The organism is Candidatus Zixiibacteriota bacterium, assembly GCA_016933955.1.
Lineage (GTDB): Bacteria > Zixibacteria > MSB-5A5 > GN15 > PGXB01 > JAFGTT01.
Genome location: JAFGTT010000032.1, coordinates 115343 through 230685 on the forward strand (window position 1 = coordinate 115343; position 115343 = coordinate 230685).

General features: G+C 49.2%; 98 protein-coding genes, 2 tRNA genes, 1 other RNA gene and 1 pseudogene (1 of these 102 cut by a window edge). 32 read left to right on the forward strand and 70 right to left on the reverse strand.

The features are described from left to right. The first annotated feature begins 26 nt into the window (after positions 1–26). Genes JXQ28_11780 through JXQ28_11790 form a run of 3 tightly spaced genes read left to right on the forward strand, consistent with a single transcriptional unit; the run spans position 27 to position 1384 of the window. Complete coding sequence (locus JXQ28_11780) at positions 27–185, forward strand: hypothetical protein (GenBank protein ID MBN2278413.1); 159 nt, start codon at positions 27–29, stop codon at positions 183–185. After that, positions 182–562 (forward strand): BlaI/MecI/CopY family transcriptional regulator, encoded by a 381-nt coding sequence (locus tag JXQ28_11785; GenBank protein MBN2278414.1) that lies wholly within the window; start codon positions 182–184, stop codon positions 560–562. Before JXQ28_11780 ends, JXQ28_11785 begins: the two co-directional genes overlap by 4 nt. A 57-nt stretch (positions 563–619) precedes the next feature. Further along, a complete protein-coding gene (locus tag JXQ28_11790; GenBank protein MBN2278415.1) occupies positions 620–1384 on the forward strand; it encodes a zinc finger Ran-binding domain-containing family 2 protein in 765 nt (254 codons plus the stop codon). 7 nt (positions 1385–1391) lie between these two features. Here the strand turns inward: JXQ28_11790 and mce are convergent, their stop codons facing one another. The 27 genes from mce to JXQ28_11925 form a co-directional block, all read right to left on the reverse strand. Continuing rightward, entirely contained in the window at positions 1392–1799 is a 408-nt protein-coding gene (gene mce, locus JXQ28_11795; GenBank protein MBN2278416.1) for a methylmalonyl-CoA epimerase, read from the reverse strand. 2 nt (positions 1800–1801) lie between these two features. Beyond that, positions 1802–2320: a hypothetical protein gene (locus JXQ28_11800; GenBank protein ID MBN2278417.1), complete on the reverse strand. Its 519-nt coding sequence runs from the start codon at positions 2318–2320 to the stop codon at positions 1802–1804. Positions 2321–2386: 66 nt separating this feature from the next. Next, a complete protein-coding gene (locus JXQ28_11805) occupies positions 2387–2845 on the reverse strand; it encodes a hypothetical protein (protein ID MBN2278418.1) in 459 nt (152 codons plus the stop codon). Between the two features lie 64 nt (positions 2846–2909). Further along, positions 2910–4436, reverse strand: coding sequence for an acetyl-CoA carboxylase biotin carboxylase subunit (gene accC / locus JXQ28_11810; GenBank protein MBN2278419.1), 1527 nt, complete (start codon positions 4434–4436; stop codon positions 2910–2912). Between the two features lie 18 nt (positions 4437–4454). Beyond that, positions 4455–6005 (reverse strand): methylmalonyl-CoA carboxyltransferase, encoded by a 1551-nt coding sequence (locus JXQ28_11815; GenBank protein MBN2278420.1) that lies wholly within the window; start codon positions 6003–6005, stop codon positions 4455–4457. Positions 6006–6050: 45 nt separating this feature from the next. Further along, complete coding sequence (locus JXQ28_11820) at positions 6051–6884, reverse strand: MBL fold metallo-hydrolase (protein ID MBN2278421.1); 834 nt, start codon at positions 6882–6884, stop codon at positions 6051–6053. 2 nt (positions 6885–6886) lie between these two features. Beyond that, a complete protein-coding gene (locus tag JXQ28_11825) occupies positions 6887–8032 on the reverse strand; it encodes an acyl-CoA dehydrogenase family protein (protein ID MBN2278422.1) in 1146 nt (381 codons plus the stop codon). 61 nt (positions 8033–8093) lie between these two features. After that, positions 8094–8513 carry a cobalamin B12-binding domain-containing protein gene (locus tag JXQ28_11830; protein ID MBN2278423.1) on the reverse strand — a complete coding sequence of 140 codons (420 nt, stop codon included), beginning with the start codon at positions 8511–8513 and terminating at the stop codon, positions 8094–8096. 45 nt (positions 8514–8558) lie between these two features. After that, positions 8559–10232 (reverse strand): methylmalonyl-CoA mutase family protein, encoded by a 1674-nt coding sequence (locus JXQ28_11835; protein ID MBN2278424.1) that lies wholly within the window; start codon positions 10230–10232, stop codon positions 8559–8561. A gap of 254 nt (positions 10233–10486) precedes the next feature. Then, positions 10487–10888, reverse strand: a complete 402-nt coding sequence (locus JXQ28_11840; protein ID MBN2278425.1) for a hypothetical protein — start codon at positions 10886–10888, stop codon at positions 10487–10489. 149 nt (positions 10889–11037) lie between these two features. Continuing rightward, complete coding sequence (gene meaB / locus JXQ28_11845; GenBank protein MBN2278426.1) at positions 11038–11997, reverse strand: methylmalonyl Co-A mutase-associated GTPase MeaB; 960 nt, start codon at positions 11995–11997, stop codon at positions 11038–11040. Between the two features lie 5 nt (positions 11998–12002). Then, positions 12003–13751 carry a single-stranded-DNA-specific exonuclease RecJ gene (gene recJ / locus JXQ28_11850; GenBank protein ID MBN2278427.1) on the reverse strand — a complete coding sequence of 583 codons (1749 nt, stop codon included), beginning with the start codon at positions 13749–13751 and terminating at the stop codon, positions 12003–12005. A 22-nt stretch (positions 13752–13773) separates the two neighbouring features. Further along, positions 13774–14147: RNase P RNA component class A (gene rnpB / locus JXQ28_11855), an RNA gene on the reverse strand. 41 nt (positions 14148–14188) lie between these two features. Then, the gene (gene guaB / locus JXQ28_11860) at positions 14189–15655 is read right to left on the reverse strand and encodes an IMP dehydrogenase (GenBank protein ID MBN2278428.1); all 1467 of its coding nucleotides are present in this window, start codon (positions 15653–15655) and stop codon (positions 14189–14191) included. A 1-nt stretch (position 15656) separates the two neighbouring features. Continuing rightward, a complete protein-coding gene (locus JXQ28_11865) occupies positions 15657–16373 on the reverse strand; it encodes a hypothetical protein (GenBank protein ID MBN2278429.1) in 717 nt (238 codons plus the stop codon). 176 nt (positions 16374–16549) lie between these two features. Next, a tRNA-Val gene (locus JXQ28_11870) sits at positions 16550–16623 on the reverse strand. Positions 16624–16655: 32 nt separating this feature from the next. Beyond that, positions 16656–16729: transfer RNA gene (locus JXQ28_11875), tRNA-Ile, on the reverse strand. A 117-nt stretch (positions 16730–16846) separates the two neighbouring features. Next, the gene (locus tag JXQ28_11880; protein MBN2278430.1) at positions 16847–17845 is read right to left on the reverse strand and encodes a 50S ribosome-binding GTPase; all 999 of its coding nucleotides are present in this window, start codon (positions 17843–17845) and stop codon (positions 16847–16849) included. A 66-nt stretch (positions 17846–17911) separates the two neighbouring features. Beyond that, positions 17912–19063 carry a DegT/DnrJ/EryC1/StrS aminotransferase family protein gene (locus JXQ28_11885; GenBank protein MBN2278431.1) on the reverse strand — a complete coding sequence of 384 codons (1152 nt, stop codon included), beginning with the start codon at positions 19061–19063 and terminating at the stop codon, positions 17912–17914. Continuing rightward, positions 19060–20136, reverse strand: a complete 1077-nt coding sequence (locus tag JXQ28_11890; protein ID MBN2278432.1) for a glycosyltransferase family 4 protein — start codon at positions 20134–20136, stop codon at positions 19060–19062. Before JXQ28_11890 ends, JXQ28_11885 begins: the two co-directional genes overlap by 4 nt. An 8-nt stretch (positions 20137–20144) precedes the next feature. Continuing rightward, positions 20145–21524, reverse strand: a complete 1380-nt coding sequence (locus JXQ28_11895; GenBank protein ID MBN2278433.1) for an O-antigen ligase family protein — start codon at positions 21522–21524, stop codon at positions 20145–20147. 7 nt (positions 21525–21531) lie between these two features. Then, positions 21532–23076 (reverse strand): polysaccharide biosynthesis C-terminal domain-containing protein, encoded by a 1545-nt coding sequence (locus JXQ28_11900; protein ID MBN2278434.1) that lies wholly within the window; start codon positions 23074–23076, stop codon positions 21532–21534. A gap of 1 nt (position 23077) precedes the next feature. Further along, positions 23078–24175 (reverse strand): UDP-N-acetylglucosamine 2-epimerase (non-hydrolyzing), encoded by a 1098-nt coding sequence (gene wecB / locus JXQ28_11905; GenBank protein ID MBN2278435.1) that lies wholly within the window; start codon positions 24173–24175, stop codon positions 23078–23080. A 51-nt stretch (positions 24176–24226) separates the two neighbouring features. Further along, positions 24227–25327: a DegT/DnrJ/EryC1/StrS family aminotransferase gene (locus JXQ28_11910; protein MBN2278436.1), complete on the reverse strand. Its 1101-nt coding sequence runs from the start codon at positions 25325–25327 to the stop codon at positions 24227–24229. A 10-nt stretch (positions 25328–25337) separates the two neighbouring features. Beyond that, the gene (locus JXQ28_11915) at positions 25338–26096 is read right to left on the reverse strand and encodes an N-acetyltransferase (GenBank protein ID MBN2278437.1); all 759 of its coding nucleotides are present in this window, start codon (positions 26094–26096) and stop codon (positions 25338–25340) included. Positions 26097–26218: 122 nt separating this feature from the next. Continuing rightward, complete coding sequence (locus JXQ28_11920) at positions 26219–27421, reverse strand: hypothetical protein (GenBank protein ID MBN2278438.1); 1203 nt, start codon at positions 27419–27421, stop codon at positions 26219–26221. 7 nt (positions 27422–27428) lie between these two features. Further along, positions 27429–28931 (reverse strand): SLBB domain-containing protein, encoded by a 1503-nt coding sequence (locus tag JXQ28_11925; GenBank protein ID MBN2278439.1) that lies wholly within the window; start codon positions 28929–28931, stop codon positions 27429–27431. A 146-nt stretch (positions 28932–29077) separates the two neighbouring features. Between JXQ28_11925 and JXQ28_11930 the strand changes: the two genes are divergently transcribed. Next, positions 29078–29791 carry a glycosyltransferase family 2 protein gene (locus JXQ28_11930; GenBank protein MBN2278440.1) on the forward strand — a complete coding sequence of 238 codons (714 nt, stop codon included), beginning with the start codon at positions 29078–29080 and terminating at the stop codon, positions 29789–29791. Here JXQ28_11930 and JXQ28_11935 read toward each other — a convergent pair. The 5 genes from JXQ28_11935 to JXQ28_11955 form a co-directional block, all read right to left on the reverse strand. Further along, positions 29735–31408 carry a DUF3367 domain-containing protein gene (locus tag JXQ28_11935; GenBank protein ID MBN2278441.1) on the reverse strand — a complete coding sequence of 558 codons (1674 nt, stop codon included), beginning with the start codon at positions 31406–31408 and terminating at the stop codon, positions 29735–29737. The two genes, JXQ28_11930 and JXQ28_11935, sit on opposite strands and share 57 nt — an antisense overlap. A gap of 202 nt (positions 31409–31610) precedes the next feature. Next, the gene (locus JXQ28_11940) at positions 31611–32057 is read right to left on the reverse strand and encodes a hypothetical protein (GenBank protein MBN2278442.1); all 447 of its coding nucleotides are present in this window, start codon (positions 32055–32057) and stop codon (positions 31611–31613) included. A gap of 137 nt (positions 32058–32194) precedes the next feature. Next, positions 32195–34339, reverse strand: a complete 2145-nt coding sequence (locus JXQ28_11945) for a S9 family peptidase (protein ID MBN2278443.1) — start codon at positions 34337–34339, stop codon at positions 32195–32197. Between the two features lie 195 nt (positions 34340–34534). Continuing rightward, a complete protein-coding gene (locus JXQ28_11950; GenBank protein MBN2278444.1) occupies positions 34535–35011 on the reverse strand; it encodes a hypothetical protein in 477 nt (158 codons plus the stop codon). A 317-nt stretch (positions 35012–35328) separates the two neighbouring features. Beyond that, positions 35329–36030, reverse strand: coding sequence for a cytidylate kinase-like family protein (locus JXQ28_11955; protein MBN2278445.1), 702 nt, complete (start codon positions 36028–36030; stop codon positions 35329–35331). A 179-nt stretch (positions 36031–36209) separates the two neighbouring features. Here JXQ28_11955 and gatE point away from each other — a divergent pair, with 179 nt between their 5' ends. Further along, positions 36210–38123 (forward strand): Glu-tRNA(Gln) amidotransferase subunit GatE, encoded by a 1914-nt coding sequence (gene gatE / locus JXQ28_11960; GenBank protein ID MBN2278446.1) that lies wholly within the window; start codon positions 36210–36212, stop codon positions 38121–38123. Between the two features lie 20 nt (positions 38124–38143). Here gatE and JXQ28_11965 read toward each other — a convergent pair whose 3' ends face one another. After that, positions 38144–39349 (reverse strand): glycosyltransferase, encoded by a 1206-nt coding sequence (locus tag JXQ28_11965; GenBank protein ID MBN2278447.1) that lies wholly within the window; start codon positions 39347–39349, stop codon positions 38144–38146. 213 nt (positions 39350–39562) lie between these two features. Between JXQ28_11965 and JXQ28_11970 the strand changes: the two genes are divergently transcribed. Continuing rightward, a complete protein-coding gene (locus tag JXQ28_11970; GenBank protein MBN2278448.1) occupies positions 39563–40777 on the forward strand; it encodes an iron-containing alcohol dehydrogenase in 1215 nt (404 codons plus the stop codon). Positions 40778–40784: 7 nt separating this feature from the next. Here JXQ28_11970 and JXQ28_11975 read toward each other — a convergent pair whose 3' ends face one another. Continuing rightward, the gene (locus JXQ28_11975; protein MBN2278449.1) at positions 40785–41489 is read right to left on the reverse strand and encodes an FAD-binding oxidoreductase; all 705 of its coding nucleotides are present in this window, start codon (positions 41487–41489) and stop codon (positions 40785–40787) included. Between the two features lie 146 nt (positions 41490–41635). Between JXQ28_11975 and JXQ28_11980 the strand changes: the two genes are divergently transcribed. Then, positions 41636–43687, forward strand: a complete 2052-nt coding sequence (locus JXQ28_11980) for a hypothetical protein (protein ID MBN2278450.1) — start codon at positions 41636–41638, stop codon at positions 43685–43687. A gap of 15 nt (positions 43688–43702) precedes the next feature. Further along, entirely contained in the window at positions 43703–45754 is a 2052-nt protein-coding gene (locus JXQ28_11985) for a hypothetical protein (protein ID MBN2278451.1), read from the forward strand. Positions 45755–45801: 47 nt separating this feature from the next. On the opposite strand, the gene groL is transcribed toward JXQ28_11985, so the two are convergent. The 3 genes from groL to JXQ28_12000 form a co-directional block, all read right to left on the reverse strand. Continuing rightward, the gene (groL, locus tag JXQ28_11990) at positions 45802–47436 is read right to left on the reverse strand and encodes a chaperonin GroEL (protein MBN2278452.1); all 1635 of its coding nucleotides are present in this window, start codon (positions 47434–47436) and stop codon (positions 45802–45804) included. A gap of 19 nt (positions 47437–47455) precedes the next feature. Beyond that, positions 47456–47743 (reverse strand): co-chaperone GroES, encoded by a 288-nt coding sequence (gene groES / locus JXQ28_11995; GenBank protein MBN2278453.1) that lies wholly within the window; start codon positions 47741–47743, stop codon positions 47456–47458. A 197-nt stretch (positions 47744–47940) separates the two neighbouring features. After that, a complete protein-coding gene (locus JXQ28_12000; protein ID MBN2278454.1) occupies positions 47941–48705 on the reverse strand; it encodes a type III pantothenate kinase in 765 nt (254 codons plus the stop codon). 137 nt (positions 48706–48842) lie between these two features. Here JXQ28_12000 and JXQ28_12005 point away from each other — a divergent pair, with 137 nt between their 5' ends. From JXQ28_12005 to JXQ28_12020, 4 genes are all read left to right on the forward strand, one after another. Further along, the gene (locus JXQ28_12005; GenBank protein ID MBN2278455.1) at positions 48843–49394 is read left to right on the forward strand and encodes a hypothetical protein; all 552 of its coding nucleotides are present in this window, start codon (positions 48843–48845) and stop codon (positions 49392–49394) included. Between the two features lie 98 nt (positions 49395–49492). Continuing rightward, entirely contained in the window at positions 49493–50182 is a 690-nt protein-coding gene (locus JXQ28_12010; protein ID MBN2278456.1) for a DUF116 domain-containing protein, read from the forward strand. Further along, complete coding sequence (locus tag JXQ28_12015) at positions 50157–50591, forward strand: GNAT family N-acetyltransferase (GenBank protein ID MBN2278457.1); 435 nt, start codon at positions 50157–50159, stop codon at positions 50589–50591. Before JXQ28_12010 ends, JXQ28_12015 begins: the two co-directional genes overlap by 26 nt. A 119-nt stretch (positions 50592–50710) precedes the next feature. Then, complete coding sequence (locus JXQ28_12020) at positions 50711–51565, forward strand: NAD(P)-dependent oxidoreductase (GenBank protein ID MBN2278458.1); 855 nt, start codon at positions 50711–50713, stop codon at positions 51563–51565. A gap of 63 nt (positions 51566–51628) precedes the next feature. Here the strand turns inward: JXQ28_12020 and JXQ28_12025 are convergent, their stop codons facing one another. The 7 genes from JXQ28_12025 to JXQ28_12055 all read right to left on the reverse strand — a co-directional run bounded on the left by JXQ28_12025 (position 51629) and on the right by JXQ28_12055 (position 61218). Then, entirely contained in the window at positions 51629–52132 is a 504-nt protein-coding gene (locus tag JXQ28_12025; protein MBN2278459.1) for a TlpA family protein disulfide reductase, read from the reverse strand. 12 nt (positions 52133–52144) lie between these two features. Further along, positions 52145–52702 (reverse strand): DUF255 domain-containing protein, encoded by a 558-nt coding sequence (locus JXQ28_12030; GenBank protein ID MBN2278460.1) that lies wholly within the window; start codon positions 52700–52702, stop codon positions 52145–52147. A gap of 86 nt (positions 52703–52788) precedes the next feature. After that, on the reverse strand, positions 52789–56226 hold the full coding sequence (locus JXQ28_12035; GenBank protein ID MBN2278461.1) for a DNA polymerase III subunit alpha: 3438 nt from the start codon (positions 56224–56226) through the stop codon (positions 52789–52791). A 182-nt stretch (positions 56227–56408) separates the two neighbouring features. Next, a complete protein-coding gene (locus tag JXQ28_12040) occupies positions 56409–58634 on the reverse strand; it encodes a hypothetical protein (protein MBN2278462.1) in 2226 nt (741 codons plus the stop codon). A gap of 100 nt (positions 58635–58734) precedes the next feature. Then, positions 58735–59295, reverse strand: a complete 561-nt coding sequence (locus JXQ28_12045) for a hypothetical protein (GenBank protein MBN2278463.1) — start codon at positions 59293–59295, stop codon at positions 58735–58737. Positions 59296–59570: 275 nt separating this feature from the next. Then, a complete protein-coding gene (locus tag JXQ28_12050) occupies positions 59571–60350 on the reverse strand; it encodes an enoyl-CoA hydratase/isomerase family protein (GenBank protein MBN2278464.1) in 780 nt (259 codons plus the stop codon). A 16-nt stretch (positions 60351–60366) separates the two neighbouring features. Continuing rightward, on the reverse strand, positions 60367–61218 hold the full coding sequence (locus tag JXQ28_12055) for a 3-hydroxybutyryl-CoA dehydrogenase (protein MBN2278465.1): 852 nt from the start codon (positions 61216–61218) through the stop codon (positions 60367–60369). Positions 61219–61597: 379 nt separating this feature from the next. Between JXQ28_12055 and JXQ28_12060 the strand changes: the two genes are divergently transcribed. From JXQ28_12060 to JXQ28_12070, 3 genes are all read left to right on the forward strand, one after another. Beyond that, positions 61598–64876, forward strand: coding sequence for a thrombospondin type 3 repeat-containing protein (locus tag JXQ28_12060; protein ID MBN2278466.1), 3279 nt, complete (start codon positions 61598–61600; stop codon positions 64874–64876). Between the two features lie 1303 nt (positions 64877–66179). Further along, complete coding sequence (locus JXQ28_12065) at positions 66180–67070, forward strand: thrombospondin type 3 repeat-containing protein (GenBank protein ID MBN2278467.1); 891 nt, start codon at positions 66180–66182, stop codon at positions 67068–67070. Between the two features lie 93 nt (positions 67071–67163). After that, positions 67164–68567 (forward strand): T9SS type A sorting domain-containing protein, encoded by a 1404-nt coding sequence (locus JXQ28_12070; GenBank protein MBN2278468.1) that lies wholly within the window; start codon positions 67164–67166, stop codon positions 68565–68567. Positions 68568–68672: 105 nt separating this feature from the next. Here the strand turns inward: JXQ28_12070 and JXQ28_12075 are convergent, their stop codons facing one another. The 14 genes from JXQ28_12075 to JXQ28_12140 form a co-directional block, all read right to left on the reverse strand. Further along, complete coding sequence (locus JXQ28_12075; protein MBN2278469.1) at positions 68673–69698, reverse strand: chemotaxis response regulator protein-glutamate methylesterase; 1026 nt, start codon at positions 69696–69698, stop codon at positions 68673–68675. Then, a complete protein-coding gene (locus tag JXQ28_12080; GenBank protein ID MBN2278470.1) occupies positions 69673–70170 on the reverse strand; it encodes a chemotaxis protein CheX in 498 nt (165 codons plus the stop codon). The genes JXQ28_12075 and JXQ28_12080 overlap by 26 nt, the downstream gene beginning before the upstream one ends. Next, positions 70148–70549 (reverse strand): response regulator, encoded by a 402-nt coding sequence (locus JXQ28_12085; GenBank protein MBN2278471.1) that lies wholly within the window; start codon positions 70547–70549, stop codon positions 70148–70150. Before JXQ28_12085 ends, JXQ28_12080 begins: the two co-directional genes overlap by 23 nt. A gap of 7 nt (positions 70550–70556) precedes the next feature. After that, positions 70557–71429, reverse strand: a complete 873-nt coding sequence (locus tag JXQ28_12090) for an HDOD domain-containing protein (GenBank protein MBN2278472.1) — start codon at positions 71427–71429, stop codon at positions 70557–70559. After that, complete coding sequence (locus tag JXQ28_12095) at positions 71426–71905, reverse strand: chemotaxis protein CheD (protein MBN2278473.1); 480 nt, start codon at positions 71903–71905, stop codon at positions 71426–71428. Before JXQ28_12095 ends, JXQ28_12090 begins: the two co-directional genes overlap by 4 nt. Before the next feature lie 3 nt (positions 71906–71908). After that, complete coding sequence (locus JXQ28_12100; protein MBN2278474.1) at positions 71909–72742, reverse strand: chemotaxis protein CheR; 834 nt, start codon at positions 72740–72742, stop codon at positions 71909–71911. Between the two features lie 3 nt (positions 72743–72745). After that, complete coding sequence (locus JXQ28_12105; protein MBN2278475.1) at positions 72746–73117, reverse strand: response regulator; 372 nt, start codon at positions 73115–73117, stop codon at positions 72746–72748. Then, positions 73095–73601: a chemotaxis protein CheX gene (locus tag JXQ28_12110; GenBank protein ID MBN2278476.1), complete on the reverse strand. Its 507-nt coding sequence runs from the start codon at positions 73599–73601 to the stop codon at positions 73095–73097. The genes JXQ28_12105 and JXQ28_12110 overlap by 23 nt, the downstream gene beginning before the upstream one ends. After that, entirely contained in the window at positions 73582–75039 is a 1458-nt protein-coding gene (locus JXQ28_12115; GenBank protein MBN2278477.1) for a DUF342 domain-containing protein, read from the reverse strand. Before JXQ28_12115 ends, JXQ28_12110 begins: the two co-directional genes overlap by 20 nt. Before the next feature lie 169 nt (positions 75040–75208). Beyond that, positions 75209–75724, reverse strand: coding sequence for a purine-binding chemotaxis protein CheW (locus JXQ28_12120; GenBank protein ID MBN2278478.1), 516 nt, complete (start codon positions 75722–75724; stop codon positions 75209–75211). A gap of 118 nt (positions 75725–75842) precedes the next feature. Continuing rightward, positions 75843–77837, reverse strand: coding sequence for a hypothetical protein (locus JXQ28_12125; GenBank protein MBN2278479.1), 1995 nt, complete (start codon positions 77835–77837; stop codon positions 75843–75845). 134 nt (positions 77838–77971) lie between these two features. Continuing rightward, positions 77972–78526, reverse strand: coding sequence for a purine-binding chemotaxis protein CheW (locus JXQ28_12130; protein ID MBN2278480.1), 555 nt, complete (start codon positions 78524–78526; stop codon positions 77972–77974). Positions 78527–78575: 49 nt separating this feature from the next. Beyond that, positions 78576–81026, reverse strand: a complete 2451-nt coding sequence (locus tag JXQ28_12135) for a chemotaxis protein CheA (GenBank protein MBN2278481.1) — start codon at positions 81024–81026, stop codon at positions 78576–78578. A 372-nt stretch (positions 81027–81398) separates the two neighbouring features. After that, positions 81399–82784 (reverse strand): sodium:alanine symporter family protein, encoded by a 1386-nt coding sequence (locus JXQ28_12140; GenBank protein MBN2278482.1) that lies wholly within the window; start codon positions 82782–82784, stop codon positions 81399–81401. A 53-nt stretch (positions 82785–82837) separates the two neighbouring features. Here JXQ28_12140 and JXQ28_12145 point away from each other — a divergent pair, with 53 nt between their 5' ends. Both JXQ28_12145 and JXQ28_12150 read left to right on the forward strand, forming a co-directional pair. Then, the gene (locus JXQ28_12145) at positions 82838–83125 is read left to right on the forward strand and encodes a hypothetical protein (protein MBN2278483.1); all 288 of its coding nucleotides are present in this window, start codon (positions 82838–82840) and stop codon (positions 83123–83125) included. A gap of 88 nt (positions 83126–83213) precedes the next feature. Next, complete coding sequence (locus JXQ28_12150; protein MBN2278484.1) at positions 83214–83900, forward strand: protein-L-isoaspartate(D-aspartate) O-methyltransferase; 687 nt, start codon at positions 83214–83216, stop codon at positions 83898–83900. 33 nt (positions 83901–83933) lie between these two features. Here JXQ28_12150 and JXQ28_12155 read toward each other — a convergent pair whose 3' ends face one another. Then, the gene (locus JXQ28_12155) at positions 83934–86114 is read right to left on the reverse strand and encodes a tetratricopeptide repeat protein (protein MBN2278485.1); all 2181 of its coding nucleotides are present in this window, start codon (positions 86112–86114) and stop codon (positions 83934–83936) included. Between the two features lie 131 nt (positions 86115–86245). Here JXQ28_12155 and lptB point away from each other — a divergent pair, with 131 nt between their 5' ends. The 3 genes from lptB (at position 86246) to raiA (ending at position 89208) form a co-directional block, all read left to right on the forward strand. Then, positions 86246–86971, forward strand: coding sequence for an LPS export ABC transporter ATP-binding protein (gene lptB / locus JXQ28_12160; GenBank protein ID MBN2278486.1), 726 nt, complete (start codon positions 86246–86248; stop codon positions 86969–86971). Positions 86972–87125: 154 nt separating this feature from the next. Beyond that, entirely contained in the window at positions 87126–88529 is a 1404-nt protein-coding gene (rpoN, locus tag JXQ28_12165; GenBank protein MBN2278487.1) for an RNA polymerase factor sigma-54, read from the forward strand. Between the two features lie 319 nt (positions 88530–88848). Beyond that, entirely contained in the window at positions 88849–89208 is a 360-nt protein-coding gene (raiA, locus tag JXQ28_12170) for a ribosome-associated translation inhibitor RaiA (protein ID MBN2278488.1), read from the forward strand. 66 nt (positions 89209–89274) lie between these two features. On the opposite strand, the gene JXQ28_12175 is transcribed toward raiA, so the two are convergent. Next, complete coding sequence (locus tag JXQ28_12175; GenBank protein MBN2278489.1) at positions 89275–90630, reverse strand: carboxypeptidase regulatory-like domain-containing protein; 1356 nt, start codon at positions 90628–90630, stop codon at positions 89275–89277. A 436-nt stretch (positions 90631–91066) separates the two neighbouring features. On the opposite strand from JXQ28_12175, the gene JXQ28_12180 reads away from it, so the two are divergent. After that, positions 91067–92980 carry a methyl-accepting chemotaxis protein gene (locus JXQ28_12180; protein ID MBN2278490.1) on the forward strand — a complete coding sequence of 638 codons (1914 nt, stop codon included), beginning with the start codon at positions 91067–91069 and terminating at the stop codon, positions 92978–92980. 13 nt (positions 92981–92993) lie between these two features. Here the strand turns inward: JXQ28_12180 and JXQ28_12185 are convergent, their stop codons facing one another. The 6 genes from JXQ28_12185 to JXQ28_12210 form a co-directional block, all read right to left on the reverse strand. After that, positions 92994–93767: a class I SAM-dependent methyltransferase gene (locus JXQ28_12185; GenBank protein ID MBN2278491.1), complete on the reverse strand. Its 774-nt coding sequence runs from the start codon at positions 93765–93767 to the stop codon at positions 92994–92996. A 145-nt stretch (positions 93768–93912) separates the two neighbouring features. Continuing rightward, complete coding sequence (gene rsgA / locus JXQ28_12190) at positions 93913–95004, reverse strand: ribosome small subunit-dependent GTPase A (GenBank protein ID MBN2278492.1); 1092 nt, start codon at positions 95002–95004, stop codon at positions 93913–93915. A 368-nt stretch (positions 95005–95372) separates the two neighbouring features. Then, complete coding sequence (locus JXQ28_12195) at positions 95373–96155, reverse strand: GNAT family N-acetyltransferase (protein MBN2278493.1); 783 nt, start codon at positions 96153–96155, stop codon at positions 95373–95375. Positions 96156–96234: 79 nt separating this feature from the next. Then, on the reverse strand, positions 96235–96516 hold the full coding sequence (locus tag JXQ28_12200; GenBank protein MBN2278494.1) for a hypothetical protein: 282 nt from the start codon (positions 96514–96516) through the stop codon (positions 96235–96237). Positions 96517–96537: 21 nt separating this feature from the next. Then, positions 96538–97161, reverse strand: coding sequence for a methyltransferase domain-containing protein (locus JXQ28_12205; protein ID MBN2278495.1), 624 nt, complete (start codon positions 97159–97161; stop codon positions 96538–96540). A gap of 37 nt (positions 97162–97198) precedes the next feature. Continuing rightward, the gene (locus JXQ28_12210; GenBank protein MBN2278496.1) at positions 97199–97696 is read right to left on the reverse strand and encodes a GNAT family N-acetyltransferase; all 498 of its coding nucleotides are present in this window, start codon (positions 97694–97696) and stop codon (positions 97199–97201) included. Between the two features lie 199 nt (positions 97697–97895). On the opposite strand from JXQ28_12210, the gene JXQ28_12215 reads away from it, so the two are divergent. From JXQ28_12215 to JXQ28_12225, 3 genes are all read left to right on the forward strand, one after another. Next, the gene (locus JXQ28_12215) at positions 97896–99146 is read left to right on the forward strand and encodes a hypothetical protein (GenBank protein ID MBN2278497.1); all 1251 of its coding nucleotides are present in this window, start codon (positions 97896–97898) and stop codon (positions 99144–99146) included. After that, entirely contained in the window at positions 99130–99498 is a 369-nt protein-coding gene (locus JXQ28_12220) for a hypothetical protein (GenBank protein MBN2278498.1), read from the forward strand. Before JXQ28_12215 ends, JXQ28_12220 begins: the two co-directional genes overlap by 17 nt. A 358-nt stretch (positions 99499–99856) precedes the next feature. Beyond that, the gene (locus tag JXQ28_12225; protein MBN2278499.1) at positions 99857–100156 is read left to right on the forward strand and encodes an RNA-binding protein; all 300 of its coding nucleotides are present in this window, start codon (positions 99857–99859) and stop codon (positions 100154–100156) included. A gap of 103 nt (positions 100157–100259) precedes the next feature. Here JXQ28_12225 and JXQ28_12230 read toward each other — a convergent pair whose 3' ends face one another. The 3 genes from JXQ28_12230 to JXQ28_12240 all read right to left on the reverse strand — a co-directional run bounded on the left by JXQ28_12230 (position 100260) and on the right by JXQ28_12240 (position 104438). After that, positions 100260–101621, reverse strand: a complete 1362-nt coding sequence (locus JXQ28_12230; GenBank protein ID MBN2278500.1) for a sodium:solute symporter — start codon at positions 101619–101621, stop codon at positions 100260–100262. 284 nt (positions 101622–101905) lie between these two features. After that, positions 101906–103729, reverse strand: coding sequence for an oligoendopeptidase F (gene pepF, locus JXQ28_12235; GenBank protein ID MBN2278501.1), 1824 nt, complete (start codon positions 103727–103729; stop codon positions 101906–101908). 100 nt (positions 103730–103829) lie between these two features. Further along, on the reverse strand, positions 103830–104438 hold the full coding sequence (locus JXQ28_12240; protein ID MBN2278502.1) for a hypothetical protein: 609 nt from the start codon (positions 104436–104438) through the stop codon (positions 103830–103832). 66 nt (positions 104439–104504) lie between these two features. Between JXQ28_12240 and JXQ28_12245 the strand changes: the two genes are divergently transcribed. Further along, on the forward strand, positions 104505–105296 hold the full coding sequence (locus tag JXQ28_12245) for a hypothetical protein (protein MBN2278503.1): 792 nt from the start codon (positions 104505–104507) through the stop codon (positions 105294–105296). Between the two features lie 64 nt (positions 105297–105360). Here the strand turns inward: JXQ28_12245 and JXQ28_12250 are convergent, their stop codons facing one another. Then, positions 105361–106548, reverse strand: coding sequence for a class I SAM-dependent rRNA methyltransferase (locus tag JXQ28_12250; protein MBN2278504.1), 1188 nt, complete (start codon positions 106546–106548; stop codon positions 105361–105363). 162 nt (positions 106549–106710) lie between these two features. On the opposite strand from JXQ28_12250, the gene JXQ28_12255 reads away from it, so the two are divergent. From JXQ28_12255 to JXQ28_12285, 7 genes and pseudogenes are all read left to right on the forward strand, one after another. Then, entirely contained in the window at positions 106711–107049 is a 339-nt protein-coding gene (locus tag JXQ28_12255; protein MBN2278505.1) for a DMT family protein, read from the forward strand. 87 nt (positions 107050–107136) lie between these two features. Next, positions 107137–108098, forward strand: a pseudogene (locus JXQ28_12260) (site-specific DNA-methyltransferase). Continuing rightward, positions 108005–108604 (forward strand): class I SAM-dependent methyltransferase, encoded by a 600-nt coding sequence (locus tag JXQ28_12265; protein MBN2278506.1) that lies wholly within the window; start codon positions 108005–108007, stop codon positions 108602–108604. Before JXQ28_12260 ends, JXQ28_12265 begins: the two are co-directional and overlap by 94 nt. 8 nt (positions 108605–108612) lie before the next feature. Next, positions 108613–109119, forward strand: coding sequence for an ECF transporter S component (locus JXQ28_12270; GenBank protein MBN2278507.1), 507 nt, complete (start codon positions 108613–108615; stop codon positions 109117–109119). Between the two features lie 195 nt (positions 109120–109314). Then, positions 109315–111741 (forward strand): DNA gyrase subunit A, encoded by a 2427-nt coding sequence (gyrA, locus tag JXQ28_12275; protein MBN2278508.1) that lies wholly within the window; start codon positions 109315–109317, stop codon positions 111739–111741. Between the two features lie 281 nt (positions 111742–112022). After that, positions 112023–114854 (forward strand): excinuclease ABC subunit UvrA, encoded by a 2832-nt coding sequence (gene uvrA, locus JXQ28_12280; GenBank protein MBN2278509.1) that lies wholly within the window; start codon positions 112023–112025, stop codon positions 114852–114854. Between the two features lie 316 nt (positions 114855–115170). Then, a protein-coding gene (locus JXQ28_12285; GenBank protein ID MBN2278510.1) for a hypothetical protein crosses the window boundary here: on the forward strand, positions 115171–115343 show its 5' end (the start). Its footprint extends 193 nt past the window's final position; only the first 173 of its 366 coding nucleotides appear in the window; it begins with the start codon at positions 115171–115173; its stop codon lies off the right edge, out of view.

Consider the following 115343-nt stretch of genomic DNA (forward strand, 5'->3'; position numbering starts at 1 on the left):
TTATTAAATCTTTTTAGGGAGGCACTATGTTTATCGGTTCTATTCTGGTAATCTCAGGTATCCTGCTTCTGCTGGCCAAATTAGGTTATATCCCGGGCGGCTTCTGGGATTATTTCTGGCCGATCATCTTAATTGGCCTGGGGGCAAAATTAATCTTCAGCCGCAAGACCATCGACATCAAATGACCGAGCCCGGTAATATCAATCTTATTGTCCATCCTGACCGTCCCGGCCTGGAGAAATTTCTGGGCAAGCTCGAGGCGGAATTGATGGAAATCATCTGGGCCAACGACCCCATGACAGTCAAGCGGGTTTTGTATTTTATCAACAAGAATCATAAATACGCCTATACAACTGTAATGACGGTTATGGCTCGCCTGGTCGAAAAAGGCCTCCTGTCCCGTCAAAAGGAAGGACATTCTTTTGTCTATTCGCCGCTCTTCACCAAAAAGGAGTTTCTCCAGGCGGCTATAAGAGGAATCATGAGTTCGCTGGTCGCTGATTTCAACGCCATCACCGTCAAGGAATTTCATCGAGCCCGCAAAACCCCGAAAAAGCCATGAGGACCCCGCCTTTACCGGGTCGCTTGATTGAAATATAAATATCCCGATAAATAAAATATGGGCAGATTTTTATTCGCAGCCATATTCTTTGTCGGTCTGTTTGCGGCGGCTCCGGCCGGGGGAAAATATCACTCGGACCGGATGGACTGCACGGTTGCCATACCCCAGGACTGGGCGGTTGATGATTCAATTGATAATCGGATACGGATTTATTCGGTCCGGGAACCGACAGTAACGATTGGTATTTTCCGACATGTTATCGAGGATACCAATCGATTGGAATCCGATGCCGACCTGGGCAAAGCCATATCGGGATTATATTTTGAGCTGGGGATCGACTCGGGACTTGCCCTCGAACCTGAATATACTGTTATCGGCCCTCGGGCGGATTTTCAAATCGAATTCACTGTTCGGGACAGCATCCCGGAAAACGCGAGGATTATGCATCTACGGGGAATTGTCGTCCAGCCTGCCGTAGGCGGACAGGTACTATATCTGCTGTTAGCCGAAGCGCCCGGGGATTTAGACTCCTCTCAGACGGCTGTAATCAATCATCTCCTGCAATCTTTCGAGATAACTATTCCGCTTGCAGATGATCTTTACCCCTCAAAAAATCTGTCTGCTTATCTGTTATTGTTATTACTCCTGGGGCTCTCGGCCTTTTTCTATGCCCGGAGCCGTCGTATTCAACGGTCGCGAAATCCTCTTGGCCGGGACTCCGGGAACTTCTGGCGATGCACCGAATGCGGTAAAATCAACCATAAAGAAAACCGCTCCTGCTCCCGATGCGGGGAGACCAGAGCGGTTATCAATAAATCTTAAAAGCCCGTCAGCGTTCCTGAAGTTCCATCAGGACTCCGCCGGTCGAAGCCGGATGCACAAAGGCGATTTTCTTTCCGCCGGCGCCGATTCTCGGCTTTTCATCGATCAGCCGATATCCCTGTCGTTTCAATTCCGCCAGTTTGACTTCAATATCATCGACCAGAATGGCCAGGTGATGCAATCCCGGACCCCGCTTCTCAATGAACTTGCTGACCGGACTGCCCGGTTCGGTTCCGGAAAGTAATTCGATATGTCCCGAATGAGGATCATTGTGCGAGGCGAACATGGCCACCTTGACCTTTTGATCGGAGACTTCTTCAACCAGCACGGGGGGATAGCCCAGAATGCTGGAGTACGCTTCGGTCGCCTTATCGAGATTATCGACGGCAATCCCGATATGTGATATATCTGACATGGCTATTGACCTTCTTTCCCGGCTTTTTCCGTTTTGACAGCCTCTTCATAAGCCTTAATACGTTGCAGGTACTCGAATTCATCGGGCCAGCGTGACATATACGGTTTAACCCAGCGTCCCTGGCTGCGATAGAATTTGGTTCTAAAACTTTTCGAATTCTCCTTCGCTTCGGCAGTGGTGTAATACAGACTGACTTTCACAGCGGCCGAATCACCCATAAGCTCCACGCTATCCACCTCGATATGAGACAGGGAATCATAGGGATAAAACTTGACCCGTTGCAGTTCCATATACTCCGAAAGCGGCACCTCGTCTTTGTAGTAGGTGAATTCCGATTCATAGAGGACTGTCTTATCCCCCTCTTTCAACCGATCAATCATCTCTTTCATGGCCGCCGTTATCTGGGCCACATCATCGGACACCTCTTCTGTTGGGGGGGGTTTTTGGGTTTCCTTATGATCGTTACAGCCGATAAGAATCAGTAAACCGATTATTAACCCTGAAAACAGGTAATACTTCATAATCATATCCTCAAATCTCTACCAATCAGGCACTTTTAAATAAATCATTCATAATTTGTTATACAATTATTCCATTTCGACAAGTTTATCATTTTTATCCACTGCCTGCCCGGTCTTAACGAAAATTTCCCTGACCGTCCCATCCGATGGGGCTTTGATCATATTTTCCATTTTCATGGCCTCGATTATAATCAGGGTGGTTCCTTTTTCAACTTTATCGCCGGGTTGAACCTCGGCTTTCAGGACCAGTCCCGGCATAGGGGCTTTTATGGTTTTATCTTCCGGGCCGCTCGACGTCACCCCGGCTCGTTTACGCAACTCCGCCAGGTAATATGGTTCGACCCGGACATCCATCTCCTTACCCTCAAGAAACACATGCAGTAAATCCATATCGCGGATAATATCCACCTCGCTGGAGCTGTCATTGATATTGAAAAGGAATTTCTTGTCCGTCAGGCGATCGACCGCCACCACATAGCGGTCGCCGTTATACTCGACGATAAAATTACCGCTGTCCAGTGACATTTCCAGTTCGAATTCGTTGTCGTCCACCGTGACGATATATCGTTCTCTGGTTATATTCATAATTTTAATCGTTTTTCAGCCGGCGAATGGCATCCCGTCTGTGATGCCGGACCCATTCGCTGCATGGTTCGGCACTGGTCCCGAACCCGGTATTGATTTTATTACGGTTCAGGAAATCATAAATAATGGCCGCGATCGCCGCTTTTTCCGCCTGGTCAGCCTCCGGACACTCGAATTTCCGATGCGGAAATTCGACATCGATAAAATCGGTGGCATAATCGCCCATGATAAAACGCGGCGAACGCATCACCGAACAGCCGAAGCCGATGGTTGAATGAACCCCCGAAATCCGGTACTCACCCAGCGCCCGCCGGGTTCGCTCGATGGCTTCCTGACGGTCTTTGCCCCAGATCACCAGTTTTGAAATAATAGGATCATAGTACACCGGAATCTGCGATCCGCTGACTACCCCGGAATCGACCCGGATACCCGGACCGGCCGGTTCGCGGTATTCTGCGATGGTCCCGGTTGAGGGCATGAAATCGTTATGCGGGTCCTCGGCATATATCCGACACTCGATAGCATGACCGCGCGGGACAATATCCTCCTGCCTGATTGACATCGGTAAATCCTCGGCGATCCGGATTTGCTCCCGGACCAGGTCCACCCCGGTCACCATCTCGGTTACCGGATGTTCCACCTGCAACCTAGTGTTGACTTCGAGAAAATAGAAATTCAATTCCTCATCAACCAGGAATTCGACGGTTCCGGCCCCGAGGTAACCCGATTCGCGGGCGATACTCACCGCCGCTTTGCCCATCCGCTCCCGTAATTCCTTCGAGACCACCGGCGAGGGTGTTTCCTCGATTACCTTCTGATGCCGCCGCTGGATGGAACATTCCCGTTCTCCGAGATAAACGGCATTGCCGTGACTGTCGGTCAGAATCTGGATTTCGATATGCCGCGGCCGAAGAAGGTATTTCTCCAGGTAAACCCGCCCGTCACCGAAAGCCGAACCGGCCTCCCGGATTGCCGACTGGATCGATTCGGCCAATTGGCTTTCCTTCCGGACAATCCTCATCCCTTTTCCGCCCCCCCCGGCGGCCGCCTTGACCAGCACCGGGTAGCCTATTTCACCGGCCCGGGCGATTACCTTATCGGCCTCTTTAAGATCGAAATCGGTTCCCGGGGTCACCGGCAAACCGGCTCTCAGAGCCAAGCGCCGGGCTTCGAGTTTATCGCCCAGAAGGGCGATTGTCTCTGATTTCGGCCCAATAAAAATAATATCTTCTTTCTCGCACCGTTTCGCGAATTCGGCGTTCTCGGCCAGAAAACCGTAGCCCGGATGCACCGCATCGGCCCCCGATTTCCGAACCGCCTTGATGATATTATCCTGCTTGAGATAGCTCTCCCGCGAGGGCGACGGCCCGATATGGAAGGCCTCGTCGGCCAGCCGGACATGGTACGCCGTCCGGTCACAATCGGAAAAAACGGCCACCGATTTTATTCCGGCATCATGGCAAGCCCGCATTATCCGAATGGCGATTTCGCCCCGGTTGGCAACCAGGATTTTCTTGATTCTCTGTTTCATTGACATGTACACATTTTTCTACAACGGGATGTTCCCGTGTTTCTTGGCCGGGACACTGTCCTGTTTCGTCTCCAGCATCTCAAAGGCCCGGATCAAACGCGGCCGGGTGGTTTTCGGTTCGATAATATCATCCAAATACCCCCGCCCGGCGGCAATAAAGGGATTGGCGAATTTGTCCCGGTATTCCTCGGTTTTCTTATCGATTTCTTTTTCAGGGTCCTTCGCTCCGGCAATATCTTTTTTGAAGATGATCTCGACCGCGCCCTTGGGGCCCATAACCGCGATCTCGGCCGTCGGCCAGGCATAATTCATATCACCCCGGATATGCTTGGAATTCATAACATCGTAGGCCCCGCCGTACGCCTTACGGGTGATTACGGTAACTTTCGGGACGGTTGCCTCGCAATAGGCATAGAGGAGTTTGGCCCCGTTTTTTATAATTCCGCCGTGCTCCTGATCGGTCCCGGGCAGAAAACCGGGAACATCCTCGAATGTCAGGATGGGAATATTGAAAGCATCACAGAAACGGATAAACCGGGCCGCCTTGGTCGAGGAATTGATATCCAGGCATCCCGCCAGCACTTCCGGCTGGTTGGCGATAATCCCGATCGAGCGGCCGCCCAGATGAGCGAAGCCGACCACAATATTGGCGGCGAAATCGGCATGCACCTCCAAAAATTCACCGTTATCCACCACCCGCCAGATGACATCCTTGATATTGTATGATTTATTGGGATCGGTCGGAACGATGTTATTTAAAGCCGCATCCATGCGGTCGAGCGAATCGGAATTTTCGACGAATGGCGGGTTTTCCAGATTATTCTGCGGGATAAACCCGATCAGTTTCCTCAGACAGGCAATAGCATCGGCCTCATTCTCGCAGGCGAAATGGGCCACCCCGGATTTCGAGGCATGGGCCATGGCTCCGCCCAGTTCCTCGGAAGTCACCTGTTCATGGGTTACGGTCTTGACCACATTGGGGCCGGTAACAAACATGTATGAGGTTTTTTTGACCATCAGGATAAAATCGGTAATGGCCGGGCTGTAAACCGCCCCGCCCGCGCAGGGACCGAGAATGACCGAGATCTGCGGAATCACACCCGAGGCCAGGGTGTTGCGCAGAAAGATATCGGCGTAACCGCCAAGGGAGACAACTCCCTCCTGGATACGCGCCCCACCGGAATCATTGAGCCCGATCACCGGTGCTCCCACTTTCAAAGCCATATCCATGATCTTGCAGATTTTCTCCGCATGAGCCCCGGATAATGATCCTCCGAAAACGGTAAAATCCTGTGAAAACACAAAAACCTTGCGGCCGTCAATCGTCCCGCATCCGGTCACCACCCCATCGCCCAGGATTTTCTTATCGGCCAAACCGAAATCGAACGAGCGATGGGTAACAAACATATCGAATTCCTCAAAAGAATTCTTGTCCAGAAGAAGTTCCAGCCGTTCCCGGGCGGTCAACTTGCCTTTCTCATGCTGGGCTTCAATCTTGCTTTCTCCACCCCCGAGTTTCGCCAACCGGCGCATCTCTTCCAGTTTCTGAAGTTTTTCTTTTAAATCCATAAACAGGCCATCCGGTGCTCGGTTTTTATGATTTAATTGTTTCCTCTATTCGATTTTATCCACAATAATTTTACCGTCGGTTTGCCGCAATTGCCCGATTTTCATGATTGTATCATGATCGAACACAATCGCCTTATCCCCCTCAAGTAGATATTCAACCAGTTTCCGCTTGACTTCCATAGTACGGGTCGGATCAAGATCGACCGCGGCCACATAAGGTATCCGCATATGAAGTGACGAGGGAACGATGTCGGCGTAATACACCACCGTTTTGCCGCCGGAAGACATCTCGATGGCCTGGTGCCCGGGGGTATGTCCCCCGGTCGGGATTGCCTTTACTCCCGGAAATATCTCCTTCTCGCCGTCAATCAATTCCAGTTGTCCCGATTCCTCGAGTATCCTGAGTCTCTCCGGGATATATACCGCCGTTGTTCGTTCGTTGGGATGCATGGCATCGTTCCATTCTCTTTTCTGCACGATATGGCGGGCTTTGGGAAACCTCGGTTTCATACCGTGATCGCTTTTTATGACCGCTCCCCCGGCATGGTCGGTATGGAGATGGCTGAGGAACACGATATCGATTTCATCATCGGATATTCCGGACGTTTTCAGGCCGTTTTCCATTTCGGTTTCTCCGGTAATGCCATAGATTTTCTTTTCCGAATCGGTCAGGCAGTCACCGAATCCGGTATCGAGCAGAAGATTGGTTCGGCCGGTCTTAAGAACAAACAGGTTGGTTTCCATCGGTACCAGGTTATTGTCATCAACCGGCACCAGCCGTCCCCAGATTTTTTTGGGGATGACTCCGAACATGGTCCCTCCGTCGAGCTTGAAACGCCGCTCGACGAAGGGTATTAATTCAAAATCACCGAATTTCATTATTAACGCAGATAATTGCCGGCAATAACCAGGCGCTGGACCTCCGAGGTTCCTTCGTAGATTTCGGTGACGCGCTGATCGCGGTACAATTTCTCGATCACCGAGAACTCGCCGATATAACCATAGCCGGAGTGAATCTGCATCGCCCGATCGACACAGAACCGGGCCACTTCGGTCGCAAACAGTTTGGCCTGCGAGGCTTCGAGCGAGAACCTTTCGCCGGCATCCTGTTTCTGCACTGACTTATAGGTCATCAGTCGGGCCGCTTCAAGCTGAGTCGCCATATCGGCAATCATCCACTGAATCGCCTGCAATTTGGCAATCGGGGCGCCGAAGGCTATCCGTTTCTTGGCATAATCGATCGATTCATCGAGCGCCCGCTGGGCCAAACCGACTCCCTGCGCCGCGACCCCGATCCGCGCTCCGTCGAGGGTGTTCATGGCGATCTTGAAGCCTTTGCCGGTCTCGCCCAATTGCTGACTCACCGGAACCTTGACATCCTTCAATTCGATCCGGCCGGTGGTGGCCGCCCGCATTCCCATTTTGTGCTTGAGAGTGAAGGCTTTCCAGCCCGGGGTGTTGGTTTCGACCAGGATCGAGGAAACTCTCGGGCGTCCTTCACCCGCCTCGCCGATCCGGCAGAACAGCACCGCCAGCGTGGCCGCATCACCGTGCATAATAAAAATCTTTTCGCCGTTGATGACAAAATGATCACCCTCGATCAGGGCCACCGTCTCCTGGTTGGCGGCATCCGATCCGGCGTTGCGCTCGGTCAGAACGAAAGCCGGGATGAGCTCGCCCGAGGCGCACTTGGGGACGTACTTCTTTTTCTGCTCTTCGGTCCCGAAGGTGAAAATCGGGTAGGTGGCCAGTTCCGGGACGGCCGCCAGAAGAGCGGTCGGGGCATCGTAGTACGCCAGTTCTTCGATCAGGGTGATATATTCGACATTGGAATATCCACCGCCGCCGTACTGCTTCGGCATGGCGAATCCGATCAATCCGGCCTTGGCCAGTTTCATATAGTAATCTTTGGGGAAAGCTTCCTGCTTGCGGTCGAGTTCCCGGCAAACCGGAAGAATCTCTTTTTCGGCAAACTCTTTCACGCGGTCGCGAACAGCCTGCTGTCTCTCATCTACATTATGCCTCATTTCTCCTCCTGAGATATTGGAATTGAATTTGATCCTCTCGAAAGCGTAGCGCGCGGTTCGGCTACATTATCTGTTCATCTTTTTTCCGCGAGGATACCGCCCGGCGAAGATATTCGATCGCCTCATCGGTAGTCGCTCCGGGAGTAAAGATTCTGTCTATTCCCTGTTTTTCCAGCTCCGGGATATCCTCGTCGGGAATAATCCCGCCGCCGAACAGGATGATATTGTCGGCTTTTTTCTCAACCAGGAGTTTCTTGATCGCCGGAAAGAGGGTCATGTGCGCCCCGGAGAGAATCGATACGCCGATGGCATCGACATCTTCCTGGATAGCGGCATTGACAATCATATCCGGTGTCTGGCGCAGGCCCGAATAGATCACTTCGAACCCGGCGTCGCGGAACGCGGCCGCAATGACTTTGATTCCGCGGTCGTGTCCATCAAGTCCCGGTTTAGCCAACAGCACTCGTATTTTCTCTGCCATTTAATTTTGTCTTAAATATATCAGGTTAACTTATTTTACTAAATATCAAATTATCGGGGGTTCGATGTACTCGCCGAAAATCGGACGCAAAGCGTCGCAAATCTCCCCCTCGGTGGCATACACCCGCACGCAGTCCAGTATCGCCTTGAGCGTGTTGCCGTCCCCGGCGGCGCATTTCTTCAAATCCTCGAGCGTCCGGTTCACTTTATCGTTATCCCGCTCGGCCCGGATTTTTTTGATGAAGGTGGTCTGCTCCTGCTCCACCGAAGCATCGATTTTCAAAATCGGGATCTCGATTTTCTCCTTATCCATCACATACTCGTTGATCCCGACAATGATCCGCTCTTTTTTCTCGATTTCTTTCTGGTAACGGTACGACGCTTTGGCGATCTCGCGCTGGAGATACCCCTCCTCGATACATTTAACCACTCCGCCGCGCCGTTCGATCTCATCCAGATATTTCTCCGCCTCGGCTTCGATTTTGTCGGTCATGGCCTCGATAAAATATGATCCCGCCAGCGGGTCGATGGTATTGGCCACCCCGGTCTCATGAGCGATAACCTGCTGGGTCCGAAGGGCGATCAGGACCGCCTTCTCGGACGGCAACGCCAGGGTTTCATCCATCGAATTGGTATGAAGTGACTGGGTTCCGCCGAGTACCCCCGAAAGAGCCTCGAGCGCGGTGCGGACGATATTATTCTCCGGCTGCTGGGCGGTCAGCGAACATCCGGCCGTCTGGGTGTGAAACCGCAACAGCCATGAACGTTCCTGTTTGGCTTTGTACTTATCCTTCATCCGGCGGGCGAAAATCCTCCGCGCCGCCCGGTACTTGGCGATTTCCTCGAAGAAGTCCTGGTGGGCATTGAAGAAAAACGACAGCCGCGGCGCAAAAGCATCGACATCCTGCCCATCTTTAATGGCCGCCTCGATATAAGTGAATCCATCGGCCAGGGTAAACGCCAGCTCCTGGGCGGCGGTCGATCCCGCTTCGCGAATATGATAGCCGGAAATCGAGATCGTGTTCCACTGCGGGACATGGTCGGTGCAGAAGGCCATCAAGTCGGTGATCAGACGGATCGACGGTTCCGGCGGGTAAATCCATTCCTTCTGAGCGATATATTCTTTCAATATGTCGTTCTGCAGGGTTCCGCGGAGTTTCTCGAACGGGACACCCTGTTTCTCGGCGACGGCCAGATACATCGCCAGCAAAACCGAGGCCGGAGCGTTGATGGTCATCGAGGTCGATACCTCACCCAGGTTGATCCCGTCGAAAATGATTTCCATATCGGCCAGCGAATCGACCGCCACCCCGCATTTACCCACCTCCCCCAGCGAGCGGGCATGATCGCTGTCATAACCCATCAGGGTCGGTAAGTCGAAAGCCACTGAAAGCCCGGTCTGACCGTTTTTCAGCAGGTAATGGTACCGTTCGTTGGTCTGTTTCGGTGTCCCCATCCCGGAAAACTGCCGCATGGTCCACAGGCGGCTTCGATACATGGTGTGATGGACCCCGCGGGTGTAAGGAAACCGGCCGGGAAAACCGACTTTTTCATAAAACTTCGAGCTATCCACATCAGTTGGGGTGTAAAGGTCTTTGACCTCGTCGCCGGAAATAGTAATGAATTTGGGGCGGGATTTTTTGGCGCGAAATTTATCCGCTTCCTTGTCCCAGTCCTTTTTCTTATTCTCCAAATCCTTCAGGAATTCTTTATCAAACACGATCTTCTCCGATTTTAAATAGTTTTACAAGTTAATAACTTTGGGACCAAAAATCAAGCCCCTTGGACCGTCCTCTTATTCTTTACGACATATACGGTTTCGGGATAGGAAATCGTCGGATTGGAAATATTTTCCGGATAATGAGGACACCGCTCTGGCCCGGAGGAGTTAATAATAAAAAGACGGCCCGATAAAATTCCCTTCAGGCCGGAATTTCGATCATTTCTCAGAAGGAATAAACGCTGTAATAAATATCAGTCTTTGGCCTGTTGAGTATCGCCGATTCCGGACAAAATCCATTCTTCGGCCTCGGCCACATTTGAAAAAACCTTGATATTTACGCCGCGATTGACTGCCACCGTTTCGGCGAATTTCATCTCCCTGATATCATGATCGGGATTGGCGTTGATAAACGCGATTTTCCTGACAGTCATGCGCGCCTGCAACCCGATATCAGTGATAATATCATAGATAGGCATTGTTCCCAACCCGGGCCCCTCGAAGTTTTCTTCTATCAAGACTCGCGAACAGCCATCCCTGATACATATTTTATGAATCTCGCCAAGGTAACTACTGACATTTTCAATGGTGTTTTCACCGGTCACAACGAAATGATAATAGTGGCCTTTGTCCTGCACTGCCAGTTTATACGTCATCACCATCACCTGCCATGTAAATATCCTGTTGTCGGCAACGCGCATTTATCACAGACAGGAATCATGAAGATATTCCCATCACTTCAAAATAAAATTAATTCGTTAACGCCCCCCAGATCTATAGATTTAATATATGTAAAATTAGTATATCAAGGCAACGAGTTTGTCAGGTTTTCAGCCGAAAGTTTGAGTAATCGACGACTTTCGGTGTATGGATCGCTTTGGCGTTCATAGATTCTGGTCACCGCCTCGCCGATATTGGCCACCTCGGAAAGTTTCTCCCTTATCATACGATTGACATGAAACTGCAGAATATTGAATATTTTCTTTTCGATCTGGCGCTTGCGATGCCGCTCGATCCATCCCGACCGGCCGGCCCATTCCAGATGCCGGTTGATCTGTTCAATAAGCCCATCGGTATTTTTGTTATTGATTGCTTCGGTCGCCACCACCGGATGTTCCCAATCTGCCGTATGGCGCTTGATATCGAGCGTGGAATTGAGTTCCATTACCAGGTTTTCCGCTCCGGGACGATCGGCCTTGTTGACCGCAAAAATATCGGCAATCTCCATCAATCCGGCTTTAAGGGTTTGAATGGCATCGCCCGATTCGGGCACCAGCACCACCACGACCGTATCGCAGGCATCAACAATATCCAGTTCGATTTGCCCCACCCCGACCGTCTCGATCAGGATATAATCAAATCCGAAAGCATCGAGGACGGTGGCAACATTGCCGGTCGCCGCCGCCAGCCCCCCCTGGGAGCCGCGCGTGGCCATAGAGCGGATAAAAATCGAGCCATCGGTCGGCATATCGGTCAGGCGAATCCTATCCCCCAGCAGGGCTCCGCCGGTAAAGGGCGAACTGGGATCGACCGCAATAACGGCTATTCTGCTTCCGTTCCGCGCCAATGACTTGGAGATATTATTGACCAGCGATGATTTCCCGGCCCCGGGCGGCCCGGTAAAGCCTATTTTAATAGCCTTCCCCGATCCGGGATACAGGCGCGCCAGAACATTCTGGTAACCGGGTTCGGCATCCTCGATAAACGAAATAATCCGGGCCAGCGCGGCCTGGTCACCCTGGAGAAATTTCTCGATAACCGTCATGGTTACTAACCGTAATAATCGGCATCCCCGGCGGCCAGCCGAATATCTTTCAGGCGCAGTTGTATTCTGGTATGACCGTCCCAGGAATTATACTCGACAACATATACCAGATCGACCAATGACCCGCGTCCGGAGAGCTTGTTGGCCCATTCGCCGAACCCGAAACCGATCACATCAAAAACCGCCTCACCCTTACGCACCTTCATTTTCAGGTGGTTGCGGCCGACACAATACGGCTGTCCGACAATCTCGCAGTTCCGGGTAAGAAAAACCGGCCGCATATTCTGCGGTCCGAAAGGAGCGAAGGTCTCGATAACATTAAGCAACCGGTCGTTAATCTGGGTTAATTCGATCTCGGCATCGATATACAGCTTGGCAATCAAATCCTCATCTGTCAGCATCGTTTTCGAGACTTCCTTGAGACGTTCCCGGAAAGCATCGATATTTTCCGGCTTGATTGTCAATCCGGCGGCGTATTTATGCCCGCCGTAACGCAACAGCAGATCCTCGCATTTCCGAAGAGCATCGCACAGATGAAATCCGGGAATAGACCTGGCTGAACCTTTTCCCTCGCCGTTATCAATGGCGATCATGACAGTGGGAAGATGGTATTTTTCCACCAGCCGGCTGGCAACAATCCCGATCACCCCCTGGTGCCAGCCCTCCGAAGCCAGGATAATGGCCCGATCGTTTTCGAGATCGACCACCTCGCGAATCTGTTCCAGGGCTTCGTTAAGGGTTTTTTCGTCGATATTTTTACGGCGCTGGTTTTCCTTATCGAGCATCCGGGCGATTTCTGAGGCTGATCTTTCATCCTTGGTGGTTAAAAGCTTGATGGCCATCTGGGCATCGCCCAGCCGGCCGACGGCGTTGATTCGCGGCGCCAGGATGAAGACCACCTGGCCAGTTCCGATCTCTTTGCCCATCAATCCGGAAACAAAAGCCAGCGATTTCAAGCCGGGTTTGGTGGTGCGGGCAATCTGCCGAATTCCGAATTTGGTCAGGACCCGGTTTTCCCCGACCAGCGGGACAATATCGGCCGAGGTCCCCAAAGCCACTAAATCAAGATGTTCTTCCAGTTCGGTTTCGTCCTGTTGCAAACGGCGATAAAGCGCCTGGGCCAGTTTGAAAGCAACTCCGACCCCGGAAAGATCCCCGCCGGAATAACTGCAATCCTTTTGTTTGGGATTGACCAGGGCCACCGCTTTGGGCAGAATTTCTCCCTGTTCGTGGTGATCGGTCAGGATGCACTCGATTCCCAGCGACCGGGCATACTCAACCTCATCGACCGCCGTCACCCCGGTATCGACCGAGACTATCAGTGACACTCCCTGCGACGAGGCCTCCTTGATACCATCCACCGAGAGACCGTAACCCTCGATCAGGCGATTGGGCAGGTAATAGGACACCTGTGCTCCCAGCTTGTTTAAGACCAGGTAAAGAAGCGATGCGGCGGTAATGCCATCGACATCATAGTCCCCGTAAACCATGATTTTTTCATTTTCCCGAAGGGCGCTTAAAATTCTCTCGACCGCTTTATCCATATTGAGCATCAGGAACGGGTCCTGAAGATCATCCATGGTCGGCTTGAGAAATCTCTCGATAGCCTCGATGGAGTCGATCTGGCGGTTGAAGAGAATTTTTACGACGACTTTTTCCAAGCCCAGCTGGGAGGCAATCTCCTGCAGTAATTCAGGATCGGGATCAGGAGCCACAACCCACTTCAAGGGGACTGATCTGGTTGCCCAATTCATGTCGGCTTCCTTTAACAAGAAGCCGGAAAGAGAAAAATAAGCCGAGTTCTGTTCCGCCGGTGGCGGTCCGGCCATTTATCTGGACCGGGCAGTTACCTGCCGGTTCATGCGGCCTACCCGAAAATCAAACGGGGCGAGCCAGCCCCTCTTTTCCTATTTGGCCTTGCTCCGGGTGGGGTTTACCCCTGCCACGATTACCCGTGACAGGCGGGGTCTCTTACACCTCGTTTTCACCATTGCCTCCGGCCGCCTGACGGCGGCCGGTTGGGCTGTATGTTTTCTGTGGCACTTTCCGTCGGATCACTCCGCCCCGGTGTTACCGGGCACCCCGGCTCTATGGAGCTCGGACTTTCCTCACTCTACGTAATCATAAAGCGCGACCGTTTTTCCCTCTTTCCGAACTTCGTTTATATCACATACGTTAACATTTTTCAGTTTTAAGTCATCCGCCTGTAATTCGGCGCTTCTTTTGAAATTGTCACCGAATGCGGATGAGATTCAATAACACCGGCATGGGTAACCTTGATAAATCGGGCTTTTTCCTGAAGCTCCGCAATATCATGGGCTCCGCAAATTCCCATGCCGGACCGAAGACCTCCGATCAGCTGATATATGGTGCTGGATAATTCCCCCTTATAGGGAACCCGGCCCTCGATACCTTCGGGGACGAATTTGGAGACTTCTTCCTGATGCTCCTGGAAATAGCGGTCACTGCTTCCGGCCTTCATGGCCTCGACCGATCCCATTCCCCGGTAGGTTTTATATGTCCTTCCTTCATAAAGGACTGTCTCGCCGGGCGATTCCTCGGTCCCGGCCAGAATCGAGCCGAGCATAACCGCGGCCGCTCCGGCCGCCAGGGCTTTGGTAATATCGCCGGAATATTTGATCCCCCCATCGGCAATAACCGGGATATTCTTTTCGCGAGCCGCCTCCACAGCTTCTATAATGGCTGTAATCTGCGGGACCCCGCATCCGGTAACGACCCGGGTAGTACAAATGGATCCCGGTCCGATACCGACCTTAATCGTGTCGGCACCGGCCTCAATCAGGGCTTTCGCCCCATCACGAGTCGCTATATTGCCGGCCATGACCGGCTTATCGGGAAATTTCTTTTTCAAGAATTCCACGGTTTTCAAAACACCGACTGAATGACCATGCGAAGAATCAACCGCCAGGATATCCACCCCGGCCCGGATCAACAGGTCCGCTCTTTTTTCCAGATCACCGGCCACTCCCACTGCCGCTCCGATCCTGAGACGGCCGTATCGATCTTTGCAGGCTTCGGGATATTGAATCTTCTTCATGATATCTTTGACGGTGATCAAACCCTTGAGATGATTCTCGCTATCGACAATAAGCAATTTTTCAATACGGTTTTTATGTAAAAGCTCCTGCGCGGTATCGAGATCGGTTCCCTCCGGAGCCGTAATCAGGTTTTTGCAGGTCATGACATCGCGGATAAGGGTCGCGGTGTCTTTATGGAAACGAAGATCCCGATTGGTCAGAATCCCGACCAGCCGGCCATTCTCGGTGATAGGAATCCCCGAAATAGAGTAATGCTTCATAACTTGGAGAGCTTCACCGATCGGCCGATCAGGAGACATGGTTACCGGATCGACAATCATGCCCGATTCGGACCGCTTGACCTTGTCCACTTCGGATGCCTGCCGTTCCGGTGACAGGTTTTTATGAATAATCCCGAGTCCTCCCTGACGGGCCAGGGCAATCCCCATGCGATATTCCGTGACGGTATCCATGGCCGCCGAAATTATGGGAATATTCAGGGCGATTCTGGAAGTAATCCTGGTTTTAATTTCGACATCCCGCGGGAGTACATCGGACCGCGACGGCACCAGCAGAACATCGTCAAAAGTCAATCCATCACGGGGTAAAAATCCAGCCATATTATTCGCTCTCACCATCCTGCCAGACCAGCATGCGACCGCAATTGTCGCAGGTTATAATCTGATCGCCCCTTTTGATTTCCTGAATCATATGCGGCGGCAGGGCCTTGTAACATGAACCGCAGGCCCGCTTCTTGACTATAACGACGACCTCGCCGCCCCTGACCTTGTGAACCCGATTGTAAATTGACATTGTTTTCTTGGGGACTTTCTCAACGATATGATCCCTCTGGACCACCATGTTGCTTATTTTCGATCCCACCGAGTCCATTTTTTCCTGAAGGATTCCCAGCTGTTTTTCATTCTGTTCGCGCGTCTCATCGGACTTTTTCTTGAAATCCTCAATATTGCCTTCGAGTTTGTCGACCTTCTCTATCAATTCCAGTATTTTTGTTTCACGTTCATTGATGGCTTCTTTGACATTATCAATCTGCGAAATCAGGGCATCATATTCTTTATTAGTCTTAATCGACATCATCTGCCCCTGCAGCTTTTTAAGCTCTTCCTGTTTGGCGGCCACTTCCAGTTCAAGATTTTTCTGGATGATTTTCGATTCGCTGAGTTCTTTATTCGTTCTCTGAAAAAGCTCCTCGGTCTCCTTTATTTCTCGCCGCAGGTTTTCCATCATGTCAGGTATATATTCTTTGGATCGCTCGAGTTCTCCCAGGTCATAATCGATAACCTGGAGTTTCAAGAGCATCTCAATGTCATTTAGCATCCTTCGCTCCTTAGATTGATCAACAGCCATAATAACAAAAAAACGCAGTCTCTGGCTTAAACCTAAGACTGCGTCTTAATTTTTCTTTTATTACAGGGCCTGTTTTGATTACCCAGTTTATTTTACCCGGCAATCGCATAATAATTTTATCGGCCATCCCCAACTATACTTTTATATGGGCAATACTGGATTCGAACCAGTGACCTCTCGGATGTGAACCGAACGCTCTAACCAGCTGAGCTAATTGCCCGCTAAAATTCTCCATTTTTTCAAACATCAGTATGGGCCCACCAGGACTCGAACCTGGGACCCGCTGATTATGAGTCAGCTGCTCTAACCGACTGAGCTATGGGCCCATCTAGCTAAAGTCTTATATTATAACAAATCCGCAATAAGGCGTCAAGTTCTTATTCCCAAACAAATCAAATTAATTTCTGTTCCCGCAAGTCCCCTGAAAACAGCCAATTAGCCTTTCAAATATGAAATTCAATAATGTCGCCGTCACTTAAAATGAAATTATTCTTGACTCTCTGTCCTTCATGCTTGCCCGCCCCCCAGACCTTGGCATACTGTAATTTTCGGGCAAAATCCTTATGAAGCGAAATCGCGGCATCATCAACCGTTCCGCCATTCGGTAAAATAATCGGGTCGCGGAAATCCGGCTCCCGGCCAACCTTCTTGGTGAACACCCGTATTATGCCCAGCGATTCGAAAATCGCCCGTTGGAAACTCAGCATGGCCGTATCGTCGAGAACCGAGGTCGGGACTATCCGGAAATCGGGATACAGCCGGCGCAGGCGTTCCAGTCCGGCATCTCCGTTCTCATCGAGAAATTTATGAGCCGCAATAATGGTTTTTTTATAGGCATATCGGGGATCATCGGCCGGACCATCTACCTGCGCCTTTAATATAATCCTTTTCTCATCAAGCCGGGCCAGAAGTGCCTCGATCCCTTTTTCGAAATCGGGCATGGAAACATCAACCACCAGCACCACCAGATCGGCATTTCGAATCAGGCCGGACATGAAATTCTCATAGTAATCGGCAGCGATCGGCGGAGTATCGATCAACTGGTACTGCACCGCCTCGAAAATCATCATTCCGGCCAGCGGCTCCCTGGTGGTATAAGGATAATCGCCGATCGGCGGTTTGGCGCCGGTCAGGGAATCGACAATGGTCGATTTACCGGAATTGGGCGGGCCGATCAGGATGACCTGGGCGGCTCCTTCTCTTTCAATATGGTCGGGGGATTCGGCCTGTCGGGTCCCGTGTTTTTTCTGCCCGCCCCCTTCAATCGTTTTCTTCAACTGGGAGATTTTGGCCTTCATCTCCGCCTGGAGCTTGTCGGTCCCCTTATGCTTGGGCATCATCGCCAGAAGCTCCTGGGCCAGACGAAGTTTTTCCCGGGGTTCTTTCTCGGATTTGAATTCCCGTTCCAGTTCGTAATACTGGGGTGGCAAATTAGCAGGCATAACCTACCTCCGTCTCAATTTAAAAAAAACATGACGGGAATACAAGAGGAAAACGGGCAATGATTGTCAGCGTGCGAATTTGGCCGCCAGATCGGTCAGTACTTCGCAGACATAATCGACTTCCTTTAACGATAAATCGGGGTAGAGCGGCAATGAAATAACCCGCTTGAAAACCTTATCACATTCCGGAAAATCTTTGGCCCGGAAAGGCAGTGCTTTTTTGAAATATGAAAACCGATAAACCGGAATAAAATGAACTCCGCATCCCACTCCTCGTTTTTCCAGTTCCATAATTAATTTGTCGCGGTTTATTTTCCACCGTTTCAGATTCAGCTTGATTATAAACAGGTGCCAGGCCTGCCGGATATTATGCCCCTCAGGAGGCAACTCAATAAATTCGGCCGAATTTTTAAGATTGGCCCGGTATCTTTCCGCCAGACGGGTCCGTCTGGCCTGATTTTTTTCGAAATTAACCAGCTGGCCCAGACCGAGAGCGGCGGCCAGGTCCGGCAGGTTGTACTTATATCCCAGAGTGATTATATCATATTTCCAGGAACCGCCCCGGTAGCGTTTGTACCCCGATGATGTCATCCCGTGCAACGACAGATGCCGAACTTTCTCAATCAATCGGTTCGAATTTGACACCACCATCCCGCCCTCGCCGGTGGTTATATTTTTGGTGGAATAAAACGAAAAAACGGTAGCATCGGCTAACGACCCGATCGGGCGGCCATGAAACTCAGCCCAGAGCGCATGAGCGGCATCATCCAGCAGGAATAACTTATGAGTTTTGGCCAATGATCCGAGGAAATCATAACGACAGGGATAACCGGCAATATCGACCGCCGCAATCGCCCTGGTTTTCTTATTTATTTTTTTCTCGACTGCGGCCGGATCGATATTGAGAGTGACTGGATCGATATCGACAAGAATCGGATTAGCCCCGGAATACAATATTGCTTCGATGGTGGCGGCCATGGTAAACGGCGTGGTGATAACCTGTTCACCAGCCTTCGGCCGCAGGCTTTCCATAACCAGATGCAATCCGGCGGTGGCCGAGGAAACCGCGGCGGCATAACGGGCACCGGTTAATCTTATGATTTCCTTTTCAAATCGCGCCGTTTTCGGCCCGGTGGTGACCCACCCGGTTTTAAGGGCATCGAGAACCTCTTTTCTCTCCGAAGATGAGAATTTTAACCGGAAGTACGGGACTTTCATCGATCCATCCTCCCGGCGATCATTTTCTCATAAAGGTCCGTCATAAGATCAAGACTTCTTTCCCAGTCATAATTTTTCTCCACAAAGGCTCTTCCGGCCATTCCCATTTTATTCCGTAAATCGGCATCCGAGGCCAGTTTGATAATCGCCCGGCCCAATCGCTCAATATCATTGGTCGGAACCAGTATCCCGGTTTCCCCGTCGATTACAACCTCCGGAATACCGCCAATGGCGGTTGCCACGGTCGGTTTCCCGGCCGCTCCAGCCTCGAGAGCGGCCACGCCAAATGATTCGGATAGAGACGGCATGACCATAATATCATGCTCGCTTAATAACCGATGCAATTCATTATTATCGACAAAGCCGACAAAGTCAACCCGATTGGCGAGGTTCAGATCAGCGGTGAGTTTTTTCAATTTCGCTGTCAGATGCCCGCTCCCGGCAATTGTCAGGTTTATATCCATACCGGTTTGCAAGACGGCCGGCAAGGATTTAAGCAGGAGGTCGGGGCCGTATATTTTCTCGTGGGATTTAATATAAATCAGTTTGATTTTTTTATCGGTGCGATCATGGTTGATAATCGGTTTCAGTTCCACCCCGAAAGGAATTATGGCCATCTTGCTTTTCACGTCAGGGCAAAATTCCAATGTTTTGTCATGTAAAAAAACACCGGTAGCGGTGATATAATCGGCGGATTTTAAAACATAACCAGTCAGCCGCCGGGTGAAAAAATTGGAGGGAAACGATGTTATATCGCTCCCCCAGACCGAAAGCAAAAACGGCCTTTTCCCGCTGGCGGCTCCCCAGAAACCGAATCCGGCGGCATAATGGGCATGAATCAAATCCGGCCGGATTTGCCGGATTATTTGGCGTACCCTTCCAAGATATAAAAAATAACTCAGATTACGACTCCACCTGGGGCGAAAAATAATCGTTCTTATCCCCTTTATTTCATGACCGCCAAGGGAAATAACAGTAATATCAAAGCCCCGCTGTTTCAGGCCGTTTGCCCAGCGTTTCAGATGAACCGAATCGGCATATCCAAGTATGACTATCTTTGGGGATGTCCTCATCTCATCAATTATTCCTGATTGGAATTTATCTCACGGGCCGTTCCGGCGGTAACGGCAATAAAGAATGCGGCAACGTACGAATTCTGGCCCCACATCCAGCCATCAAGATAAAATATGGTGAAAAATATTATCAGCCCCACCCCGAACAGGGCCATGACAATCGGCTGGGTTTTCCGATCATTGAATTTCGAAAGCAAGCCGAGCGCGGTCCGGAAATGCTTATAAAACAGGGTTGTCAGGCATAAAGCCCCGAAAATACCGGTTTCGGCCAGGTAGTGCAGGAATAGATTATGGGCCGAAAGACCGCCCACATAAAGCCGGGCCGGATCGAATTTCAAGAAGGGGTACAGCTCCTCGGCTATACGGTAATTTCCGGGACCGATTCCGGTCAGAGGATTGTTGATAAAAGTGATCAGGCTGGTTCGCCACAGTGACAACCGCAGCCAGATAGTCCCGCGTGAGGGATCGCCAAGTTCGGCATACCGTCCTCCAACCTGCGAGAAAATATCAGAAAAGACCGGCAATATCAACAGCATCATCAGTCCGGCCGTCAAAAGGCTTTTCAATCGCCGGGATACAAAGGCGGCCCTTATCCGCCGGGCACGGAAAATCGACCATACCACGATCACCGCCCCCACCCATCCAATGGTCAGCATCGGCCCCCGGGACTGGGTGGCCAGAAGTCCGAAAATAAGACCAACCGTTCCGAAACCGTACACCAGCGATTTCCTTCCCGATTCCTGCCAGATAAACCAGGCCAGACCGATCGGCACCGCCAGCATGGCCAGATCATCGAAATAAACTCCGGCTGATCCGAAAACCCGCATGGTTCCCGCAGACAGGAAAAAAAACAGGCTGTTGTATATCGCATGCACCACCGCCACCCAGAAGTAAAATTCCAGTATCCTTTTAATCTTTATCGCGGGTATTATATTATAAATAACAATAATCATAATTAGCTGGATCGAAACACGTAATATGGGATTAATCGAGCGCGTGAAATCATAGGCAAAAACCGCCGACATAATCATTATCAGCAGTAGTCCCAGATAGTACTTATAAATGGCTGGAAGTCCGATTACCGTCCGGCAATTAACCAGATGATCCAGCACCAAAGCCCCGATCAGGAGAATGGCAACCAGGTCTATAAACAGGATGGGCGGCGAGGCATTCAGCGGTCGGGTAATAAAAACGCAAAAAACATAAAAATACGGAGCCAGACGGGGATGGGAAACCGTCAGGACGATGGCCGGAATAACCATACAGACCAGCCCGGCGATCATCTTATCGGTCACAATCAGGACGGTGCCCAACACCAGAAAAATAATAATGATTGAGACCAGGAATAATCCGAGTCGACCATGGCCGGTGTTCACTGATATCTCCATCCGAAAATTATCTCCGTCTCTTCAAACTTGTCAGGGCCGAGCGGATTTCATCGATTTTGACCAAATATCCGATTCCGATATAAAATAAAAACGACAGCGCTCCGGCCCCGATCACCCGAAATTTGGATACCAGGCTCATACCGCCGTAAAAACCGGGCAGGCTATTATAAAACAGAGCGATCAGAACCATCGGTAGCGAAGCCAGCAAAATTCGCGCTATCAAAGAAGACATACTCGCCAATCCGGTCAAATTCCCGCCGCGAACCAGAACCAGAAGAAGTAAACAAATCGTTGTCCCGGAGACAACCGAGGTGGCGGCCCCGATCCCGGGATAATCGAACCAGGTCTTGAATAGGCCCGTCAGAACGAATTTGAGAACAAAGGCCAGGATGGAAATAAGCAGAACTTTCTTCTGTTGATTAACCGCGTAGCAGGCCTGAATCAGGATGGTGTATAAGAACATGAACACCAGGTAGGGAGACATGGTGGCCAGAATACGGGAGGTTATTTCCAGCGAATAAGCATTGAAGGCCCCTCGGAAAAAGACCGCGGCCGTAAGTTCGGCGGCAAAAAGAACATAAAAAATACCGCACGGCAGTCCGATCGTAAGGGCCAAACCGAGTGACGTTCTCAACAGCGAAGCAAAATCGTTTTTACTTTTATAGTCCGCTCGTTCGCTTAAATACGGAAATATGACCGAGGCGATGGCGAAACCGGCAATATTGATCGGCAACATCACCAGCAGACTGCTGTAATTGAGAGCCGAGACTACTCCTTCGATCATCCCCGAGGCATAGTAACGATCGATCAGAAAAAAGGTGCTCGCTACCAGTTCTACCAGAATCAATATCCCGCCCACGCCCAGGACCTTTTTTATCTCGCCTCCGAAGATATTCAAATTGAAATATTTCAACTGCCCGAAATTGAAGGCTTTCAATATCAGGAAAATAATTTGCAGAACCATTCCGATCAGCAGGCCATAAAGTATGGCCGCTACCGACCATCGCCCCGAAAAAATATAGATAATCGTTATAACCGTAATATTCAGAACGATTGTCCCGACCACCGGATAAACGAAATTCTTCTTAACATTGAGGGCGGAACGAAGAAAAGATTCCAGAAAACCCAGCAGAAGCATTACCGATATTATTCGGCAGAAAAACACTGCCCGGGCAAGTTCTTCGCCATCCAGTCCCGGTCCCACGGCCGATACCAGATACGGCGCCAGAATCGCCACCAGAAGAATAATCAGAAAGACCACCAATATCATGGAATTGAAGGCTGACCAGATGGCCCGCCGACCGGATATATCAGAGGTATTGGATGATGCTTGCCGGGTTAAAAACGGAACCGTCAGGAAATTGGTGGCCCGGCTGATCACCATATTCAAAAACACCGGCGCGGCAATGGCGATAAGGTATATGTCGTATTCGCGGGAGGTTCCGAAACGCTCGGCAATAACCATCTCTCTTAAAAAACCAAGCAGTTTGGAGATAATGACGATTCCCGAAACACCCAGAATCGCCTGTTTTATTCCGATGGTTTTAACCAATTCAGTTATCCCGGAAATATGCTTTAATTGAAGCCGCAATGATTTCGGACGGTTTTTTATTTTTTATGCGGCACGACTTTTTTGCCCCCGGTCGTAATGGGTTTTTCAAATTCCGACGGATTTTTTTCAATGAAAGGCCGACCAGGCTGTTGCCCTGACCAAGGGTTTCCACCCATTCGGTCTCGTCCCTGAGAGTCAGGCAGGGCGTCCCCAGAAAAACCGCCTCCTTTTGTACCCCGCCCGAATCGGTCAGGACCGCCCGGGCATTTTTTATCAGAGTTAAATTATCAAGGTATGAGAGCGGTTCGATCAGTACCAGATGTGGAACCTTTAACAAGCGATCGAGTAATTTGTACTTCTTCAGGTTTTTCATCGAATGCGGGTGGACCGGGAAAACCACTCGTTCTTTGAGACCGAGAAGAATTTCGACTATCCGGTTCAGGTTTTCCTGGCTGTCGACATTACCGGCACGGTGAATCGTGATCAGTAGAAATTCACCGGCCGCAAGCGAATATTTTTCCATCGGCGCCCGGTTTCTATCAATCCCGGTTTTCATCAAGTCGATCAGTTCATACATCAGGTCGCCCGAATGGACAATTCCCCTTTTGATACCTTCTTTTTTTAGATTGTTAATGGCCTCGGGCGTGGGGCAAAACAGCAATTCCGCCAGTCGGTCGGTCAGACAGCGATTGATTTCTTCGGGCATGTCCATCCGATGAGAACGAAGCCCGGCCTCGATATGCCCGACCGGGATATTCAGCTTGGCGGCCGTTAGCGCCCCGGCCAGGGTGCTGTTGGTATCCCCGTAAACCAAAACAATATCCGGCTGAATTCTGACAAGCAGGTTTTCTAATCGGGTGATTATTTCGGCGGTCATCCGGCCATGTAACCCGGAACCGACCCTGAGATTATAATCGGCCCGCGGTATTTTCAGCTGTTTGAAGAATATATCCGACATCATCCGGTCGTAATGCTGGCCGGTATGAACCACCAGATGCCGGAAACGACGATTCAGAAGCCCGGCCAGCGGAGCCAGTTTGATAAACTGCGGGCGGGCGCCGACTACCGAAACAAGGACTGGTTTCTTTTTACGTTTCATAATTTAAAAGCGGCCGGGAATATTCCCGACCGTCAGGCCCGCATGATTACCTCAGGCCGAAACCGATTTGACCACCTCGATAACTTCCTCCTGCTCGGCCTCGGTCATTTCGGGAAAAACAGGAATGGAAATGACCGATCCGGCGGCTTTCTCGCTTACCGGAAAATCGCCTTCTTTATAATGCAGATCGCGATAACAATCCAAAAGATGAAACGGAACCGGATAATAGACATCATGTCCGATTTTCTTTTCCTGGAGGACTTTCAGAAGTTCATCGCGGTTACCCACGGTTATGGTGTACTGATTAAAGATATGATGGGAATAATCCTTTATTACCGGGGTTTTAATGGCTGTTCCGGCGAAGGCGGCGTTGTACTTTCTGGCATGGGCAATCCGGCTTTCATTATAAAACTGCAGATAATCGATTTTGACCAGCAGGACCGCCGCCTGAAGAGTATCGAGACGGGAATTATATCCGATTACTTCCGGGCGATATTTCTTTTTCCAGCCGTGCAACCGGAGCATCCGGCATTTATCATCATTTTCATCCGACCCGGTCACAATCATCCCTCCGTCCCCGGCTCCGCCGAGATTTTTGGAGGGATAAAAAGAAAAACAGCCGTAATCGCCGATCGAACCGGCTCTCCGTCCTTTATACTCGGAACTGATGGCCTGGGCGGCATCCTCGATAACATCAATCTTATGCCCCCGCGCGATTTCCATAATCGGATCCATATCGGCTATTTGACCGAACAGGTGAACGGGTATAATAGCCCTGGTTTTCGGGGTGATGGCTTTCTCCAGCAGATTCGGATCCATATTGAAAGTATCCTCTTCGATATCGACAAATACCGGAATGGCTCCCAGACGGGAGATAACCCCGGCCGAGGCGAAAAACGAGTAATCCGAGGTGATCACCTCGTCCCCGGCTTTAACTCCGACCGCCCGCAGGGCGATCAGGAGAGCATCAGTTCCCGAAGCCACCCCGATACCGTGCCTGACACTGCACAACACCGCCACTTTACGTTCCAGTTCACTTACCTCGGGACCGAGAATAAACAGCCCGTGGTCGAATACCCTCAAAACCGCTTCATCGAGTCTATCCTTGATGGTTTCGTACTGCCGTTTCATATCCAGTAATGGGACTGCCATATTTTCTCCTTCAATCTTTCCAGCCCTGGTTTTCCAATCGCTGTTCTTCCGGAACATCACGAAATACTTTGGCCGGCGTTCCGGCCATAATTTTTCCATCCGGGCAATCACGGGTGAGAATGGCCCCGGCCGCCACCAGGCCGTCGGCGCCGACTGTCTTTCCCGGCAATATGGTGGCATTGACGCCGATCCGTCCGCCCTTTTTGACCGTTACACCCTTGAAATGCTTGAAACGTTCTTCGGTTCGTCCGACATAGTTGTCGTTCGAGGTGGCGGCACAGGGCGCCACAAAAACGCGGTCTTCAAGTTCCGAATAGGCCGTAATATAGACATTCGTTTCGAGTTTACAGTAACGTCCGATTTTACAGAAATTTTCGATGGCCACCCCGCGGCCGACAATAGTATAATCGCCCACCGAAACATTTTCCCGAACGGTCGAAAGGTCGGCAATCAAAACCTTGCGCCCAACCGTCGCCCCGCGATAAACTACCACCCCGGTTCCGATTATACCATCCGAACCAATTTCGGTCGGAGGTAATTCCTGATCCTTGGTAACGGCCGAATTGGCCGCTCTCATGGGAAATTTGCCGATCACGGTCTGATCGTCGATTCGAACATTGTCGCCGATACAGCTGCCGTCATGAATGACGACATGATGGCCAAGGCGGCATTCCCGACCGACTTCGACATTCCTGCCGATGATACAGAAATTACCAAGGGTCGTCCCCGGTCCCAGTTTTGCCGTTTTATCAATAATGGAATTTGACATATTATCCTCTGATCTCATTAACAGATTTTTCTATATCTCAACATTATACCAAAAATTCAAGGCTATTGATCGGGTTGTCCACCTGATTTTCCATCTATTGACCGACCGAATACGAGAATCAATCATTTCAGGGATTTTCGAATTCCGGGTATCCAACCCAACAGGGTCCTGAAAAAGAAAGCGGCCCGTTCATAATCCTCGGGTGATTTTTTCTTCAGATTTTCAAGGTAGTCGAGTATCAGGGCGATAAAAACCGCCGCCAGAAGCGACAGGATCAGGGCAAAAATGACAATAATCCGCTTTTTCGGTTTGACCGCCAGTTGTGGCGGATAGGCCCGATCGAGAATGGAAATCGTCGGTGTATCCATTTTTTCCTGAATTTTGGCTTGTTCATACTGCTCGGACAGAATCTCATAAAGTCGCTCGGATATCTGAACCCGGCCGGTCAATTCGGCATATCTTATTTTGAGGGTCGGAACCCGGGAAATAGGCAGATTTAAATATGAACTGTCTGTTCCCCCGAATTCCAGATTGGCGATTTGATTTTTTATCTCTTCGATTCGGCGTCTGAGACTGATCGCCTCCGGATGGTTGGGTGATAAGGAATGCTCTTTCACCTTCAGGTCGATTTCATACTGGGCCAGATCAACTTTCAATCCCACGGCGGACTCAATGGCCAGTTGGGTCTGTTTATCCAGATCAATGGCTTTGTAGTTATCCTGAAACTCCCGCAACTGCAGTCGGGATGAATCAAGATCGCTCTTTACCACCCTCAGTCGGTTTTCAATAAATTCTTTGGCAATTCGCGCCCGCGATGAGGCAATCTCGCGGTTCATCAAATCCAGTTCATCGGCAAATGAATTAGCCACCCGGGCCGCCATTTCAGGATTTTTATCCATATAAGAAATTTCCAGCAATCCCTCCGGTGTAACCCGGAAATCGGAATATTTCGCCACCCGGATATAAAGGTCTTCGCTGTTTTTCGGATGATAATACTCCGTAAGGTTGTTACTTTGGATGACTCTATCGGCCAGATTACGACTCTCCAGAATGCGGGCATAAACGTCGGTCGGAGTCGCCATAACCGGCAGTTTCACACCCGATGTCAGCGAAAGCATATCATCCAGACTGGCACCCGACCAGCCCAATTTGAAACCTTCTTCCTTGGGTGGGAGAATCAGGGCCGTGGCTTTATACCAGCGCGGCAATATGAGGGATATTATGGCCGCCAGCACCGAGACAACCAGAACAAAAAGCACGATAAATTTCATCCGGCGGGCAATAGCTTCCAGCAGTTTCCAGAGATTCACATTGATTTCTTCCATAAAAATTTCAATCACTTAAATTATCGATTGCCAGGTAAATAATTCCGGCACTGCCAAGCATCATAACCACATCCTTAATCTTGTTCCAGGTACTTTTATCTGATTTTTCCTCAGGTATCAAAACGGCATCGCCATCATAAATTTCGATCCTCGGGTCGGAGACCAAACGAATACCCGATGTCTTCCGAATCACTTCGACCGTTCCCTTCCGAGCCTTACTGGTATACCCCCCAGCTTTTTTAATCAAATCGGAAGCCGAACTGGGACCCGAAAGAGCTATCATGCCGGGATATCTAACCATTCCAAACACCCCGGCCGAGCCGGTCAGGGTCGGAATGACAATGGAATCTCCGGGGAACACGGTCACGGACTTCAGTTTGTCGAAATTGGAACCGTCTATCCGGAGTGAAACCGGCGCCAATTCGGAATCAAATGACAGGTTGTTGGTATTGGAGGCCGTCAGCATCCGGGCTGTTTCTTCATTATAACGAAACCGCTTATTGCGGAAAACGGTAATGGAGTTATAATCCGCTTTCAGGGTCAGTGATCCGGCGATTTCAATCGCCCCGGCCAGCGAAAGCGAATCATAATGCGGATAACGCCCCGGCACCCTTATTTCACCGGTGATCGAGAAAAAGTCGGCCTGTTGTTTTTCCATGGCGGGGCTGACGATTATTTTATCGCCCGGCATAATAGGTTGCCCCGAATCACTCAGGGGGACGGCCAACCGAGAGACATGATCATCCTGATGGCGGAATATATAGGCTGAATCGCCTTCCAAACCGGTCAGACCCCGGGCCAGGGCGATTATGGAACCGAGAACATCACCCTCGCGATATTCAACACCGCCGGATTGATGCACCTCGCCCGAAATCTGGACAAAGCTCAGCGAATCCGTCACCAGAGGAATTTGAATTTTATGCCCGGCATACAAATAGGGATTGCAATCCAGATCACCGGCCCTTTCGAACCGAAGCATATCAATCAATTGCCCGTCGCCCGAGCCATTGCCATTGAAGATAATTTTGCGATGTGACGCCCCGGGAAGTAAACCGCCCGCCATATTTATTATTTCCGAAACCCGCTGGGAAACGAACGCATCATAAAGGCCGGGGTTTTTTACGGCCCCGGCAATCAGGACTTTGATCGGTCGGATACCGATCAGGCTGATGGAAAAATCCCGGTCGGCATAAAAATGATCTATCAGACTCCTCAGTCTTTTCTTGGCTTCGGTCAACGTTACCCCACCGACATCGACCCGCCCCATGGATGTCAGCAAAACGGTTCCCTCGGGCGTGACATCAAGATTCATCGGATTGGTCGATCCATCCCAGAAATCAATCCGGAATTGATCGCCCGGTCCGATTATATATTGATTGGGGTCAATGACGGTACCGAAATTGATATCCTCGGCCACGGCGCAATTTTGTCTGACGGGAAATATGAATACCAAGACTAAAACAAGACAGGCATAAAAAAAGACCCTGAAGGTACAGTTCAATATCGCCACAATAGCTCCTTCAATATGGACTGTTTCACCGGTTCCGGATAATCGCTATACTATTAAAATTGAGAGTAAAAGTCAAGGAGCGATTGTCTTTACGTAAGACATTATCAATTATTGACTTTACCCGGCGGTGAAGTATATTTCAACAAATGCAGTTAACTGTCCTAATGCCGCTTTATAACGAGGAATCCACGGCCGGGGAAATTATCACCGGCGTGCTTAATCTCGATATAGACCTGCAGTTGATTATTATCAATAATGCCTCGACCGACCGGAGCCCGGAGATCATTTCCAAATTCGCTGACCGAAGAAACGTTGAAATCATTACCATGAATCGAAATATCGGCAAGGGCGATGCCATTATTGCCGGGCTGAAAAAAGCCGCCGGGAAATATACCGTAATTCAGGATGGCGATCTGGAATACGATCCCAAAGACATTGTCACTATGCTTGACCTGGCTGAACGAAAACAGGTTCTGGCTGTTTTTGGCTCCAGAATCCTTAATCCCGAATCAGGGATATCCTACAACCGTTACCTCTGGGGCGGAAAACTACTGACTCATATTGCCAATATACTCTATGGTGCGGGGATTACCGATGAATCAACCTGTTATAAAATGGTCCGGACCGATATTCTCAGACAACTCCATCTGGAAAGCAGGCGGTTCGAATTTTGTCCCGAACTGGTGGCCAAACTGAGCCGCAATAAAATAAAAATCCACGAGATACCGATTTCATATCACCCGCGGAAATTCGAAGAAGGGAAAAAGATTCGGGCCCGCGACGGTCTCGAGGCTATCTGGACCTTAATTAAATATCGCTTCAAGCCGCTTGCGGATTTTGCCGTGAAAAATAAAAACTGACAGACCGGCCAGCACCAGCAGACTGACAACCAGACCAAAAATAAAACCGCGGGGACGATACAACAAGGTAATCTGCCGGTCGTTATGTGTAAAACCTGTCGCCACCAGGCCGTTATTTTCGAAAAGCGGTCTTCCGTCCGCCGTTCTCCAACCGTCATCATAGCCGATCCCGAAAATAATTGTCCCGGCCAATGCCGGGGCCAATCGGTAATCGACACGATTTGGAGTATACTGCCGGGTCAATACTCCGGCCTGCCCGGAGGAGACATATTCCATAAGGACCTCATTAGTCGGGGTCACCAATCCTCGGCTCTCTTTATAGGCCGACAGCCAGGGGGCCACCAGAGAACCCCGGTTTTTCAAAAACAGGTTGTAGATATCATCGCGGCGGCCGATGACCTGCCGGAAATCCTCGTCAAAAGCAACATGGGCGGGTTTCTTATACTTAATTGTCTTCATGGCCGGTAGATTGACCAGAAAACCGGTCAATAATATCAAACAAATAATTGAAAGCGAAAGGGCATTTTTAACCGATGTTGCACTTTTTAATCGGGCGGTTAATACATCCAGACCAATACCAGATAATATTGCTGTCGCCAGAACCACAAATTGAAAGGTCCGGGCCGGCGAACGGATCGAGGAGAATCCCGGTATATGCAAAATAAGATTCCAGGGTGAGAAATCCGAAAAATGACCCAGACCGAAAAGAAAAAAGAACAGCCCAACCACCAGCCAGGCCCGGCTTTTACGGAAAGCCAGAATAAGTGCCGCCACCGCCAGAATAACCGCCAGCGGCGATATGTAGGCGCTGTATTCATGCCAGCCCCAGTACTGACCCGAACCCGCCTGACGAAAAACAGCCTGATCAAACGAGAAAAAAGCTTTCCATAGTATATTAATCGGAGTGAAATCACCGGGCATGCCCTCCCATTCATTTTGCGACAGGTAATGAAACATCGGGAAAAACTTCACCGCGCCCAGAAGCACACCGAGAATCACCGCTACAATAAAACGTTTAATCAGCCTCAAACTTTTTTCCTCGATAGCATACAGAATCAAGAGCACCCCGGAGAAAAAGCAGGTGTATAAAAAAGGTACCGCGGCCCCGTTACCGAGAATTATCAGCGCGACAGCCGCAATCGCCCCGGCCAGGAAACGCGAATCATCATCGGTTTTTAAAAGGAAATATAAAAACCACGGTAAGAAACAAAAATGCGTGAAGGGGACATGGCCGATTGCAAAATGCAGGGCAAAATAGGAACTGCCAAAATAAACAAAGGCCGCCAGATACGATGCCAGAGGCGATCGACCCAGCCGTTTCGCCAACAACCAGGTCCCCCAAAAACCGAGAAAATATGCCAGCATCATCTGTATTTTAAGCCCACCGATTGCTCCGAAAATTAAGATTAAAGGAAAAAAAGGCGATAGAATCCCGACTTCGGGATGAGCGAACAATATATTACCGCCTCCGAGATATGGATTCCAGAACGGGAATTGGTGGTAATGCAGAACGGTTCTTTGCGGGACGGCCGCCATGGTCGCAAACAACTCCCAGTCGCCGACACCGATATAATCCCAGTTAATTAAAAATGGCAGGACAAATACCAGCGACACCATAAAAAATATAAGCGGCGGAATAAAATTCCGGGGGGATCTTTCCGTTTTGCTCGGCATGAGAAGAATATAAGCGATTGGGCGATTATGGGAAACTATTTTAAAAGGGCGGGTCGAACAGGATCAATCACCTCCCACCAGGCGCTCGGGATAGAAAATCCATTCCCCTCCCGACTTGCGATCCGCCGACCCGCTGTTGAATACATCAATCGCCGATTTCGGTGACATTAATCCCGATCGTCTTTTGGTTGGCCGCATTTTCCTGACCCATGAATAACGAACCATTGTCGAACCTGAAATAATAAGTACCCTCCAGAATGAGCACTTCATTTATATGAAAGGAATTGATCGGACCAATCGGATCGAATGTAATGGAATCACCTTTTTCGTTTAAAACATAATCGGAGGCAAAATCATATCGGGTGGTATCACTCCCGGTGACAACCACATAGCCGATGATCCGGGTATCGGTAAAATAGAAACTAATCGGCATATGGCTGAAAAGCGATTCCGAATTCGGTTTATAGCCGATTTCCACTACTCCGGCATAATCGGCCACATACGATGGGGGCGTAAAAAGAACGGTGTCATGACACCCGATCAAAATAATGCAGATTATCGTAAACATCATAATATCTGATAAGACTCTCATCCCTCCTCCTTTGAATACGGCAAAACACCGATTTCGCATCTTCAACTATCATGACGTTTCAGAAATAAAATCATTTAATAGAAAACGACGGTCCGATCATGGCCCGTCGTCGGATCAGCAACATTATATCGAAATAACTACATTCCTAACTGCCAGTATATAAAACACCACTCGTCGATCAGTTCTTCCAGTATAATTCGCTGAGGCGCTCCCTGTCCATGACCGGTTTGTCTTTGCACGCGGAGAAGGATAGGATTATCAGATGAAGTGGCGGCCTGGAGAGCGGCTGTCATTTTTCGGGCGTGAAGCGGATCGACCCGGGTATCATGATCGGCGCTTTCGAACAGTACCGCCGGATAGGCGGTTCCCTTTTTGATATGATGATATGGCGAATAATCATAGAGATACTTGTACTGCTCGGGATTATCCGCCGAACCATATTCCGGTATCCACAGCCGGGCGATCAGGAAATTCTGATACCGAAGCATATCCAGAAGCGGCCGACTGCAAACGACCGCCTTCATCAGGTCCGGGCGCTGGACCAGTGCCGCCCCGACCAGCAGGCCGCCATTACTTCCACCCTCTATCACCAGCTTCCGGGGGCTGGTATATTCATTCCTGATAAGCCATTCACAGGCGGCAATCATGTCATCGAAAGAATTCTGTTTATTCTCCAGCATCCCGGCCCGGTGCCACTCTTCGCCGTATTCTCCCCCGCCGCGGAGCTGGACATGAGCATAAATCCCGCCTCTCTGCAGAAAGAGTGTCATGGTTCGCGAGAAATAGGGTGTTTCGTTTGACATAAAACCGCCATAGCCATAGACCAGGGTCGGATTCTCACCGTTCGGCACGATATCCTTCCGATGGGTCAAAAACATGGAAACCAGGGTGCTGTCTTTTGACTTAAACCAAACCTGCTCGACTTCGAATTGAGAGAGATCGAGATCAGTCTCAATTCGGTCGAAGACGCTTAATGTCCGGATCTTGAAATCATAGCGATAAATGGTCGGAGGAATAAAATAAGAGTGGTATCCGAACAGAAGTTCATGGCCGTCTTCTTCGGCCGCCAGGACATGATCGCCATAACCCATAATGGAACCGATAGCGGGAAGCTGAATTTCATTCACCGGTTTGCCATCCCGCGAATAAATAACAGCCCGGCTTGAGGCATTATGCAGACCCACCACGACCAGGTGGTCGCCGCATAAGGCCAGGTTTTCGATACTTGTTTCGGTTTCCGGAATTATCTCTTTCCAGTCTTTCTGCCGGGGTTTATCATATTCGGCCCTCATAACTCTGAACCTGGGAGCTTTGTAATTGGTCAGGATATAGATATTATCTCGGGTCAAATACGGCGAATACATGGCCTCGGCATTATCGACCAGCAGGGTGAAACCGGCTGTCCCGGCCAGGTCTTTCAGGTATATCTCGGATTTTGCCCAGCCGGCATAGACCGCCACCAGCAAATAACGATTATCCGGAGATAATTTGACATCGGTCCACTCATCGGTGACTTTATCCTTCCCGAATATCAGCGGATCATTCTCTATGCTCTCTCCGATTTTATGGAAATATACCCACCGGAAGTAGACTTCCTCACCCTCTGGCACGGTTCCCGGTTTCGGATAACGAGTATAGTAAAAACCACTGTTGTCATTCAGCCATGCGATAGAAGCCGCCCCGGTATAGGGGATGGTATCTCTGAGAATTTCGGCATGATCGACATCGAGAATAAACAGGGTGCTGTTTTCGGTGCCGCTGGATGACTTGCCGAATGCGATAAACTTGCCGTCGCGGGAAGGATACCACCAATCCAGCGCCACCGTTCCATCGGTACTGAAAGTGTCGGGATCAAGAACAATTTTCGCCTTGCCATCAGGCGAGGACTTCATCAGGATGCGTTCATGTTGTTCCTCGCCGACCCGTTTGGAATAAAAGTAGCGTCCTCCGTGCAGGGCCGGATCGCCCACCGCCCCTATTCGCATCAGTTCCTCGATAGATGTTTTCAGGGCCTGGCGGCCGGGATATTCACTTAGCATACTTCGGCAATAGGCATCCTGCTGATCGGCCCATTTTATCACAGCCGTATCATCGCCGTTTTCCAGCCAGCGGTAATTATCGACAATCTCGACTCCATGGAGCGTATCGACCACCGGAATCATGGGCGTTTCCGGCAGACTGGCCGGTTCCTGAACCTTGACACATGACCATATCAGCAGGACTGACACTATCAGGGATACCGGCAATCCCGCCTGTAATCCGAATGCTTTGTTAATTCTCATAATCATTCCGATCCTTATGACTATTCTGTTTTCCCGAAACCAAACCGGAGTTATTTTATTACCTGACCGGCAGGTTGATTTATTTGACAAGGTAGCATATTGAAAGCGGTCCGGCAAGTGAGGACAAAAACGCCGGTAATAATAAAAATGCCGGGCCCGGGACCCGGCATATCGGTCTAACTATTACCAAGAAGATTACTTCATATGCTTGCTGACCAGCTTGGTCATTTCAAACATATTGACTTTTTTCTTGCCGTCGAAGATCGATTTCAGATTGTCATCGGCCATGATCTCCCGTTTATTCTCCGGATTCTGAAGATTGTTCTTCTTGATATAAGCCCAGAGTTTCTTGGTGATCTCGGTTCTCGGTAGCGGTTTGTTACCGACAATCGCCGACAGAGCCATATCGGGCTGCAACGGTTTCATGAAAGCGGGGTTTGGTTTTCGGGCCGTTTTCTTTTTGGCCGGTTTTTTCGCCGCGACTTTTTTCTTTGGTGCAGCCTTCTTGGTGGCCGTCTTCTTTGCGGTTTTTTTCACAGCTTTTTTCGCCGTGGTCTTTTTGGTTGTCTTCTTTGCGGCCGGTTTCTTGGTGACTTTCTTCTTGGCAGTCGTGCTCTTCTTGGCCGGTTTCTTAGCTGCGGGTTTCTTCTTTGCCGTCTTCTTTACTGGCATCGTTACCTCCTTAACGTTAGGAAGAATTAATGTTTATTAAACATTTAGTTTTAGTTTCAAATGCAAGACAAACGCCGTTTCTGCCTGAGGTTCGTTCACTCCCGCTTATCTCGTACGACGCCGTAGGAGTAAATTAACATTTTTGTTGAAAACATATGCAACATAAAACTTAAATATTTCACTATTTTTTAATTTTTTTTTCGGGTTTTCTCACTGAGAATATTGAGAACAATGCTTCCTTCGATCGGAATTGTCAATCGAAATTGTCTGCTCCGGTTGAATTCTTCGCCTCCGATTATTCCATGCACCCGGCAACACTATAGCCGCTCCAGCATCATCATTTTGGCTTTCATAGCCAGTTCCACCAGGGAAATAGCATCCTCAATGCCGATAAAGGTGGTGTTAATTACCAGATCGTAAGCCCGGGGATCATTGATGTCGACTCCGAAATTGTTTTTAACGAACTCCGCCCGGGATCGATCCAGCTTTTTGACCTCGATTTCCGCCAGTTCCCGGGGCAGGTTCTGATAGTTTACCAGGTTATCGATCCGCTTGGGAACCGAGGCAACTACCCGGACATGCAAACCCTGATCCTGAGTGAGTATGAAATTGGCACCCCGTCCGACCACAACCACCCCACCCAATTCCGAGATGGACATGATTACCTTGTAAAGTTGCCGGAAATAATCCGAGGCATCGATATAAATCCCCTTGAAGACTCCCTCGAACCAGAGTTCGATATGGGAACGTACTTTGTCATCCAGCGACTCAATGATTTTCCGGCGATATCCGGAGGAACTGGAGATTTCATCGATTATCTCCCTGTGGAGTAATTGGTAACCCAGCTTTTCGGCAAGTTTTTCCGCCAGGTAAGAACCCTGACTGCCGCGCTGACGGCTGATAGTGACGATCGGTTTGGTCTCATGTTTTTTGCCGTTCTCTTCGGCCTCGCGCCTTATCCGTTTCTCCATTTCCCATTTGCGCAACTGCCGGTCGATTAATGCTTCTATGGAACTCATAATACCCTCCTTTCAAAGGAGACCTGTTTTTTATTGCCGTCAAAAATAAATGAAAGAAAAAGGCAATTTCACCCCGGCGAAATACCGGTCAGGTTTTCGATCCGCCATTGATTTTATTACCTGACTCCGATCAAAAAGTACTTTGATTTTGCCTGATTAAATATATATTTCGCATCGTTATGAACAAGCAGGAAATTAATTTAAATGATTATGCCCGGCTGGAATCCCTGGGCTTCAAATGCGGGCTGGAAATCCATCAGCAGCTTAATACCCGGACCAAGCTGTTCTGTCATTGCCCGGTCGGGCTGACCAACGAACGACATGACGCCGAAATTCTCCGGCATATGCGGCCGACTCTTTCGGAATTGGGCGAATATGACGGCACCGCTCTGATGGAATTCAAGACCAAAAAAGAGGTTATTTACCGGCTCTACCGTGACCGGACCTGCACTTATGAAATGGATGATACACCGCCTTTCCTGGTCAACCAGGAGGCGGTCGATTATGCCATCCGGATCGCTCTCCTGTTTAACTGCAAAATCGTCGATGAACTTCATGTCATCAGGAAACAGTATCTCGACGGTTCGATTCCGACTGGTTTTCAGAGAACCATGATTATCGGTATCGATGGCTGGATTCCCTTTAAAGGCCGGAAAGTTAAAATCACCCAGGTCAATCTTGAGGAAGAAGCCTGCCGTGAAGTTTCCGATATCGGACACCGAATTGTCTTTGCCACCGATCGGCTGTCGATTCCTCTGGTGGAAATAATTACCGAAGCGGCTATGAAAACACCCGTGGAGGCAATGGAAGTCTGCCGTCTGCTGGGTAATTCCATGAAAATCACCGGTCTGGTCCGTAGGGGAATTGGAACGGTCCGTCAGGATGTCAATGTTTCCATTACCGGCGGTGATCGGGTCGAAATCAAGGGAGTCCATAAGGTCGGTAATATTCGCAAACTGACCGCATCGGAAGCTTACCGGCAAAGGGGATTGCTCGAGATCAAAAAAATCTTTACTGAAAGATTTCCCTCCGATATTGATATTCCCTTCAGGGAATCCAATTTAACCGCGGTTTTCAGTGGAACCGGCAATGAACTCGGCCGTCGACTCGAAAGCGACCTTCCCCAGAAGGTGGTCGGCCTCCTGCTTCCCCGGCTGGTTGATATTATATCCTATGAATTACAACCCGGGCGCGATTTCGGTTTCGAGCTTTCGGGGCGGGTCCGGGTAATTGCCTGTATCGACTCTAAGCCCAATTTATTTTTCTACTCCCAGCGGGAAAAGTATAATATCTCTGATAATTTATGGGATAAAGCCGTCGAGTCGCTTCAGCCCGGACGGGGTGATGATCTGGTGCTTATTTGCGGTACCTCAGGAGATGTCGCCACTGCCGTAAATGAAATAAAAATCCGCATTGTTGAATTGAAACAAGGCGTGATTAACGAAACCCGGCAGGATATCAAGGACGGGACAACCGATTTCGAACGAATTCTCCCCGGTCCCGACCGCATGTACCCCGATACCGACCATCCCCCGGTAAAAATCGTCCCGGAGAGAGTTGAAAATAACCGAGCCCAATTATCGGAACCATTATGGGAAAAACAGAAACGGTGGCGGGAAACGGGCCTGCATGAGGCGCAGGTAGCGGCCTTATCGCTTTCGCCCCGGGCTGACCTGTTTGACCGCCTGGCGGAAAATCACTCCATCAATCCCAAAAAGGCGGCCCATATCTGTACCGACCTCATGGTCGGCCTTCGACGTCAGGGTCATCACCCCGAAAAAGGGGGGAACGATCAGCTATTTAATATTATCCGGGAATCCCTGGAAAAGGATTGGCCATATCAGCGGCTTAAAACTGCTCTTATAAAAGCGGGCGCCGGCACTGAAATCGACAGGACGGATCGGGAATTATGCGATTCTGATTTCGAGCTTTGCTGGAGCGAGGCCAGGAAAGATTTCAACGGTAATAAGGAACCCGATGCGACGGGGAAATTTAGGGACTATGTAGCCGGGAAGCTCTTAAACGGGAACAGCCGAACCGGTGATATAATGTCAAGGATCAATACCCGCCTGGCCTCCGAGAAATTCGCCTGAGAAGAAATCAATTCAATTAATCAGGTTTTTTCACCCTTGAACCACCGGGCATATCGTGCAACTGATGATTTGCAGGAATAATGCTCCATGGCCTTTTGGTACCCGGCTTCGGCCAATCTTAAGCGCAACGATGAATCTTCCAGCAGCTGGACGATTTTCTCGGACAAAATTTCGGCATTGTCAACCGGTACCAGCAGGCCGGTCTTATTATCTTCGATAATATCGGTGATGCCTCCCGATTTGGTTCCGATCACGGCTGTCCGGCATAACATTGCCTCTGTCAGACTCAGGCCAAATCCTTCGTCAATCGAATTCAAAACCACCACAGCCGCCCGATTATATACTTTGCTTAATTCCTCATGGGGAATCGGATCACATATTTTGACCCTATTCATTATCTCCAATTCTCTGATAAGCCTTTCGATTTCAACCCGCTCATCTCCCTTACCGTAAATCTCAAGTTTGATCTCCGGTCTTTTTTCTGATGCAAGTCTGATGGCTTCCAAAAGATAGTTGATTCTCTTCTGCTGGGTTAGCCGTGAGACAGCCACCACCAGGTTGGGATCCTCGGCAATCTTATCATCGGGATAGAAAATAGTCTCATCATTGGGCAAGGGGATTATTTCGATTTTATCGGCCGCGCCTGAATCCTTTTGGGCCACCAATTTCTTAAGAAATGACGATACTACGGTCCAGCCTTCGGCGCGATGGATGGTCGACCGAAGCAGACGAAATATAACCGGTTTTTTCGTCAGAACCCTGATATCAGTCCCGTGCGAACTTAAAAATAACCTTATTTTATCCCCGTATTTTTCCTTCAGCCATTTACCGACCAGGGCATTGGGAGCCACCCAGTGAATCGAGACCACCGCAATCCCTTCGCTTTCAATCACCCTGGCTGAGAGCTTCCTTGCCGCCATCAGGAATCGCCAGAGACGATACCACTTATAGGGATTGAATAAAATACCCTTGTGCATACCGCCGCTATAGGCAAAGGTTTCCAGACTTCTTAAGGCGTACCGAAAGCGATAAATCTTTATCCCTTCAATTTCCTCCTTGAGCTCGCATCCCTTATCATGAGGCGCCACCACGTAAACCTGAATATCATAATCCCGGAGTTTGCGAGCCAGCAAATGAAGAAAAACGCCCGAATAATCACCTTTCTGGCGGGGATAATTATGGGTGATAAAGAGAACTTTCAGCGGAAATTTATCTTTATCGGTCAACTTAAAACTTTCTTTCCCCATTAACAGAATAATATAATCGTATTTTCCGGAAAATGAAACAAAAAGCCTGATCGAAATTCGGATGGCCTTCGTACCGGGAGGCCGAAATATACGCCTTGATTTATCATATCCTTAAGAACTTAATCATTCCCCGATTGTTACAATTTTTATTAAATTAGGTCATTATATTCAGAAAACACAGGGAGAATAAATATGCAAAACTTCACTTTTTATCTGCCGACCAAATTAATTTTCGGTCCCGGGGAAATCGAGAAACTCGGAACCGAGGCTAAAAATATCGGCGAAAAAGCCCTGATCGTGACCGGCAAACGCTCGGCCGCGGCTCATGGTATTGTCAATCGAGTGATTGATCTGCTTGAGAAAGAGGGTCTGGCGGCGGTGGTTTTTGATAAAATCGAGCCCAATCCCCGCGCGGCCACTATCGATGAAGCGGCCGATCTGGCCAGAAAGAATAAGTGCGATTTCATCATCGGTCTGGGAGGCGGTTCTCCGATGGACGCCGCCAAAGGCATCGCTGCCGCTATCGGCGAAAACCAGCCGGTCTGGAATCTTGTTTATCATGGCCAACCCGTTTTCCCAAAAGTCAAAAGGGCTTTGCCGATTATCGAAATCCCGACCCTGGCAGCAACCGGCTCGGAAGCCGACTCCGGGGCGGTCATCACCAACTGGAAAACTCATGAAAAAGCCGTCCTGGGAAGTCCGGTACTATTTCCGCGGGTCTCGATTATCGATCCCGAACTGACCGTCACTGTTCCCAAAGATTATACTATTGATGGCGCTATTGATATTATCTGCCATGTCATCGAAGGATTCTTCACCGGGGCCGATGATACCCCGATACAGGATCGATTTTCTCTTTCAGTGGTTCGAACGGTCATGGATTACCTGCCGAAGGTTATTAAAAACCCGAAAGATATCGATGCCCGCTCGCAGTTGTCCTGGGCTTCGGCTATTGCTCTGTCGGGAATGGTCAATTCCGGGCGCGGCGGGGCTTTTCCGCTTCATGCCATGGAGCATGCCCTTTCCGGGCATTATGATATTTCCCATGGCCGCGGCCTGGCCATGCTTCTGCCCCGCCTGATGAATTATACTTTTGAAGCGCGGCCGGAGAAATATGCCTTCATGGCCCGCGAACTTTACGGGGCAAGCCGTAACAAATCAACCGAGGATCTGGCCAAAAACGCCGTTGACGGTACCGTCGAGTTTCTCAAATCGGTTGATCGTTATTTGACCATGCCTGATATCGGAATTAAGGATGATTCGAAATTCGATCGGATGGCTGAGGATACTCTGAGGATTTACTCAGTTTCAGGTGAATATCTCGATAATCCCCGCCGCCTTTATAAAGAAGATATAATCACAATCTTCGAGATGTCGATGTCGGCCCTGCCGGAGCAAATCTGGTAATTTATGATTAATCCGGATCGATCAATGGCATTATATGATTGGGATCGAACTTATCCTTAATCTTTAAAGAGTATATCGCGGATTGATTATCGCCGGGTTTTTTATAAAGCCCGGCGAATTTCTTATATTCAATGGGCCTCATGGTTATCTCCCGGAAATCATCATAAACGGTCAGCGGCTGAATTCTGAAAACCGCCGATATTATCATCCCCAGGAGTCCCCATGACGGCGAAAAGATTTTCACAATATCCAACCCTGAGACCGATTTAAAACAGGGGGATCCCGGTCTGATAACCCGGCCATCAGGCATGGCCAGTTGCGTCATCAGGAAATATCTCCCAATTGGAAGAACCTGCCCGCCATGATCGGCCGACAACCCCGCCGCCAGGGCACCGCCCACCGAACCGACATAAGGCAGTTCGGCATGAGGCAGAAAAAAACCCTCGCTTTTCAAATGATGATTCAATTCTCCTAAGGGATACCCGGACCCCACCTCGGCATAATAATCCTGCGGGACAATTCTGATCAATTGATTCAGCCGATCCGAATGCACCGCCAGTAAATTATTGAATTTCCGTCCGACAGGAGTAATATTATTACCGAAACCGGTAATATACAGTTTTTGTCCATGACGGCCGGCCAAACCAAACAGCCGGGACGCCTCCTCGGCCGTTTCGGGATGAAAGGTGGGTATACCCTTCTGATAAGTCAACCGATCTTCCGGGAACTCTCCGGACAGAATCTCAATGAATTGTTCCAGATTCATAATGCGATTATGTTATTGAAAAATAGTATCCAAGTCAATAGATTACCGTTCATAACGGAAAATTGATTTTATTAGCGGAGTCGTCTGATCCGATGCGTATAAAAGACTTGTCCCGGCCCGGCGGTATAATCCTGATTATTCTTTTTGCCTTGAGATTTGTACCTTTCTTCTTCAGAGATGCACGCCTGTGGGGATTTAATCATCTGACTTTTCTGCCTACCGGTTATATAATTTTCTTCGCCGTAGTATCTGTTGCGGCGATTTTAATCATGTCTCTGCCGTTTGCGAGATCATGGAGTAATCGGCTGATCGACTGCTTCTCAAAAATCTTTTATGACTCCCGGAGAAAATACCTTAATCGATTTATCTTTATCGCCGTGATAGGTGCCATTTTTATCATCTTCGCGGCCCGGACTTATTTCCTGGGTGACGGTTATACCATTCTGTCCCACCTGTCATCGCCGGTACCGACTATCTACAAATGGAGCGAACAGGGCGTCACAGTTATTATTAAGTCTATTATGAGCCTTCTCGGGGGCCGGGATGTTACCACCGTGCAATGGACTTTTCGGATTATCGCCTCGATTTCGGGTATGCTCGCTGTCTGGTTTTTCTTCCTGATCGCGGGCCTCCCGGAGACAGACAACAAAAAGCGTTTTCTAATTTTCATAACTTCCCTTCTGGGGGGGCATATCCTGCTGTTTTTCGGGAGCGTCGAAAATTATTCTCTGCTCTGGATCGGTCTGGCAGGTTTTGTCTATTACGGCTGGAAATACAGCGCCACGGGGCAGGCGCTGTTCCCGGCTCTTTTATTCATGCTTTTCGGGATATTTATTCACCTGCAGTCGGCCATCATGATTCCGGCTTTCGTTTACCTGGTTCTATGCCGCGGAAAGGGCCATGAGATTTATCAAAGGTATAAAATGATATTTGCAATTGCGGCCGGATTACTTATGGCGTTGGGCGTGATTATTTTTATCCAACTATATACCAACAACCTATATTTCGAGCATATCTTCCTTCCGCCTTTTTCCGGTAAACCATCGGTCCCCGATTATGCTATCTTCAGCCTCTCGCATCTGGGCGACTGCCTCAACCAGCTTATCCTTCTCTCGCCCCTTTTACCGCTGTTGATTATTCTCTTGGGGAAAAATATCAAATCCGTTTTTAAAGATCGGGCCGCGGTTTTTCTGGCTTTGCTGGGTGCCGCATCTCTTCTTTTTCTTCTGGTTATCGATCCCAAACTGGCTATGGCCCGTGATTACGACCTGCTTTCGCTTTCGGCCTTTGGATTCACTCTGTTTTTGATAGCCTTATCGGGGCAAAAAGAATCGGACTCGCTTCGCGGGCTTTATCTGCCAGTGGCAATATATTTGATAGTCGCCGTCGTTCCCTACCTGATGACCAATCTGGATCGAACCCGTTCGGAAGAATACATGAAATATATCATTCGCATGGATCCGGATAAATCAGCCCACACCGTCATCACCATGCGGGATTATTATCGCCGGGAGGGGGATATCCGTCAGGCTGATTCGCTTAATAATCTCTATGGACAGAATTATCCCAATCTCAACCGGATGTTCCAGGCCGGATGGGCCCTTGAAAATAACGATTTCAGGAAAGCCGCCAGAATAGCCGAGACCATCACTCCCGATCGTTTTTCTCCCGTTTATCACAACCTGCTCAGTATGCTGGCCCTGCATCGGGGAGACTATAACAAAGCTCTTGAGGAATCGGATAAAACCATACAACTGGGGTGGTACAACGTTTACTTCTTCCAGAGTCGGGCGATGATTTTCGCCTTCTTGAAGGATTATGACCGGGCCATTGAAGCCCTGAACATCGGCGCCACTTTAGACAGTCTTAATCCCGGCCTGCTGGAGGGATTTGCCAGTATATATCTTTTATCGGGAAAACTCGATCTATCGGCGATCTATGCCTCCAAAATGATCACGGCTGATTCCGGTAATGCGGTCGGGTATTACCTGTTGAGTAAAATCAACGCCATGACAGACAATCTGCCGGAGGCACGCAAGTATCTTGATCTGTATCTCAAACACGGCTTATCTGATCCGAACTATGTTGCTCATTCTTCGGAGCTGACCGAACGGATTAGGCAAATGCCGGAAACGGGAAATTAAAAGGCAGTTATGAATATGGGAGGCAGGCGCATCTTTACGGCCGCTTTCTCGGTTCTGGTGTTACTTGGCCTTGCCAGGATATATCCATTGCTGGACGAAGGAGTCAGATTATGGGGATTCAATCATCTTGACTTTTTGCCGGTCGTATGCCGGTACGTTTATATCATTCTGTTTGCCGCGATGATTATTCTGCCTTTTACGCGACTAACCAAGTCTATAGGCGATTTAATTACTGACAAAATTCCCGGCATGTTTTTTGAATCAAACAGGAAATGGTTATATCGCCTGATTTTTATCCTGATTGCCTTTTGTCTATTTATTATTTTTCGGTCACCGACCCATTTTCTGGGTGACGGTTATTCATCAATCGGCAATCTGGCGTCAGATACAGGCACATTCTATAAATGGAGTGAGATGGGTGTGACCCATATGGTCACATTTATTCAATCATTTATTGGTCCCAAGAATGGAAATACCGCTCGGCTGGCTTTTCAAATATTATCTTTCATATCCGGTGCGGTAACGATCTGGTTCTTTTTCCTGATATCGCAAATCATCTCAAATCGGAACATAGTCAGGTTATTGACGTTCACCGTTATTTGCGTTTCACCCATTCTACTTCTTTTTTTCGGATATGTGGAATATTACCCGCCTCTCTGGGTGATTTTTTCGGCTTTTATTTACTTCAGTCTTTATTATCTGGTTCATAAGAAGCGGCTGCTTTTTCCGCTGCTGCTGCTAATCGCCGGAATGTTTATACATATGCAGATGGGGATTTTTATTGGCGCGTATGTTTTCCTTTTATTCTCAGGTGAGCGCGGTGGAGATATTTATCGCCAATTTAAGAAATCTATATGGATAGCCATCGGTATCGTTATTTTAATTCTGGCGATCCTGTTTGTCAGAAAATACACAAGCAACCTCTACTTCGAACATATCTTCCTTCCAATTTTCCAGGGCAAACCGATTGATCCATATTACCGGATCTTCAGCAGCAATCATCTTCTGGACATAGTCAATGAGTTGCTCTTGCTCTCCCCCACCCTGCCGATATTGATAGTTTTCTCTCTGCGGAATTTGAAGTTTACGCTATTGAATAAAACGGCTGTCTTTATCGGTCTGGTTTCATTAACCAGTTTTCTATTCCTGCTTACCATCGACCCGAAACTGGGCATGATCAGGGATTGGGATCTTTTTTCCCTGTCTTCATTCGGCCTTAGCCTATTTTTTATCATTATGATAGCAACGGATGAGACGAAAGGCGTGTGCCGATTATATCCTTCCATGCTTATTTTATTACTCTGTTCAACCACGGCGTACCTTATGGTCAATCTTAATCGTGACAGGTCGATAGACTATTTTAATTATTCCATCGACCTCGATGTTAATCGTTCGTTCTCCAGTCTTGTGATCCTTCATGATTATTATAAGAATCTGGGGGACGGGGAAAACAGGGTTGCGGTCAACAACCGCATAAAAAACGAATTCCCTGAAAAGCCGATGACCCATGCGGCTCTCGATCTTCTGGAGCAGCACAAAATTCATGAAGCCGAACAGATAATCAGGATGATTACCCCGGATAGATATTCTCCCCAGTATCACAACTTAATGAGTATGTATTATATGGCTTTGGGAAATTATCCGCAGGCTCTTGAGGAATCCGACAAGGTCATGCAGTTATCTCTGTATAATTACGTCTATCATCGCAATCGGGCCTGGATTTACACCGTAATGAATCGCGATGACCTGGCGCTGGAAAGTCTCAGAGAAGCATATAAATTAAATAACAGCAATCCGAGAACAATTGAAGGTCTGGCGGCTAATTTCCTGAAATCAAATCAATTTGACTCGGCCCGATTTTACTGCGAAGCATTAATTACCCGAGATTCCACCAATATCGGTGGTTATTTCATTTTGGCCAGAATGTCTGTCCAATTGAATCAGCCTGTTTCAGCCCGAAATTACCTGAAATTGTACCTGCGCTACGGATCATCGGATACCCTGAATGTAATGCGGGCAAATGAATTGATGAAAATAATTGACATTATCGAGGAAGGGAATAAATAAAAACCCCTGCTTCAGGCAGGGGTTTTTGTCTTTGTTTCGAAACGCGATTAGTACATACCGCCCATACCGCCCGGCATTCCGCCGCCCGGCATCGCCGGAGCTTTTTCATCCTCCGGTTTGTCGGAAATGATGGCCTGGGTGGTCAGAAGCAGACCGCTGATGGAAGCGGCGTTCTCCAGGGCTGTGCGGCTGACTTTGGTCGGGTCGATAACACCGGCCTTGATCAAGTCTTCATAGGTGTCGGTTTCGGCATTATAACCGAAAGCGCCCTTTTCCTTCTTGACCTTGTCAACCACGATCGAACCCTCAACCCCGGCATTATTGGCTATTTGCCGAATCGGCTCCTCGAGAGCCCGACGAACGATATTGACCCCGATCATTTCATCCTGGCTCAGCTTAAGCTCATCGAGTACGGTCATAACCCGCAGGAAGGCCACACCGCCGCCCGGGACAATACCTTCCTCGACTGCGGCCCGGGTGGCATTAAGAGCATCCTCAACCCGCGCTTTCTTTTCCTTCATTTCGGTTTCGGTGGCCGCGCCGACATTAATAACCGCCACGCCACCGGCCAGTTTGGCCAGACGTTCTTGAAGTTTCTCACGGTCATAATCGGAAGTAGTATCATCAATCTGCTTTCTGATCTGCGAAATACGGGCCTTGATCTCGGTAGTATTACCACCGCCTTCAACGATAGTCGTATTATCCTTGTCGATGGCCACTTTCTTGGCTGATCCCAGATCGGAAACGACCGTGTTTTCCAGCTTGAAACCGACTTCCTCGGAAATAACCTTGCCACCGGTCAGAATGGCGATATCCTCGAGCATGGCCTTACGGCGGTCGCCGAATCCCGGCGCCTTAACCGCGGCCACTTTAATCGTTCCGCGCAGTTTGTTGACAACCAGCGTCGCCAGCGCCTCGCCGTCGACATCCTCGGCGACGATCAACAGCGGTTTGCCCATCTGGGCGACTTTTTCCAGGATCGGAAGAAGGTCTTTCATGGTCGATACCTTCTTGTCATGAATCAGAATCAGCGGATCTTCCAGAATGGCTTCCATGCTGTCGGGATCGGTCACGAAATACGGGGAGACATAGCCCCGGTCAAACTGCATTCCTTCGACCACTTCAAGAGTCGTCTCGGCGGTTTTGGATTCCTCCACCGTGATAACCCCATCCTTGCCGACCTTCTCCATTGCTTCGGCAATCTTGTCGCCGATACTGGCATCATTATTGGCGGAAATCCGGCCGACCTGACTGATTTCGGTCTTGCCGGTCACCGGTTTGGATAGGCTCTTGATTTCATCGACCAACCGAATCACGGCCGCATCGATACCCCGCTTGATAGCCATCGGATTAACCCCGGCCGTCACGGCCTTGACACCCTCACGAAAAATCGCCTGGGCCAGAACCGTCGCGGTGGTGGTACCGTCACCGGCCACATCCGAAGTCTTGGAAGCGACTTCCTTGACCATCTGGGCACCCATGTTTTCGAAATGGTCTTCCAGCTCGATTTCTTTGGCTACCGAGACACCGTCTTTGGTCACGGTCGGTGATCCGAATTTCTTGTCAAGAATCACATTTCGGCCTTTGGGACCAAGAGTAACCCTGACCGCATCGGCCAGTTTATCGACACCCTTTTTAAGCTTGTCTCGCGCGATTGCATCATATTCTATAATTTTTGCCATTTTCTTCCATCCTTTCCTTTTAACTCACCACCGCCAGAATATCGGACTCGCGGATGAAGAGGTACTCCTCGCCATCAACCGTGACCTCGGTGCCGGAATACTTGCCATACAGGACATGGTCGCCTTTTTTAACCGCTACCGGAATATTCTTTCCGTCTTCGACTCTTCCCGGGCCGACTTCCACCACTTTTCCCTCCTGGGGTTTTTCCTTGGCCGTATCCGGAATGATGATACCGCCTTTTTTGACCTCAGCCGGCTCAATTGCTTTGACCAGAACTCGGTCAGCCAGAGGCTTAATATTCATTATCTAATCCTCCTTTATAGATGTTTATTAACTCACATAAAGACTAAATAAGGTTTTAGTTACCTCTTAGCACTCATCTATTTTGAGTGCTAACAGGGCGTCAAATATATCCTTTTACGCAGAAAAGTCAAGAAAAATCGAAGAAATTTTAAAAAATTTTATGGGCGCATAACTGTATAGATTACAATGAAATAGGTCTCCTATGTCGGCGAATCGGCGATAATTTTAAGACCTTCCAGGGTCAATTCCGGGTGGGTCGATTCGATATATTTCGAATATCCGGAGAATTCCGCCGCCAGTCCACCCGTGGCAATAACCCGAGCTTTTCCGCCCAGCTCTTTGATAATCAGTTCCACCAGTCGATCTACCTGCCCGATGGTTCCATAAAAAAGACCCGATTTGATCGAATCGGCGGTATTCCTGCCAATAACAGTTCGCGGAGGTTCAATCGTCACCTCAAACAGCCGGGCGGCCCGCCGGGCCAGTTCCTCGGCCGAAGTTTCCGGTCCGGGAGCGATTGCCCCACCCAGATAAACCCCGTCGGCGGTTACCACATCGAAATTCGTGGTGGTTCCATAATCGACAATTATAATAGGCCCTCCAAATTTGGCAAAACCAGCCACGGCATTGGCAATCCGGTCGGCCCCGACCGCGGCCGGATTATCATAACCGATTTTTATGGGTAGTTTCAAATCTGCCGAAACCATAATGGCTTCACAGTTCAGGTATTTTCCGGCCATTTTTCGATAAACCGGGGTCAGACGGGGCACCACCGAGGCAATAATCACCCGATCGATTTGATCCGGAACGATTTTCAACTTATCCAGAAGTCCCAGGACGAAAAAACCGCATTCATCAACGGTCATTTTCAAATTCGAGGTCAACCGAAAATGATCGAGTAATCGATTTCCATCGAAGACACCTGCGACGGTGTTGGAATTACCGATATCAAGAGCCAGTAACATATGGCGAGAATATATCGATTCCCGTGCGGCCTGTCAATAAGGTGATTTTCCCTGTCCTATTTTCGCACAGCCGGTTGGATAATAGTCTCAAATGCCGATGAATAGAAAGATCAACGTATTTTGTTTCGGAGGATATCATGAGAATTTTTACCCTTTTTATTGTTATGATCAGTATTCTGATGGCCATGGGTTGTTCCAAAAAAATGGTCGTAATAAAAACCCAGCCCTCGGGCGAGGAGCACGCCGCCTATTCTCATCCGAGCAAAAGTAGCCTGGAGGCTTCCGACGAAGCCTTGCGGGAGGCCAAGCAGCTTTATTATCGGGATAAATACAAACAGGCTCAGAAGCAATGCGAAAAAGCCATTGAATTCAATCATCGCAACTGGGAGGCCCACTATTACCTTGGCCTGGCCATGCAGAAAAGAAAATCTTATGAACTCTCTATCGAGGCTCTGGGCGTCGGTCTCAAATATTCACCCGATAATAAACTGGTGAAATCCGAAATACATCTGGCCATCGGCAACAGTTGGGAAAAACTGGGCGAGTTGGGCAACGCCGACAAAGAATATGAACTGGCCCTGGAATTCAATCCCGACAACCAGTATGCCCGGGACGCCAAAAACCGGCTTAAAGTCCAAAAAACGATGAAAAACTGGGGCAAAGATGTCGAAAGAGATTATGACGGTTAGTCATTCTCTATGCTATAAAACCGGTTGACAATGGGTCGGCCGGTTTTTTTATGCTATCCGCCGTGGAAATTCATCGCTGAACATTGTATATTGTCTTGATGAATGAAAAACCGACCATAACCTTCCGGCTGGGTGATGATTTTTATGAAAAACTGGACTGTTTTACCCGCAGGATTATTAACGATGGCTATGACCAGTTTTCAGATGAATTTCGAAATATCGATTCCTTTTATTGCTGGGCTGTCGATGATGATTCGGCAAGGAGCGACCGCTCTTTCCGTATCACCCCCAAACCATTCTATTTGATAGAAGCTCTTTATTTTCAGATTTTCGATCAGGCTAACCGTGAAGCTTTCAATCGGGCCAAAGATACCGTCCTGATTTTGCCTGATTGCATGTCTCTGCTTCTGGACCGATGCAAAAAGAAAAAGACCCGTTTCGGAAAAATATGCACCCGGTGTACCCCTAAGTGCATGATCAACCAGATAATGCAGATTGCCGACCGTTATCATATTGAGGGGTATTTCTCAAAGCGGGAGCTCGAAGAGCAACTCGGAAAGATTAAAAAAGTCAAACCCGATCTGGGTGTTATCGGCATATCCTGCCTTTTGACCATGGCTTCGGGCATGCGCTCGGCCAAAGAAGTCGGCATACCGGCCCGCGGTGTCTTCCTCAACTTCACCGGTTGTGAGCACTGGTCCGACAAACCTTTTTCCACCGAAACATCATTGAAAAGACTGCAATCCATCCTGGAGGAAAAATATGGAGCACCTCATTCGCCATCTTGATGCCACCGACTATGATATCCTGATCCGTCTCTGGAGTGACAGCGGGCTGACCCATCACCCTCACGGGCGCGATTCAAAAACCGCCATGGAAAGGGAATTCAAACGCATGGAAACCTGCATCCTGGGGATGTTCGACGGTTCCCGGCTGATCGGTTCGATTATCGGCACTACCGACGGACGTAAAGGCTGGCTCAATCGTCTGGCTATCGATCCCGATTATCGCGGGCGGGGATTGGCCGGGCAATTGATTGCCGAGGTCGAAAATTACCTGCATGAACAGGGAATTAAAGTCATCGCCTGCCTGATCGAGGAATATAATACTCCATCGATGGCGGCCTTTACCAAAGCCGGTTATATTCATGATCCCGCGATTCACTATTTTTCCAAGAGGAGCACGGCTGATGATTGACTTGACCGGGTTGCCACATTGGCCAATCCAATATCGGCTATTATTCAAATCGCCGAAGAAATAATTTTGTTACAGCAAATTCCGCAAGAAAACACATCGAATTCAGGGAGAATTTTATAATGAAAGTCGGATTTATCGGATTGGGAACCCTGGGTAAAACCATTGCCCGAAGGATGCAATCGGAAGGTGTCGAGCTGGTAGTTTGGAACCGTACCAGGGAAAAATGCGAAGAAATGAGAGTTCCAATCGCCGAATCACCGGCCGACCTGATTTCAAAAACCGATCTGATTTTTCTAAATCTGACCGACAGTACTGCCGTCTGCAGCATCATAAATGGTGAAACCGGCCTGGCCGCCGGGGCTTCCCCGGGCAAAATCGTGGTCGATACGACCACCAACCATTTCGGCTGGGTAGGATCGTTTTATGATACTCTGGACGCCGTGGGGGCAAATTATCTTGAAGCGCCGGTTCTCGGGTCGGTTGTCCCGGCCTCGAAGGGCCTCCTGACGGTTCTGATCAGCGGTGATGAAACCTCTTATAATAAAGCCCGGTCGCTGATAGAGACATTCGGGAAAAATCTTTTCTATTTAAAAGAGCGTGCCCTGGCTTCCAAGATGAAAATAATCAATAATCTCACCCTGGGGACTTTCATGGCGGTCCTGGCCGAAGCGGTTAGTCTGGGAGAATCGGCCGGAATGGAAAAAGACATGATCCTCGACATCCTTTCCAGAGGCGGCGGGGATTCGATGGTTCTCAATGCCAAACGCGATAAGTTATCCCGCGAGGATTTCAGCAACCATTTCTCCTCGGCCATGATTTACAAAGACCTGCACTATCTCCAGGATTTGGCCCGTGAACTCCACCGGCCGCTTTTGACCGCTACCGTGGTTAAAGAAATCTTCGGGATGACATTTTCGAAGGGCTGGGAGAATGATGACTTCTCCGGGGTTTACCGGATTTTCAGTGAACTATGAAATAAAAATAGAAAAGGCGGCTTTAAAAGAATGAAGCCGCCCCGAAGAATCTTATAGAAAAAATTAGATCATCTTTTCCACCATAATTTTAAAGTCTTCATAGCCCCGCGCCCCGGTATATCGTCCCTGTTCCTTCCCGTCTTTGTCATAGAATATGGTTACCGGTATTGCGGAACCGAGACCGAAAGCCAGCATCGCCTCCTTCGTCGACATCAGCATCATCCAATCGGTACCATACTGCCCGGCAAAAGCCTTAACCTTCTCGGGAGTATCATTGACCGCCAGCCCGACAATTTCCAGACCCCGGCCTTTGTATTCGTCATAAATTCTTTTAAGATCGGGCATCTCTCTTTTACAGGGCGGACACCAGGTTCCCCAGAAATTGATTATAACCGGCTTGCGGCCTATAAATTCACTGATACTATGGCTGTTTCCCTCTATATCGGTCGTGGTGAAATCCGCGACGGTCGAATTCCCCGACCCGGTTTTGGTATCGGATGACGAACAGGAAATCATAATGGCCGCCAGAAACATAAAGCCAAGAACCACAAGAAAATCTTTTTTCATCAATCCTCCGTATCAACTTTTTCCATGGGCTTTCCGCCCGCCGCTTTTCATATATTCTTCAAACGTCATTTTATCGTAGAGATTTTCGCTCATATAAAAGAGTACTTCCATAAACCGGTCGGCATCCTGATACCCCGGCAGAACCCCCAGTTTTTCACCGTTCGGCTTTAAAAACCAATAAGCCGGATACCCGGTTACCCGATACTCGGATCGGGCCAGATCCCGCTCGGCAATTTTATAGCCATCGACATCAAGAATTTCTTTGGAATCACCATCGACCTTAACAGCCACAAATTTTTTGCTGATGATATCGACCACTTCCGGCTCCATAAAAGTTGTTTTGTTCATCTTCTTGCACCAGCCGCACCAGGAGGTGGTAAAATTTATTAAAACATGATGGCTTTCGGCCCGGGCCTGCTTTAAACCTTCATCGTATCTGACCCATTTGATTTCCGTTGCTTTTTCGCTTTTTTCCCTTTCGCCTTTCTCTTCGACCTTGGCTTTCTCCTGGGCCGAAACCAGGGAAAAGGCCAGCACCAGAGTCATAGTCGCCATCATCAGTCTTTTCATGTAAACCGCCTTATCGACAAACAGCAGATATTATTATTTATAATACATTTCAATATAAACAAAAAGTGAACAAAAAAAGTTTCTTTTTATTTTTTCGGGGGCTGGAGGAACACGGCCGATTCCCCCACCAGTTCTTTGAGTTTAAGCATCAACTTATCGGTCGGGGAAACCGAAAATCTCCGGGATCGGATCAGATATTCATCACCGTTGCGGCGAGCCGCCAGAATGACCGGTGTTTTACCGTGCTCTTTATCAAGAGCATTCTGGATGGCAATCAACTTGCGCTCCGGCGTGTTTTCTTCCAACCTGATAACCAGTTGGCAGTCAAAACGCTCCGAGAGCGAATCCAGCGGGAAAAGATCATTGACAATGACTTTGGGGTCCTGTCCCTCGCGAGTCGAGACCCGTCCCGTGACCATCACAATCCCGTCCTCGATTATATATTCCTTACCCTTTTCATAGCAGTCGGAGAAGATAATCATCTCGATAGTGCCCTTGAAATCCTCGAGTGTGACAAAAGCCATCCGGTTGCCGCGTTTGTCATTCATCAGTTTGACCGAGGAAATAATCCCGCCCATCAGAACCTCGCGGCCATCCTTAACCTCGCCGATTCTGGCCGTATCGGCCGACCCGAAAGCCGTCAGTTCCGAGCGAAAGCGGTCAAGCGGATGTCCCGACACATAGAATCCGAGGATTTCTTTCTCCCGCGACAGACGTTTGGACAAGGACCATTCCGGTTGCTCGGGCAGTTCCGGCTCTTTGCGTTCGATCCGGGTTCCGGATGAGGCGAAAAGATCGGCGGTGTGCGCCGAAGCATGAACTTTCTGGCCGAATTCCAGCATCTGTTCGACAATCTCCGTTTTCTGGGCGCGGTTGCCCGGGATGGAATCCAGCGCTCCGGCAGCGACCAGTGATTCCACCACCCGACGATTGAGATTTTTCAGGTTCACCCGGCTGATAAATTCGGCGAAACCGGTGAATCGGCCGCCCTTTTGCCGGGCCTCGATAATAGCTTCGACCGCTCCCTCCCCGACATTCTTGACGGCCAGCAGGCCGAAGCGAATCTTTTTATCCCTGACGCTGAAACCTTTATCCGACTCATTCACATCGGGCGGCAGAACGGTTATATTCATCCGTCGGCATTCTTCCATCAGGGTATAAATGCGATCACTCGAATCCATTTCCGAGGTCATATTGGCCGCCATAAATTCCAGCGGGTAATGCACCTTCAGATAACCACATTGATAAGCGATATAGGCGTAACCGGTCGAATGGGCCTTGTTGAACCCGTAACGGGCAAAGGTTTCAATCTGGTCAAAAACCGACTGGGCTATTTTAGAATCGACCTTCTGTCTCTCGCACCCGGCCAGAAATTCCTTTTTCTGCTCGGCCATAAGCTCGGCCACCTTCTTGCCCATTGCCTTGCGTAAAATATCGGCCTTGCCCAGAGAATATCCCGCCAGGGAATTGGCGATCTGAAGCACCTGCTCCTGGAAGACAATTACACCATAGGTGTCTTTCAGAATTTTCTCCAGTTTGGGATGCTCGTAGGCAACCTGTTTTTCGCCATTCTTGCACTTGATATAAATGTCGATCATGCCCGAATCGAGTGGACCCGGCCGGTAAAGTGCATTCATGGCAATCAGGTCGGTCAGGTTGTCGGGATGCAATCGCCGTAGATAATCCCTCATACCGCTCGACTCAAATTGGAAAATACCAATCGTATCACCCCGCGAGAAAAGCTTGTAAACCTTCTTATCGGTCAGGTCGATGGCGTCGATATCGATTTTCCTTTCATGATTCTGCTCGATCATGGTCAAGCAGTCTTTAATCACGGTCAGGGTTCTCAGCCCCAGAAAATCCATCTTCAAAAGACCGATTTCCTCGGTCATCTTCATATCGAACTGAGTCGTTATTTCGTCCTTGGCCCCCTTGAACAAAGGGATATAATCGGTCAGGTTTGACGGGGCGATAACCACACCGGCGGCATGGGTCGAGGCATGGCGGGCCAAACCTTCCAGCGTCCGCGATAAATCCACCAGTTTTTTTACCCGGACGTCACGCTCATAGAGCTCTTTCAAATCGGGATTGTCTTTCAGAGCCTGATCCAGAGTCATCTTGACTGCGAACGGAATCATCTTGGCGATACGATCGACTTCGGAATACGGCATGCCCAGCACCCGACCGACATCCCGCACCACCCCGCGCGCCGCCATGGTGCCGAAAGTAATTATCTGGCAGACATTTTCCTTGTGATATTTGCGAACGACATAATCGATTATTCTTTCCCGGCCGCGGTCGGCGAAATCAATATCGATATCCGGCATAGAAATTCGTTCCGGATTCAGGAATCGCTCGAACAACAGAGAATACTTGATCGGATCGATATTGGTGATTTTAAGGCAGTATGAAACCAGCGAACCGGCCGCCGATCCCCGTCCCGGGCCAACCGGGACATCGACCGAGCGGGCATAATCGATAAAATCCTTAACAATTAAAAAATACCCGGCATAACCCATCTGCCTGATTATATCCAGTTCATAATCAAGACGTTTGCGAAGTTCTTCGGTAATTTTCGGATAACGCTCCTGCAATCCATCCTCGGCCAGATGACGAAGATAATCATCGGGATTGGCAAACGCTTCCGGGATCGGGAAAGCCGGTAAATGCAGTTTACCCATTTCCATCTCGAGATTACAACGCTCAGCTATTTTGATGGTATTTTCTAAGGCCTCGGGATAATCGGCGAACACCTCATACATTTCCTCCGCCGATTTGAAATATATCTGATCGGTATTGTAACGCATCCGGTCCTCATCGGATACCAGCTTGCCGGTCTGGATACAGATCAGGGCATCATGAGCCTCCCAGTCCTCCCTGTAAAGATAATGGCAATCATTGGTCGCCACCAGAGGAATACCGGTTTCGCGGTGGATGGTATTTATCATGGGAAGCAGGAGTTCTTCTTTTTCCAGTCCGTGGTTTTGAATCTCAAGATAGAAATTCTCACTACCGAAAATATCCTGAAGTTCCCTCGCGGCGGCGATAGCTTTCTCGGCATCGCCGCGAAGCAGATGCCAGTTGACCTCGCCTTTCAAACAGGCCGACAGGGCAATCAATCCCTCGGCATGCTGTCGGAGAAGCTCTTTGTCAATCCGGGGCCGGTGATAAAACCCCTCAAGAAAACCGGCCGATGATAGCTTGATCAGATTCTTATACCCGGTCTGGTTGCGGGCCAGAAGCACCAGGTGGAATCCACCGTCGGGATACTTACTGGAAGGTTTTTTATCAAACCGCGAGCCACCCGCCACATAAGTTTCAATACCGATTATCGGTTTAATTCCGGACTTGGTAGCTTTTTTATAGAACTCCGCGGCCCCAAACAGGTTACCATGATCGGTCACAGCCAGGGCGGGCATTTTATATTCCCGGGCCAGTTCGATCAGAGGATCGAGCTTGCAGGCGCCGTCAAGCAAGGAATACTGGCTATGGGTATGTAAATGTACAAAACCGGCAAACTTCATATCATCATCATTTCATCAAAATGTCACTCACCACAGGGGCGTTGTCATTGTAACAAATTTATACGCCTTAAAAAAGAGCAAAAAAAAAGACCCTTAATTTTTTTTCGGCCGGAACAAAATAGATTGAACAGCTTGAAGTTAGCCCGTGTAAACTGTACTATTCCGGCCACAATGGCAATCACTTATTGTTCCAGAATTTCATGATCGGGGTTAAATTCCACTGACTTGATCCCGGCCTTGTCATCTGAAGTAAAGACAAAGCGGTTGACACCCGGTCTAATCCAATAAACTCGATTCACCCTGCCATTATCTTCCAACCTGATAGTCACCGGATAGGGAGTCTCGAAATAATCGGCACTTTCGGACACATCAATCACCAATTCCACCGCCCCGTGGTCGGTTTTATTATAACTATGCCCGATTTTGGGAACTCGCCAGTCAAAAAGCCACTGCCGGAAGAACAAATCCGCCCGCTCACCTAGATAATTTCTGATGCTTTCGATAAAGTCGGCCGTCGAGGTCATCCTGCCGGAATATCGTTTGCAAAATTCCGACAGCATCTCAAAAAACGCCCGATTATCACCGGTGGCCAAATACAATTCGAATCGCAGCATATTGATAACATAGGCCGCCTTGTAATAAACCACCGCCTCATATGCACCCGGCGATTTTTCCGATCTCAACCGTCCACCCAGGGTGATGGCTCCGGCGCGGTAGCCATCAGATCTTTTGCCGTTCAATAAACCGCTTTTGACAATATCATTTTTCCATCTTTTCAGGATATCTTTAAACACGGCACTGTCATTCTGTTTATTTATCACGTACCATGCCGCGGAAAACTCGGCCAGTCCCTCCGACAACCAGATATCATGATAGGTAGCCGGGTTGACCATGTGCCCCCACCATTGGTGAGCCACTTCATGAGCCCGGAATTTATCATCTAATCCCTTCCGATTTCTTTCAAAAGTCGCCTCCGATAAATGTACCAATCCGGGCGAACCCTGGCCGTATTCGACCGCCATGGCCGCCGCATCCAGACGGTCAAAAGAATAAGGCGTATAAATTCGATTGAACAGGTCAAAGGCCCCGCCGACATCTTCGGCGACCCGCCTGACCGCAGGATGCCCGAACAATCCGGGGTTATGCCGTCTTTCCAGAAAATACAGGGTTATCGGGGGCGCATCGGCTCGAATTTGAACCGTATCAAACAAACCGTAGTTAAAAGTTACATAGGCAATTGGACGTTCGCTTTGAAATTGTAATATCCGCCGGTCGGATATGATCGAATCGGCCGTCTTCCGACCCACCGAAATAAAATCATACCCCTTGTCGATAGTGTAATTGACAATGTAATCGGATAGCTGACGAAAACCATGGTAGGGATACCACCGGACCAGGTTATCCTGAATCACCCCGTAATCCGGGTAATGATAAAAGAGGTTGGTGCGGTAATAGACCATAATTTTGACGGTATCCCCGAAATATTTATAATCCACCAATTCCAGGAGCAACTCCGGTCGGTCTTTCTCTTTAATATATCCGATCACCTCGCCGCCAATCGAATCGATTTCATATTCAGGCGCAAGAGATAATGAGATATCCTTCAGGCTGTCTCGGAGAACTCTCAGATACATCGTACACCTGATATCCGAACGGGAGAAAGTGGAGATATCAAGATCAATTTCATAGCGGTACAAATCGAATTCTTCATAGCCGAAATCGTTTTCAGACAAACCGATAGCAACTGATGATACCATTTGGGGGGTCTTAAATTCGGGGCTTATTTCGTAAAGCGAAACCGGCTCCCGCGCGTATGGATCGCGAACGTATACCGTATGGTGATATTTATCGCGGAGAAAATCGGCATACAGGTAATCGCTTTGCCCCTCGCTTTCGGCCTTGAGAAGATGAAACGGCAGGTTGTAGCGAAAATCCTTATCGGGGATATTTTTTATTCTCTCGTAATCGGTTTTAACCTGATAAGAAGGATCAGCCGGTACGCCTTCTTCACAATATGAGGCGATGATATCTCCTCCAACCGGCATGGCAAAATAGGCCTGATCAAACGACCAGGTCAGCGTTTCACTACCATAGAATCTTTTTATCTGTTGAGTCTCGATTTCATCGGGCGGGATATATGATATCATCCCCGTGCCGGTAAAAAAGGCTATCGAAGCATTATTTGCGGCATTCTCAACCAGGTACAGATCGCCCTTATAAAACATCACCGAAGCATAAGGCAACTTAAAAGCAGTGTTCCGAATTTTAATCAGCCGGGCATTATCCAGAGATATATTATCTATCGACTCGATTTCCCGAACCAGATCTGAATCGGTTACATATAATAGATATCCGGACCCTGTGACAAAAAAAACGAGTAACCAGAATATTATGGCACCGATCCTCATAACCGAAAAATAGACGATCCCTTGGATTTGGACAACCCTTTATTCGGCGCCGATAATTTAATCCGAATTCGAAATCTGATCGGCCACTTGGCCAAACAGACTACTCTTTTCTGGGGCCAAGATAGTCCGGATAATAGGTCGCCGATAAATTAACATTATAGAAATCGACATCGGATTTCTCTTCATCGCCGTCACGCAAACAGCCTCGCACGGCCAGGGTATAGTAATTCAAACCGGAATCGATCGGAAATATCTGGTGCCATGACATCGGGGTATTGGTCGAGAAAGCCGTAATTTCGGTCCAGGCGCTTTTATCCCTCATCGTTCCGACGGCATATTGAAGGCAGTAAACCTCACCGCCGATATAAAGCGAAAAATCCAGGCTGACAAAACCGTCATCGGGAGCGGTTATGGACACTCCGCACAGAGTGCTGTAGCTGTAACCGACATCGATCGTAATATCATCGATATGGGTATAGGATACCCCCGGGGACAGAAAGGCACAGGGAGCCGGACCGCTTTTATACAGGTAATTGATGGTATAGGTGACATCGAGGATATTGACTCCTCCGCTGCAGTTCACATCACCGTTCAACTGCTGAGAATAACCCGGGGCGGTCGCCAGCAATAAAAACGACAGTATTAAAATTGCGAGTCTCATGACTACCTCCTTGGTAAATAAATGTTACAAATGTACCCGGGGCGCAAATACTTCCGGATCGGGCTGTTTAATAATTGAACTGGACTGTCTTAAAATTCCGGACCGGTTTGATTGCCTTATTCGATTAATAATTAAATATACCGTTCTATCCTCGTTTGTCAAGGAAATCCGCCGATAAATACAACCTGTTTATACGATAGACAAAAAAAGAGCGGATGACGAATCAACCGCCCCCAAATTAAACGGAGATAAATCTCCAGTATTTTACGATACAATCATTTTCCCTTGAATTCCGCCTTCCGTTTTTCAAGAAAGGCCGCCATCCCCTCTTTGGCATCCGAGGTTCCGAAAGTAGTCCCGAAACTGGTTTTTTCGAAATCACATCCGGCCCCGAGGTTGATATCCAGTCCGCGGTTGATACATTCCTTGGCGGTCGTGATCGCCACCGGGGCTTTGGAAGCAATCAGTTTAGCCATGACCCTGGCTTTATCCATCAATTCATCGGGAGGATAGATTTCATCAACCAGTCCGATCCGATAGGCTTCTTCGGCGCCGATCATCTCGCCGGTGAAAATCAACTGCTTGGCTTTGCCGCGTCCGACCAGTCGGGCCAGCCGCTGGGTCCCGCCATATCCCGGGATAAGACCGAGATTCACCTCGGGCTGGCCGAATTTTGCTTTTTCCGAGGCCAAGCGAATATCGCAGGCCATGGCCAGTTCACAACCGCCCCCGAGAGCAAAACCGTTGATCGCCGCGATAACCGGATGCGGGAAATTTTCGATACTCTGCATAAGATACAGACCCAGCATCGATTTTTTCACCCCGGCACTGACATCGCATCGGGCCAGTTCGGAAATATCCGCCCCGGCGATAAAGGCTTTGCCCGCCCCGGTGATAATAACTGCCGCCAGGGAATCATCTGTCCAGGAATGACGGAAGAAATCCTGCAATTCGGCAATGGTCTCGTCATTGAGGGCATTGAGAGCTTTTTCACGGTTGATGGTTATCACGGCAATATTGTCTTCTCTGGTAACAATAATATTCCTGTAATCCATTTTTTACCTCGCAATCCTATTTGCTGTAATCGTAAAAGCCGCGACCGGTTTTCTTGCCCAGATAACCCGCCTGAACCATCCGTCTTAAAATCGGCGGTGCGGCATAATGATCGTCTTTATATTCGGCGAACATGATATCGGCAATATTCAGCATCGTGTCCAGACCGATAAAATCACTCAGCGTCAAAGGCCCCATCGGGTGACCGCATCCGAGCTTCATCCCGTTATCGATATCATCCCGGCTGGCCAGTCCCCGTTCATACTGGCGCATGGCATCCAGAAGGTACGGGACCAGAAGAACATTGACAATAAAGCCCGGCGAATCTTTGGCCACGACCACCGTCTTGCCGACCGATTCGGCGAATTCTCTGGCAACTCTGAAGGTTTCCCCGGAAGTATCCAAAGTCCTGACGACTTCGACCAGTTTCATCACCGGAACCGGGTTAAAAAAGTGAAGGCCGACAAAACACTCGCGGCGTTTGGTGACCGAAGCCAGATCCCCGATCGGCAAAGACGACGTATTTGAGGCGAAAATGGCTTCCGGTTTACATATCTTATCCAGTTCTGCGAATATCTCTTTCTTGGTAACCATATCCTCGGTAGCCGCCTCGATTACCAGATCGCAGTCTTTCAAATCCGAAAATTCGGTCGTTCCCCGGATCATCCCCAGGACCTTATCCTTGGTTTCCTTGTTTATTTTTGATTTTTCTATGGCCCGATCAAGAAAACCGGTAATCCTCCGGATACCCTTCTGGATCAATTCCTCGCTCATTTCATTGCTGATGACTTCGTAACCGGCCTCAGCGGTAATTTGAGCGATCCCGGAACCCATCTGCCCGCAACCAACAATTCCGACTTTTTTAATCATAATAAACTCCATGTTTATAAATTTCAAATTATTCCCGGCCTGATTTGGATTTTCAATATATATAATCCCCGATCATTCCGCAACCGGAGTGGTCAAAATATTCCCGCCACTCCGGATGCGTCCCGACCTGCGGCAGGGGTAATAAAAGCATATCGGTCAAACAGATATAACTGCATATTTCGCTTGGAAAAACGGTATTTTGTTCATATATTTATTAATATAATGGCAATAATCAATGCCGTTTGCTTCACGGTTTCTCCGCCTGGAAACCTTCTTTGAAAAAGCGGTAGCGTTAATGGCACAGATTAATATTTTTGGCATCTTTATAAAACTTTATTAACACGGGCTGTTTTTTACCTGCCAACCGTCGGGAGGAACCATGTATTACTCCATAATGCGCTTTCAGCGATCAAGATTTTTGATTCTTCTAATGGCCGTCCTTTTCCTGTCTTTGACAGGGCAGGCGGTCGGATCTTCGAACGGAATCATCCGCCTGTTCGATTACATATCGGCCGGACCGGAACAAATGGGGATAAAGATTCCCTTTTCACGTGCCGCCTATCAGACACTGGAAACAGCCCCGAAGAACATTTTTATGGACTTCCCCTTGAGTTTCGAGAAAAGAGTCGTTCTGGAACTGGAAAGAACCGCTATTATCACCCCCCACGCCAAATTTTTTGTCGGTAACCAGCCCTCCCTTACCCGGCCGGAAGTGATAATATATCGCGGTGAGGTGATTGATCAGCCGCATTCCCATGTTTATCTGGCTTTCACCGGTCAGGGTTCCGGTAATGGTTATATTGAAATGGGTAACGGTGAATTGTATTACATCTCTCAACCGGCCCGGGACGTGGGTAAAAGCGCTGATTCCCGGCTGACCGTGTTTCAATCAACCTCCACCGGCGGGACACCGGATTTCGAGGAATTCTGCAAAGTTATCGATCCCGGTCTGGAAATGCCGGATTTGCGGGGAGCTAAATTCTATACCGACACCATTGCCGGTCCCTATGTGGCCGAAGTTGCTTTTGAGGGTGATCAGACTTATGTCAACCTCTTTCCCGATATCACCGCCGCCCAGTGTTACATTATCCAGATGCTCGGCGCCGTCAGCGACATCTATATTCGCGATGTCGATGTTAAGCTGATGGTATCGTTTCTCCGCCTTTGGCCTGATGGGGGCGAACCGTTCAGCGCCGATGACATAGCCGGATTCCGTCAGTACTGGATGAGTAATCTCGATCCGGAAAATTACCATATTATTCAGATGGTCAGTGCCCGGACCGATCTTGATTACGGCGGCGTGGCCTATCGAGTTTATACCTGTAGCGATTATTCTTACTCGATCATTAGTTGCATTACCGGCAGTTTCCCGTATCCCGTTCCCTTATGCGATGTTTACAACTGGGATATTAAAGTCATGGCGCATGAGATGGGTCATAATTTCGGGGCTCCACATACTCATGACGCGGAATGGTTTGACCCGACTATTGATGACTGCGGTAACGGTATCCCCAGCCGCGGGACAATCATGAGTTATTGCCAGACTCATCCCGGCGGGGTCGGAAATGTGGATTTGAGATTTCACCGGGACATTCAGGGAATTATGGAGGATATGGTTGTCTGGGGAGGCTGCCACTGGTTCGACTGCAACAATAACGGCTATGACGATGACTACGATATTGCCATCGGTGTAAGTCAGGATGTCAACAGCGATGGTATTCCCGATGAATGCGAGGATTGCAATAACAACGGCATTCTGGATGATGTCGATATCGCCGGGGGCATGGCCGATGTCAATTACAACGGCACTCCCGATATGTGTGAGGACGACTGTAACGGCAACAGCCAGCCGGATGAACTGGAAACGTATTATCACCCGAGCAGGGATGAGAATGGCAACTGCATTCCCGATGTTTGTGATCCCGACTGCGATAATAACGGCATAGCCGATTTCAAGGAAATTGCCGACAGCACCAAAACCGATTGGGATAACAACGGGGTCCCGGATATCTGCCAGGATTGTAACGGCAACGATATCACCGACTGGCTTGAGATGGATCGAGAGTTTGACCTTTTTGTCGCCGACGGTGCCGGTTATGTTCATGAATACGTCCATAACAGCGGACTGCCTTATCAACTCCTGGGAAGCGGCCAGATCAATTTCGCATCCGATTGCGTTTTCGGCCCCGATGGTATGCTGTATGTCACCAGTACCGGCGCCAACCTGATCGCTCGAATCGATGTCGGTAGCGGAATAGTCTCGACTTTTGTTACCGGCGGTAGCGGCGGATTGGATATGCCGATGTTTCTCCGGTTTGGCCCCAACAGTAACCTCTTTGTCACCAGCTGGTCCAATGATTGCGTTCTGCGGTATGATGGAACCACGGGAGCCTTTATCGACACCTTTGTCACCCCCGGTTCGGGCACCTTGAGTAAACCGTACGGACTTGCATTCGGCCCCGATGACGATTTATATGTAGCCAGCAACAACAGCAAAATCCTTCAATTTTCGGGTAGCGATGGTTCTTTTATCGGGGAATTTGTCCCGGCCGGTAATGGCGATTTGAGTTTTCCCCGTGGTCTGTTGTTCACCGATGATGGCGTCCTGCTGGTTGCCAGCTACAGCAATCATAAGATTTTGAAATACGACGCTTCCACGGGCGATTTTCTGGGGGTTTTCAATTATGCCGCCAGTGCCGGCAATCCCTTTGGTTTAATTACGGCACCCAATGGTAATATCTATGTCTCCAGGACTGCCTCGCCAACCCGGATCTATGAGTATCGTTATCCTGACGGGGTCTTTTTACGCTCGATGGTTCGCGGCGACAATGACCTTCCAGCCCCGGGCGGATTGGCCTTCAAACCGGGATCGGCCCTTGATCTTGATGGTAACTATATTCTGGACGTCTGCGATGCCTGTACCGATAGTGATGGTGACGGTTTCGGCGATCCCGGTCATCCGGAAAACACCTGCAAACCGGATAATTGCCCGGGAATTGCCAATTCCGATCAGCTTGACAGCGACTATGACGGTCTCGGGGATGCCTGCGATGCCTGCCCCAATGATCCTTACAACGATTACGATGGCGATGGTATCTGCGGTGATGTCGATAACTGCCCCACCCTGGCCAACAGCCTCCAGACCGATACCGATGAAGACGGCCTCGGGGATACCTGCGATAATTGCCCCGATGTTCCAAACCCCCTTCAGGCTGATACGGATAATGACTTCCGGGGTGATACCTGCGATAATTGCACCGAAGAATATAATCCTGATCAGACCAATAATGACGACGATGAATATGGGGATGCCTGCGATAACTGCCCCAACGTCTCAAACCCGGATCAGGCCGATAATGATGCCGACACCTATGGTGATGTCTGCGACAACTGCCCGGTAGATTATAATCCCGATCAGGCCGACACCGATGGCGATAATGTCGGCGATATCTGCGATTATATCTGTGGCGATGTCAACCATAGCGGCGGAGTCAATATTCTTGATGTGACCTATCTGATTAATTACCTGTATAAGAGCGGGCCGCCTCCCGACCCGGAGATATCGGGCGATGCCAATGGCAGCGGCAGTATCAATATTCTTGATGCTACTTACCTGATCAATTACCTGTACAAGAGTGGTCCGGCCCCGGTTTGCTGAAATTGGATTAAGTCTTTGTCCATTCAGGGGACAGCCGCCGGCTGTCCCTTTCTTTTTGCCCCGTCACAGCAGAAAAACCGTTCTCATAATAGCCTTGACAACAGAGACATTTTTAGCTATATTTATTTGGTATTATAAAGGCACCGGAAAGTCATAACCTGGCTTGAACTCACAAATCCGGTCATTCTCTTGTTGTCAGAAAAATTGTAAACGATTTGTTGCTGATGGTGACTTTTAATCGGCTGTCACATTTTATGCAACTATAATATCGGCCGCAGTCCCCGTAATGGAAGTGGCTGTCAACCCTGGCAGGGCAATCATGTATTCGGTCTTCGGGGCAACATTCCTGGCGCTGGCCATTGCGATATCGCCGTCCCAACCGGCCGAAGTAGATATTACTCCGGCTGTGGTCCTGGATATGCCGGACAGCCTGTTTCCGATTCAACTAGGTGATGATTTCCCAAAACTCTCTCCCGGATTAATCTCGACCATGCCCTTTCGATTCGACGGCGACACCTTGCGTCTGCTGGTTATTCTTCTGGAATGGTCCGACCGACTCGGTACATACAGCCGTGAGACTTTCGACAGCCTTTTTTTTTCCAGGAATTACTTTCCCGGCAGCTCGATAGCCGATTATTATCACGAGGTTTCTTACGGAAACCTGGAAATCACCGGCGATGTCATCGACTGGTACGACTACGGTCCCTACCTGTTACCGTTCGGCCTGAATCATTTCGAGGCCGTCCTGTGGCAATTGAATCCGGTCATTGATTATTCACAATACGATGGCAACGGTGATGGTCAGGTTGACGCCGTTATGATTATCCGTGCCGGCAATGGTATGGAAGACAGCGGCGATGACAACGATATCTGGTCCTACGCCGTCATTTACGGCCCCGGTTACGGGGTTGGACCGATGGATGGAGTGGGGATTATGCACTGGGCGACTTCGCCGGAAACGTTCCCGCTTCGCAATCCCGAAAATCCGCTGGAATTCACCGGCCTGAGTATTTTCAATTCCATCTCGGTGACCGCCCATGAACTGGCTCATCAGATCGGATTACCCGACCTATATGATTACGATAACCGCCTCGATACGGCCAATTTCTCGATTCCCGGCGATATCAACGACCATCCGGTCATGGATTGGTGCCTGATGGGTCATGGCGGTTACGGGATCCTGTCAATTAAAAAATTCCTGCCGCCGCATCTGATCGGGTGGTGCAAAAAAGTCATGGGATGGATCACCCCGATCGAACTGACCGGTTCCTGTTATCACGGTTTGCCGGTCAGAGGTATTGAAATGAATGACGACAGTTCTCTATATATGATTCCGATTGATGCCGCCGAGGGAGAATATTTCCTTCTGGAATATCGGAATCCCCGGTCAAGTGGTAAGTTTGACAAACTGGATTCCGATTTCAGTGTCTTCTTCCGGCCATACCTGGCCTTTGGAGCCGATTCCCTCGACCGCGGCCTCCTTATTACCCATGTCCATGATTCCCTACCGACCAACTGGTGGCGGCTCAATTATGGTACCCCGCTGTATTCGCATTACACCGTGGCGGTTATGGATGCCGGCTATAATCCTGAGTACCCGGTCGAATTTAATCCGGAAGGCCATGTCACCGACAGCGCCCGCTGGTGGTATCCTTACGAAACCCGTAAGTCGGCCCTTTTTAAGGATGATGTTCCCGGCCAGAAATCGTTCACACCGCATACTTTTCCCTCAAGCGATGGATATTACGGACCTACCGGGATATCGGTCACAGTCGATTCAATAATCGGGGACCGTCTTTATGCAGATATAATGGTTGACCGGGATGACGACGGTATTCATGACCAGGCCGACAATTGCCCGGAAATAAGCAATCCTGATCAACAAGACCGGGATGGCGATGAAATCGGGGATATCTGTGATAATTGTCCGTCTTATTCAAACCCGGACCAGATTGACAGTGATGGGGACGGAACCGGAGACGCCTGCGAGTATATATGCGGCGATGTTAATGGCAGTGATCAGGTCAATATTCTCGATGTTACTTTTTTAATAGCCTACCTCTATCGCGACGGCCCGCCTCCGGCGATGGTTGAGGCCGGCGATGCCGACGGCAATGGCGCGATTAATATTCTTGATATGACGTATTTGATTAATTATCTTTATAGAAACGGACCGGAACCGGTTTGTTCTTAATAAACATGGCAGATAATTCGATTAAGAATCGCCTGGATAATCAATCGGGAGATTCAGATAACCATTGTGCCTGAAAACCTGTAGCCTTGAGCCATGAATCAAAACATAATCCGAATTATTTATTTCATCTGGACAGCCATCATTTTCCAGACCGCCTATTCCGCCACTCCTGATATTGAATTTCCTGAGGCAAATGAGATAAAGGGTGAAATATATTCTATTATTACCTGCGGTGATTATCTGGTGATTGGTGGTGATTTTGATTCTATCGGGACAATGGCCGCCAAAAATATCGCCGTCCGGGACGGTTTTGAGTGGAATCCAATAGGGAATGGCCTGGACTATAGCGTGGAAGAACTTGGTTTTTATAATGGCGATCTTGTGGCCGGGGGATGGTTTTATTTTTCGGTATGGGACGGAACCGGTTGGAACAACGTTTATGTTGATGGTCTTGTCAAGGCCATATGCGAATATGAAGATATGCTGATTATCGGGGGCAATGTTCACAGATTTATAGATGAAAAAACCATCAGAGGAGTCCTGGCCTGGGATGGTGCTGATTTCTTGTCACTCGGCTCAGGATTGAATTATCTCGATGGCGTGTTTTATTCATATCCGCTGGTCTATGATCTGGCAATCTTCGGCGGCGATCTATATGCCTGCGGAATATTCGATGAGGCCGATGGACAGTCGTGCCAGGGCATCGCCCGGTGGGATGGATCCAATTGGCTTCCCCTGCAGAACGGCCTGAGTTACCATGGTGAAAACGGCCCCTATACCATGCATGTTTACGGAAATAAACTCATTGTCGGCGGTTTTTTCGATGTCCTCGGGACCGATTCGATAAGCCTGGTGGCATCATGGGACGGCGATAACTGGGAACCGCTTGGTGAAGGCATTTACTCCGCATCTATCGGGGGGATTTATTCCATGGTGACTTATGATAATCATCTGGTCGCCTCCGGGAAATTCTCCCGGGCCGGTGAATTCGAGGTAAATAATATCGCCTTGTGGGATGAATTACAATGGCGGCCATTCTGGGATAATCCTCAGCAGGATGACTTTCTATACAAATATCACCTCGCTGAAAACAAAGACTGCCTGGTCGCCTCAGGCTGGGATACGTCCGGAAGTCATCTGGGCCGGTGGGATGGTATCGTCTGGACCGAATTCGATATCCAGACACGGATTGAGGACGAGGATGCATATTCGATTCCGGAATACCCCGGATTGTCACAGAACTACCCAAATCCATTTAATCCTCGAACCACTATGGAGTATTCGCTGCCACGATCATCAGCCGTGACCATAACGATCTACAATGTTCTCGGGCAGAAAATAGTAACATTATTCGATGGAATATCAACGGCCGGAAAATATGAACTCGTCTGGGATGGGACCGATAGGACAGGGAAACCGATGCCGGGCGGTATTTATTTCTGTCGAATTGATGCCGGGGCTTTTTTCAAAACCATAAAAATGGTCATGATAAATTAACCGCAGGAGTCCCCCGCAACCAGGTCAGAAGAAATCGGGGTGATTTTCGATCGAAGTAAATTCAGATAAAGATCCTGATTGAACTGCTGATTGGAGATTGAAGCTTTAAAGATGAGCCAGGATACGCGCGGGAATATTATCCAGCGCTTCCACCTGATCGATAGCCCCCAGTTTTATGGCTTCCTTGGGCATCCCGAACACAATACAGGTTTTCTCGTCCTGGGCGATCGTATATGCGCCGTTGTTTTTCATCTCCAGCATCCCCTCGGCCCCGTCATTACCCATACCGGTCAGAATCACTCCAACGGCATTGGCGCCGGCATACTGGGCGATTGATTTGAACAGGACCCCTACCGATGGCCGGTGGCGGTTGACCAGCGGACCGGTTTTCACCCGGACATAATACTGGGCGCCCGATCTCGCCAGGAGCATATGAAAATTGCCCGGTGCAATCAAAGCCCGACCCGGGATGACGGTATCGCCGTTAACGGCTTCTTTGACTTCGATTTCACAGGTTTTGTTGAGGCGTTCCGCAAAAGACCGGGTAAAATTCTCCGGCATATGCTGGACAATCAGAATACCGGCCGAATTCCGCGGCATCATACCTAAAATTCTTTCCAGGGCGATCGTACCGCCGGTTGAGGAACCGATGGCAATGACTTTATTGGTGGTTTTACTGAGAGATAATTTTTTGCTTTTCTTGACTGGTTTTTCCTGGGAATCGACTCTCTTGGTCAGACGGACATGCGCGGCGGCCTTAATCTTCTCGATCAGTTCCACCGACATATCTCCCACGGTGTACGATGCTCCCGGTTTGCACATCACTTCCACCGCCCCGGCCTCCAGGGCTTCCATGGCCAGTTCTCCCCCGCGGGCTGTCAACGATGAGACCACCACGGTCGGGACAGGATAATATTTCATCAACTTGCGGAGAAAAGTGATCCCGTCCATGCGGGGCATTTCGACATCAAGGGTGATGACATCCGGCTTGAGATGGACAATCTTGTCCCGGGCAATATAAGGATCGGGTGCGGTACCGACTATTTCTATCTGCGGATCGCGGGCCAGTTCGGTGCTGAAAATCTTCCGCACCACGGCCGAGTCGTCAACCACCAATACTTTGATACTCATCTGCTGCCTTCGTCTGCGTTAAAATAGTTATTATCGGATAATCATCGGAACGACATATTGAGTATTCATGATTTCCAACGCTAACGGAAATTTCTTCCGCGCTGATCTCTTTGATTTCGGGGGGTGACAGATTAAAGATGGCCTGATCACCATATATTTCCGTCAGCATCTGCCCGGTAATTATGTTCAGAATTTCCTTAAAGGCATCGAGGACTTTTTCTTTCGAATCGATTTCGTCGACTTCTTCCCCCAGCATATTGGCCGACAGCTCCGTGCATAGCTCGAATGGTACGATCATCGACATTTCCCCGGTATGCTTTCCGTGGAAACGGATGGTGGCCATTACCGGCTGGTATTCCTCGAACACATTATCACCGGTATCCTCGGCGGCATCGGGAAACAAAAACGCGGTTTGTTCCAGAACCCGGCAGACGACCTCGGTAAGGGTTTCATTGGGCTTTGGTCTGCTCATTGGCAACCCCCATTATTTTTTCAATCATTTCATTAATGCTTTCGGGTGTGAAGGGTTTCCTGATATATTCTTTGATTCCCTTCTTTTTCAATTCATCGATCCGGGTGGCGGAACCGTCGGTGGAAATCACCACCACCGGGATATCCGTCAAAAGGCCGTCTTTGGCCATTTCATCGACCAGTTCGATCCCGGTCATGACCGGCATATTCAGATCCGAGAGGACAATATCAATCCAGTTCTCTCGCAGACATTCCAGCGCCTCCTTGCCGTTACCGGCCTGGAAAATCTGGTTTATCTCGATTTTGGTCAATCTCAGGGTTTTTTCCACCATGGCCCGGATGGTTTTTGAATCATCCACTATCAGGATATTAAACGCCATAGATTTATCACCTCCCTATCGGACTGGCGGCGGTCCGGCCCGTAAATATATGTTCAACATTTTCGATCGACTCCAGAAGCAGACTGGTGGCCTGTTCAACCACCGTACTGGTCAGTTTCAGCCTGACCATGGCCTGCTCACTGGCCCGGTATTTTAAACCGTCGCGACCCAGTCCGAAACCTTCCAACAAGCAAATTACATCGGCGACATGCACAATATCGATCCCGGGATTGCTGTGTTCAGTATGATCCGGCTGATGATGCCACCGAATGATTTCCATGATTCTCTCGGGGAAATGCCAGTGTTCGGCCAGCATGGCCCCGGCTTCAGTATGGTCGACGCCCATAACCTGCTCCTCGGCTTCCTCGAAAGATATATTATTTTTATCGACCAATTCTTCGATCTCATCGATAAATTCTTCAACCGATTCCTGCATTACCAGCTTGCCGATATCATGGACCAGACCGCCCGTATATATGGCTCCGTTGTCTCTGATATTCAAGAGCTTACAGAGGTTGTCGGTCATCACCGCCACGGCAATGGAATGTTTCCAGAAATCCTCGGCCGTCATATCATAGCCCCGCGCCGGGGTTCGAAGATTGGAATATACGAGCGAGGATAAGGCCAGCTGGTAAATCCACTTGGTCCCGATCCGGAAACTGGCTTCGGCAATAGAATCGATCGGCTCCTGGAAACCCAGAAAGGCCGAATTGGCCGCTTTGAGAACATTGGCCGTCAGCGCCGGGTCCAGCTGGATAACATTGGTAAGTTCTGCCGCCTCGGCATCCGGGTTATTTATCAAAACCAGCAGTCTCTCAGCCATGGCAGGAAGGGTCTTAAACGACGATATTCCGGAGATTACGCGATCTCTGATTTTCATAATTCCATCACTCCTTTTGGCGATTTAACCGTGACCCTTCCGGTTTTCATCTCCAGTTGAACGGTTCGTGACAGGTTGCCCCCAACATCCTCGGCGTCAATCAGGATATTGTTTTTCCAGAGAAGTTTTCTTAAAATCAGGTAATTTCTCTCGCCGATATTGAAAATCTTGTTCTGGTCCATCAGTTTCGAGCCGCCCGCGACTTTGACCACCAGGCGGTCTTTGGCCGCCCCCTCGGCAAAAGCTTTTTTAAGCAGGAAAGGGATCCCGGTGTCGGCGAACATGGCGGGCTTAACCCTGGCCTTCTCCGGCGATATTTTGGACAGCGGCAGCATATAATGAATCATCCCACCCACCCGGGTGACCGGATCATACACGGTTACACCGATACAGGAACCCAGAGAATACGTCACGATTACTTCATCGACATTCCGGGAGACGTGGAAATCCGAAATCCCTACAACATGCAGCCCCATCTTTTATTCCTTTATGTATATGGACGGCTTCAGACATTTGAGTCGCTTGGCCATCCCGGTCATGCTTTCTGCGTGCCCCGTAAAAAGGTGCCCGCCGGTTCTTAAAAGACGTTCGAATTCTACCGCAAGTTTTCGGCGCAGGCCGGTGTCGAAATATATCATCACATTACGGCACATGATAATATCCACCTCCGGCCGGATGGGAAAAGGCGGTGTCGATAGATTAAGCTGACGATAAATAATCATTTTTTTCAGGTCGTCCCGAACCTGATAAACGATTTCATGATTGTGCTTAATCTTATTAAAATACTTGGTTTTCAGATGTTTCGGAATCGGCGCTATTCTATCTTCGGTATAAACTCCGCTCTGCGCCGCCCGGAGGACCTGGAGGTTGATATCGGTGGCCAGTATGCGAACCTCAACTGAATGCCGTCCGATATTCTCGGCCAGTTCGATAGCCAGAGTGTACGGCTCTTCCCCGGTTGAACTGGCAGTACACCAGATGCGTATAATCCGCTGACCCTTGTTTAGCCAATCCTTGATCACTGTTCTCAGGAAATCAAAATGGTCCGCTTCTCGATAGAAGCTGGTGGTGTTGGTGGAAATCGCATCGAGAAGCATCTGGATTTCCACCCCGGTCGGATCATTGAGGATCAAATCCAGATAGTCGTCATAGCTCTCCATCCGTAGAGCCCGCATTCTCTTGGCAACCCGGGCCTTGACAAGAGATTCCTTGCTGTCATTCAACGAGATCCCGCTCTGCTGATAGACTATTTCCCTCAGCCGGTAAAAAGTATCGGCCTTCAGAACCGGCGACAATCCGATAACTTGCTTCATAACTTAACCGTTGGAAGGCGGCAGGAATTTTTCCAGCTTGGCCTGAATATCCTTGGGGTTAAAGGGCTTGACCAGATAATCATTGGCCCCCGACTTGATCGCTTCGATAACCTTTTCCTTTTCGGATTCCGTGGTGACCATGACAATCGGGGTTTTGCTCCCGCCGGTTCGTATTTTTCTGACAGCGTCTATTCCGGTCATGACCGGCATATTCCAGTCCATCAGGATCAGAGAGATATTGCCATCCTTGGCCACAACATCAACCGCTTCCTGACCATTGGCGGCCTCGACGATATCATTAACGTTCTGCTTCTTTAGAGCACCAGTGACGATTTTTCTCATAATCTGAGAATCATCTACTACCAATACCCGCATGTATGGCCTCCTTTTTTTCCGGAACAACTGCTGGCTTGAAAGTCACCATCAGTGAAAAATTGCCCAGTTCGCTCTCAAATGGGACGTCCAGAAAGACTGCGTTCTGAAGATTACTCAATTGACAGATATTACCACGAACAACAGTGGGCAGGCTGAGATTGATGGCATGACCGTCGAACTTGCCTTTGGCACTCCCGGCAATGATATTGACCAGTTCACCAACGCCATCGATAATCGATGAATCGACGCCACGGAATTCCATCCCGACCATGCGCCCCACCATGGCCAGAGCTGTCCGCACCGGGAGCCTCAGGGCAACTATCCCCTGGGCCGTCCCCGACATTCCGATCACTCCAATAATATCCGGGGTCCCGTTTTCCTGGACAACCAAACCCGGCTTATTCATCTTGAGCTTGCAGTCCAGCATATTTTCGAACAACTCGTTAACAGCCGTAATAAATGGATTAATGTTCTCTGCTTTCATTTTCCTCTCCATCTTTATTTTCCAATTCTGATGACAACACCACTTCGCCCGTGATGGGACTCAAACTGGCGACAATCGGTCCGGCCAGAGCATGGTCTATCTTATAGTGGGATTCATTGATCCGAATATTCACACCCGGGTGAGCTACTTCGAGTATGATTATCCGGGCCCGGCTGTTAACCAATATTATTTCATGCATTCTTCGATTTTCCTCTTCCAGCCGCTCGATTTCGATCTCGCCCTCTGATATCTTAAACTGTATCTCGGTCATTGTTTCTTTCTGGGCATTGGTGAGCAGATGCTGATTGGCTTTCAAATTGCGAATCACCGTGTCGAGCTTTTTAACGGTTTCCTTAAGACGGTTGATCTCGGTGCAATTCTCATTCCTTTTATTTTTCAGTTCCTTATCGAGTCCGGCAATCAAAACCGTTTTCACATTGCCTTTGGAACCGGCTTCTCCGACAGTAATCCCTTTGGTGGCCAGGACCTCACCCCCGATAATCCGACCGCTTTTACAGATTACTTCCCCTTTGGTTTTCAAATTGCATTGGAAAATCTCGGTGTTGACGATTATATTGCCGCCCGCACTCAGATTGGCATTCTGGATATACTTGGCGTAGATATCGCCGACTACATTGAGTAATTTTTCGGGATGGCTGTTAATACCTTCTTTGGCCGTCAGATTACCGCCGCAGACGATATCACTGGCATAGGTCAAACCTCTTATCTCGATATCCCCGGCGGCCTCCACCTTGAACTCTGACTCCACCTCGCCGTCGATCACGACCGGGCCATTATGATTGATATTGCCGCTCTCGATTCCGACTCCGTTGGGAACGAAATAAACAGGATCGATATCAAGCGTCTTCCCTTTCAGCTTGACCCGTCCGGAACTGTTGGCGACATATCCGTTTTGATCCGGATCCCAGTAAACATTGGGTCCGCCCTTAAGCTCGGCCTCGCGGGGACGACGGACCGTGATCTTGTTACCCAGAGCATCGTAGCCATCCTTACCGGGACAGGCCCGGACAACCCGGACCAGCAATTGACCTTTCTCCACATTGGGATTCCCCGCCCGTTGCCGGAAATCTATTCTATTGGTAACCGGATCAATCTGATAACCGGTGTGAAAATAATCTCCCTGCCATTCCAGCCGGCCATCAACCGATTCAACCGGGGGTATTCCCTTTAAAAGGGGCCAGTCCTGGATATACTCGCTCGTTTCCGGAATCTGTTTGAGTGATTGCTGGATCTGTTCCAGATTGGGAATTCTGGGAATGCCGGCCTGTTTGAAGGCGGCCACAATTTCATCGTATATACTGCTGTTGTCCACATAGGCTGAAGGACAGGACATAAACACTGTCATCTTGTCATCGGCGATCTTTATTTCCATCGCCGGAAGATGGGTGTCTGCTTCTGGTTCTCTGAGGTTGTCCATTTTCCTGTGCTCCAGACCCTTAATCCTGCGGAATGCGCCCGAATTTATATCAGGCGGTTACCCGCACTAATCATTATTTCCAATCGGTTCCATACAAAAATCAGATCGGAGGACAATTAACGGCTATCAGGCTCTATTCTTAATTAATCGGTTCGCCTGACTCCGCTTCTTAGTTCAGTACTCCTGTTTCGTCTTCCACCTTTGGCATTTTATCTTCTTCGAAGGTATTCAGGACCATATCGATATCCAGAAGAATCTTGATTTGATCCCTAATCCTCGCCATACCGAGTATAAACCGGGTGTCGAGGTCGCCTCCGAAACGCGGTGGATCCTCTATCACTTTATCCTTAATATCAAGGACTTCCGAAACGGCATCAACCGCGATGCCGATCATAACATTGCTGTCGGCAATGGTTATTTCGGTGACAATAATACAGGTCTGATCGGTATCCACAGCCGTTGCCATCCCGAATTTATTGCGCAGGTCCACCACCGGAATGACTTTACCCCGTAAATTGATGACACCGCGAATATATTCTGCCGATCCGGGGACATGAGTAATATCAATAAGCCCGATAATTTCCCGGACCTTGAGGATTTCCAGACCATATTCTTCTCCGGCCAGTTTGAAAGTCAGATACATGCCGCCCCGTTTTTCGCGCTCCGGAGATTGGCTCTCCATCATCCGAGCAGGCTTTTGCGTCTGGTTCATATCAATTCCTTCTCCCGTGAATACAACATCCCTGTATTTTCAACCGTTGCGGATTCTCTCGATTTGATCGAGAGAATCCGTAACCGATCAATTAAAATTCCTGCATCTCATGTTCACCGAGCGGAATAATATCCTCGGCCTTCTCCTTATGACTCCCGGCCGCGGGTTCTTTGGCCTTGCGTTCGTTCCATTCTTTCGAATGAAGGTTGGCTTTGATGGACTTGACCGTCTTGGTCGGTTCAAACTGCTTGCGGTGGGAATTCTGGGCGTGTTTCTGTATAACCGGCCCCTGATTGACTCCGGCATCGGACCCGTTGACAATCCTGGTCAGCATATAGACCGTATCCTGAAGCTGCATTGCCTGGGCCGCCAGCTCTTCGCTGGCCGAGGAAGACTCTTCGGCGTTGGCCGCATTCTGCTGGGTGACCTGATCCATCTGGGAAATAGCCGTATTGATCTGGTCAATCCCCTGGGCCTGTTCATTGCTGGCCGTCGAAACTTCACTGACCAGGGCGTTGACCTTCTTGATACTTTCGGTCACATCATGCAGAATCATTACGACTTCCTGGGTGGCCTGGACACCGTTATCGGCATTCTTCTGCGAACCCTCGATCAGAGCATTGGTATTGCGGGCCGCTTCGGCCGAGCGCTGGGCCAGATTACGCACTTCTTCAGCCACCACCGCAAATCCCTTACCGGCTTCACCGGCGCGGGCTGCTTCGACCGCCGCATTTAGAGCCAGCAGGTTGGTCTGGAAGGCGATCTCATCGATAACCTTGATAATCTTAGCTGTCTCATCAGAGGATTTCTTGATTTCCTGCATGGCCTGAGCCATCCGATCAACCGCCGAGACACCCTTCTCCGCTCCGCCGGTGGCGTCTGTAGCCAGCAGGTTGGCCTGCTTGGCATTATCGGCGTTCTGACGGGTCATACTGGCCATCTCTTCGAGCGAGGACGATGTCTCTTCAAGAGATGAGGCTTGTTCTGATGCTCCCTGGGCCATCGACTGACTGGCCGCGGCGACTTCTTCCGAGGCCGCGCTGACCTGGTCGGAGCCGCTTGACAGGTTCTTGATGACTTCATTAATCGGTTTGGTGATACTGCGGGTGATGAAATAGGCGAATAACACGCCGACTATAATACCTCCGATAACCAGGGCGATCAAAAAAGCCGTGGCGCTGTCAATCACCGAGGTCATGCTGTTGTTGAGAGATGCTTTCAGATTGGTGCAATTTTCGCTTAAATCCACCGCGTACCCGATCAATTCATTGTAAGCATTCCGGCTGGAAACAATGGCCGAATAATACTTATCGCCGGCCCCGCCATACTCACTCAGAAAACCATCGATATTCGAAGCCGCTTCCTCAAGAGCACGGTTTCCCGACACCAGGCGGTTCCATACGGCCAGCCCCTCTTTGGCCCGGCTCATCTGCTTGCCGTAATCGGCCCATTGATCGTCGCCCTCTTTCAAAATAAGATAAAGAGCCGTCACGCGCAGGGTCAAATACTGCTCAATGACGCTGCTATTCAAGACCTTATTAATATTATTCCACATGTCGAGGGCTTCGAAATTCCGTGATTTCTTGGCATCCTCAATTGCCGGATTAATAATTTCATTCTGGGCTTTACCGATTTTCTCCGTGATAGCCCAGCCTATCCGGGTCCAGTCGGCCAGGGCCGCATCTTTGTTCTTTCGGGCATCGGAAAGCTGTTCCACACCGCGCTTATAATCATTGGAATTCTTCATCGCGGAGTTGACCAAATCCCGGTCGGATTGACTCAGCTGGGAGTACTCCCGAAGCTGATTCAATAACCGGCCTTGCTCGCCATAGACGTCATTGTACATCTCGATGTAGTTTTTCCCGTCTTTCCCTTTGCCTGCAAAACCGAAGGCCAGGAAATCCTTGATATGGCCCCGGGCCTGATCTACCGAGCCGTTCACGGCATCGGCATTCTGCGAAATAGTGACATATTGCTGAACACGGCCGAGGCTGTTCCAGCCCATGAATCCAAGAATACAGGCGATCACCATGATGACGCCGAAACCGCCTGCTATTTTGGTACTCAGTTTGAGATTCTTGAACATGTATCTCCTCCTTTTAGCCTATTTGCATAAGTTGTCAATCAGGTAAAATGTGCCCAAGGATGGAGGCGTGGTATGATCGTGAGACTCCCCCTGATGGCAACCCCCTTTTACCTTTTGACCGTTATTCCATCGAATTAAACACCGGCGGTTTCAAGTTCGGCCACGTTCATGGTCTTGCCTTCGACGCTTTCACCCATGTCGTTCAGTATGGCCATATCGCCGGTATTAAGAACCTTGTCTATATCAAGAAGAATTTTGACTTCATTCTTGATTTTGCCGATGCCCAGGATGAAATCGGTTTCCACGCCGCCCCCGAAGGTCGGGGCATCCTCGATCTGTTCATCATCGATATCAAGCACTTCTGAAACGGCATCGACCACCACTCCGGTCATCACCGACTGGTCGCCGAAGGTCACTTCCACCACCACGATACAGGTTTGGTCGGTATCTTCGGCCGCATCCATCCCGAATTTCAACCTTAAATCCAGGACCGGAATGACCTTGCCCCGGAGATTGATAACGCCGCGGATGTGAGACGGTGTCTGAGGCACCCCGGTGATCTCCATCAGGCCGATAATCTCGCGGACTTTCAGTATTTCAAGTCCGTATTCCTCGTTGGCCAATCGGAAGGTCAGGTATTTACCGGCCCGGCTGTCACCTTCCCGAACAGCAGTATCGGAAGTCTCCATCGATCTGTTCTTCTTGCTCATGTTTTCTCCCTGTTTTATTTTAGTATTCTTAAATCATTACCTCAACTACCGGCTCTTCCGTCCCAACCCCCTCTTCCGGGGCCGTGCTGACGGCCGAAGTTTCATTCCCGGCCGGATTGTTGCCATCCATTCGGGATATATCTATTCTTGACACGCGGCGGCTTGGCACCGTGCGGGCCAGTTCCACAATCCCGTTGATATCTATGATCAAACCGATATTCCCGTCGGACAGAATGGCCCCGCCCGAAATCCACTTCTGTTTCTCAAACATCCGGCCCAGGCTCTTGATAACCGTCTGGCGCTGGCCGAGCAATTTATCGACCACCAGCCCGATTCGGTTTTCCATATCATCAACTATGACAACCGTGCTGTCACTGTTTTCATTATCGCATGAAGGAATATCGAACAAGTCCCGCACCCGATTAAGGGGAAGCATTTTGCCCCTGATATTGATCATCTCGTTACGGCTGTTGACGGTACTGATCATATCCGGCGTCAACTGCAACGATTCCACCACCGAAAGGGTTGGAATAATGAATTTTTCACACCCGACACTGACCAGCATACCATCGATAATGGCCAGCGTGAGCGGCAGTTTCATGGAGAACTTCGTCCCCTGTCCTTTTTCGGATTCAATTTCCAGGTGGCCCCGCATGGCATCGATATTTTTCCTGACCACATCCATTCCCACTCCTCGCCCGGATATATTGGTAATCTGGCTCGCCGTCGAAAATCCGGGGAGCATGATAAGGCTGAATATTTCCTTTTCGGATAATTCCTTATTGGGCGGAAGAAGTCCGCGCTCGCGGGCTTTATTCACAATTTTTTCGGTGTCCAGCCCGCGCCCGTCATCCTCCACCTCGAAATAAATATTCCCGCCCTTGTGGAAAGCCCGGATCCAGAGATGCCCCTCTTCCGGTTTCCCGGCCTTAAGACGATCCTTGGCCGTCTCGAGACCATGGTCGATTGAATTGCGGACCATATGCATCAGCGGATCGCCGATGTTTTCGACAATACTCCGATCGACCTCGGAATCCTCACCGGACAGAATCAGGTTGACCTGTTTATCGGATTTTCGGGCCAGATCGCGGACGGCCCGGGCCAGTTTCTGAAAGGCCGACTGCACCGGGACCAGGCGCATGGCCATACCCATCTCCTGCAACTCCCGGGTGATTTTATTCAAATGCGAAATATTCTTGGAAATTTTGGTCGAGGCTTTGGCCAGGATTTCCTCATCCTGCCCCACCATCGACTCGGCGATGACCAGTTCTCCGATCGTATCCACCAGGCGATCAAGACGCTCGGTGTCGATCTTTACCATTTCCTTGACGATATTGCCATGGCGCGCCCGTTGCTGTTCCCGCAGGGCCTGGGCTACCGCCTTGGCCGGGACTCTACCCTGTTTCACCAGGGTTTCGCCGACTTTCTCCTCGGGCCTCGATTTGTTGGCCAGAGCTTCCTCGATATCGGACTCGGCCACCGTTCCCTGTTTGACCAGGATATCTCCCAGACGCTCATTCGAAACATCTTCCTCCTGAAGATAATCCTCGATCCGGTCGATGTTGGCCAGAAGATCCTTGAGACGGCCCAGAATGGCACCAATCACTTCACCACCGTCATATGTCCCCCCGCTCTTAAGAAGCTCCTCCAGACCCTTTAACAGGGTCCGCATGGTGTCGATGGAATCGAAAATGATATCGGCGATCTTGCCCTTGACTGCCACCGTCCCTTTGCGGGCTAAATCAAGCAATGTCTCCGATTCATGAGCCAGAACCAGAATCGGTTTGAGTTCCAGAAATCCAGCGGCCCCCTTGATGGTATGGAAACTTCGGAAGATGGCATCGATAGCCGATTTATTTCCGGGATCGGTTTCCATATCCATTAACATCTGCTCGGCGGTGGCGCAATGTTCCATAGCCTCGGTGATGAATTCGGCCAGAAGCGAGGTGTCACTGCCATCAAGATTAATAATGAGAGGTTCCGCCTCCGTTTGCGGGGCGGGTTCTTTTGATACCGGTTTATTCTTTTCAAGGATGACAGCCGGCGATTTTTCGGGTTCAGAAACGGTTTCCTGAGATACCTCCGGTTCATTCAGTTCCTCTTCCAAATCGGCCGGAGCCAGGCTTTCCGGAAATACGACTTCGGAAGGTTGCCGGCGATCGCGAATTATGGCCTGAAGTCCGGTCACAGCGCTATTGAGCAACTCTATCGCCGCCGCCTTGCTGTCTACCTCGCTTAATACAATCTTTTCCACGAGATCGGCGCAGTTCGCCGCCACCCTGGAGGTCACCGCCGTATCATCGTTTATGGACTTTATCAGCTCGAGGAAATTTTCGTGAAGATTGGCCAGCGCCGGCAGATCATCCGTATCGACCATCACTAGATCCGTGGCAATATGCTCTACCCTGGATTCCAGATCGCTCACCGGCCATTGCAAGTTCTTGGCGACTTCCTGAATCTGCTTTTCAAGTTCATTCATAGACAATAACCCTGTCTAATATTGTTTATCCGCGATATATCATGTAACTGCCGGGTTGATCGTGCTGAGCCGGCGGAAAAGATAAAACGGTCGGTGCATCTTGCCCCTCTGTTTTAGAGTCCTTCCTGTTGTCTTAAGTTTCAAATTCGTCAATATTTAGCAACCCTTTAGGCTCGGTCGTAAGGGCTTAAATATTCTGTATAATAAATGAACAGACCTCGAAAATTAGCCTGGAGGATATTTCAATTTATGTTGCAATGGCTGAAATGCCGTAAACCGCAAGGAATTGCGAATTACTGAAAGAAAAAATATATGACCGTCAGGGATATTTTCGGCAGTTGGCGGAAATCAATACATGGAGCGTCAAGGCTATTAATCGCGATGCATCCCCTGACCCAATTCATGGAAATACTTGCGGCAGGCCGCCGCCACCACTCCCGAAAGGGCCAGCAGGGCAATCAGGTTGGGAAGGGCCATCAAACCGTTGGCGATATCGGCAAAACCCCAGACAATATCCAGCCTGAGAGCGGCGCCGACCGGAATAAAAATAAGGAAAATCCATTTATACGGTAAAACCGCCTTACGCCCGAAAATATATTCGATCCCCTTTTCGCCATAGTATGACCAGCTGATTATGGTTGAAAAGGCAAAAAGCACCAACCCCAGCGAAACCATGGAACTGCCCCAGGTCGGTAAAATCGCTTCAAAGGCGCTGGCTGTCAGCGGCGTCCCGTTGAGTCCGTTGTCCCATTGCCCTGAAACCATTATCACCAGCCCGGTGATGGTACAAATCACGAGTGTGTCGACAAAGGGCCCGATCATCGCCACCAGGCCCTCCCGCACCGGTTCATTGACTTTGGCGGCGGCATGAGCCATCGGAGCCGATCCCAGACCGGATTCGTTTGAAAACACCCCCCGACGGACACCCTGTTGCAGGGTCAGCCAGATAGTCGCCCCGGCAAAGCCTCCCGTGGCCGAGGTGGGCGTGAAAGCATGAGACAGAATTATCTCAAAAGCCGGAATAATCATCCGATAGGCGAACACCAGAACAATCAGCGCCGATCCGACATATATCACCACCATAAAAGGAACGATTCGTGAAGCCACCTTCCCGATACGCTTGATACCGCCGATAATCACCAGACCCACCAGTACTCCGATAACCAGACCGATCCCGAGCCTCATCATTAAACCGGCCGGTGTTCCGGATTTATCGAACAAGGCCACAATCCCGTCGGCCACCGAATTGGCCTGAACCATATTGCCCGTTCCCATGGACGCAATAGCCGTGCAGATGGCGAACATATAGGCCAGAAACCGGAATTTCTTCGACATCCCCAGTTCGATGAAATACATCGGCCCGCCCCGGACATAACCATCCGGATCAATCCGGCGGTACATCACCGCCAGCGTGCACGAAGTGAATTTGACCGCCATCCCGAAAATGGCCGTGATCCACATCCAGAACAAAGCCCCCGGTCCGCCGACCGCTATCGCCGTCGCTACCCCGGTTATATTTCCGGTTCCAATCGTGGCCGAAAGAGCCGCCGATAGAGCCTGGAAATGGGTGATTTCTCCCTTATGATGAGGTTTGTCGTAGCGGCCCGATATTAGTTCAAAACTGTGTTTGAATCCCCGAATCTGGACCAGGTGATTTCGGATCGTAACGAATATGCCTGTTCCGACCAGAAGAAATATTAGCGGTAATCCCCAAATGGCGTCTCTGATTGAATTAATGATATTTAAAATTGAATCCATTACTTTTTTATTTAATATATTGGTCAAAGACAGGCAATAAAAACTTTGGCAATATGGCTGATTACAATATAGACGATTTCTTCGGCGAATTCCTCGATGACCGGGGAGAGATACCGCCCGAATCCATTCTGGTTTTTCGGCGCTTGATTAAATTGACTCTGGAGTTCCGGGATAATTGGAAATCTCGAACGGGCCGGACTTTAACTGTCGGTGAAACCCGCCGGGCTCTGGATATTTATCTCGAAGCCATGAATAGCGGCTTTCTTCCCTCGGATATGGAACCGATGATTGAAGAACTCGTCAGGTTCTGGATTAAAAATATCAATCATGGTGACTATTAATATTTGACAGACTCTCCCCGGCGCCATATACTGAATCGGAATGCATCAAAATCGGAGAACATTTAAAACTCTGACCGCAATATTGATAATGAGTACTTTTTTTTCCTGTTCCGGGAAATCCGAATCCGGCGATACTGCCGACAGATATGAACAAATGCGGTCAAGAATGATCGAGGCTCAAATCATCCGGCGCGGAATCAAGGATGAAAAAGTCCTGGAAGCCATGCGTCGAGTCCCGCGGCACCTGTTTGTACCGGCGGAATACCGCGATGATGCCTATAACGACGGCCCGCTTCCGATCGAACACGGCCAGACCATATCCCAGCCCTATATCGTAGCCATCATGACGGAATTGCTTCAACTAGATTCGGTTTCGAAAATCCTGGAAATAGGTACCGGCTCTGGTTACCAGGCGGCCGTCCTGGCCGAGATTTCCGATTCGGTTTACAGCATAGATATCATTCCGGAATTGGCCCGAAAGGCCGATTCCCTTCTCGATTCGCTGGGTTATACCTCGATCCAGGTTCGCGCCGGCGATGGTTACCTCGGCTGGCCGGAAGCGGCTCCGTTCGATGCCATCATTGTCACCGCCGCCGCACCACAAATACCTCAGCCTCTGCTCGATCAACTCAAACCAACCGGACGGATGGTTATTCCGGTCGGCGATTACTCCCAGGAATTGCTGCTGATTACCCGTGATCGGGATAATATCATTAAAAAATCGGTTATCCCCGTCAGGTTTGTCCCCATGACGGGAGAAGTGCAGAAACAATAGTCCACCGGCCGATTTATCAACGGCTCCATTCATCTATAAATTATTCAAAGCCGCCTCGGCCTCTTTTTTCAGACTTCCTTTCAGACCGCCCCGGAGCGCTTTTTTGAGATACGTTCTGGCTTCAAAAGCGGACCCCAGTCTCTGGTGATTTATCCCCGCATAAAAATTGATTTCCGGATCATCGGGAGCCAGTTTCAAAGCCTCATCGAATTTGACTTTGGCGATTTTATATTTTTTCAACTCCAGATAGGCCCGACCGACCGTGCAAAAATGCCTGCCATTGGTTTTATCATAAAGAAGTGCCCGATTGGCCAGATTGGCCACCCGGTTGGGATTCTCACCCTTTTCAAGCAGAAGAACCGCAAGATTGCCATAAGCCTTGCCGGCATAGGTATCGAATTTCAGAATGTCTTCATAGACGGCAATGGCGCTGTCCGGTTGGCCCTGCGCTTCCATTAACCGCGCCATTTGGATTCTGGCCTCGGTATTAAGAGTATCAAGAGCCACCCCGAGGCGGATCAGTTCTTCGGCCCGATCCAGATCACCACTACCCAGATAATGTTTTCCCGCCATAGCCAGCGCATAGGAATCATCGGCGTTGTGTTTCAACAGCAGAGAATAGATTTCTTCGATATCCGTCCCTCTTCCCGATTTTACCGCCAGATTGAGAGCGGTGCGGTACCGATCCAGATCTTCGAAGGCCACTTCAATCAGCCTCCGGGAAAATTCATAAGCCGCAACATTCTCCCCCAATGCTTCATATAGCTTGAGCTTTTCCTCGGCCAGAGCCGGCCGGTATGAAACATATTCATCAAAACCGTTCAGGTATTTTAAGGCCGCCGCCGGACCTGATTTCTTTCGGGCGATTGCCATTTCGCCCAAAATGGCGACGGTATTAAGTTTATCCACCCCCAAGACCTCCTGGAATAACTGATGAGCCGTAACCAGCGAATCCATTTTCAGGTACAAAGAACCCATCTGTTCCATATACGAGGGATTTCCGCGGGCCGCCTTCAGGGCTCGCGGGAGAAGTTCCCGCAAACGGTCGATACCGTCAACCATCAGATACAAATAGGCCCCCTCATAAAGAACCCGAAAATCATTGGGCATACTGTCGAGTAAACCATCGGTGGTCGGACCGGCCAGAATAAACCGCCCGTACTGGAAATAAAAATCGAGTAATTTATAGTTCAGATCCATCGAGGCCGTGTTGGGATATCCGCCGCGCGAGCCAATCTGGGCGGCCGTGGAAAAGTATTGCTCCGATCCCAGTCCATCGCCCGCCTTGCGTTTGAAACCGGCAAACCGGCTCAGAACGGTGGGATTCTCGTTATTTTGCGGCAGGATCATTCCATATTCCTGAACAGCATTGTCATAATCCCCTCGGGCTTCTAAAATTTCCGCCCGGAGAAGATGCAGACGATGAGAATTCGGCGCCTTTTCGGCAAAACGATCCAGAATTTTTTTCGCCCGATGCAGATAATTCAGCCCGATATACGCCTCCGCCACATCCAGCAGAAAATATTCATCCCCGGCCCCAAGTTTTTCAGCCCGTTGATAACATAAGGCCGCGGAATCATACAGACCAATTGAATCATAAAAAATACCGGCCTCCAACAATATCGCCGCCGCAAGAGTATCGGTCGAGACTACCCGGGAACACTGCTCAATACCCTCCGGTATTTGATCGTTTCGGGCCAGATATTCGCTCTGTTTTATAAGCAACCGGGGCGCTCGGGGGTTTTCCGCCAGGGCTTTCCTTAAAATACTCTCGGCATCATTCAGTTTCCCGGCCTGTAGCAGAGCCTCGGCCTCAATCGATCGGCCCAAATTCAAATCTCCGCCGTTTTCTTCATATAATGCAATATTAAAAAAAGCCAGTTCCGGCCGCTTTACCCGCAGGCTCAAATCGGTACTCATCAACAACGATGGCAAAAATCGAGGATGCTCGGCCAGAGCTTTGAAATTTTCCCGGATGGCTTCGTAAAGAAAGCCTTCTCTCTCGTAATAATAAGCCAATCCCTGATATGCATAAGGTGTTTCAGGGTAATCTCTTAAGATTGACTGGAAAATTTCCAGGGCCTTGTCCGGATCACCCTGATTCATCCGACTCATACCTTTTTCATATTGCCTCAGGGCGGCCTTGTCCGAATCGGTGCAGGATAGTTGCAGTGCTGTCATAAGTAACAATATGGCAATGACTTTTCGTCTCATATTGACCTCAAATTGATGTTCTTTAACATTGGCATTCAAGATATGTTAATCGCTTCGTAATAGCAAATATTATGCTGATAATAAAATTTGATTGTCATTAATTCCCTCAATCGTATATATTATATATGAATATGATAAAAATGAGTTCGCATAATCTTGTTAAAAAATATAAAAGAAGAGCGGTTGTCAATGGTGTAACGATTGAGGTTAATCCGGGCGAGGTTGTCGGCCTGCTCGGACCCAACGGGGCCGGTAAAACTACCACCTTCTACATGATTATCGGATTTATCCGTCCCAATGCCGGTCAGGTTTATCTCGGAGAAAAAAATATCACGGGGCTTCCGATGTACAAGCGAGCCAGTATGGGAATTGGATATCTGGCCCAGGAGGCCTCGGTCTTCAGAAAATTAACCGTCGAAGAAAATATCCGGGCCATTCTCCAGATGCGCCATTTGCCCCGAAATGAACAAAACCGGCGTTTGGAACAACTACTCGATCAGCTTGACATTTCTCATCTGAGAAAAAGAATAGCTTACTCGCTCTCGGGCGGGGAACGACGGCGGGTTGAAATTACCCGGGTCCTGGTCTCGGAACCGCAGTTTATCCTGCTCGATGAGCCTTTCGCAGGAATCGATCCCATTGCCGTGGAGGATATTCAAAAAATAATTTCGCGTTTGACCGAAAGCGGGCTGGGAGTCTTGATTACCGACCATAATGTGCGCGAGACGCTTTCCATCTGTGACCGGGCCTATATAATGTGCGATGGGAAAATACTAAAATCGGGAACCTCGCAATTTCTCGCCGAGGATCCCGAAGCGCGGAAAATATACCTGGGAGAAAAATTCAAGCTGAACTGAGGTAATTTCTGAACAATCTTTATGAAAATATCGCCAATGAGAGCGGTCAGCAATTAGTTTATCTAAATACAACCGGTTTTTAGACCGATATGAGTATTAGATGATTCACTGTTACTTAATTTGCGGCAACTTGTTTTAAAGCAACGGATTATAAATGAAACTCGGATTACAGCTAAAACTGAAACAAACGCTGGCACCTCAGCTGATACAATCTTTGAAGATGCTCCAGATGCCGATTCTTAAACTGGAACAGACTCTCAGACATGAGTTATCGGTTAATCCCATGCTTGATGAGGTCGAGCCTTCCGAACTTAATGATCAAAATGACCGTGAGGCGGAAAATCTGCTCAAATCAGAAGAAGATATCGATCCCAAGTTGGATAAAATCGACTGGGAAAATTACCTGAGTGATGATGATGACGGGTTTAAAGTAAAAAACAGCTTTTCGGTTCCCGAAGAACTCTATGAACGAGTTCCGGTCCTGGAAAAAACCCTGTACGACCATCTCCTGGAACAACTCTCTTATCTTAAGTTGAACGAAGAAGATACGTTGATCGGAGAATATATAATCGGGAATATCTCCCCGAAAGGTTACCTGGTGGTCTCGACCGAGGAAATGGCCGAAGAGCTCTCCGTACCTCCTGAAAAAATATCAACGTTGATAACCAAAATTCAGCATTTCGATCCGCCCGGCGTCGGCGCTCATGATCTTCGCGAGTCGCTTCTGCTTCAACTGGAAGAAAAAGGATGCAAGGATTCTCTGGCCTATCGCGTGGTCGATAAACATGTCAATGAACTTGACCGCAAATCGATTCTCCAGATTTCCCGTTCCATGGGGGTTCCCTTCGAAAAAGTCCAGCAGGCCATGGACCTCATTAAAACCCTTTCGCCATACCCGTCTCATGGTAGTTTTGAATCATCGGCCATGCCCATTGTGCCTGACTTGATCGTGGAAAAGATCGGCGATGACTATGTTGTTTATCATAATGATCGCAATACGCCTCAACTCAGGATTAATCCCGGATACCGTCAATTACTCAAGGCCGGCAATAAGACCTCCAAAGATACCAAAAAATATGTCCGGGAAAAACTGGAACAGGCTCGCTGGCTGCTCAATTCGATCAATCAGAGGCGCTCCACCATGATCCGGGTGATGGAGGCTATTATCGAAGAGCAGTATGAATTCTTTGAAAAGGGTTCGGCCTTTTTAAAACCGCTGATTATGGAAGAAATCGCCCGCAAGGTCGAAATGAATGTCGCCACCATCAGCCGCGTATCCAACGGCAAATATGTTCAAACCCCCCAGGGAGTCTACGAGATAAAATATTTCTTCAATTCCGGCATTGCCAATGAGGATGGCGGTGAGATGTCCAAACGGCACGTCAAAAACAGAATCGAAGAAATAATTCAGGGTGAAGATCTCGAAAAACCATTGTCCGACCAGGAAATCTTTCAGCGACTCCAAACCGAGAAAATTAAACTGGCCCGGAGAACGGTAACCAAATATCGCGAGGAATTGAAGATCTTGCCGGCTCGCTTTCGTAAGCGCAAGATATAGAATGTATTGGCCCCGAACCGAAAATTGACCCTTTTTATTATAACCCGAAGGGCTGAAAGACCGTATATTAAATAGGAGGAAAGCTATTGGATGGGCCTTTTTCTCGCGTCAGCATCTCATGAATCTGTAATATCTGAAACATACATATTGTCCGGTCGGGCGGATGAACAATTGGAAAAATCTCTGCCGGTGAAAACATCATTTAAAGAAAAATCAATCAAGGGGGTGGATCATTTATTGGCGTTTAAATGTATCAGTATAAGCCGGCACCAACAGACGACCCGGTTATAAAGGCAGTTTTTCAGAAAGGAGCGTAACGATGAATATCGAGATAACCGCAAGGCATTTTGACCTGACTCCGGAATTAAGGGAGCATATTGAAAAAGAAGTGACCGGGCTAAAAAGGTATTTCGAACATATTATTGCTTCCGAAGTTATCCTCGACGTGGAAAAATATCGCCAGACCTCGGAAATCAAAGTAAAAGTTTACAAAGACGTTATTACCGGCAAGGCCGATTCCAACGACATGTATGCCTCAATTGAAAAATCCATCGACAAGGTTAAAACCCAGTTGAAAAAATACAAAGGTAAACTCAAAGAAAAACATCCGGGGCAGATTAATGAAGCCGTCGAAAAGGTGACCAGGCCGGAAACCGATGTTGACGCCGTTGATATTTAGAGAGCGCGCGATACAAAACTCGAGCCCCCCGATCCAAATGGGGGGCTTTTTATATATCCTGACTTACTACCTGTAATAGAATATTTCGAAATGCTTGATATGGACGATACTGCACACCCCGGAGGTCGTCCCCCAGGAATAAAATTCAACACTAAAATCCTTACCGGCCGGATCATGGCCCTGCGAATAGAATTGTCTCGTAACCTCGAAATCCCCGCTTCCATTCGCAAACTGGGAGGTTCCAACCACTTCATCATCCAGAATATAGCCAATTGTACAGAAGCCTTCCGTCAGGCTGATATCGATCGACCAGGAAATACCGCCGGCATCGACGGGAATGGGCAGGGGATGTGCCATGGTCAGTTTGGCCGCCCCGTTGATCAGGCACGAATTATAATTATAACTCTCATATTCAACATCAATCAACCAGCCTTTCCAGATTCCATCATCCCCAAACAGCCATTCTCCGGGCGATTCGATACCATCGGAAACAAAAACCCTCTCCCGAATTCGGCCTCGTAGATTAATGGTGGTATCGTTCTCGATGAGGACTTCGAAAGTGTCGGTCAGAATTTCATAATCCTGATTGCCCTCATCCTCAATTTGAAATGACCGATACCCGGCCGGGATAAAATCGATACTGAAATTACCGGAAACATCGGTCAGATCGGACAGGGGTGTCGGAGATCCGTCTTTGTTTAATAGCGTCACCCTTACATTCTCCAGCTCCGTCCCTGTCGCCGTGGCCACCTGACCCGTTACCGTTTTGGCCAGATCGGGACATTCCACATATATATCAAGCTCGGTATCCCCGGTTACGGAAAGGGTATCGACAAAATCATTACATCCGGGTGTACTTATTGTGATAATCCGGTTGCCGATCGGAACGTGCCTGACTGCATAGGAACCTTTATAAGAGGTGGTGTCGATCAAACGGCCCACCATCACCTCGACGTATTGCAGCGGAATACTGGTTTGAGCGTAATAGACATAACCCGATATTGTATTACCCTCAACCAGCGGGATCCAGAATTCCTCGCTCGTGGTGTCCACCCCGTCATCCACCTCCAGAATGACCTTTAAAGACATTCCTCCGCTTAAAACGGAAGAAACGGTCAGAGTACACTGCGGCGACTCATAATTCGAAAACCGGGCCGCGCCGGGATAGGTTGACCATCGGTAGACAATTGAATCTCCGTCGGGATCATGGGCCTCGACCGTCATAATGATATCCGCCCCCGGATGAACCGACTCCGGGTCGAAAATAACGGTATCGATCACCGGAATCGAATTGCCCGGTCCGGAAACCTTATCGGAGCATTGTATTACCAGCAAACCCAGGGCGAGAAACCAAATCGGGATCATTCCCGTCAAACGGCGGCACCAACCCTCCCCCGCATCACCGAAATCACATTCTTTCATACCGGTAAATATATATCGGACCAAAGAAATTGTCAAAGCTAATAGCGCCCGATCATATACCGGACCGATATTATAAATCCCGAAAATATTCGTACCGGGATATTTTCCGGTCCGAGAATATGTCCTTTTTTTAATCAATTTTGAAAGGAAAATTAATATTTAATCGAATATAGTATTAAACAATAATGTTGGATTTCCATCGGTCCTCACTATCAACTTATTAAGCAATTAATTTACAATGGCTTAAAAACCATCAGAACCTCAATATTAGACAACAATACCTATTATATGAAATATGGCCGATTAATTCCCGGCCGCCTTCTGCCGAATACTATACAGTGACTGAACGAAAAATTAAATAGTCAATGGGTTCGACTCCGGGAATATCAGACACCAATTAAAACAGCCTTTTGGGTTAAACGACAAGGGGAAAGTAATGTTGAAAAATCTGAGGCTGGGGGCAAAGATCATCGGGGGATTTGCGGTAGTTCTGATAATTACCGCCGCTATTTCACTGGTTGGGTACAATGGCCTCTCGGGTATTAAAGCCCGTATGCAAAGTGTCGACCAGGTTCGTAATTTGAGTCAGCTGGTGAATAAAGCTCGCCAGGCCGAAAAGAATTATATCATTCGGATGGATACGATCTATGTAAGTGAATTGACCGGCACCATGAACCGTATCTTCAACCTCTGTGAACAGCTAAAACATGACTTCACCGACAGCGATGATCGCACGGCGGTGGAAAATATCAGGCAGGAAGCGACTACCTATGTCGAGGCCTTCGGTCGCTGGCTCCAGTTGACCAATTTACAAGAAGATGATCAGGAACTCATGATGCGGAGTGCTTCTGATTTCGTAGCCCTGTGCGAAGAAATCTCGGTCGATCAGAAGGACGCTATGAGCCTGGAATTGCTTGACCCCTCCACCACTTCCGATGTCCTGATCGACCGCATGTGGAAAGCTACCATGACCGATAAACTGGCCATGTATTCCAATCAGGTGAGAATTATCGAAAAAGACCTGGTTTACACCGGTCACCTCTATCTTCTTCCCCGTATCGATAGCCTTATGGATGAATCGGCGTCGCTCAGCATGGAACTGGCCGGATGGTTTGCCAAAGAAAACAACAAAAACCGCCTGGTTAAAATTGACGCCGCGGCCGATAGGTACCGGTCCAGTATTAAATCCTGGGTCGAACATTATGACCTGAAGGTTCTCGAGGAGCAGGCCATGATGGCGGCCGCCGATGAGTTTGAACAATCATGTCAGGCTCTTAAGGTCTCCCAGGAAAATGTCATGTCTTCCCGGGTGACCATGGCTGTTACCCTGATCTTAGCGGGCGCCCTGATCGGTATTGCTGTCGGGGTGCTTATTGCCATCTCTCTGACCCGATCCATCACCGGACCGATCAACGCCGTAATCGAATCGATTACCAAGGGTTCCCGGCAGGTGGGCTCGGCTTCGCAAGAAGTTGCCGGGGCCAGCCAGTCCCTGGCGGCGGGAGCCTCCCAGCAGGCCTCATCGCTTGAGGAAATAACCTCGTCGCTGGAAATCCAGGCTGAAAAAACCCGCAACAATGCCGAAAATACCAAACTGGCTGAGAACCTGATGAATGATACATCCCTGCTGGTTTCCAACGGCCGTTCATCCATGCATGCCCTGACCGGCACCATGGACGAAATCAAAGACAGCTCCAAACAAACGGCGCAAATTCTCAAGGTCATCGATGAAATCGCCTTCCAAACCAACCTCCTGGCCCTCAATGCGGCTGTAGAGGCGGCCCGCGCCGGCGAGGCCGGCAAAGGTTTTGCCGTGGTGGCCGAAGAAGTCCGAAGGCTGGCCCAGAGATCGGCCGAGGCGGCCCGCAACACCAATACCCTGATTGAAAGCTCGATGAATAATGCCGACAAGGGCGTTTCTGTGGCCGGAGATGCCGTCAAACTGATCGAGAATATTTCGGCCAGTTACGACAAAGTCAGTCACCTGATTCAGGAAATCGCTCTGGCCAGCTCCGATCAGGCCCAGGGAATCGAGCAAATCAACAGCGCTGTCACCCAGATGAATAATGTTACCCAGCAGAATGCTTCTAATGCCGAGGAATCATCCTCGGCCAGTGAAGAACTCGCCGCTCAGGCCAAGTACATGCAACAGAGTGTCAATCAACTGGCCCGTATCGTCCACGGAGCCGGACAGGCTGATACGGATTATCAGGCAGATGGAAATATAATTCGACGAAAATCCCATGACCACCAATTATCCGGATTGGGGTATAGAATCGAAACCCGATTCCAAAGCAAGATCGACGAATCATCGAATATCAACGAAAGCGAAACAATCAATCGCTTTTAACTTCAATTCCGATTCAATCCGGTCCATCATAAGGCGGGCGATTTTTAAAATCCCCTGCCTTTTTTTTGGTCTTTTGCCTTTCAACCAGACATATCAGCCGCTTACTGTCGCTCTGGTAGGGTGACATATCGAACGATGCCATTGCCCGGACGATACCCAGTCCGGCCCGGTTTAAAAGCGGCTCAAGATCATCGATATCATAGGGGCACTGAATATGTTCTTCTACTGATCCATCGCCGAATTCAAATGAGGTCCGGGCCAGGCGATTGACCGCTTCATACCGGCATTTATGAAGAAACCGCTCGCCGTTGAATTCGTGAACGAATTCTCCGTTGTGCTGACTATAAAGTTTATGAGTGTTGGAATCAAAAATAAATCGACCCGTTTCTTTCAGATGATCATGCACTTTTTCAAAAACCGCTTCCAGATCGGCTTCTTCCAGGAGGTAGTTGATGGAATCGAAAGTGCAGGTCACCAAATCGAATTGTCCGGCGACCTTAAAACGGCGCATATCCTGAATTGCGAACGAGATATTATCCATGCCGGATGCTTTTTTACGGGCCTGAGCAATCATCGCGGGAGACAAATCCAGTCCAACCGCCCGGAAACCTCGACGGGCCAGTTCGATAGCCAGATTCCCGGTTCCGCAGGCCAGATCAAGAGAATGCGCTCCGGACAACCCGGCCGGCGGCCACAGCCGATCAATCAGTTCCAAATACTTGATTGCATATCGGCCCCACCCGTTATCATAGAAGTGGCTCAATCTCTTATAGTTTTCAACTTGCACAGATTAATCCTTCCTCATCAATCAAATAACCCCCGGTCTGAAAATAAAGATATTTTTGCTTTCAATTCACTCAAATATGCCCACTTTACTCCTAAAGCCTCCTATTTATCAATAAAATGCTCCCTAACTGCTCCACTCTTACCCATTACTTCTTTCTTTTCTTAAGTTCTCTTTGATGCAGCGCAATCTTACGCCATTTGGCTGTCTCTCTCAGACGAGCCCGCTGGTCTTTTCTTATTGATTGGTAGGCCGACTCCTTCTGAAGCTTGATGAAATTCAAATATCTGTCTTCGTCAAGAGTCCCATTCTTCAAAGCCTCCTGCACGGCACAGCCCGGCTCGTTTTGATGACGGCAATCCCGAAACCGGCATCGGCCGGCCAGACCCTCGATATCGGAGAATGTCTCCCCCAGGCCTCCCGCGTCGGACCAGACCGACAGCCCCCGCATCCCCGGTGTATCGACCATCAGCCCGCCCGATGGCAAAACGATCAATTCCCGCCACGAAGTGGTATGACGGCCTCGATCGTTAAATTGACTGACCTGGTTAACCTTCAAACGCTCCTCGCCCAGCAGGTGGTTGATTATGGTCGATTTCCCGACCCCCGACGATCCCAACAGAGCGACCGTTTGCCCGGGCTCGAGGTATGGCCGGATTGTTTCCAGATTATGTTCCGTTTCTGCGCTGATTACATGCCGCTGAATGCCATAGGCTACCGTATCGATTTCCCTTAATCGATCATCCAGGTCGGTGCACAAATCCGATTTATTTAATATAATAACCGGACTGACGCCGCTTTCCCGGGCCAAAGCTAAATATCGTTCAATTCGCCGGGGATTGAAATCATGATCGAGACCGCTGACCAGAAACACCGTATCGATATTGGCGGCCAGGACCTGAACCTCGGTCCGTCCTCCGCTATCGGGCATGCCCCCTGAACAAACCGCCTTCCGCATGAAGGCATTTTTGCGCGGCAGGACAACCCGAATCATGGCCCGATCCTGGCCCGGTTTCATCTCCGCCGCCACCCAGTCCCCAACCGCAGGAAAATCGGCCCTGGTTTCGGCCTGATGTCTCAATCGCCCGGCAATTTCGGCCGGCATCTCACCTGTTTCAGTATAGATCAGATAAAGGTTTTTGTGTTCCCTGGCCACCCTGGCCGGGATATAACCATCGTTTCGATAATTTTCAAATGCCTGGCTGAAGAAATTATTCCAGCCGAGTAGATTCAAATTCATTTTATTGCCTCATCAGGTATATCTGTTTGTTGTCTTGGCGGCTATGCGGTACAATAAAAAAACCGCGCTCCATCTACCGCGGCTTAAATATTGGTACATAAAACACCGCGGCCAATAATCATGCCCGCGGCGGGAATTATATATATTGTAAGGCGGCCGCCCCCTTTGGGCTAACCGGTACTATCAATGATAATGAAATAAAAGCGTTATCGAGAAGCCTCCGCCGGGCATGCTTGACTAAGATCTAATTGATACACAGCGGTCATAAAAATCCTTCCCTCCGTAATTAAGTTTATCTCGATAGCCGTTACGTGTTTTGTTGTTATAAAGTTGCGCCAAAATCCAAAAAAGTCAAGACCAAAAATCACTCAGACATTTTTCAAGGCCTCTGTTATTGCCTCCCGGATGCCCTCCCGCGGCGCTTCATAGCCCCAGCTGATTTCCTTCCCGTTGATAAAAATCGCCCTGGGAGTCTGATACTTACGCAGGATTTCGGGATCATCGGCGCTGTATTCGTTAAAAATGACTTTATCGGCGAATTCCGCCGCCACCTCCCGCACCCTCTCGGCTTCCTGGCAAACTGTCATGCAAAATGTATGATGGAATAAATCAACCACCACTTTGCCCGGAACACTTTTAAATTTGTATTTTCTTTTGAGGAAGCGGGGCGGTTTGACCTTTTCGTCAAAGACCCGCCATATGAGGGCGGTGTTCTTCTCGCTCGCCGCGACTTCAAAACCGAATTTTTCGAAAAATCCGGCCGGCATAAACCAGAAATCATGATAATAGGCGGTGACCACCATCCCTTTGAAACCCTGCAATCGGGCTTCCGCCTCGGCCGCCTTTAAGAGGGACTGCCCGGCTTTCTTATGTTGCCCCTTCTCCATGACATATAAACACGGAATAACCATCAGATCACGACCGATAGGTCCCCACGGGCAAATGTCAATCGGCATCAAATACAGAAATCCCACCCGGTCATCACCTAACCGGGCCACCTTGACCCGCATCCCGCGGGAATACATTTTTTTTATCCAGACCAATCGTTTCGCGGCGGCGGTATCCATTTCCTCGGATTCATTGATATGAGAACAGGCCGACACAAAATACTCATCCGATGAATCCATATCCCGGACCTGAATAAATGCCATAACCTAACCTCCCCTCATTGTATCCGATTTGATATTACTCGCAGAATTACACAAAAAGGCTCTCTCGGACAGCCTTCGCTCAGTTCGGAATCCATATTTTTTGTGCCGCTATCAGTTCAATTCCTCCGGAAAAATAGAGGACGCTCTCCGAGAGGGTAACAAATGCCAATCCTTTGTAGCTGGTCAGATAGCGATATTTCCTGAGCATGAAACCGCCCCGGGCCATCACTACCACCGGGCGATCCGCCCTCTGGATTATTTTCATAAAGTCATCGGGGGAAACACTGACCAGCACTCCCGAGGCTTTGGTTGCTTTGGCTATGGCCGCGGCGGCCGCCGCGGCACCTCCATTATAAGACATAATTTTCAACTCCCCACAGGATTAATTCGGTTTTTTCAAAACCAATGAATGAAAATATGTTTTCGGATTTCCCAGCGGAATCAAATTAAAATAATAAATTTCAAATGCTCTGGCGACAATTTCTTTTAAATTCATATCAGTATAAAATGAAAAAAAACGATGCGGCTCATATACATCATCATCAAGGATACCTTCAAAATCAACCCCCCCGTACGCTCCCATATAGAATAATCCATCATCTGTCATTAGCCTTCCAATATTCTGCAGTACCTGGGACAAATCTCTTTTGGGTATATGTAATAAGCTATTCAGCGCCCAGACTGCATCGAAAGATGAATCTTTTAAACAGGGATCCATAATATCCATTAAGACTGTTTCGATTCCTCTTTTTCGGCAGCATGAAGCCATCCGGTATGAAAAATCAGCCGCTACAGTATTGATAAACTCTTCTTTTACGAAAAAAGCCGAATCCCGTCCCGGTCCGGATCCGAGATCAAGAATCCTCCGAACACCTGATTTTTTTTGAAGATCAAGAAACATCTTCCGCTCGGCCGCTTTCCATGATGATATCCTGTCATTATCCCGGACTGCCGCGTTAAGATCATAGGCCCGTATCAGGTCATGTCTATTCTGTTCATCAAGCATTTCTGACTAATAAAAAAAGTGACAATTAACCCAGGCCTTATTCGACTTTTTTGAAATACTGGACCGGTCCCCGCCAACGATCGTTTTCAAGTATGACCTCTTCAAACCTGCCGCCAGTATATTGCCCGATAACATGTCTCCAGAATTCCCGGGCTTCATAATTATGCGGGGTCTCCGCTATTTCCCAGCGGCCCGGGAATTTATCGAAAATCCGAAAGGCCATGGTGGAACCGACCCCGCGCCGGCGGTATTTCCGCATGACGAAAAACTCCGCCATTACATGAGTCTTCTCCGGGGAGTCGAAATAAGAATGACAACGGACCAGGACAAATCCGGCCGGTCGGCCATCGACATATACCAAATATGGATACCTTCCGGTCTCTTCCCAATAAATATCGAGATAGGTATAATGGAACAATCCCTGATCATCAACATCGCCCCCCTCGATTTCGCTGAAATCATAAAAATACAACTGCAGTAGCCGCTCCAGAATGGGTTTCTTATCTCGTCCGGCTTCTTTTATTTTTATAATCATGGCTATTAAATATACCCCTCCTGATAAATAAACGCAAAGGGCTTCGATCAAGTCACCCGTTTTATCTCAATAGTCTTAAACTCCGGGTAATATCATATCGATAGCCGGGTGGATCGGATTTTATCATTGACAGAACGGCCCCCAGGCCCCATTATCATCCTCAGGTTTCAAGGGGTATATAACAAAGGGAACCGTTAAAATGCGATGGTTCATGCGGGCAATCATGCCGCTCGGATTGGCTGTGACGGTCGCTCTAATAAACTGCGGCCATAAAAAAAATGATCTCAGGGAATTTACGGCCGATCTCATCGATCATAAAGACGACCGCGATATTACCGGCAAATTCTATATCAAAGGCGCCTCCTACCGGATGGATCGAGAAATCGACTGCGAACAAACCATCATGATTGTCAGCCAGGAAACCGGCCTGACCAGGGTCATTTACCCCGAAAGCCGGGATTACTATGTTATCCCCAGCATCAACCGTATGAACATGAAAAACGATCTCTTTCAGTATGCCCGGCTCATCGCCTCAAAAGGCGAAAGCCGCTCCGAAGGGGTCAGCCCCGTATCCGGCTATGAATGTGAAATATCAATTCTCTCAATGGAAGGCGAAGAGCTTGTCGCCCGGTGGATGCCGACCGATCTCGGATTTCCGCTCCGGATTGATATGCTGGTAACCGAGGACCGTTATGTCGAACTCCGAAATATCAAAGTCACTGCCGTCGATGACAGCCTGTTTCTTGTCCCCCACGATTACTCCCCGATGAGTTACCCGGACCAGCCCCGGATCGGGATTCCGGATTGGGCCGACTCGATACCCTCGGCGCCAATCATAACCCCGCCATTCAGGACCAAAGCCTTAAACGGCGAGATCATCCGCGTCAAGACCGAACCCGGTAAATCCTTCATGTTTCGTGCTACGGATATTACCGGCGACAGCTCTTTCGCCCGGGATATTCCCTTCCGGGCCGGGAAACCTCTCAAAAATGTTTCCAGTTATGATAACTTTGCCCGGAAAGGCATCTTATATTCCAGACACCCGGAATCGATTACCGAGGCCGATGAAATCGTGATTCATGTCGAAAAAGGCGGCTTTACCCTTGAAGCCGAGGTAAACAAAGCCGAAGAAAAAGATATTTCTGAGGGTGAGGATTTCAGGGTGAGCTTGTATCCGGAAAACGAAATCGAGGTCCGTTTTACCAATATCCGGGACAGCAAAGCGGAGTGCAAATTCATGTTTATGTATAAAGGCCGCGATATCTCAGTCGGGGCCGATGAACACCGGACTATCACTATGACTTCAATAAATGAAAACAATTCCAAAACACTCCGACATGATAAGGCCGATGAATTGCTGTTTCGAGTAATCCGGGGAACCATGCATATCAAAGTAACTCAGTATGAAAAAACAAATGGTAGACTAACCCGCGATGCCCACAGGAAATAAAAAAACCGGGCTACCGGCTACGGTGATTGCCGAATACCGGACCCCATATCCCGATCCCCTGGTGATTAAAGCCGGTGAAAAAGTCCAAGTGGAACCGCGTCCGTCGGAATGGCCGGGCTGGATCTGGTGCGTAATTGCAGACGGTCGGAGCGGCTGGGTACCGAAAAAATATATCGATGAAAAACATGGCCTCCATCTGGCCGCTGTTGACTATTCGGCGGCCGAACTGAATGTCGCCGTCGGAGATAATCTGACCATTATCAAACAGGAGAGCGGCTGGGCCTGGTGTGAGAATTCAAGGGGTGATCAGGGCTGGGTTCCTCTTGACAATCTCGACTTCCCATCGAATTGACAATCGCACCATGCGGTCCATTCAAAGCGGACGGCATTATCGGACCGGAAAACACCCGGTCAATAAAACCCGAATCGGATTCCCATATCACATTATGGTACAAGGCAATACGGGCGTTTTTACATTATTTTTCGGAATCTCAAATAAACATTGACAAGTTTTTGCCGTAATGTATATTATGGCTGTATGAAAACTTATCTCTGGTATTATTTTTTGAGGCATTCCCATCGGTAAATCCAACGAAAAATTAAATATCTTGAGGTAATGGCGCAATAGTGCGCGTGAATGAATTTATCTTGTATTTCCACGTTATATTGAAAAATCGTCAGGGACAAGATAAACAAATCTGGAGTGTAGAATGAACATCTACGTCGGGAATCTGTCATACAATATGACAGAGGATGATCTTCGCCAGACTTTCGAGAATTATGGCGAGGTCACAAGTGCCACCATCATCAAGGACAAGATCAGCGGCGACTCGCGCGGGTTCGGTTTTGTCGAAATGTCATCCGAGGACGAGGCCATGGCGGCTATCGACGCCCTCAATGGCCAGGAGATGAACGGACGCAAACTTAATGTCAACAAGGCTCGTCCGCGCAACGATCGGGGCGGCGGCGGTGGTCGTGAACGTCGCGGTGGCGGCGATCGACGTTTCTAAGGGAACTGACTTCTATCGCAAAGCATCGTTTTCAACCAGAAAATGATAAAGGACAGGTTTCAAAACCTGTCCTTTTTTCTTCTATACATTTATTATTTATCCCCTATCTGGCCGGGAAGACCAGGCTCACCAGCGGATTGACCGCCAGCGAAATCAGCATCCCGACTGTTCCGGCCTGCGGCGAGGGTGTCCCGGTAAGGTACAACATCAGGCACACCGTCAACCCCACCAGAGCTGAACTGATAGCGCCGACTTTGCCGGCCCGGCGGGTTAGAAGACCCCAGACAAACGGACCCAGAAAAACAGACCCGATCGCGCCCCATGAAATACCCAGTATGGCCACAATCGTGGTCGGTTTAAAATAAGCGATAATGACCGACAGGATCACAAAAAACCCGCTCGAAACCCGCATCAGCAGGGTTAGTTTTTTGTCCTCGGCATTTTTATTAACGAACCCGGCATAAAAATCCTTGGCCACCGCCGAGCTGGATATCAGCACCAGAGCCGCCAGAGTGGACATCGAAGCCGATAGAATCAAAAGCAGAATCAGTACCAAAAGTCCCTCCGGGATAATTTTCACCATCAACTCCGGCATCAGGGCATCGAATATCGGCCCGCCCTTATCGAATGCCGCCGAAGCGTTTTCCGGGGTCAGAAAGAAACGTGTCGTCGCCCCGGTAAAATACCCGATTCCGCCAATCAGAACGGCAAAGAAAGTCGAGGCGATCATGCCGATTTTGATCGAGCGGTTATCCCGGATGGCATAGAATTTCTGAATCAGTTGCGGCATGGCAAACGGCGCCGCACTGGTCAGGAACACCAGACAGAACAATGGCCACCAGCCCGGGGGACCGACTATCGCCGTCAGATCCGGATTGATCGCCTTCAATCCCGCGGTAATATTGTTCAACCCGCCGGCCTTATCAATTGCGCAGTACAGAAGAATCACCACCCCGGCCGTCATAATCACCCCGAACACCATATCGATCATGGTCATCGATTTGTACCCCCCGAGCACCAGGTATATCCCGGTAAAACCACCCATCAATACCAGGGCCAGGGTATAGTCGATCCCGAAGGTGGACCGGAACAGGTACGACAGCCCCATAAAGACGGCCGCGGAATACGGTACGAAAAAGATAAATATCGATATCGCCGCCATCAGTTTCAAAAACTTGCTCCGGTATCGAATTTCGAAATACTCCGACATGGTGTGAACATTGTATTCGGCGGCCATTTTCTTGATCCGGGGACCCATCAGCCACCAGACTCCCAAGACTCCCAGAAGGGCATTACCGGCCGCAATCCACAAACCGGAATAACCGAATCCCCAGCCGATCTTACCGGCGAATCCGATAAACAGAACGGCCGAAAAATAGGCCGTGCCATAGGTGAAGGCAGTCATCCAGGGTCCGATCTTGCCGCCCCCCAGGAAAAAATCCGAAAACGATTTCGCCCGGCGCATCCCCAGAAACCCGATAATAATAATTATCAGGGCGTATGCGGCGATCACCGCGATTTTTAGAAATTGAGCCAAGCCACCTCCCCATGTGCAAGTTTTATCGATGGATGATAATAATTAAATCCTAGCATGGCGGCAACAGGATTATCTCTGTCAAAGTAATTAAATGCCGCTTTCCATTCCGGTTTAGCCATGCCGGGATTAATATATTTCAATGGCACAGATAATGATTAGGCCATAATAAAACCGGGGATTTACTCCCCGGTTTCATTCATTTATCAGTAATTTTAGAGTTTATCGGCCAGCCGCTCGACTTCATCGACCCGTTCGGAAAAAAGCTTTAATGTCGCTTTGAACGGTTCCGGCGTGGTCATATCCACCCCGCACTTTTTAAGCAGTTCAATCGGATAATCAGACCCGCCCGAGGACAATAAACCCAGATATTTTTCAATAATACCTTCCTCACCTGACAGGAATTTCTTCAGGATGGCCTGCGAGGCGGCGTACGATGTGGCGTATTGATACACATAATACTGATTATAGAAATGCGGTATCCGCGCCCATTTATACCGTGACCATTCGTCCATGGTGATGACCGGGCCGTAGCATTTCCGGGTCAAATCCTCCCACATCCGGTTCATCAGGTCCGGCGAAAGCGCCTCTCCCTTTTCGACCTGTTCATGGATCATCAATTCGAACCGGGCATACATTACCTGGTGGAAAAACGTTCCCAGGGTTCCGTCGATATTCCGGTTGAGCAAAAACAATTTCTGCCTGGTATCGGTCATTTTGGCCAGAAGGTACTGCAGGAGTAATCCTTCATTGAGCGTCGAGGCTACCTCGGCGACAAAAATCGAATACTGGGCTTTGGGAAACGGCTGTTTTTCATTGGACATATAGCTGTGCAGGCAATGACCCATCTCATGGGCCAGCGTGAACATATTGCTGACGGTGTCGTTGTAATTCATCAGGACAAAGGGATGCGCCGAGTAATTCCCCCAGCTATAGGCGCCACTGCCCTTACCCTCCGTTTCAAAGACATCCACCCAGCGGCTCGCGAAGGCCTTTTTCAATACCTCGCCGTATTTTTCACCCAGCGGTTTAACCGCCTCGATCACTTGCTTCACCGCTTCATCGTAGCCGACCTCGAAATTTTGATCGGGAAAGAGCGGGCAGTAAACATCGTACGTATAAATTTTTTCCAGATCCAGAATCTTTTTTCTGACTGCCATCCATTTATGCATTCCGGCCAGGTCCGCCTCGGTCGTATCCAGAAGCGAATGATAAACCGACACCGGAATATTGAACGCATCCAGCCCCCCATGCAGACAACTTTCATACCGGCGGGCCCGGGCGTAAAAGACATCTTTGTTGATTGTCGAGGCCAGGGTCGCCCCGATGGTATTAATATGTTCTTTGTAGGCCGAGACCATCGCCTCGGTGGCGTCACGACGGACCCGCTGATCGGGAGATTCCATAAATTTGGCATAGCGTTGCTTGGTAATAACCACCTCGTCGCCCTTCTCATCGCGGATGGAAGGATACTTGATATCGGCATCATCAAGCATAGTGAAAATACTGTCCGGACCGCGGGCGATCATCTGGGCCTGCGCCAATAGTTCCTCGACTTCGCCCGAACGGATATGCTCGCGGTGACGGATCAATTCCCGGATATATAAATCATAAACATCGGTCCGGGGAAATTTTGCGGCCATTTCCAGCAGATGTTCATCGTCTATGGCCGATAATTCGGGCTCCACAAACGAATAGGCGGCCCCGGCCTGTGATGATAACATGGCCGCCCGCTCGGTCATAGCCTGATAACGGGAAACCCGGTTATCGAGATCCTGGTTCAGTTTGGCATACTGATAAAGATTGTGGCAGATCAGACCCAGCTGACTGCGTAATTCGAGACACTCATATAAAACCTCGGGCGAACCGGCCAGTTGCCCGGTATAACTTTTCGCCTTTTCGATCAACCCCTGCGCTTTTTTGCTGTCGGCTTCCCAGGCGGTATCGTCAGCGTAAAGATCTGTCAGATTCCATTTGAATTTTTCGGCAATATCCGAACGCTGCGGAATAGCCCCGGTCTTTTTCAGATCAGTCGTCATTTTATCCTTCCTGATTCAGGTTCAATACTTCCGATGAATATGCAAAACAATTGCGGGAAATTCAAGACTTCGAACGATGATAAGCACAGAATAAGACAAATTAATAAATAACCGGATTCTTGATAGAATTGCCGCCCCAGAAAACAAACAACCTTAGTCCCTTTTCGAAAACCAGGGCCTCGGGAATAGTCATTTCCTCAAAACCGGTACATCCCCGGCACCCGGTCCCATGAGGTTCACGATCCGAAAAACGGATCATAACCGTCCACTCCCAGTCCGGTTTCAAGGAGATAGTCAGTTCCTTCTCGGATAAAATTTCTTCTTTATCCCCCACGAATTTGATATTAATGTCCAGATTTCCTTCAAGGGCCGTAACCAGCGGCCGTGTAAACAACCCGAACTGCTCGGCGGTAATAGCCGTAGAATCAATCGGACTGCTCGATAATACCGAATCCTTGGAAAATTGCCCGCCGGCCAGAAAATACTGCGATTGCCCGTCGAATACAGAAATCCGAATCATCTTCAAAATGGCCGGAGCCCATTTCTCGGGGATACCGATCTGAAATCGGAGTCTGGCCTGGTCAACACTGTCTGCGACCGTATCGGTTCGTCGCTCCACAACCGGCCCGGATTTATCATTATCTCCTTTACAGGCAATAACAGCCGCCAGCAGACAGATAATTATTATTCGATCTTTTAATATCAACATAGTCTTTCCGGGCATTATTAATTTTATATTTTCCCCACCCTGTATAATGTATAATTTTTACCCCATATGGAGCAAACAATTATTTTAAAAACCATAATTTCTTTTATGGCGGCCGGTATCTGGATAACCTCGGCGACTCTTCTGGCCGAACGCCTGGGAAGCAAGATCGGCGGACTGCTGACCAATCTGCCGTCCAATATTCTCGTATCGTTCGTCTTCATTTCATTGACCCGCGATCGTTATTTCGCCGCCGAGGCCACGCGGGCGGTTCCGATCGGGATGACTGTCGATACCATCTTTCTCTTTATATTCATAGTCTCCCTTCGCTTCGGAGTAGCCGCGGCAACCGCTCTCTCGCTTGCCGTCTGGGCCGGTCTGGCCTTTCTGGCGGGGCACCTGATGTTGACCGGCTGGATAGATAATATTGCCATTTATGTCATCATTGCCATTGCACTTTTCCTGATATGTGAGAACGTCCTGAAAATTCCCTCGGCGGCTCGAACAACTCGAAAATACACTGCCTTTCAACTGTTAATCCGGGCCGTTTTTGCCGGCGGCGTGGTTGGCGGGACGGTTCTCATATCGGCCTTTGCAAGTGCCTATTGGGTCGGGCTTTTTTCCACTTTTCCGGCCGTTCTCCTATCGACCATGATTATTCTGAGTATCAATCAGTCGCCGGCCTTTGCCAGGGCCACCGGAAAAATCCTTCTCTTCTCCTCATCGAATATCATCATCTTCGGTCTCGGGGTCTTTTTGACCTACCCTGCCATCGGCCTTATCGGCGGAACTGCGCTTTCATTTTTTATGGCATTTTTATGGGTCTGGATTTTTCAGCCGTTTCTCAAACGGCTCATCTGAGTACATTTCGGAAACGAAATTACGTAGTGAAATCAATTGAACGGACAATTTCTATCCGGGTTCATTATTCCACCCGGCAAATCATCCCCTTAAGATATTCCCCTTCCGGAAAAGACAACAGCCGGGGGTGGTCCTCGGCATGATGCATGGTCTGCAGAATCTGCACCTGCCGATGAGCATCAACCGAGGCCCAGAAGACCGCCATTTTCAGAGAATCGAGTGTAACCGCTCCGGAGCATGAAAAAGTGACCAGTATTCCGCCCGGCCGGAGAATCTGCATCGCCGTCAGGTTAATATCCTTATAACCGGCCAGGGCTTTTTGTAGATGGCTTTTCGATGAGGCGAATTTCGGCGGATCAAGAACGACCAAATCAAACTGCGAACCAGCCTCTCTCAAATCTCTCAAGGTCCGAAAAGCATCTCCAATTCGGTATTCCACCTGTTCGGTATCGAGACCGTTGAGGATCAGATTTGTTTTGGCCAGGGCCAGCGATTCCTGCGACGAATCTACCAGCATAACCGAATCGGCCCCACCCCGAAGAGCATAAACGGCAAAACCGCCGCAATAACTGAAACAATCCAGCATCCGGCCCCCTAGGACATATCGTGACGCAATCATGCGGTTATCCCGTTGATCAAGATAAAACCCGGTCTTTTGACCGTTTTTGATATCAATCCGGAATTTAAGCCCGTTTTCATTGATGTCCAGCAAATCCGGTGGTTCTTCACCGACCAACCGCCCCTTGGCGGCCTTCAATCTTTCCATCGATCGAATCGATGCATCACTCCGCTCATATATACCGGTCGGTTTTAAAAGACGATTGAGGCTTCCTGCAATAATATCTTTAACCGCTTCAATTCCGCGCGTCAAAGACTGCATGACAATGAAATCGGCATATTTATCAACAATCAGTCCCGGCAAAAAATCGGCCTCACCAAAAACCAGACGATAAGCATTGGTGTCTTCATCGTTTTTAAAACGGCTTCTGGATTCAATAGCGGTCGCCAAACGGTGTTCCCACCATGCCTTATCAATTGATATATTATCATTCCATTCCAGAAGACGGATCTGTATCTGGGAAAAAGGATTATAATATCCGAGGGCGACAAAATCCTCATCGCAACCTATCACCCGCACGATTTCTCCCGGCTCGGGCGACCCGGAAATTTTATCAATGGCGCCCGAAAATAGCCACGGATGAAACTGGCGGGCGGGCTTCTCCCGCCCCTTTTTTAAAATAATTTCATTCATGGTCGAATATTTCCCCGGTATTGCCCATAGGCCAATGATATATTTATAAATTCCCAAAGGCAATCATTCATCCGCCTCTTGACATTGAAAATGCCGTTCATTTTAATTCCTCGCTTGTTTGAGAAAATGAAAACATGAAAATTCAAAATCAGGGAAACCTTTATGGATAAATTCGCGCCGGTTCTGCTTCTGATCGGTTCCAATCTTTTCATGACTTACGCCTGGTACGGTCATTTAAAGGATTTCAGCCGCAAACCACTCGCAATGGTTATTATTATCAGCTGGGGCGTTGCCTTCCTTGAATATTGCCTTCAGGTCCCGGCCAACCGGATCGGATTCCAGTATTATTCGCTGGGACAGCTCAAAGTCACCCAGGAAATTATCACCATGTGTATTTTCGCGCTTTTTTCGGTCGTTTACATGAAACAACAGCTTCGGCTCGATTTCCTCTGGGCCGGGCTGTGTCTGGTCGGGGCGGCCTATTTCATCTTCCGCCATTAACCGGCGCGGTCTAATGGGAAACTTCGGACATATCTTAATATCACCGGGACTTGCCTCCAAACGATTTGATTCATTATATTGTCCCGCATGAGCCCCGCTTCTTATAAAAAACCGAGGTTGTGTAATGAAGACTGCGTAACCGGCATGACCCGGCGTCTGAAAGCCGAATCGATCGATGTCGTGGTTACCTCTCCTCCATACAACATAGGTATCGAATACGCCACCTACAACGATCGTCTTCCCCGAAACGAATATCTCGCCTGGCTCGATTTATGGGGCACCTCGGTTAAAAGAGTTCTGAAAGACGATGGTTCCCTGTTTTTGAATATCGGTTCCAAACCGTCTGACCCGACGGTGCCTTTCGAAGTTCTCGAAATTCTCAGGCGACAATTCAAACTTCAGAATGTTATCCACTGGGTCAAATCGATCTTTATCGAATCGGGAAGTTACGGCCATAACCAGCATATCAATGTCGGCCATTACAAGCCGATCAACAGCCCCAGGTTTCTAAATGATGCTCATGAATATATTTTTCACCTGACCAAATCCGGCCATGTCCGGCTCAATCGTCTCGCTCTCGGAGTTCCCTATAAAGATAGTACCAATATCAAACGCTGGACATCAGGGCGGAAAAATCTTCGATGCCGCGGCAACTGCTGGTTCATACCTTATCAAACTATCCAGAACCGCGATCAGGATCGTCCGCACCCGGCCTCGTTTCCGATCGAACTGGCCGAGAATTGTATTAAACTGCATGGCCTCAATAAGGGCATGACCGTTCTCGACCCCTTCATGGGACTGGGTCATACCGGTCTGGCCTGCCGCCGACTGGGGATTAATTTCATCGGTTTTGAAATCGATCCGTATTACTATCGGCTGGCTTCGGAGGCTATGGCCCGGAAGAAAGTCAAATAATACTTGACAAAAATCGCGATTTACTTAATTTGGATTCCCTATGGATAAAGATCGCCGGAAATATTTCGAGTCCTGCGCTGAGGAATGGGACAAGGAATTCACGGCTGAAGACCTTGAAATCCTGTCCTTTTTAATTGATTCCTTCAATATCAAAGAAGGTTCCCGGATTGCCGACCTCGGATGCGGCACCGGAATCATGTTTGACATGTTGCGCCGCAAAACCGGGGACAATGGTATAGTGGTTGGAATCGATTTCGCCCGAAGCATGATCGACCTGGCCCGAAGAAATTTCCCCTTCCGAAATGTTTTCGAGGTGGATGGTGATGTCGAACACCTGCCGTTACGCCGGGGATTTTTTGACCATGCCATCACTTTTGCCGCCTTTGCCCATTTCGTCAATCACCAGATTGTCATGGAGGAGGTTTCGCGAATTTTGAAACCCGGCGGGACTTTTCATATAATTCATCTGATGGGCAGTCGGGAACTGGAAGAATACCATATAAAAACCGGCGGGCCGGTCGCCCATGACCACCTTCCCTCGCACGAAGACATGATGGCGCTCTTTCAACATGGCCATTTCATAAATATCAAAATCGCCGATCAACCCGGTATCTTCCTGGCCTCCGGCGTTAAAGGATAATCCCCGCTTTGGGCCCTAATCGCATTGCCCATACCGCCCTCTATCTTGCATTGGCAATAGCCCTCCCGATGGCTTTCCATTGGACCGGCCTGGGTGGCAGGCTCTTCCTTCCCATGCATATTCCCGTTCTTATCTGCGGTTTCGTTGTCGGTCCTCTGGCCGGATTGCTGGTTGGCCTGATTGCACCCTTTATGTCGCACCTGCTCACTTCCATGCCCCCGGCTTATGCCGTCCCGCTCATGACTATGGAACTCGCTATTTACGGACTGGTCGCCGGACTGACTTTTAAAAAACTGAAAATGAATATTATTCCCGCCCTGTTGATTGCCATGATTGTCGGCCGTCTGGCCTTTGCCCTGGGCCTGTTTTTACTGGGTCAATTTATCGAACTGCCCTATGGACCCGCAGAATTTCTGGTGGGCGGTATTTTGCTGGCCAGCTGGCCCGGAATAATCATTCAATTCATTCTCATCCCGCCCCTTGTCTATGCCATCAGACAATCCTCGCGTCAATAGAAAACATTGTTCATAAAAAATTCCCGGACCCGCCCTCAACATTTATACGGGCACATATAACCGGATGAATATCAATTGCTTGTAATGGCATTCGAGATTACTTTTTACGGTTTTGAAATTGCTAATTTATCAAAAATTTCGTATAATATGGTCTTGAAAAAGAATGTTGTAAAAAAGGTTAAAAGGAAATAGAAAATGCCTCTGGAACGTGAAAAAATAGTCCCGATTTTCCTCGAGGAGGAAATGAAAAATTCCTACCTCGATTATTCCATGTCTGTGATTACCAACCGGGCCCTTCCCGATGTTCGCGATGGTCTGAAACCATCCAATCGACGAATTCTGGTGGCCATGAACGATCTCAATCTCTCGCCCGGACGGCCGCATCGTAAATGCGCTAAAATCGCCGGCGATACTTCGGGAAATTATCATCCCCACGGCGAGCAGGTGGTTTATCCCACCCTGGTTCGCATGGCCCAGGATTTCAACATGCGCTACCCGCTGGTGGATGGTCAGGGCAATTTCGGTTCCATTGACGGCGATGGCGCGGCGGCCATGCGCTACACCGAGGCGCGCCTGACCCCGATTGCCATGGAAATGCTGGCCGACATGGAAAAAGATACCGTGGCCATGATGCCCAACTATGATGAAACCCGCCATGAACCGAAAGTGCTTCCGGGCAAATTCCCCAACCTGATCTGTAATGGTACCTCAGGTATCGCCGTCGGTATGGCTTCCAACATCCCGCCGCACAATCTTGGCGAGGCTGTCGATGCCATTACGGCCCTGATCGATAATGATGAATTGACCAATGACGAACTGATGCAATATATTCCTGGCCCGGATTTCCCGACCGGCGGTATTATCAACGGCCGCGATGGTATTCGCGAAGCCTACCGGACCGGCAAAGGACGTCTACTGGTACGCGCCAAGGCCGTTACCGAAAAACAGAAAAACGGCAAAGAATGCATTGTCGTAACAGAAATTCCTTTCCAGGTCAATAAATCCAATCTTCTGGAAAAAATTGCCGACCTGGTGCGCGACAAGAAAATCGACGGGATCTCCGACCTGCGTGATGAATCCGACCGCGACGGCATGAGAATCGTTATTGAGTTGAAACGTGATGCCCAAGCGGAGATTGTCCTCAATCAGCTTTTCAAAAACACCCAGATGCAATCGACTTTCGCCATCAACCTGCTGACTCTGGTCGGGGGTGTTCCCCAAGTATTAACCCTGAGACAGCTTCTCAGCGAATTTATCAAACACCGCCATGAGGTGGTCGTCCGGCGGACTCAGTTCGATCTTAATAAGGCCGAGGCGAGAGCTCATATTCTCGAAGGTTATAAAATCGCCCTTGATAATATCGATGCCATTATCGAATTGATCAAGAAATCGGCCGACACTCCTGCGGCCCGCGAAGGCTTGATGAAGAAATTCAAGCTGTCCGAAATACAGGCCAACGCCATCCTGGAAATGCGTCTGGCCCGGCTGACTGGGCTCGAACGAAAGAAAATCGAGGATGAATATATCGCCACTATCAAGCTGATCGCGGAACTCAAAGGCATTCTGGAATCCAAACCGCGCCGGATGGCTATCATCAAGAACGAACTGACCGAACTCAAGAAAAAATACGATGATCACCGGCGAACCGAAATCCAGGGCGCGGCCGAGGATTTCAAGCTGGAAGACCTTATCGCCGAGGAAGATATGGTTATCACCATATCCCATTCCGGCTATGTCAAGCGGTTGTCGATCACCATGTACCGCCGCCAGAATCGCGGCGGGCGGGGAGTTATCGGCATTGAAACCAAAGAGGAAGATTTCGCCGAGCACCTCTTTATCGCCTCGACCCACGATTATATCCTGTTCTTCTCCAACAAGGGCCGGTGCTACTGGGTGAAAGTGCATGAAATTCCCACCGGCGGACGGCTGGCCAAAGGCAAACCGATTGTCAATATGGTCGATCTCAGTAAGGGTGAAACTATTACGGCCTTCTGCAAGGTCCGCGATTTCGATCCCGGCCATTATATTGTCATGGCCACCCGCAACGGCATCATCAAGAAAACGCCGCTGGATAATTTCTCCAATCCGCGCAAAGCCGGGGTCAACGCCGCCAATATTCCTGTTGATGATGAGTTGATCGAGGCCATGGTGACCGATGGCAGTTTCGATATTGTTCTGGCCACCCGGAAAGGTCAGGCCATCAGGTTCCACGAGGAAAAAATCCGGCCCATGGGCCGGACGGCTTACGGTGTCAAAGGGATTAATCTCGCAACCGGCGATTACACCATCGGCATGGTTGTCGTCAAACGCGAAAGCACCCTCCTCTCGGTTACCGAAAACGGTTACGGCAAACGGACCGATATCAATGATTATCGCGTCACCAATCGGGGCGGCAAAGGAGTGATTAATATCAAAACCTCCGACCGCAACGGCGAAGTGGTGACCATAAAAGAGGTTCTCGATGATGATGAGTTGATTCTGATTACCAAACGCGGGATCACCAACCGGCAGCGGGTTAAATCCATTAATGTCATCAGCCGTAACACCCAGGGCGTCAGACTCATCACCCTGGATAAAGGCGACAAGGTCATCGATGTCGCCCGAGTGGTTCAGGAAGAATAATCCGATATCAAAATCGTTTTAGGGCAGGATTATTATGGTCCTGCCCTTTTTTATAGCCACGATTTATAGCCTGCACTAATACGTATCCCTCTGACTGTTTTACGCTTATGTTATATGAACGTATTCCTGCCGAATTTCCGGCCCGGTGACAGGATTTGTCATTAATGTGATTTTCAAATAAGTAAAAAAATCTATATAGATAATCTGAAAATCAGTCCCCGACTGACAGGAATTGTCGTATATTACAGGTTACACTTTTTTTGAAAGCAATTTGAAAGCAAATGAGCGAATCGAAAGAAATCTTTATAAAAGGTGCCCGGGAGCACAACCTCCAGAACATCGATGTCCACATCCCCCGCAATAAACTGGTCGTGATAACCGGCCTGTCCGGTTCGGGTAAATCATCCCTGGCGTTCGATACCATCTATGCTGAGGGCCAGCGGCGTTATGTCGAATCATTGTCGTCCTACGCCCGACAGTTTCTCGGTCTGATGGAAAAACCCGATGTCGATCTGATCGAGGGGCTTTCTCCGGCCATTTCGATCGAACAAAAGGGCTCGGCCAAAAATCCCCGTTCGACAGTCGGCACCGCCACCGAAATCTATGATTATCTCCGTCTTCTCTTTGCCCGCATGGGCGTTCAGCACTGCGTCAAATGCGGCAAACCGATCACCCGTCAAACGGTAGAGCAAATTGTCGATTCGGTTCTCTCATTCGAGGAAGATACCCGCCTGATGGTTCTGGCGCCGGTTGTTCGCGGAAAAAAGGGTGAACATCGCGAAATCATCGAGGAGGCCAGAAAAGAGGGCTTCGTGCGGCTTCGGATCGATGGCGAAATTGTCGAGACCGACCACGAGATCAATCTCAAGAAAAATGTCAAGCACACCATCGAGATTGTCGTCGATCGGCTGGTTGTCAAAAGACGCTCCGCCCGCCGCCTGGCCGATTCGGTCGAAACCGCCCTCAAAACCGCCGGCGGCATTGTTCTGATCAATATCAAGGGTCAGGATATGCTTTTCTCCGAGCAATCGGCCTGCCTCGATTGCGGGATCAGCTACGAGGAACTCTCACCCCGAATGTTCTCCTTCAATTCTCCCTTCGGAGCCTGCCCCACCTGCTCCGGACTGGGCCAGAAAATGGATATTGATCCGAGACTGATTATCCCCGATCCTTCTCTGCCGCTCAATCAAGGAGCCATCAGCCCCTGGGGAGCCGATATGGCCAATTGGTACCGCTTCATGCTTCGTGCGGTAGCCCGGCATTACGATTTCAAGCTGTCCGCGCCTTTCGAAAAACTCCCCGAGAAAATTCAAAAGATTATCCTTTATGGTTCCGGCAAAGAGCAGTTGCGCTTCGAATATGAACATCATAACGGCCGCGGAACGGGTGAATACATCGGCAAATTCGAAGGCGTTATCCCCCACCTGGAGCGGCGCTACCGCCAGACCCAGTCATCGGGCGTGAGGCAGTGGATCGAGCAGTATATGTCCATTTCGCCCTGCCCTGATTGTCATGGTTCGCGGCTGAAACCGGAAGCACTCTCAGTTGTCATTAATCGCGAAACTATCGACTCGGTGGCCGAGATGTCGGTCAAATCGGTTAGAAAGTTCTTCGATGAACTGCCGCTGACCAAACGCCAGGAATTGATCGCCCGGCAAATTCTCAAAGAAATTCGCCAGCGACTGGGATTTCTCGATGATGTCGGCCTTAATTATCTTACTCTCAGCCGCGCCGCTTCGACTCTGTCCGGCGGCGAGATGCAACGAATCCGCCTGGCAACCCAGATCGGTTCACGCTTGGTGGGTGTCATGTATATTCTCGATGAACCATCCATCGGACTGCATCAGCGCGACAATCGCAAACTTCTGGGCACCCTGACCGGTCTGCGTGATCTCGGTAATACCGTGATTGTCGTCGAACACGACCGCGAAACCATCGAGTCCGCCGATTATGTTATCGATCTGGGCCCTGGAGCCGGCATCATGGGCGGCAAAGTCGTTGCCGAGGGAACCCCGGAGCAGATTCGTAAATCCAAAAACTCTATTACCGGGGCCTATCTGAGCCGCCGCATGGTGATTCCGACGCCTGATTCAAGACGCACTTTCAATGGTAACCTGATCACGCTCGAAGGTGCCCGCGGTAATAATCTTAAAAATATCAAGGTCGATATTCCGCTGGGAGTTTTCACCGTCGTAACAGGTGTCTCAGGCTCGGGCAAATCGACCCTGATAAACGAAACCCTGTATCGTATTCTCTCCCGCAAGTTCTACAATTCGCGCAAAACGCCTCTGGAATATGATCGGATCAAGGGACTGGAGAATATCGACAAGGTGGTAGCCATCGATCAATCGCCCATCGGACGTACTCCTCGCTCCAATCCGGCCACCTATACCGGTGTTTTTACGTATATCCGTGACCTTTATTCACAACTGCCCGAGTCGAAAGTGCGCGGTTATCGCCCCGGACGATTTTCATTCAATGTCAAGGGCGGACGTTGCGAGGCCTGCCAGGGAGACGGTATCATCAAGATCGAGATGCATTTCCTGCCCGATATCTATGTCCCGTGCGAGGTCTGCAAGGGCAAACGGTTCAACCGCGAAACCCTGGAAGTGACCTACAAAGGGGAAAATATTGCCGAGGTGCTCGATATGACCGTCAATGAGGCTCTCGAGTTCTTCAAGAATATTCCCCGGATCAAGCGCAAGCTGATGACTCTGAACAAAGTCGGTCTGGGTTACATTCACCTCGGTCAGCAGGCCACCACCCTCTCGGGGGGCGAGGCCCAGCGGGTGAAATTGTCTTCGGAATTGTCCAAAACGGCTACCGGGCGAACGCTGTACATCCTCGATGAACCCACCACAGGACTGCATTTCGAGGATATCAGGATGCTTCTCACGGTTCTCAATGAGCTGGTTGACCGAGGTAACAGCGTTCTGGTGATTGAACATAACCTCGATGTCATCAAAACCGCCGATTTTATCATCGATATCGGTCCTGATGGGGGTGATGATGGCGGCCGGATCATTGCCACCGGCACTCCTGAAGAGGTTGCACGGGTCAAATCATCTTACACCGGTCAATATATCGACCGGGAATTAACCGGCGCTAAATAGGCCAATCGAGCAATATCTTCCGTTCTTTTGTCATTCATGGTCATCTGAGCGGAATTAAAGCTCCAAAATCCAATGAATAGTACACGAACTATTTTCACTTTTTTTTCGAAAATGGTGTTTTTTTTGTTGCACGAAAGTTTTAATTTTTTTTACTTGATGCCGATAAGTGATTTAGGCAGGATTCAATTTGCATGATGCATGCGAAAGGGGAGATTAAGGGATTCAAAAAATCTTGGGTATGAATCCACATTAAGTACAGGAATCACTGGAATCTAAAACCAACTCAATATCCGACACCTAACGAAAGGAGCGGAAAATGGCTGCAAAAAAGAAAGCCAAACCCAAAGCCAAAGCGAAAGCCAAACCCAAAGCCAAGGCTAAAGCGAGAGGCAAAAAGCCGGTCGGTAAAGCCTGGAGCGCAGCGGAAATTCAGAGTCTTCGCACCAGTTACAAGTCCAAACCGGCCTCGCAAATCGCCAAGGAACTGCG

Bases quoted from the DNA above. Each gene is read 5' to 3' on its own strand.
- JXQ28_11780 (MBN2278413.1), top strand. From the start codon at position 27: ATGTTTATCGGTTCTATTCTGGTAATCTCAGGTATCCTGCTTCTGCTG.
- JXQ28_11785 (MBN2278414.1), top strand. From the start codon at position 182: ATGACCGAGCCCGGTAATATCAATCTTATTGTCCATCCTGACCGTCCC.
- JXQ28_11790 (MBN2278415.1), top strand. From the start codon at position 620: ATGGGCAGATTTTTATTCGCAGCCATATTCTTTGTCGGTCTGTTTGCG.
- mce (MBN2278416.1), bottom strand. From the start codon at position 1,799: ATGTCAGATATATCACATATCGGGATTGCCGTCGATAATCTCGATAAG.
- JXQ28_11800 (MBN2278417.1), bottom strand. From the start codon at position 2,320: ATGAAGTATTACCTGTTTTCAGGGTTAATAATCGGTTTACTGATTCTT.
- JXQ28_11805 (MBN2278418.1), bottom strand. From the start codon at position 2,845: ATGTCACTGGACAGCGGTAATTTTATCGTCGAGTATAACGGCGACCGC.
- accC (MBN2278419.1), bottom strand. From the start codon at position 4,436: ATGAAACAGAGAATCAAGAAAATCCTGGTTGCCAACCGGGGCGAAATC.
- JXQ28_11815 (MBN2278420.1), bottom strand. From the start codon at position 6,005: ATGGATTTAAAAGAAAAACTTCAGAAACTGGAAGAGATGCGCCGGTTG.
- JXQ28_11820 (MBN2278421.1), bottom strand. From the start codon at position 6,884: ATGAAATTCGGTGATTTTGAATTAATACCCTTCGTCGAGCGGCGTTTC.
- JXQ28_11825 (MBN2278422.1), bottom strand. From the start codon at position 8,032: ATGAGGCATAATGTAGATGAGAGACAGCAGGCTGTTCGCGACCGCGTG.
- JXQ28_11830 (MBN2278423.1), bottom strand. From the start codon at position 8,513: ATGGCAGAGAAAATACGAGTGCTGTTGGCTAAACCGGGACTTGATGGA.
- JXQ28_11840 (MBN2278425.1), bottom strand. From the start codon at position 10,888: ATGACGTATAAACTGGCAGTGCAGGACAAAGGCCACTATTATCATTTC.
- meaB (MBN2278426.1), bottom strand. From the start codon at position 11,997: ATGACGGTTATCGAGAAATTTCTCCAGGGTGACCAGGCCGCGCTGGCC.
- recJ (MBN2278427.1), bottom strand. From the start codon at position 13,751: ATGAATTGGGCAACCAGATCAGTCCCCTTGAAGTGGGTTGTGGCTCCT.
- guaB (MBN2278428.1), bottom strand. From the start codon at position 15,655: ATGGCTGGATTTTTACCCCGTGATGGATTGACTTTTGACGATGTTCTG.
- JXQ28_11865 (MBN2278429.1), bottom strand. From the start codon at position 16,373: ATGCTAAATGACATTGAGATGCTCTTGAAACTCCAGGTTATCGATTAT.
- JXQ28_11880 (MBN2278430.1), bottom strand. From the start codon at position 17,845: ATGCCTGCTAATTTGCCACCCCAGTATTACGAACTGGAACGGGAATTC.
- JXQ28_11885 (MBN2278431.1), bottom strand. From the start codon at position 19,063: ATGAAAGTCCCGTACTTCCGGTTAAAATTCTCATCTTCGGAGAGAAAA.
- JXQ28_11890 (MBN2278432.1), bottom strand. From the start codon at position 20,136: ATGAGGACATCCCCAAAGATAGTCATACTTGGATATGCCGATTCGGTT.
- JXQ28_11895 (MBN2278433.1), bottom strand. From the start codon at position 21,524: ATGGAGATATCAGTGAACACCGGCCATGGTCGACTCGGATTATTCCTG.
- wecB (MBN2278435.1), bottom strand. From the start codon at position 24,175: ATGAAACGTAAAAAGAAACCAGTCCTTGTTTCGGTAGTCGGCGCCCGC.
- JXQ28_11910 (MBN2278436.1), bottom strand. From the start codon at position 25,327: ATGGCAGTCCCATTACTGGATATGAAACGGCAGTACGAAACCATCAAG.
- JXQ28_11915 (MBN2278437.1), bottom strand. From the start codon at position 26,096: ATGTCAAATTCCATTATTGATAAAACGGCAAAACTGGGACCGGGGACG.
- JXQ28_11920 (MBN2278438.1), bottom strand. From the start codon at position 27,421: ATGGAAGAAATCAATGTGAATCTCTGGAAACTGCTGGAAGCTATTGCC.
- JXQ28_11930 (MBN2278440.1), top strand. From the start codon at position 29,078: ATGCAGTTAACTGTCCTAATGCCGCTTTATAACGAGGAATCCACGGCC.
- JXQ28_11935 (MBN2278441.1), bottom strand. From the start codon at position 31,408: ATGGTGTCGCTGGTATTTGTCCTGCCATTTTTAATTAACTGGGATTAT.
- JXQ28_11940 (MBN2278442.1), bottom strand. From the start codon at position 32,057: ATGAGAGTCTTATCAGATATTATGATGTTTACGATAATCTGCATTATT.
- JXQ28_11945 (MBN2278443.1), bottom strand. From the start codon at position 34,339: ATGAGAATTAACAAAGCATTCGGATTACAGGCGGGATTGCCGGTATCC.
- JXQ28_11950 (MBN2278444.1), bottom strand. From the start codon at position 35,011: ATGCCAGTAAAGAAGACGGCAAAGAAGAAACCCGCAGCTAAGAAACCG.
- JXQ28_11955 (MBN2278445.1), bottom strand. From the start codon at position 36,030: ATGAGTTCCATAGAAGCATTAATCGACCGGCAGTTGCGCAAATGGGAA.
- gatE (MBN2278446.1), top strand. From the start codon at position 36,210: ATGAACAAGCAGGAAATTAATTTAAATGATTATGCCCGGCTGGAATCC.
- JXQ28_11970 (MBN2278448.1), top strand. From the start codon at position 39,563: ATGCAAAACTTCACTTTTTATCTGCCGACCAAATTAATTTTCGGTCCC.
- JXQ28_11980 (MBN2278450.1), top strand. From the start codon at position 41,636: ATGCGTATAAAAGACTTGTCCCGGCCCGGCGGTATAATCCTGATTATT.
- JXQ28_11985 (MBN2278451.1), top strand. From the start codon at position 43,703: ATGGGAGGCAGGCGCATCTTTACGGCCGCTTTCTCGGTTCTGGTGTTA.
- groL (MBN2278452.1), bottom strand. From the start codon at position 47,436: ATGGCAAAAATTATAGAATATGATGCAATCGCGCGAGACAAGCTTAAA.
- JXQ28_12000 (MBN2278454.1), bottom strand. From the start codon at position 48,705: ATGTTACTGGCTCTTGATATCGGTAATTCCAACACCGTCGCAGGTGTC.
- JXQ28_12005 (MBN2278455.1), top strand. From the start codon at position 48,843: ATGAGAATTTTTACCCTTTTTATTGTTATGATCAGTATTCTGATGGCC.
- JXQ28_12010 (MBN2278456.1), top strand. From the start codon at position 49,493: ATGAATGAAAAACCGACCATAACCTTCCGGCTGGGTGATGATTTTTAT.
- JXQ28_12015 (MBN2278457.1), top strand. From the start codon at position 50,157: ATGGAGCACCTCATTCGCCATCTTGATGCCACCGACTATGATATCCTG.
- JXQ28_12020 (MBN2278458.1), top strand. From the start codon at position 50,711: ATGAAAGTCGGATTTATCGGATTGGGAACCCTGGGTAAAACCATTGCC.
- JXQ28_12025 (MBN2278459.1), bottom strand. From the start codon at position 52,132: ATGAAAAAAGATTTTCTTGTGGTTCTTGGCTTTATGTTTCTGGCGGCC.
- JXQ28_12030 (MBN2278460.1), bottom strand. From the start codon at position 52,702: ATGAAAAGACTGATGATGGCGACTATGACTCTGGTGCTGGCCTTTTCC.
- JXQ28_12035 (MBN2278461.1), bottom strand. From the start codon at position 56,226: ATGAAGTTTGCCGGTTTTGTACATTTACATACCCATAGCCAGTATTCC.
- JXQ28_12040 (MBN2278462.1), bottom strand. From the start codon at position 58,634: ATGAGGATCGGTGCCATAATATTCTGGTTACTCGTTTTTTTTGTCACA.
- JXQ28_12045 (MBN2278463.1), bottom strand. From the start codon at position 59,295: ATGAGACTCGCAATTTTAATACTGTCGTTTTTATTGCTGGCGACCGCC.
- JXQ28_12050 (MBN2278464.1), bottom strand. From the start codon at position 60,350: ATGGATTACAGGAATATTATTGTTACCAGAGAAGACAATATTGCCGTG.
- JXQ28_12055 (MBN2278465.1), bottom strand. From the start codon at position 61,218: ATGATTAAAAAAGTCGGAATTGTTGGTTGCGGGCAGATGGGTTCCGGG.
- JXQ28_12060 (MBN2278466.1), top strand. From the start codon at position 61,598: ATGTATTACTCCATAATGCGCTTTCAGCGATCAAGATTTTTGATTCTT.
- JXQ28_12065 (MBN2278467.1), top strand. From the start codon at position 66,180: ATGAATGACGACAGTTCTCTATATATGATTCCGATTGATGCCGCCGAG.
- JXQ28_12070 (MBN2278468.1), top strand. From the start codon at position 67,164: ATGAATCAAAACATAATCCGAATTATTTATTTCATCTGGACAGCCATC.
- JXQ28_12075 (MBN2278469.1), bottom strand. From the start codon at position 69,698: ATGAGTATCAAAGTATTGGTGGTTGACGACTCGGCCGTGGTGCGGAAG.
- JXQ28_12080 (MBN2278470.1), bottom strand. From the start codon at position 70,170: ATGAGCAGACCAAAGCCCAATGAAACCCTTACCGAGGTCGTCTGCCGG.
- JXQ28_12085 (MBN2278471.1), bottom strand. From the start codon at position 70,549: ATGGCGTTTAATATCCTGATAGTGGATGATTCAAAAACCATCCGGGCC.
- JXQ28_12090 (MBN2278472.1), bottom strand. From the start codon at position 71,429: ATGAAAATCAGAGATCGCGTAATCTCCGGAATATCGTCGTTTAAGACC.
- JXQ28_12095 (MBN2278473.1), bottom strand. From the start codon at position 71,905: ATGGGGCTGCATGTTGTAGGGATTTCGGATTTCCACGTCTCCCGGAAT.
- JXQ28_12100 (MBN2278474.1), bottom strand. From the start codon at position 72,742: ATGAAGCAAGTTATCGGATTGTCGCCGGTTCTGAAGGCCGATACTTTT.
- JXQ28_12105 (MBN2278475.1), bottom strand. From the start codon at position 73,117: ATGCGGGTATTGGTAGTAGATGATTCTCAGATTATGAGAAAAATCGTC.
- JXQ28_12110 (MBN2278476.1), bottom strand. From the start codon at position 73,601: ATGAAAGCAGAGAACATTAATCCATTTATTACGGCTGTTAACGAGTTG.
- JXQ28_12115 (MBN2278477.1), bottom strand. From the start codon at position 75,039: ATGGACAACCTCAGAGAACCAGAAGCAGACACCCATCTTCCGGCGATG.
- JXQ28_12120 (MBN2278478.1), bottom strand. From the start codon at position 75,724: ATGATGGAGAGCCAATCTCCGGAGCGCGAAAAACGGGGCGGCATGTAT.
- JXQ28_12125 (MBN2278479.1), bottom strand. From the start codon at position 77,837: ATGTTCAAGAATCTCAAACTGAGTACCAAAATAGCAGGCGGTTTCGGC.
- JXQ28_12130 (MBN2278480.1), bottom strand. From the start codon at position 78,526: ATGGAGACTTCCGATACTGCTGTTCGGGAAGGTGACAGCCGGGCCGGT.
- JXQ28_12135 (MBN2278481.1), bottom strand. From the start codon at position 81,026: ATGAATGAACTTGAAAAGCAGATTCAGGAAGTCGCCAAGAACTTGCAA.
- JXQ28_12140 (MBN2278482.1), bottom strand. From the start codon at position 82,784: ATGGATTCAATTTTAAATATCATTAATTCAATCAGAGACGCCATTTGG.
- JXQ28_12145 (MBN2278483.1), top strand. From the start codon at position 82,838: ATGGCTGATTACAATATAGACGATTTCTTCGGCGAATTCCTCGATGAC.
- JXQ28_12150 (MBN2278484.1), top strand. From the start codon at position 83,214: ATGAGTACTTTTTTTTCCTGTTCCGGGAAATCCGAATCCGGCGATACT.
- JXQ28_12155 (MBN2278485.1), bottom strand. From the start codon at position 86,114: ATGAGACGAAAAGTCATTGCCATATTGTTACTTATGACAGCACTGCAA.
- lptB (MBN2278486.1), top strand. From the start codon at position 86,246: ATGATAAAAATGAGTTCGCATAATCTTGTTAAAAAATATAAAAGAAGA.
- rpoN (MBN2278487.1), top strand. From the start codon at position 87,126: ATGAAACTCGGATTACAGCTAAAACTGAAACAAACGCTGGCACCTCAG.
- raiA (MBN2278488.1), top strand. From the start codon at position 88,849: ATGAATATCGAGATAACCGCAAGGCATTTTGACCTGACTCCGGAATTA.
- JXQ28_12175 (MBN2278489.1), bottom strand. From the start codon at position 90,630: ATGAAAGAATGTGATTTCGGTGATGCGGGGGAGGGTTGGTGCCGCCGT.
- JXQ28_12180 (MBN2278490.1), top strand. From the start codon at position 91,067: ATGTTGAAAAATCTGAGGCTGGGGGCAAAGATCATCGGGGGATTTGCG.
- rsgA (MBN2278492.1), bottom strand. From the start codon at position 95,004: ATGAATTTGAATCTACTCGGCTGGAATAATTTCTTCAGCCAGGCATTT.
- JXQ28_12195 (MBN2278493.1), bottom strand. From the start codon at position 96,155: ATGGCATTTATTCAGGTCCGGGATATGGATTCATCGGATGAGTATTTT.
- JXQ28_12200 (MBN2278494.1), bottom strand. From the start codon at position 96,516: ATGTCTTATAATGGAGGTGCCGCGGCGGCCGCCGCGGCCATAGCCAAA.
- JXQ28_12205 (MBN2278495.1), bottom strand. From the start codon at position 97,161: ATGCTTGATGAACAGAATAGACATGACCTGATACGGGCCTATGATCTT.
- JXQ28_12210 (MBN2278496.1), bottom strand. From the start codon at position 97,696: ATGATTATAAAAATAAAAGAAGCCGGACGAGATAAGAAACCCATTCTG.
- JXQ28_12215 (MBN2278497.1), top strand. From the start codon at position 97,896: ATGCGATGGTTCATGCGGGCAATCATGCCGCTCGGATTGGCTGTGACG.
- JXQ28_12220 (MBN2278498.1), top strand. From the start codon at position 99,130: ATGCCCACAGGAAATAAAAAAACCGGGCTACCGGCTACGGTGATTGCC.
- JXQ28_12225 (MBN2278499.1), top strand. From the start codon at position 99,857: ATGAACATCTACGTCGGGAATCTGTCATACAATATGACAGAGGATGAT.
- JXQ28_12230 (MBN2278500.1), bottom strand. From the start codon at position 101,621: ATGCGCCGGGCGAAATCGTTTTCGGATTTTTTCCTGGGGGGCGGCAAG.
- pepF (MBN2278501.1), bottom strand. From the start codon at position 103,729: ATGACGACTGATCTGAAAAAGACCGGGGCTATTCCGCAGCGTTCGGAT.
- JXQ28_12240 (MBN2278502.1), bottom strand. From the start codon at position 104,438: ATGTTGATATTAAAAGATCGAATAATAATTATCTGTCTGCTGGCGGCT.
- JXQ28_12245 (MBN2278503.1), top strand. From the start codon at position 104,505: ATGGAGCAAACAATTATTTTAAAAACCATAATTTCTTTTATGGCGGCC.
- JXQ28_12250 (MBN2278504.1), bottom strand. From the start codon at position 106,548: ATGAATGAAATTATTTTAAAAAAGGGGCGGGAGAAGCCCGCCCGCCAG.
- JXQ28_12255 (MBN2278505.1), top strand. From the start codon at position 106,711: ATGGATAAATTCGCGCCGGTTCTGCTTCTGATCGGTTCCAATCTTTTC.
- JXQ28_12265 (MBN2278506.1), top strand. From the start codon at position 108,005: ATGGATAAAGATCGCCGGAAATATTTCGAGTCCTGCGCTGAGGAATGG.
- gyrA (MBN2278508.1), top strand. From the start codon at position 109,315: ATGCCTCTGGAACGTGAAAAAATAGTCCCGATTTTCCTCGAGGAGGAA.
- uvrA (MBN2278509.1), top strand. From the start codon at position 112,023: ATGAGCGAATCGAAAGAAATCTTTATAAAAGGTGCCCGGGAGCACAAC.